Genomic DNA, 115343 nt, shown 5'->3' with positions numbered 1-115343 from the left:
GCGCGTACACCGCCGTCATGACGGCGGCGAAGGCGGCCTCCCGGCCGGGCGGCACGTCTTCGTCCTCGGGTTCGCAGACCTGTAGCGCGGTGCGCTGGAGCCGGTTCGTCAGGACGTTGACCGCGACGTCCGGATCCCCTCCCAGCTGTTCGTGCCAGCCGAGCGACGTCTCGAGGACGTCCTCGATCTCGTCCTCCTCGGACAGCCTGGTCGCGGCGGTGATCTCGAGCTCCGTCTTCGCCAGCAGGCTGCCCAGCAGATGCAGGCGGTGTTCTTCCCGGGGCTCCTCGTGTCGCTTCTCGGGATCCGCCGCCGGCTCGGCCGCCAGGGCGGCCAGAGCCGCGGAGATCTGTTCGGCACCTGCCCGGCGCTCGTCACTGATGTTCACGCCCTTCAGCTTCACCCCGCGAAGGCGGATCCGCCCGCCCGGACGGCCGCGCGTGTCACACCGGGGCCGGTACGTGTCCACTTTCCGGCCGACCCCACCGCCCGGAGGTGCGGCCACCCGGAAGCCGTCCACCCCGCGGCCGGGGCGGGTCCTCTCCCCGTACGCTGCGCCCCCGCCGCCCCGAGGATTCCGGCGCTGTGAGCGGGTGCCCTCAGCCCGTGCCGCTGTACACGGTGGCCGTGTTGGGGCGCGGCGGTGGCGCGTGGTGAGCCGCCGGACCCTGGGCGAAGGTGCGCAGCAGGTTCTCGGTGGTACGGGTGACGAAGGCACGGGTGCGGCCGTCCATGCCGTGGTCGCGGCCGACTTCACCGGTACCCGCCATCAGGGCCTCCACCCACCGCATCGTGCCCGTGGCGAACACCCCGGACCCGCCGGGGACCGTGTAGTACGCCGAGTCGCTGTGGCTCGGCGTGCCGTGGCACACCAGCGGTGAGTGCGCGGTGATCTCCAGCGGGCCCGGGGGCCGGGAGCCGTGCGGCACCCGGTCGTACTCCACGCCGACGAGGTGGGGGAGACCCTCACCGGCGCGCATCCCCGTGCCGTCGTACAGCCAGTGGTCGGCCGCGTGGACCACGTATGGCGCGTCGACCGGAAACCCCTCGTAGAGCACACCGGTCAGCGTGGACTCGGGGTCGGGGGCCGGCGGCAGGCGGAAGTCGGTGGTGACCTGGGCGGGGCGGGAGCCGTAACAGGGGTCGGCGCGGAAGGAACTCTTGTAGCAGACCACCGTGCGGGCGTCCGCAGCCGCGCCGGGTTCCAGCCGGATCCGGCGGAAGCACGTGTTGGCACCCAGGAAGGCGATGTTCGTGCCCGCGTCGCGGGCGGCGGTGACATGGGCACGCTGCTCGGGCGTCCAGTACTCGTCGTGGCCCAGGCACACCAGGGCGCGCGCCCCGTGCAGTACCGAGGGGTCCCGGTGGACGTCCGGGCCGGTGGTGTACGCCAGCGGGATGCCGAGCCGCTCGGCCAGCACCACCAGCGCCCGCTCGTACACCAGGAACTTCTCGGCGCCGCTGCCGTCGTAGGGACGGTCGAAGCTCACCGCGAGGGAGCGGGAGGCGTAGTCGCCGAGCGGGCCGGCGTAGAGACTGCTGCCGCCCCAGTGGTTGTACGCCTGCCACGTGGCCGGGGCGTGCAGCAGGACCGTGCGGCCCGCACCCTCGGTGGAGCGGACGATCAGGGGGACGTAACGCCGGTGTCCGCTCTCCGCCCGCAACCGCAGCAGGTACGCCCCTTCCGGCCACCCGGCGGTGTCCACGGTGAGGGCGGCGGGCCAGTCGGCGCGCACGGTACGCGTCGTGGGCAGCAGCCGCGGCCCGGGCCGGGCGCGGCCGGGTATGCGGCCCGAGGCCCAGACCAGCCGGGCCTGCCGTCCGCCGTACCAGCCGACCCGGAAGGCATCGACCCGGAAGGACGCGGCGGTCGTCGACACGTGCAGAGCGAACGCCTCGCCGGGTGTCACGCTCACCCGGTCGGTGTAGCCGGCGACGGCGTCCGGTGGGCCGGTCGCCCCCAGCCGCCAGTCGGCGGTGCCGGGAGCGTCCCGCTCCGCCTCCGGCCGGTGCCGCTCGGTAGCCGGCGCGGTGGTGTGCGCCAGGCCCGGGCCGCTCGTGCACGCGGCGGTCGCACCAAGACCCGCCCCGGCACACAGGCCGAGGAAGCGCCGGCGGCCCGTCCCGCCCGGTGATCCGGTCCCATTTGCCGTGGTCACGTCACCTCCCGCTGGATATGGGCCCGCTCCAGCGTCCCGACGGTCCGCATCGCCGGCAACCGGGCCGCGCCGGCGCCGCAAAAGCCCCGGCGTACCGAGGCGGCTCAGGCGTGCCCCCGTGGACCGGACGGCACGCGCCGCGGGCATCCGGCCGCGCGGGTACGGCCGGACGGGTGACGGCGCCCTGCTGGCCGCCGACCCGCACCCGACCGAGGCTCCTCCAGGGCCTGTCCGGTCGGCCCCTTCACCACGACCTCCAGCAGTACAACCGGAGTGACGAGCGACCGACACGGGGGAGCGCACGTGACGGGTGTTCGGCAAGGAGCCTCCGCCGACTTGACGACCTAGCCGTCAGCGTCGCCTCGTTCTCTCCGGGCGGTCGACGGCGTGCGAAGGGAACAAGCCGTCGGCCCGGAGGCCGGATGGCCTGCCGGGCCGGTTCAGCGCCGTCGGCTCGCGGTGGTGAGGCCGGTCAGACCCAGATGGACAGGCGGGCGGTGGTGGGGGTGGCGTCACAGAAGTAGCTGACGGCCTGACCTCGGGCCACGTAGGCCTTGCCGGCCGCGTCGCAGGAGGCGGCACTCGGGTACATGCCGACGTAGACGTACCCGGCGGCCTGGGCGGACGGGGCGAGCAGCAGGGCGGCTGCGGCCAGCAGTCCGGTCAGGCTCAGGGTCGAGATCGCTTTGCGCATAGGTGTGTTGCTGCCTTCCTGTTCCGGTGGCGAGCGCTCCGGTCATGATGATCCGGTGCGCGGTGAGCAGCTTCCTTCACAGCTGGACCGGAGAGCAATGGTCCAGACCAAGTTATTTCAACCAGTAGTCGTCGGAGCAGCCCCGGCTGGGGCGGGTGGCGCGGTCTGCCGGCCGGGTGGTGACCGCCCGACGGGAGTCGGGGAGGCTAGGTTCCGGGTGGTGGGCCCGTCGGCGAAGCACCGGGCCGGAACGCGATCTTCCGCGGCTCCTGGACCGGTGGGCCGGGGCGGTAGGAGGGCAGCCTGAACAGGGCAGAGACCCGGACGGCCCTCGCCCCCACCGGACCAAGGCCGCGACACTCACCCTGCTCCGGCTGCGCGCCGCCCTCAAGCGCGGCGACCGCACTCGCGGCGACACCGAGCCGCCTGCGGGACATCTTCCGCCAATGGCCACCGATCGCCTTCGTCGGAGCCGACCCTTGCGGCAGCCATTCAAAAAGGCTCCCCAAGAGTCTGTGAAGGCCGTGTAATATCAGGCGACTTCCGCGGGGGACGGAACAGGCCGGGGCCGGAGAAGAACGTGAGCGGCGTGCGTCCCCCACATGTTGTTCGGGGAGGACCCAATTTTGGCCAGCCATGCCCATGTTCACCACTCCCGCGCGGGACGGGCGGCGGTGGCCGTCGCCGCCTCCGCCGCGTTGGTCGCCGCCTTCGGGCCGTGGGAGGCCGTCGCGGTCGGCGAGGCGCGGGAGACGGTCGTCCCGGCCACCTACCGCAGCACGAACGCGGTGGCCTCACTCACCGGTCCGGACACCCGCGACGGCGGTGACGGAGCGGGCGCGCGTGGCGTCTTCCATCGGCTGGAGGGCCATCCGGGCGTGGTGTGGACGCGGTACTCGGACGGCCGGTCCTTCGACGAGCCGTCGACGATGGCCGGTGGACTTCGCCAGGGCACCGGCAGCGACGTTCTCGCCTACAGGTTCGGTGATGGCCGGATCGGCTTCTGGAACGCGGTCGACGGAACCACGAGCGTGCTCCGTGTCCCCGAAGGCCACACCCTGTACGGCATATTCGGCAGCACCCTCGCGACGTACCAGGACGTCACCGCCGAGGACGGTACGGTCGCCCGGGTCCAGCACCTGCTGACTCCGGAGCCCGACGGCGACATGCGCGATGTGACTGTGCAGGGCGCGCCGCAGGGCATGAAGGTCGGCCGGCCGGTGCGCGGCGACAGCTCCGGGCTGTTCTTCTACGCCGACCTCGACGGCTCGCGCCTGGTCGAGGTGGACCCGGAAACAGGCCGGCTCGGGAGTTGGACGCCTGTGCTGCACGGCTACACCTTCGTCAAGCTCTCGTCCGAACGCCTCGTGGCCTACGCCGGCTCGGACGCCACCAAGGCCTACGTGTACTCCCGTGCGGATCTGTCGGCCGCCCCGACCGAGGTCACCCTGGACAGCGCGACCGGCACCGATACGGCCGACGACCTCTCGGTCGTGGGCGACTGGATCGTCCACCGGCCGGGCGGCAAGGCGCAGGTGACGGCCGTACCCATGGCGGGCGGCGCCCCGGTCGTCCTCGTCGCCTCCTCCAGCAGTGGGATCTCCGCCGCCCCCGACGGCACCGCGCTCGTCGTCGGCCGCACCGGCGCCGACGACTGGGGCGTCCAGCGCATCCACCCGGGCGCGGACGGCAGACCGGTCGTCACCATGGTGAAGACGCTGCCCAAGCCGCCGTACCCGATCCAGGGGCTGTCGCTGGACCAGGGACGGCTGGTCGAGGCCGACGCCAGTGGGGGCGGCACGCGGGATACGTACGGGCGGACCGTCGCCGTGACCGGAACCCCGGAATACGGTCCCCGCTCGAACTACGACGGCACCGACCTCCAGCTGTACGGCTGCCCGGCGAAGGACGTCGGGTGCTCGCAGGTGTTCGGCACCGCGGCGGGAACGACGGTGTGGCTGAACCGCGACTCCGGGGACTACGACCGGCTGCGGGTCGACGGCCCCGGCCACGGTTGGTGGGAACGCGGGGTGCCGGCCGACGGACGGATCACCGACGTCTCCGGCGAGTACGTCCTCTACACCACCGCCACCCAGCAGTACGTCTACAAGATCGGCGACGATTCAGCGGCCAAGGTCACCCGCGCTCCGGGCGCCGCCGCCCTCTCCGGGAACCTGCTCTGGACGGCAGGCACGGCCCCCGGTGAGGTGACGGCGTTCGACCTGACCACGAAGAAGACCGTCGAGACCCTCACGCTCGACACCGGCTGCGTGCCCACCGAACTCCAGGCGCTGGGCCGCTACCTGTACTGGACCTGCGGCGATCGGGCCGGGGTGTACGACCGTACGGCCAAGACGTCCGTGCCGGTGCCGGCCGACGAGGCGAAGCTCGGGGACGGGTACGTCGTCACGCACGACAAGCGGGCCGGAAGACTGGTGCTGACGACCGTCGCTGACGGGACGCCGGTCAGCCGGGTCATCGGCGACCTGCCGGACACCGGTGTCTCGCAGCGCGATGTGCGCTGGACGGTCGACGAGTCCGGGCCGAACGCGGCCTACGTCGACGACCAGGAGCAGATCCACCTCGTACCCTCAGGTGTCGCCCAGCAGCCCCTGCGACTGCTCGCCCCGGCTCAGAACGCGTCCTCGGTCACCCCGCACCCGGTCGACACCACGGCGGACACCCTGACCAGGGTGCTGCTGTCCAAGCCGGCGGCCGGCTGGCGGCTGACCGTGCGTTCCAGGGCGACCGGCAAGGTCGTCGACAGCGCGGACAGCACGGCCGTCGCACGCGGCGAGCTGAACGTGCCCTGGTTCGGCATGGACCGGGCCCTCCCCGGAGACGTGCCCCTGCCGAACGGGACGTACGGGTGGACGCTGTCCGTCGCCCCGGCCGACGGGGTCGGCGCACCGGTCGAGCTGAGCGGTTCCGTCCGGATCGAGGAGGGCACCCCGGTGCGTCACGACCACATCGGCGCGGACGGGTTCGGTGACCTTCTCACCCTCGACTCCTCGGGGCTGATGACCTTCCACCAGGGAACGGGCAAGGGCACCTTCTCCGGGAAGGCCGCCGGCGGCGGCTGGTCGACGAAGGCGGTGGCGGTGCCGTTCGGAGACCTGGACAAGGACCGGTGCGATGACGTGCTGGCGCGCATGAGCGACGGTTCGCTGCGCGGCTACAAGGTTCCCTGCCAGAACGGCCTGGGCAGCGGGATGCCGTACACGAAGCTCGGCACGGGCTGGAACGCGTACGACGTGCTCACCTCGCCCGGTGATCTGACCGGGGACGCCCGGGCGGACCTCCTCGCGCGCAAGACGTCCACCGGTGACCTGTATCTGTTCGCCGCCAAGAGCAACGGCACGCTCGCGGCCGGCAAGAAGATCGCCTCGGCCTGGAAGGGGTATACCAAGATCGTCGGCGCCGGAGACCTGAACGGCGACGGGATCGGGGACGTCCTGGCCCGGGACAAGGCCGGCACGCTCTGGCGCTTCACCGGCGCCGGCAACGGCAGCCTGAAGGCGCGCGTGAAGCTCTTCTCCGACTGGGGCGGCTCGTACGACGCGATCGTCGGTGTCGGTGACATCACCGGCGACGGCAGGAGCGACCTGGTCGAACGGGACACGGCAGGCAACCTGTACCGCAACGCGGGCGACGGAAAGGGCTCGTTCACGGCTCGCGTGAAGATCGGCACCGGCTGGCAGGGCTACAAGGGCCTCTTCTGAGCCGTGTCCCCCGGATCACCTCGCCGACCGGCTGAGAACGGCGGCGAGGTGGAAGGGGATTGCGGCGGTCCCGTAGATCAGGTCGTATCCGAAGGCGCCGTACAGGCCCAGCCATGTCGGTCGGGGAAGCGCGTGCCGCGGTGGAGGGGTGGGACCTCTTCCGGACCGTCTCGAGCGACGAGGAGTCGGGGCAGATCGGCCTCACACACGACGAGTCCCGGCTGAACATCGTCCTCGGGTTCACCGACGGCGCGCTGAGCGGCGTGGAGCTGTTCGGGTTCCAGGACGAGGACGCCGAGGTGCGGGTGCTGCTGGACGGGCTCGACGTCTTCCGCACCCCGAGCGAAGACCTCTATGAACAGCTGGCGGAGCGCGGTCACGCCATCGAGGAGAACGACCTCGGCTTCGATGCCCTGCCGGAGCTCAACGTGATTCTCGCGAACCGGAGCAGCTACCAGCACCCGGTGGACGAGGAGGGCGACCCCTGTACTACGACTACGTTCGGGTCGCGGACCGCGTCTGAGCGACCCGCCTCGCGGTCGCGTCGAGCCCCCTGGGCGTGACTCCCGACGAGGCGACCGCGGCCGTGTCCGGCTGAGGCGGACCCCGATCGCCCACGTACCTCTGGTCGGTCGCTATGCCTGGTTCGCCGCCTGCTTGACGGTCTTGATCACCGGTGCCGTTTCGAGATTCGTGATGGCGGGGAGTGCGGCGACTCGAGTGGTCAGGTAGCGGTACAGCTCCTGTTGGTTCGTGCAGACCACGCTCGCGTACAGGTTGGTCGGGCCGGTCGTGGCGGCGGCGAACGCGATCTCCGGATGCCCGGCCAGTGCCTGGCCGGCCTCCTCCAGGTGTGCGGGGGCGACCGAGAGCCAGAGCAGGGTCCGGGTGTTCACGCCGAACATGCGCCAGTCGACGTCGATGTCGAGGTAGAGCAGACCCTGTTCGCGCAGCTCAGTCATCCGGCGCCGGACCGTCGTCGGCGACCAGCCGGTCGCCGCGGCCAACTGCTCGAACCCGGCCCGGCCGTCCGTGGCGAGCAGGCCGAGGAGCTTGCGGTCACCGTCGTCGAGCCGCACGGGCCCCCGCCGATGCCGCACCGGAGGCGGGCGCAGTCGCTCGACCGCCGCCGCGTTCAGCGACCCGAGTTTGCCGACCAGGTTGTCCGGGCCGCCGTAGAAGGAGTGGAGCAGGGAGTGCGCGGTCACGCCCTCCACGCGCGGGGTCCGGGGGAGCTTGGCCAGCAGCAGTGCCTCGCTGTCCGCCTCGCTCTCGGTACGGACCACGCAGGTGATCTCGGTGCCGCCGGAGCTGAGGCTCACCCAGGACGTGTCGGGGCGTCTGGCCAGCGCCTCGGCGACCGGGAGCGCCGCGGCGGGCGCACACCGCACCCGCAGGAACCACAGGATGGCGCCCAGCGCGGCTGGGTCGACCCCGCCCAGCACCCGTACCGCCCCGGCCGACCGCAACCGGGCGTACCGACGGGCGACGGTGCGATCCGATACGCCGAGAACCTCGGCGATGGTGCTGAACGGGGCGCGGCCGTCGATCTGAAGGGCGTGCACCAGCCGACGATCAAGCTCGTCGTAGTCGGATTCCACCGAGCCGACAGTAGTCAGTGTCAGATATCGACGCAATCGGGCCGGTTCCTGGCTCGGGCGGCTCGGCCGAAGGAGCGTTGTTTCCGTCCTGATCGACACAGCACCAGGAGAATCCATGGACACCGATGTGCTCATCGTCGGCGCCGGCCCGACCGGAATGACGCTGGCCAACGAGCTGCTGATGGCAGGTGTGTCGGCCATGCTGGTCGACAAGCTGCCGCAGCGCAGCGACCTGTCCAAGGCAGGCGGCGTGCAGCCCCGCACGCTGGAGGCGCTCGATCAACGAGGGCTGCTGGAGCCCTTGCTGGCCACCGGGGATCACCCCGTCACCACCGGCCACTTCGCCGGTGTCCCACTCCCGCTCGACTCCGATCGGCGCCGTCTGCCATGGCGGTCCGTGCCGCAGGTGGTGATGGAGGGGTTCTTCGAGCAGCACCTCGCCGCGCACGGCCTCCACGCCCGCAGGGACCACGAACTGGTCGGCCTCGCCCAGGACGACAACGAGGTCACCGCCACCTTCGCCGACGGCGCGACGCTCCGCTCCCGTTACCTCGTCGCCGCCGACGGCGCCCACAGCACCGTACGGTCGCTGCTGCGGGCGGAATTCCCCGGTCGGCCCGGTACGTTGACGATCGTCGCCGCCGATGTGCGGCTGAGCGGCGCGGACCCGTCCGCGTCGCACACCTGGAATGAGGACGGGCACTGGGCGGCACTGTTCCCCCTCGGCACCGATCCGCAGGGCAGGCAGCTGCGCCGGCTGGTCCTCGGTGGGCCGGGCCGCTCACTGCCGAGGGAGACCCCGATCACCGAGGACGAGATCCGCGACGGCCTGAGCACCGTGTTCGGATCGCGGGTGCGGCTGCTCGAACTGCGTTATGCCCGCCGTATCACCGACGCGTCACGGCAGGTCGAGCAGTACCGGCACGGGCGGGTGTTCCTGGCGGGTGATGCCGCCCATGTCCACCTCCCGCTCGGCGCGCAGGGCATGAACACCGGGATGCAGGACTCGTTCAACCTGGGCTGGAAGCTCGGTGCCGCCGTGCACGGCTGGGCACCGAAGAGCCTGCTCGACACGTATCACGCGGAACGGCATCCGGCGGGGGCCGCCGTGTTGCGCAACGTCCGGGCGCAGAGCCTCCTGATGGACTGGGCCGGCACCCGCGATCCGGACGTGCTGGCCGCCCGGGAGATGTTCACGGCCATGGCCCAACTGCCGGACGTCCAGCACTATCTCGCCGACCTGATATCCGGGACGGCCGTCCGCTACCCGATGCCGGGAACCGAAGTCCATCCGCTCGTCGGCCGGCCCGCACCGGACCTGGACCTCGGTCCGGCCCGGGTGAACGAACTGCTGCGGTCCGGGCACGGCATCCTGCTGGACCCGGCCGACACGTTCGCCGAGGTCGCCGGTCCCTGGTCGGACCGGGTGGCCCGGGTGGGCCAGGGTGCCGACACCGAGCCGATGCTCATCCGGCCGGACGGTTACGTGTGCTGGGCCGGTGCGGATGACCCGCGACCGGCGCTCCGCCGCTGGTTCGGCGAGCCCCGCTGAGCCGACGTCGAGGAAGCCGGCCGTCGAGGAGAGGCCGGCGGTCACCAGCGGACGCCGATGGTGACAACTGGCGGGCAGCCGGCCGCAGCAGGTCACGCCGGCAGCTCAGGGCAGTGGGCGGTGCAGCCCTTCTCCGGGTGCCGGAAGCCCTCCGGCAGGGCGCCCGGTACCTCGAAGCCGAGCGAGCGGTAGGGGCGCACCGCATGGACGTCGGTCTCGACCACCGCGTTGACCTGCATGCCTCGGTGGCCGGCCTCCCGGGCCCGCTCCAGGGAGTACTCGCAGAGCGCCCGGCCCACCCCGCGCCCGGAGTGCGCCGGGTCGTCCGGCCGCCACCCTCCCAACGGGCGGGCGGCGGGCCGGATCACCGGAGGCTGTGGAGAGCCCGGCCGAGCGCCTCCACGTCCTCCAGCGTGTTGTAGTGGTGCACCGAGAGCCGCACCGCGGTGTCGACGCCCCGGGCCGAGAGGTAGAGCGGGGTGTGGTCGCCGGCGATCTTCCAGGCATTGATGCCGTGGGCCGCCAGCCCGTCCCGGACACGCTCGGCAGGCAGGGTGCCGTGCCGGAAGGAGAGGATGCCCGACTGCTCCTTCCCCGGGCTCAGCAGCTCGGCACCGGGGACCCCGGCGACGCAGGCGTGCAGTGCCTCGACGACGTCCTTCAAGGGGAACGCCCGTCCCTCCCGGGCGAGTTCGAGGTGGTGGCCGAGCGCGGCGTGCAGCCCGAGCACCACGGCCGTGCTGCGCTCGCCCAGCTCCAGGGTGCGGGCGCTCTCCTCGTGCACCGTGACGGCGGTCGGCGAGCTGACGCAGGCCACGTGCAGGTCGGTGAAGTCGGGCAGCAGCGCGGCCCGCAACTCCGGTGTGGTGTAGGCGAAGCCGCTTCCACGCGGCCCGCACAGGAACTTCCGCCCGGCCCCGGTGAGCAGGTCGCAGCCGATGGCGTCCACGTCCAGCGGCAGTTGCCCAACGGCCTGGCAGGCGTCCACCGCGTACCAGGCGCGGTACGGGGCGAGGAGCCGGCCGATCTCCGCGACCGGGTTGATGATCCCGCAGCCGGAGGGCACATGGGTGACCGAGACCAGGGCGACCCGGTCGCAGATGTTGGCCGCCATCCAGTCCAGGTCGAGGTCCCCGTCGGGGCGCAGCGGGATGGTCTCGATCGTGCAGCCGGTTCGGTCGCGCAGGTTGAAGTACCCGATGAGGCTACCCGCGTACTCGTACGGGGTGACCCAGATCAGGTCCTCCGGGCCGAGGTCGAGCCGGGAGACCACCCGCCACCAGGCACGGGTGGCGCTGTCGAAGACCGCCAGGTCCCGGGCCTCCGCGCCCACGACCCGGCCGAGCCGCCGGTAGAGGTCGTGCTGGAGGATCTCGTCGTGGTGCAGCTCGGTCTCGTAGCTGCCGGTGGCCGCCTCCCGGGCCAGGCAGTCGGCCATCGCGGTGGAGACCGCTTCGGGCATCAGGCCGGCCCCGGCCGTGTTGAGGTGGATCAGCTTTGCGGTCATGGATGACGCCCTGTCAGTAGTCGGTGCCGAAGGCCGTGGCGGAGGGGTCGGCGAGATCGGCCAGGGCGCGCAGGGCCATGGCGGGGTGCTCGGCCAGGCGGTGCAGCAGGTGCAGCCACCAGCTCCGACCGTAGGTCGCGTAGACCCGGCAGGCGTAGCCGGCTTCCCGGTAGTGCCGGAGCAGTGCGGGGCGGACCCCGTGCAGCATCTCGATCTCCTCGGCCCCGGCGAGCAGCCCGCGCTGCCCGGCGGTGGCCAGCAGTTCGGCGTGCTGGGTCGCCAGGGCGAGCCGGGCGCCCTCGCCGAGGACGTACTCGGCGAACTCGAGGTAGCGCTCGTCGAGTTCGGGACCGCGGCCGAGGGCAGTCTCCGGAGCCTCCGCGTAGACGCCCTTGACCAGCCGGATCTTGCGGCCGAGCGCGACCAGGTCGGGCAGGTCCCGCTCGGTGCGGTGCAGGTGGGCCTGGACGGTGATGCCGACGTTGTGGTGGGCGGTGGCCAGCTCGGCGAAGACCGAGACGATCTCGTCCACCAGATCCGAGCGCTCCATCGAGAGCACCACCTCGCTGCCCCGCGCGGCCGCCGCGGTGAGGAGCCGTGACGTGTTGCGCACGGCCAGGTCGCGGGAGACCAGCAGGCCGACGTTGGAGAGGTCGAAACCGAGCTGGAGCGGCCCGGCGTCGGCGGCGAGCAGGTCCAGGTACGCCTGGACCACCTGCTCGATCTCGGCCTCGTCCCGGATCTCCTCGCCGACGTACTCGGCCGACACCCGGTACCCGCGGGTCCGGAGCAGGTCGAGCCGGGGGAGCAGCCCGGTCAGGTCGTCGGCGACCAGGTAGCGCCGGGCCGCCGGGTAGGCGACCTGACGCAGCAGTGAGCCGGGCTCGGCGAAGGCGCGCCGGCAGCGGTCATCCGCGGCCAGCAGCCGCAGGCCCAGGCCCGCGTCCCGGTCGGGCGTGCCGGCGGTGTCGACGGCGGGCGTCGTGGTGGTGACGGATGCCTCGGTCATCAGGGCCTCACGGTGGTCGGTTCGGACTGCTGGGGGACGGTGACGGTGACCTGCCCGGCGACGAGCATCATCGACTGGGCGAAGGTGCGGTCCGCGGTGGTCGGGTCACCGCCGTTCCGGCGCCAGGCGCGATACTTGGCCGCGTAGCTGATCACCGTCTCCTTGCCGCGCCGGGAGCGCGGGCGGCTGAGCACCCCCGCCCACATGCCGTCCCAGCCGGCGTACGCCGGGTCGTCCAGCAGCAGTCGGTGGGCCCGGTGCAGGTTCCAGAACGGGATGCCCGCGTTGAGGTGGTGGACCAGGTGGAAGCGGTCGCCGTGCCGGCTGAGCAGGAAGGTCTCCAGGGCCCGGCCGTGCCGGTTGCGGGTCAGCAGCACCCGGGTGGACTCGCTCTCCGGCAGCGGGTAGTGCTCGGCCAGTTCGGAGAGCCAGCCGATCGCGATGTTGCTGGTCAGCAGCGGGACGAACCAGAACAGCAGCAGCTCGGGCAGCACCCCGAGCCAGCCGCAGAGGCCGAACACGGCAGCCCATTGGAGCAGGAACAGCCGTCGCTCGGTACGGAGCGGCACCGGCACCGAGACCGTCAGGTCCGACTCCCGGGCCCGGACCCGGTCCCGGACCAGGTAGCGCAGGTAGTCCACGGTGCGCAGCCCCAGCAGCGAGAGCAGCACCTCACGGACCAGGAAGCCGCGGTCGCTCCGGTCCGGGTCGTAGAGCCCGCACTCGAGGTGGAAGCGGTAGTCAGGGTCGGCGTCCGCCTCGCCGAGGTGGCGGTGGTGCCGGCCGACGTGCGAGCTGCGGTACGGGCCGTACAGCTGGCCGACCAGGTAGCCGGAGAGGGCGGTGCCGGCCACCAGGTTGAGGACCCGGTTCCGGGCCAGGTTCTTGTGGGCGGACTCGTGCAGGAAGTGCGCGAGGAAGCGCTGGGTCGAGCCGATCAGGACCACCGCGACGGGATAGGCCCAGTAGGAGCCCGCGACACAGGCGATGACGCACAGCGCGACCAGACCGTACTCGAAGATGATCGCCAGGGGCGCGTGGTGGTTGTCCAGTCGGGTCAGGGATTTGAGACCTCGTCTGATCGGCGGTGCCAGCCGGTCGAAATCGAGGTCGTCGAGGTTCGCGGGGCCGGGACCGGTGCGGTCCGTCCGCCCGGTCGAAGATCTTTCTGAGGGCATGTCGTGTTCCTCTGCGTGGAGGTGTCGGTGGGGACGCCCGGGGACGGACGGGCGTCACGGGGCAAGACCGAAGACCGAGGCGTAGAGCGCCAGTTCGGCCTCCAGGGAGCGGACCACGGTGTCGGCGAGCCGGAAGCCGTGGCCCTCGGTCTCGAAGGTGAGGTAGCTGTGCGGCACCGTGGAGTCCTTGACCAGCGCGAGCAGCCGCTCGGCCTGCGCCGGCGGGCAGACGGTGTCCCGCAGGCCCTGGAGCAGGACGAACGGGGCGCGGATCCGGCCGGCCCCCGCGACCGGCGAGCGCTCGGCGTAGCGGGCGCGCTGCTGCGGCCAGGCGCCGATCAGGCTCTCCAGGTACCGCGACTCGAAGTCGTGGGTGCCCCGGGTGCGCCACTGCTCGGCGTCCAGCACGGGGTAGTAGATGCCGGCCGCCCGGTACAGGCCGGGCTCGGCCGCCAGCGAGGCGGTGGCCGTCCAGCCGCCGGCGCTGCCGCCGCGGATCGCCAGCCGGTCCGGATCGGCCAGGCCCTCGGCGGCCAGGGCGCGGGCCACCGTGGCGCAGTCCCGCACGTCGACCACGCCCCAGGACTCCCGCAGCCGTTCCCGGTACGCCCGGCCGAAGCCGGTGGAGCCGCCGTACTGGACGTCGACCACGCCGAAGCCCCGGCTGGTGAAGTAGCTGATCTCCTGGTTCAACACCAGATGGCTGCGGCTGGTCGGCCCGCCGTGGGCGAGGACCAGGTAGGGCGGCAGCTCGCCGTCCGGCCCGGTGTGCTCCGGGTGGTACGGGGGGTGGACGTGGGCGTGCACCGGCTCGCCGTCCGGCCCGGTGAAGGTGCGCCGGTAGGGGGTGGTGGCGTACTCCGGGTGGGCGGCGGACGGCTCGCGGAGGACCTCGGTGCCGCCGTCGGCCGGGTCGATCAGCACCACGGTGCGGCCCTGCCGCGGGCCGGCCGCGACGGCCGCGATCCGGCGGCCGTCGGTGGCCGGGAAGAACCACTCGGTGTACGGGGTCTCCAGGTCGTCGAGCCGCCCGTCCGGGGAGAGGAGGCCCAGCCGGCGGCCGCTGGTGCCGTGCACCACCGCGAGCCGGCCGTCCAACAGCGGCAGGCACCAGCGCAGGCCGATCCGCCACAGTGCCTCGCCGAACTCCTCCGGCCGGGCGCAGAGGTTGCGCCGACCGCCGTCCGGCCCGAACTCGTGCACGTTCCACCAGCCGTCCGGGTCGGTGACGGCGTAGAGGGCGCCGGAGCCGGTGGCCGCCCAGTCGGTCTGGGTGACCGACTCACCATCGCCGCCGGTCACCCGGACCGGCTCGGCCAGGCTGCCGTCCGGTTCGATCCCGGCCACCATCAGCTCGGTGGTGTCCCAGGGCATTGCCGGGTGGTTCCAGCCCAGCCAGGCGACCCGGCGGCCGCCCGGCTCGATCCGCGGGCCGGAGAGGAAGTCGTGCCCGCCCGTCAGGACCCGGACGGCCGTGGGGTCGTCGGCGGCCCGGCCGTCCAGCGGCAGCGCGACCAGGTGCCGGACCACCGAGGTGCCCTCGGCGTCGGCGACGGTCTCCCGCAGGCACCAGACCTCCTCGCCGCGGACCGCGAAGTCGGCGTAGCGCAGCTCGGCGGCCCAGGCCCCGACGGGGCTCAGCGGCACCGGGTCGGTGCCCGGGCGCCAGCGGTAGATCCGCTGGTCGTCCCAGTGGGTGAAGACGATGCCGTCCTCGACCCGGCCGGACAGCGCCAGCCAGGGGCGGCCGCCGTACTCGATCACCCGGCTGCGGACGTCCCAGCCGGGCGGCAGGGCGCAGGCCGGGCCGTCGGCGGTGCGGCGGGTCAGGGCACTGCGCCCGCCCTCCTGCGGACGGGCCTCCGTCCACCACACCTCCTCGCCGACGAAGCCGGTCCATTCGAGCAGGGCCTCGCCCCGCGCGACCTCCGCCGCCCCCACCGGAGAGTCCCAGGTGCCGTACGGCGAAGGCTCGGTGACGTGCTGCATGCTGCGCTGACTCCTCGTGGGTTCGGTGCGGTGGACGGCGCCGGGGAGGCGTCAGTACCGGATGCCGGGGATGCCGGGGCGGGAGCTGTCGAGGTGGTAGCCGAGTACCGGCGGGTCGTCGCAGAGCCAGAAGTGCCCGTCGAGGTCGGTCCAGTCGCACAGGCCGGCCAGCTGCGCCGCGTAGGCGATCGACCGGGGCGGCTCCAGGAAGCAGCCGAGCATCCGAGCCGTGCCCCGGGCGGCGAGGTGGTGCAGCGCGTCCAGGCCGGGCAGCAGGCCGCCGAAGCGCATCAGCTTGATGTTGGCGCCGTCGGCGGTGAGCGCGGCGCGCTCCACCGCGGCCCGGCTGTCGATGCCCTCGTCCAGCAGGACGGTGGTACGGGGCAGGGCGGCGCGCACCTCCGGGAGCAGCGCGTCATCGCTCACCGGGTCCTCCAGGACGGTGGGCGCGACCTGCTGCACCAGCGGGCGCACCTCCTCCCATTCGGCGCGGCTCCAGCCCCGGTTGACGTCCAGCACCACCGGGCCGTCCACGCCGACCAGGCCGCGGAGCACCTCCTGGTCCCGCGGGCCGCCGAGCTTGATCTTCACCGGCCGGGCGGTGGCCGGGACCCCCTCGCCGATCGGGACGGTGTGCATCAGCCGGACCGGGCCGGGCTCGGGCAGGTCGAGCAGCCGCCAGACCGGCAGCCCGGCGGTCCGGGCGGCCCGGTCCAGGAAGGCCATCTCGACCAGCATCCGGGCCGGAGCGCTGAACGCCGAGGCCGCGCCGGCCAGCAGCTCGCCGAGCCGGTCGGGCGACACGGTGTCGCCCGACCGGATCAACTCGTCGGCGAGCAGCCGGGCTTCGGCCGCGATGGCCGGGCCGTCCTGGCCGTAGCCGAGGTCGGCGGCGATCTCGCCCTCGCCGCGGAGCCGGCCGCAGGAGCCGATCAGCCGGAGCCGGACCCGGTCGACGGTGGCGATGGTCATGTGGGAGATCTGGAACGGGCGGTCCAGCTGATGGGGGAGCACCGCCACGTCGGCCTGGAGGCCGGCCCGGACGGTGGTGCTCGCGGTGCTCGCGGTGCTCGCGGTGCTCGCGGTGCTCGCGGTGCTCGCGGTGCTCGCGGTGCTCGCGGTGCTCGCGGTGCCGGTGGTGGTGTCGGTCATGCCCCGGCCTCCTCGGGGGACTCCGCGCCGGACGGCTCCTCGGTGACGAAGTGGACCGAGGCGGCCAGCTCCCGGGCCAGCCGCTCGGCCTCGGCCGGGCTCTCCGCTCCGACCACGACCGCGCCCACCCGGTCCTGGCCGGAGCGGAACGGTTTGATCACGTCCCCCGGCCGCACGGTCAGTTCGGCGTAGAGCAGGCCGGGGTGCGCCAGCACCTCGTCCCAGCCCTCGACCGCGACCAGCCGCCCGGGCGCAGGCGCGAGGAAGCGGCTGGCCGCCGCCCGGGAGGAGGCGGCCGGCAGCTCGGCCGGGCGGCCGAGCGCGTCGTCCAGGACGAGGCCGAAGAGCTCCAGGCCGGGGAAGACGTAGGGCAGCATGGTGTGGATCCAGCCGCCGCCGACCCGGCCGTGCACCTCGCCGAGAACCACGCCCCGTGCGGTGAGCCAGCATTCGACGTGGAAGGCGCCGAACCGCAGGCCGAGCGCGGTCAGCGCGGCACGGACCTGCTGGTCGATCTCCGCCCGGTCCGCCTCCGGCAGCGGGGCGGGCAGGACGTGGGCGACCTCGACGAAGAACGGCGGCGGGAGCTTCTCCTTCGCGGTCACCGCCAGCACGGTGGGCACCCCGCCGAGGAACAGGCCGTCCACGCTGAACTCCGGGCCGTCCACGAACTCCTCCACCAGGAAGGGGTCCTGGCTCGGCAGCAGCTCGATCGCGGCCGCCAGGCCGTCCGGGCCGTCCACACGGCTGACTCCCTGGCTGCCCATCGCGTCCCGGGGTTTGACCACCCAGGGGCCGGTGCTCTCCGCGAGGAAGGCCCGGGCCTCGGACCCGTCGGCGCACAGCCGCACGGCCGGCTGCGGGAAGCCGGCCGCGGCCAGCGCGGCCCGGCAGGCGTCCTTGGTGCGGATCCGGCGGACCGCCTCCGGCGGGTTGCCGGGGGCGCCGAGCTCGGCGGCGACCTCGGCCGCCGCCACCTGGGCCATCTCGCGGACCGCGAGGGCCACGTCGAAGCGCTCGCCCTCCTCGCGCCGGGCAGCCGCCCACTCGGCGCTGCCGACCGCGTCCTCGAAGTCGACCGCGCTCGCCGCGTCGGCGGCCTCGGCCACCTCCGGGGTGGCGGCCACGGTGGCCTGCTGGTTGGTGACGTGGGTGCGCAGACCGCGGGCCCGGGCCTGGGTCAGGGCCTGCACGGCCACGTCGACGCTGAGCGGGTTCGGCGCGGCGCCGCCGACCAGGAGCAACTGCGGCGGAGTGCCTTCGGTGGTGGTCATGCTGGAGAACTCCCTCGTCGTGTTAAGGGGGTGACGTAGGTCAGCGCAGTCGGAAGACCTGGTCCTTGATCCGCTGGATGTGCAGGTAGTCGCGCTCCACCTGCGCGGCGGAGTCGCCTGCCATGAAGATCCGCAGGCTGCTGGTGTAGAGGTCGACGGTCGGCCGGATCCGGCCGCCCTCCTTGATCTTCACGTTGAGGCCCCGGACGCTCTCCAGGCCCTCGATCTCGGCCAGCACGTCCTGGTCCAGGCTGTCCACCACGCCGTCGAGTTCGGTGGGCGTGGTGTAGAGCCAGGCCTCCCGCACCTTGCGGAAGTGCCGGCCCGCGTACCGCTCCAGGAACTCCTCCGGGCGGACGGCGGCCAGCGCGGTCAGGTCGGCCTGGTTCGCTCCGAGGCACTCGTCGTGGTAGGCGGGGTTCATCCCTCCGGCCAGCCGGGCGCCGACCTCGACCAGGGCCGGGCCGTCGGCGGTGATGACGACCTCGGCGTGGGTCGGTCCGAAGACGATGCCGAGCGCCCGCAACGCGGTGTCCATGTAGGCGATCAGCTCGGCCACCCGCGGGTCCCGGTGGTCCAGGACCAGCTCGTGGTCGTAGATGTTGTGGGTGCCGATCAGCCTCTTGCGGTACTGCCAGACCCCGCAGGTGTAGCGCCGGCCCTGGCAGGAGACCGTGTCGACCACGTACTCCTCGCCCACCAGGTAGGACTGGACGAGGACCTCGAGGTTCGGCTCGTCGAAGACGGTGCGGCTGGCGAGGACGGCCTCGGCCGCCTTGCGCACCTCGGCCGCGTCCCGGCAGATCGCCACGCCGTCGGCGGCCGCCGAGGTCAGCGGCTTCACCACCACGGGGTACTGGCCGCGCTGCTCGGCCCACTCGGCCAGTTCTTCGGGGCGGCCGCTCTTGAACTGCTCGGCGCAGCGGACCCCGGCCCGCCGGAGCGCCTCGATCATCTCGTACTTGTCCCGGCGGGCGGCCGACCGCGCGGTGCCGTTGGTGGGCAGCCCGAGCAGCTCGGAGAGCCGGTCGGTCAGCGGCACCCCGGGCTCCTGACCGGCCACCACGGCGACCGGCCGGTACCCGGCCAGCTGCCGGGCGGTCTCCTCGGGGGAGTCGCAGACCAGGTTCGCCAGGTAGGCGCTGAGGTCCGGGGCGAGCATCGTGGTCATCAACTCGGCGGTGCTCTGCACGTGGACGACGTCCGCGCCCTTGCGGGCGAAGGCCGGCGGCAGGTAGTTGCCGGTGGTGTAGCCGTCGACGAGCACCACGACCGGGCGGCGGCCCTGCTCGGTCGGCTCCTGGGCGGTCATGCGGGCTCCCTGCTGATCAGTGGGGTGTGGTGGCGGGGCGGGGTGGCGGCCGGGGCCTACTCGACCTCGGTCATGGTCAGGTGGATCCGGGTGGTGCTGCCGGCGTTGTAGGCGGAGTGGTGCAGCTTGGTGTTGAGCAGGTGCACCCGGCCGTCGGTCGGCACGTGGTAGGTGTGGCCGGTGCGGAACAGCAGCCGGCTGTCCTCGTTGCTGGTGATCGCGACGTGCGCCACCCGGGAGGCGTCGGTGTGCATGTGGTAGATCTCGCCCGGGTGCAGCGGCACCAGGCGCATCCGGCCGATCCGGAACGGCAGGCTCTGGTAGAGGTGGTAGAAGTAGGTGTCCTTCAACTCCTCGTTGAAGAACGAGAATTCGGACTCCTCGAAGTGCTTCTCACCGGTCTGCTGGTCGAACTGGCCGGTGCCGGCGTCGTGCCAGGGGTCGGCCGCGGCGGCCCGGTGGGTCAGGCCGAGGCGGCGCAGCCGGTGCTCCGGGTTCTCCGGGTCGGTGACCGGCACCCGGTCCACCACCTGCTGGTACGCCTTGAGGATCTCCTGGTGGTCGAAGTGCAGGCCGGGGACGAGCTCCAGCATGTCCTGGCCGAGCGACTGCGGATCGATCGTGGTGGTCATCTCTCGTCACGCCTTTCTGATGGCCGGGGCCGCCGCCTCGGCGGCCTTGCGCAGGGAGTGGGCGATGAGCGGCCGGCAGCTCGTGCCGACGGCCAGGAAGCCCAGGCCGAGGGCGAGGAAGCCGGGTGGTCCCCAGGTGAGCGCGAGCGCGCCGATCACGGCGGGGGCCAGCGCCTCGGCGACGCCCGCGCCGAGGCCGAAGACCCCGGAGTACTCGCCCTGGGCGTGCGGGGCGGCGAGGCCGAAGGAGTACTCCATGGAGGCCGCGGCGTGCCAGAGCTCGCCGAAGGTGTAGACGGCGACCGCGGCCAGCAGCAGGGCCACCGCGACCCAGGTGGAGCGACCGCTCGCGGTGGCCATCATGACCAGCCCGGCCAGGACGGCGGCCCCGGCGTACCGCATCCGGGTGCCCGCCGCCTCGGTGTCGTCCACCCCGCGGCTGACCCGCACCTGAAGACCGATCACCAGCGCCGTGTTGAAAAGCAGCGCGCCGGAGACCATCCAACGCGGTGCCTCGGTGTGGTCGACGATCCAGAGCGGCAGCAGGAAGGTCGGCACCGCGTAGTGCAGCGACATCAGCGAGTTGAGCACCGTCGCGGTCAGGTAGGGGCGGTCCCGCAGCGCCTCCCAGCGGCGGCGTCCGCGGGGCACCGGCAGCGGGGCCGGCCGGGGCAGCCGGAGCAGCGCCAGCGCGCTGCCCGCGAAGGCCAGCGCCCGGCCGCCGACCAGGCACAGGTAGGCCGGGGAGGAGTCGAGTTGGATGCCGACCCCGGCGACCAGCGCGCCGAGGGCGATGGCCAGGTTGGTCGAGGAGCGCAGGTAGGCCCGGAAGGCCGTCGGGTTCTCCCCGCCGAAGCTGCGGACCAGCGGCGCCTGGCTGGACTTGGTGGCGGCGAAGACCACGCCGAGCAGCACCGAGACCAGCAGGTACGGCCAGAACGTGCGGACCACCAGGTAGCAGGCCACGGTGGCGGCCCCGATCAGCATCACCGCGATCTGGGTCTCCCGGGCCCCCCACCGGTCGGCGATCCGCCCGGCGACCAGCCCGGCCGCCAGCCCGGCCATCGCCCCGGCGAACAGCCCGGTGGCCACCTGGGCCATCGGCAGGCCGACGATCCGGGTGAAGTAGAGCACGCTGCTGGTCATGAACATCCCGGCGCCCAGGGAGTTCACGAAACTTCCGGCCGCCAGCGCGCGCTGCTCAACGGTCTCCGGCAGCAGCCGGGCGAGCGGGCCCCGCTGCCGCCGCTCCTCGACGGCCCGGGCGTGTCCGGTCAGTCCCACAGGGCGTCCCGGTAGTCCTGTTCCGGCCAGGTCGCGCGCTGCCAGGCGCGCAGCTCCCGCAGCGAGCTGTCGTACGGGGCGACCACCGTCCGCTCGGCGAACCACGCCCGCAACTCGCCCAGTCGGGTCTGTAGTTCCTCCTCGGAGTCGGCGGCGACCAGCACCTGGCCGAGCTTCTGGTTGGTGGAGCCCAGGCCGTCGGCGAACTGGCCACCGAAGGGGAACTCCACCCGGGCGAACTCCACGCCGGGCTGCGCCCGCAGTTCGGCCGGCGAGGGGCAGCTGATCAGGGTGCCCGGACGACCCGGCAGATAGGTTCCGCCGATGGTCTCCGGCCGTTCCACGACCATCAGTTCGGGCCGGCGGCCGAGCGCGGCGAACAGCTGCGCGGCACCCAGGTGGACGTTGAACTTGGCCTGGAGCTCCTCGTGGATCAGCGCCCCGCCGCGCCGGGAGGCGCACTCGCCGAAGGCCAGCCCGTGCTCCGGGTGGTGGAACAGCTCCATGTGGAAGGCGCCGTCGCGCAGGCCGAGCGCCTCGATCGCGCGCCGGACGAACGGGTCGCCGAGCTCGTAGGCCCAGGCTTCGGACTTCGGGTCGAAGCGGCGCAGCCGCAGCGGCAGCCCCTGGTCGACCACGGTGAGGCACGGGTCGCCGTAGGTGCCGAGCGCGTGGAAGACGACCTCGCCCTCGAACACGACGCCGTCCGCCACCCACTCGTCACCCTCGACGAACTCCTCCAGCGCGAAGGTGCGTTGGGAGGTCCTCTCCTTGCGGTACTGGCGGCTGCGCTGCTCCAGGTCGGCCAGGCCGGTGACCACCGAGGTGCGGGCGGTGGCGGCGCCGGCGATCGGCTTGAGCACCGCCCGCCGGTAGGGCAGCTCGGTGATGGCCGAGACGTCGTGGATGTCCTCGATCACCGTGACCCGGGCGGTGCGCAGTCCGGCCGCGGCGATCCGGCGCTTCTGGAGCGACTTGTCACGGAAGTGCGCCGCGGTGACGGGGTCGATGCCGCGGCAGCCGAGGTGCTCGGCGACCATGCCGGCCGTCACCATGGCCCACTCGTCCGAGGTGAGCACGGCGTCGAACTCCCCTTCGGCCAGGCCGGCGCGGTGAAGGGCCGTCAGGACGGCCTCGACGCTGCTCTGGTCGTCGACCCGGAGTACCGTGAACTGCTCGGGGACCGGGACGATGCCGTAGTCGTAGGCGGTGGAGCCCCAGATCACCACGGCGTCGACGCCGTTGCGCACACAGGCCTGCATCACGTACTTGTCGGTGCCCAACAGCAGCACCCTCGGTCGTCGTTCGGTGTCCATACGGGTGGCTCGCCTCTCCTCGGGTTCTCGCGGGGGGTGCGTCGTCACGCGTCGGCCGGGGTCTCGGCCAGCCGGTAGACCGCGTCCTTCAGGGTCTGGATGGTGCGGTGGTCGGCCCGCAGCGACTCCGCGTCGGGGCCGGTCATGAAGATTCGCAGCGGGCTGGTCAACAGGTCCGTGGTGGGACGCAGCCGCTTGCCGGGGGCCAGCTTGACGCCGACCAGGTGGACCGTCTCCAGTGCGGCGATCTCGTCGACCACCGCCTGGTCGACCGAGGTGACCTCACCGTCCAGCTCGGTCCGGGTGTTGTGTACCACGGCCTCGCGGCGCTTGGTGTAGACCCGGCCGGCGTAGCGGTCCAGGAACTCCTGCGGACGGGTGTACGCGAGCGCGGTCAGGTGGGCCTGGTTGGTGCCCAGGCAGGCGTCGTGGAAGCCCGGGTTCATGTTGCCGTTCAGCCGGGCGCCGATCTCGACCAGGGCCGGGCCCTCCGGGGTCATCATCACCTCGGCGTGGGCCGGGCCGTGCTCGATGCCCAGCGCTCGCAGCACGTCCAGCACGTAGGCGATCAGCTCCGGCACCGGCTCGGCCCGCGGGTCCAGCAGCACGTCCCGGTCGTAGATCCTCCGGCCGGAGGGCAGCTCTGTCTTCTCGTACTCCCAGACCCCGCAGACGTAGTGCTCGCCGCCGACCCCGACGGTGTCCACGATGTACTCGGTGCCCGCCAGGAAGGACTGGGTCAGCGCCTCGGTGTTGCGGCTGCCGAAGATGTCGGTCGCGGCCAGCACCCGGCGGGCCGCGGCAGCCACCTCCTCGGTGGTGCGGCAGACGTAGACGTGGTCGGTGGAGGCCGAGCTGAGCGGCTTGACGACGGCCGGGAAGCCGCCCTCGGCGGCCGCCCAGGCGGCCAGTTCCTCCGGGTCGGAGCCCTTCGACTGCCGGGCGCAGCGCAGTCCGGCGGCCCGCAGGGTCTCGATCATCCGGTACTTGTCGCGGCGCGCGGCGGAGAGCGCGGAGCCGTTGCCCGCCAGCCCGAGCAGCTCACCCAGCCGGTCCGCCAGCGGCACCCCGGGCTCCTGGCCGGCCAGCACCGCGACGGGGGCCAGCGCGGCGAGCGCGGCCACCGTGTCCGGCAGCCCGTCCTCGCCGGAGAGCACGTAGCAGTCCCGGTAGGCGGCCGGGTCCGGCTGGAGCATCGTCAGCATCGGCTCGGGGGTGCTCCGCACGTGGACCACCTCGACCCCGAGGGCCGCGAAGGCCGGAGGGAGGAAGGCGCCCGTGGAGTAACCATCCACGATCACGGCGGTGTCGGATCGGTGGACCGCGGTCATGGGTCCCCTCGCTCTCGTTCGTCGGGTGGGGCGGCGCCGGCAACGCTCCCAGCACCCCCCTCCCCACACATGGGGGGAGCGCACCCAGATTCCGTCCGGACCGGTGTTCGAAATCTGGGAGCCGGCCACCCATGTGTCCGGCCCGGCCCCCGGGCCAGAGTGGGCGCCGCCACCCGACCGTCACGTTCGAACGTGCCGCCACGGCACGGATGGAGACCCCGCATGCGCGCCTACCTCTCGCCGGCCACCGTCGTGCAGCCACTGGTCCACCGCTGGTACGCGGTACCGTTCGTGGCCGCGCCCCACACCGGCGCGCTCAACCTCGTCAAGCGCCACCTGCCGGCCCTGCGGCGCTACCTGGAGAGCCCCGAGCAGCACGCCCGGGCGCTGGCCGACCCCAACATGTTCGGCGCCCCGTTCATCGATTCGGGCCCGGCCGGCCCGCAGGGCGTCGCGGACCTGCTGGAGCGCACCCTGGCCGAGGGCGAGGCCCGGATCCGGATGGCCGAGGACATCGACACCATGCGCGCCACGCTGGCCAAGAACGGCGACGGCCGCGCGCTCGCCCCGCTGTACCAGGACCTGCCGCCCGCCCTGCGCGGGGTCACCGAGCTGGTCTACGACACGGCCAACAACGCCGGCCTGCGGTTCTTCGAGAGCCTGCTCTACCGCACCCCGGCGACCGAACCGCACGCCCAGACGGTCTCCCTCATGGAGCGCCACGACCGGGCGCAGCCCTTCATCTACAGTTCGCCGATCCTGCCCGCTCCCGGCCGTACCGACCTGGAAGTGCCGTTCGCCTCCGAGTTGCTTGACGAGCTGTTCGCGGCCCGGCTGGAGCCGGTGGACGTGGAGGAGCTGGCGGAGAAGTTCGGCCTGGACGAGGAGGCCCGGGTGGGGTTCCGCCGCCTGTTCACCGAGCAGGAGCCCCGGCGCTACGTGCCGAACGGGACCGGCGAGGTGCGGATGCAGTACTTCGGCCACGCCTCGGTGCTGCTGGACCTCGGCGGCTTCACGGTGATGACCGACCCGACCGTCGGCTACGACGGGGACGGCTTCGAGGGTCACTTCACCATCGCCGACCTGCCGGAGACCATCGATGTCGTGGTGCTCAGCCACGGCCACTCCGACCACTTCTCGCTGGAGACCCTGCTCCAGCTCCGGCGGCGGATCGGCACCATCGTGGTGCCGCAGTCCTCCGGCGGCAGCCTCGCCGACATCGGCCTGCGCTCGATGCTGGAGCACTTCGGCTTCCGCAACGTGGTCGAACTGGCCGACATGCAGAGCGTGCAGGCCGGCCCGGCCACCATCACCGCGCTGCCCTTCCTCGGCGAGCACGGCGAGCTCGACATCCGCGCCAAGATGGTGCCGATGGTCCGGCTCGGCGGCCGCGGCTTCCTGTTCGCCACCGACACCTCACCGATCGACCCGGCCCTCTACGACATGGTGGCCGAGGAGATCGGCTCGGTGGACGCCCTGTTCATCGGCCTGGAGTGCGTCGGTGCCCCGCTGACCTGGCTGTACGGCCCGCTGCTGGACACCCCGATCTCCCGCGAGCACAGCCTGGAGCGCGGCCTGAAGGGCTCCTTCGCCGAGCCCGCGGACCAACTCGCCCAGCGGCTCGGCGCCCAGCAGATCTTCGTCTACGCGTTGGGGATCGAGCCCTGGCTCAAGCACCTGACGGGTTGTTGGTTCGACCCGGAGGCCGAGCAGCTGCGCCAGGAGGTCATCCTGCGCGACCTGGCCGGGCAGCGCGGGGTCCGCTCCGAGCTGCTCTACCTCACCGCCGAGCGCTCCTGGCCGGCCGCCCCGCAGGACCGACCGGCCGCCCCGCAGGACCGACCGGCCGCCCCGCAGGACTGACCGGCGGCGCGCCACCGGGCGGCCACTCGCTTCGACGGACGGATGGGTATGCACAGCAGATCGGGTGGCCCGCGGCTCGGCGTGGTCTACGACGACGGCGCCGCCGGGCCCGGGGAGATCGCCTCGGCGGCCCGCGCCTGCGGAGCCGACCTCTTCCTGGTGATCGACCGACGCTCGGCCCATGTCGCGCAGTTGCTGCCGGGCCTGCGCGGCCGGTTCGAGCTCTGTGACGTCAGCGGCCTCACCGCGGCCGAGGCGGCGAGGGCGGTGGCCGCCCGGGAGCCGGACGGCCTGCTCACCTTCAGCGAGCACCGCTTGGCGGAGACCGGCGAGCTGGCCGCAGCGCTGGGACTGACCCGGTGGCACAGCCCGGAGACCACCCGGCGGTTGACGGACAAGCTGGTCCAGCGGCGGCTGTTCGCCGGGGCGGGGATCGACACCACCCGCTGTGTGCCGGTGGCCGAGCCCGCCGGGATCGCCACGGCGGTCGCCGAGGTCGGGCCGCCCGTGGTGCTCAAGCCGCGGACCGGGACCGGCAGCCGCTCCGTCCGCCGGGCGGACAGTGCGCAGGAGGCCGAACGGCTGGCGGAGGATTTCTTCCGGTCCGCCCCGGCCGGGTCGGTGCTCCTGGTGGAGAGCCTGCTCACCGGGGCGGCGGGGGAGGCCGGCCCCGAGTGGGGGGACTACGTCTCGGTGGAGACCGCCGTGCACGGCGGAGACCGCCGGCTCCTCTGCGTCACCGGCAAGTTCCGGCTGGAGGAACCGTTCCGCGAGCGTGGATCCTTCGTCCCGCACACCCTGCACGCGGAGACCGCCGAGCGGGTCCGTGCACTGGCGGACGCCGCGATCGGGGCCCTCGGGGTCCAGGACGGCGTCGTGCACACCGAGATCAAGCTGACCCCGGACGGCCCGCGCGTCATCGAGGTGAACGGCCGGGTCGGCGGGCTGGTCGTCGACCTGCTGCGCCGGGGCGCCGGGTACGACGTGGTCGAGGCCGCCCTGCTGCTCGCCCTCGGCCGGCCGGCGCCCGACCCACCCGAGTTCGAGCAGGTGACCTATCAGTACGCGCTGGTGCCGCCGGCCGGAGCCCGGAGCCTGGTGGAGGTCGGCGGACTGGACCGGCTGCGCGCCCTGCCCGGGGTCGACCTGGTCGACGTCCGGAGCCGTCCGGGCCGGCCGCTCGACTGGCGGGCCGGCGCGGCCGACCGGCTCGGCCGGCTGTACGGGCGGGTGCCCGACCACGCGGCCCTCGGCCGGCTCACCGCGGCGATACCGGAAGCCTTCCGGCCCACGTTCACGTACACGCACGAGAGGGGAAGTTGATGGCGGAGCAGGTGTCCGAGGTGAGCGGCGGGTTGTCGTCCGCGCAGCGGCGGCTCTGGCTGGCACACGTCCTGGAACCGGAGAGCGCGGAGTACACCGCCCCCTGGGCAGGACGGCTGCGCGGACCGCTCGACCCGGCGGCCCTTCGCCGGGCCTGGCAGGCCGTCGTGGAGCGTCACGAGGAGCTGCGGCTGCGGCTGTTCGAGGTGGAGAACGAGCCCCGGCGCGCGCGGTGGCCGGCCGCGGAGTTCGGACTCGCGGTCCGGGAGATCACGCCGGATGACCTGACCGCCGAGCTGGACCGGGCGGTGACCAGGTCCTTCGACCTGGTCGGCGGCCGGCTCGCCGAGGCGGAGCTGCTGGTGCTGGGCCCCGAGGACCACGTCCTGGTGCTGAACGCACACCACGCGGTGGTGGACGGTCGGTCGATGGCGCTCATCACCCGTGACCTGTTCGCCGCCTACGCGGGCCGGGAGCTCGCCCCGGCCGGCCGCTCCTACTCGGAGCACGTCGAGCGGGAGGCCGCGGCCCGCCCGGCCTCGGCCCAGTTCGACGCCTGGGTCGAGGAGTTGAGACTCCCGGAGACCGCGGAGCCGCTCGGCTTCGAGCCTGCCACGCGAACCGCGGACAAGGAGGGCGCGGTGGTCCGGCTGCCGCTCCCCGAGCAGACCTGGGAGGCGGTCCGCGGATACGCCCGGCGGCACCGCACCACCGCGCAGGTGGTCGGGCTCAGCGCCTTCGCGCTCACCCTGGCCCGCTACACCGACACCGAGGACCTGGTCGTCGGCTCGACCATGGACACCCGGTCCGCCGAGTTCGTGGACACCGTCGGCATGTTCGTCAACCCGGCCCCGGTCCGGGTGCACGTGGACCCGGCGCAGGGCGGCCCGGCGTTCTGCGGCGCCGTGCAGCGCGGCCTGCTGCGGGCCTTCACCCACCGGTCGGTCCCGTTCGAGGAGGTGGTCCGGAAGCTCAGGATCACCCCGGACGTCACCCGGACCCCGGTCTTCCAGGTGCTGTTCAACTTCGAGGCCCGCCAGGCGCCCCGTGACGTGCCCGGGCTGGAGGTCACCACCCTCGAACTCCCTGTCCGCATCTCCAAGTACGACCTCACCCTGGTGCTGCGGGACAACGGCGCCTCGGCCGAGCTGCTGGCCACCTACCGCACCTCCCGCTACCAGCCGGCCCTGATCGAGCAACTCACCCGCCACGTGGCCGCCGTGCTCGGCGGGCTGACCGCCGACGACGAGGCCCCGGTGGGCTCGCTGGAGATGCTCTCCGCCGAGGAGCGAGCCGAGCTGCTGGCCGCCGGCCGCGGGATCCCGCTGCCGGAGGGCTTCCGGGCGGTGCACGAGGTGGTCGCGGAGATCGCGCGGGCCGATCCCGACCGGCCCGCCGTGGTCTGCGGCGCCGGCGAGCTGACGTACGGGCAGCTGCTCGCCCGGGCCGACGCCCTGGCCGCCGGGATCACCGCGCGGGGGGTGCGCCCGGGGGCGCCGGTGGCCGTGCTGGCCGAGCCCTCGGCCGAGATGGTGGTGGCCGTGCTGGCGGTGCTGCGGGCCGGCGGCGTCTACCTGCCGCTCAATCCCGGCCACCCCGCCGCCCGGCTGGGCGCCGTCCTGGCGGACGCCGGAGCCGAGTTCGTGCTGGCCGACGCCGCCTGGCGAGAGCGCCTCCCGCGCGCCGTGGTGCTGCCGATCGAGGCCCCGGCGGTGCTGCCGGACCAGGCGTGGGTGGCACACCGCAGTGAGTCGGACGACTCGGCCTACCTCATCTACACCTCCGGCACCACGGGCGAGCCCAAGGGCGTGGAGGTCGGGCACGGCGCGCTGGCCGCCTCGACCACCGCCCGGCGGCTGACCTACGGCGGCTACCGCACCTTCCTGCTGGTCTCGCCGCTCTCCTTCGACTCCTCGGTGGCCGGGTTCTGGGGCACCCTCACCTCCGGCGGCCGGCTGGTGGTCGCGCGAACCGAGGAGGTCCGTGACCCGGAGAGACTGCTGCGGCTGACCGAGACCCACGCCGTCACGGCCCTGCTCGCCGTCCCGGCCCTGTACGCCGGGATGCTGGACCGGGCCGAGCGGGCCGACCGCACCGCGCTGGGCACCCTCGACGTGGTCATCACGGCCGGCGAGGTGCTGCCGGAGGCACTGCTGGAGCGGCACTTCGCGCTGCTCCCGGCCACACCGCTGGTGAACGAGTACGGGCCGACCGAGGCGACGGTGTGGAGCAGCTACCGCCGTTTCGAGGCGCCCGGCCCGGTCGACATCGGCGGGGCCGTCCCCGGGGCGAGCCTCTACGTGCTGGACCGGCAGGGGCGGCTGATGCCGCACGGAACCGCCGGCGAACTGCACGTGGGCGGCCGAGGGGTGGCCCGCGGCTACCTCGGGCGGCCCGAGGCGACCGAGGCCGCCTTCCGCCCCGACCCGTACGGCACGGCGCCCGGCGCCCGCTCCTACCGCACCGGGGACTGGGTGCGCTGGGGCACCAACGGGGGCCTGCGCTACCTGGGCCGCCGGGACCAGCTGGTCAAGGTCCGCGGCCACCGGGTCGAGCTCGGCGCGGTGGAGGGCGCGCTGCGCGCGGCCGAGGGCGTGACCGATGCCGCCGTGCTGCTCGCGCCCGGCGGGGGAAGCCTGACGGCCCATCTGGTGACCGAGAGCGGGTTGGACCTCCAGGAGCTGCGTGCCCGGCTGGCCGAGACCCTGCCGCCCGCGATGGTGCCCGGCGTGCTGCGGGTGGCCCCGGAGCTGCCGCGCACCCCGCACGGCAAGGTGGACCGCGAGGCGCTGCGGGCCATGGAGCTCCGCACCGGGCAGCACGGGACGACCCCCGAGCCCACCGGGCCCGAGACCGCCCCGGCGACCGGGCCGGACCTGCCGACACTGGTGCGGGCCGCCTGGGCCGCGGTGCTCGGCGAGGCGCCGGCCGCGAGGGACGTCAACTTCTTCGACGCGGGCGGGCATTCGCTGCTGGTGCCGCTGCTCCAGATGGAGCTGGAGGACCGGGCGAGGGTGCGGGTGCCGATCGTCGCGCTGTTCACCGCGACCACCGTGGACGCCCAGACGGCGCTGATCGCCGCGAGCGGCGGTGGCGCGCCCGGACCGCAGCCGGCGGTGCGGGCCTCGGACGCCGAGGACGGGGCCGACGGACCGGACCGGCGCCGGCTCGGGCTCGCCGCGGGCCGCTCCCGGCGGACGGCCGGGACGGAGGACGGGAGGTGAGGAACCGTTCTCTGGACGTCGCCGTCACCGGCGTGCACGCCCGGCTCCCCGGCCCGGCGGACCCGGCGAAGTGGTGGGCGGCGGTCTGCGCGGGCGAGGAGCTCACCAGCACCCTCGACCTCGACGAGCTGGCGGCCCGGGGCGTGCCCCGCCACCTGCTCGACGACCCGGCCTACGTCCCGGTCCGGGGTCTGATCGAGGACAGCGAGCGGTTCGACGCCGAGCTGTTCGGGATCAGCCCCCGCGAGGCCGAACTCATCGACCCGCAACACCGGTTGATGCTGGAGGCGAGCTGGGCGGCGCTGGAGGACGCCGGCCGGAGTCCGCTGGCGGACCGGCTGCGCACCGCGGTCTTCGCCTCCTCCTCCAGCAGCAGGTACCTGCCGAGGATCCTCGGCAACCCGGCCGCCTCCGCGGACACCCTGGCCGCCCTGCACGTCGGCACCGGCCGGGACTTCATGGCCGGCCGGATCGCCTACCGGCTCGGCCTGGAGGGCCCGGCGGTCAATGTGCTGACGGCCTGTTCCTCCTCGCTGGTCGCGGTCCACCTGGCCGTCCAGGCGCTGAACGCCGGCGACTGCGACCAGGCCGTGGTGGTGGCCGCCTCGGTGGGCTTCCCGCAGGCCGGGCACACCCACCTGCGCGGCGGCATCATGTCGGCCGACGGCCGCTGCCGGCCCTTCGACGCCCGGGCGACCGGGACGGTCGGCGGCTCGGGCGTGATCGCGGTGGTGCTGCGCCGCTTCGAGGACCTGGGGCCGGAGACCGCCTGCCACGGGGTCATCCTCGGCTCGGCCGTCAACAACGACGGCTCGGCGAAGGCCGGGTTCAACGCCCCCGCCCCGCAGGGGCAGACCGCCGTCATCCGGGCGGCGCTGCGCTCCGGTGACGTGGCGCCCGGCTCGCTCGGATACGTCGAGACGCACGGCACCGGCACCTACGTCGGTGACCCGATCGAGTGGTCGGCGCTCTCCGCCGCCCTGCGCGGGGCCGGTCCCGCCGAATCCATCCCGGTGGGCGCGCTCAAGGCGAACATCGGGCACCTCGACGCGGCCGCCGGGCTGGCCGCGCTCTACAAGGCCCTGCTGGTCCTGAAGCACGGTCAGGTACCGCCCGTGGCCAACTTCAAGAGCCTCAACCCGCTGCTGGCGGAGCTGGACTCGCCGCTGCGGGTGCCCACCGAGGCCCGGGCCTGGCAGGGCCCCGAACCCCGCCGGGCGGGCGTCAGCTCCTTCGGGATCGGCGGGACGAACGCGCACGTGATCGTCGAACAGGCAGCCGCCGACCCGGCGGAGGGGGCCCCGGCGGGCCGGATCCCGGCGGAGCGGACCTCGGTCCTCACCCTCTCCGCGGTCCGACCGGAGGGACTGGAGCTGACCGCGGCCCGGCTGGCCGAGGTACTGGCCGAACAGGAGACGGACGCCGCCGACGTGGCCTTCACCCTGCTGGCCGGCCGGGCACCGCTGGCCGAGCGGCTCGCGGTGGTCGGCCGGACCGGCCCGGAGTTCGCCGGGGCGCTGCGCGGCGGCCCCCGGCGGGTCCGCGGCCGGGTGCCGCGGGAGGGCCCGCGGCCGCTGGTCTTCCTGCTCCCCGGGCAGGGCACCCAGCGGCCGGGCATGGCCCTGCCCTTCCAGGCGCGACTTCCTGGATTTCAGGAGGCGCTGGAGGAATGCCTCGGTGCGATGGAGCCCTTCACGGCCGGCCCGGCCGGGCGGGCGCTGCGGGACCCGGAGTTCCCCGCCGAACAGCTGCACGCCACCGAGCTGGCCCAACCCGCGCTGTTCGCCCTGGAGTACGCGGCGGTCCGCGCCCTGGACGGGCTCGGGCTGCGCCCGGTGGCACTGGCCGGGCACAGCCTCGGCGAGGTGACGGCCGCCTGCCTGGCCGGGGTCCTGGACCTCGCGGCGGCGGTCGAGCTGGTGGCCGTCCGGGCGAGCGGCATGCAGGCCTGCCCGCCCGGTGCGATGCTGGCGCTCTCCTGCTCCGAGGTCGAGGCCCGCGAGCTGCTGGCCGAACCGGTGACCGCGACCAGCGGCTTGGAGATCGCGGCGGTGAACGGCCCGGGCGCCTGTGTGCTGAGCGGGCCGGCCACCTCCGTCCGGGCGCTGGAGGACCGGCTCTCCGGGCGGATCCCGGCCCGACGCCTGCGTACCTCGCACGCCTTCCACTCCGCCGCGATGGAGCCCGCCGCCCAGGCCCTGCGCGCGCGCCTCTCCGGCCGCACCGGCGGCCGGAGTTCGCTGCCCTACGTGTCCACCCTGGACGGCACGGTGGTGCCCGCGGGCACCGAGGTCCCGCTGACCGTCCTCGCCGAGGGCGTCCGCCGGACGGTGCGCTTCGGCGAGGGCATCGCCGCCGTGCGCGAGCTGTACCCGGGTGCGCTGGCCGTGGAGATCGGGCCGGGCCAGGCCCTCTCCGGCATGGCGGCCGCCGCCGGGCTGGACAGCCTCCCGCTGATGCCCGGGAAGGACCCACGAGCGGAGGACGAACTCGCCCTCGCGCTGGCCGGGTTGTGGGCCGAGGGCCAGCCCGTCGAGCTGGCGGCGCTGATCCCGGCCGGCCGTCGACTGCACCTGCCTGGCACCTCCTTCGGGGGTGAGCGCCACATCGCGCCGGAGACGGTCTGGCCGGCCGCCCCGGCCCCGGCCGACACCCCCGCACGGGCCCCGGAGAGCACGGCGGCCGTCCCGGCGGAGGCAACCGCCGTCGAACTGCCCACCCCCGCCGCAGCGGTGGCCGCCGCCTGGCGCGAACTCCTCGGTCACCCCGGCCTCACCGAGGACGCGGAGTTCATCGCCAACGGTGGGGACTCACTGCTCGCCATCCGGCTGGCCCGACGGCTGGAGCAGGTCTTCACGGTGGTGATCCCGCTCCGGGATCTGCTGCTGGCACGCACCATGGGCGATCACGCCCGGCTCGTCGAACGGCTCATGACGCCGTCGCAGAAGGAGGCAACGGATGAGTAGCGCGAACCTGCCCGGCCACCCCGGCCGGGAGCACTTCGAGTGCGTCGACGCCGTGTTCCGCCGGCAGGTTGCCGAGCACCCGGACAAGGTGGCGGCCTGGGACTCCACCGGCAGCTCCACCTACGCCGAGCTGTGGGACCGGGCGGTCCGGCTGGCCGGCGCCCTGCACGACATGGGCGTCGGCACCGGTGACGCGGTCGGCGTCCTCGGAGTGGGCGACCGCGACGCACTGGTGGCCATGCTCGGAGTCCTGCTGGTGGGCGGGCACTTCGTGCCGATCGATCCCGACTGCCCGCCGGAGCGCGCCGAGCGGATGACCGCCATCGCCGGCGCCTCGCTGGTGCTGGCCACCTCGGAGCACCGCGTGCCGGAGGGCATCGGCGCGGACAGCCGGCACGTCCGCGAGCTGATCGAGCAGGCCTGCCCCACCGACCCGCTCGGCCCGCTGCCCGCCGGAGACCCGGACCGGCTGGCCTACGTCATCTTCACCTCCGGCTCGACCGGCACGCCCAAGGCGGTCGGGGTGCCGCACGGCGCGCTCACCGCGCTCTGCCTGCGGCCCGGCGTGCTGCGCCGCGACCCGGACGAGACCTTCCTGGTGCACACGGTGCTGACCTTCGACACCGCGATGTACGAGATCTGGTCGGCCCTGCTGGTCGGTGCCTCGGTGCTCTGCGCCCCGCGCCGGGCGCTGTCCCTGCACGAGACGGCCGAGCTCCTCCGGGACGAGCGCGTCACCACCACCGTGCTCACCCCGGCGGTGTTCGCGCTGCTGGCGGACCACCACCCCGACGCGCTGGGCGGGCTCCGGTGCCTCATGGTCGGCGGTGACGTGATGCCGCGCGAGCAGGCGGTGCGGATCCTCGATCGCTTCCCGGAGCTGGAGTTCCTGAACTCCTACGGGCCCACCGAGAATACCGTGATCTCCACCGCCTTCTCGCTCAACGGCTGGGACCGGAGCGGAAGTTCGGTACCGATCGGAGAAGGCCTGGCCGGCACCACCTGCCACGTCCTGGACGAGCGGCTGCGCCCGCTGCCGCCCGGCGAGGTGGGGGACCTCTACCTCGGCGGCGATCGGCTGGCCCTCGGCTACGTGGGCGACCGGGCCATGACCGAGCAGCGCTTCCTGCCGGACCCGTTCTCGGACCTGCCGGGCGCCCGGATGTACCGCACCGGTGACCGGGCCGTCCTGCTCGCGGGCGGGACGGTGGAGTTCCGCGGCCGCGAGGACGACGAGATCAAGGTCCGAGGGCATCGGATCCACCTCGCCGAGGTGGAGGCCCTGCTGGCCGCCGACCCGGAGGTACGGGAGGTGGTAGCCACCGCGGTCGGCACCGGCCACGAGCGGCACGTCCGCGCCTTCGTCCGCCCGGCCTCCGAAGGGACGGACCCGCGGGCGGTCCGGACCCGGCTGGCGGAGCGGGCACCGCGGCATCTGGTGCCCGACGAGCTGGTGGTGGTCGCGGAGTTCCCGCTCAAGCCCTCCGGGAAGGTCGACCGCGAGGCACTGAAGGCCCTGCCGTCCACCACCGCACCGGAGGCCGTGCCCGCGGCCGGGGCGGACGACCGGGCGGAGCTGGCCCGGCTATGGCTGGAGCGGACCGGGACGCCCGCCGAGAGCGGCGAGGACTTCTTCCACTCCGGCGGGACCTCGCTGGACCTGATCCTGCTGATCGAGTCGATCGCGGTCACCTTCGGGGTCCAGCTCGACTTCGCCGACGTCTACGGGCTGCGCTCCTTCGAGGAGCTGCGCGGCATGGTGCTCACCAACCGTCAGGAGGTCGGCGCATGACCACTGTCCGGGTCCTGGAGCCCCGTCCCGAGGCCCCGCAGCGGCTGATCTGCCTGCCGCACGCCGGTGGCTCGGCCAACTACTACCGCGGCTGGGCCACCCGGGGCCGCACCGACGTGGAGATCCTCGGCATCCAGTACCCCGGCCGGGCCGACCGGCTGCCGGAGCCCTGCCACCACGACCTGCACGCCATGGCCGAGGAGGTCTGCGCCGCCGTCCTGCCCGAACTCGACCGGCCCGTCACGCTGTTCGGCCACAGCATGGGAGCGATCGTCGCCTACGAGGTGGCCCGGCGGCTGGAGGAGCGGGGCCGCCGGGTGCGGCGCCTGGTGGCCTCGGCGGCCCGCGCCCCGCACGAGCCGGCCCACGTCTCGGCGCAGGGCGCCGTCTGGAACGACGACTCGGCGGTGCGCAGCATCGTCGCGATGGGCCAGGCGGACGCCGAGCTGATGGCCGACCCCCGGGTTCGCGAACTCGTGCTGCCCTACCTGCGGGCCGACTTCGAGCTGTTCCAGCGGTACGAGTACCGCCCGGGTCCGCCGCTCGCCTGCGAGCTGCTGGTGGTGCGCGGGGCGGACGACCCGCACGTCACGCACCGTCAGGGTGAGCTGTGGCGGGAGCTCACCCGGGGGTCGTTCCGGCACGAGGCGCTGCCCGGCGGGCACTTCTACCTCGCGCCCGAGCCGCCGCTCGACCTGTACCTGGGCCCGCTCGACCCGTACCGGGAGGCCGGGACGGTGAACTCAGCCGCCGGCGGAGAACTCGGCCGCCAGCCGGCTCAGAGCGGCGCGGTCGGGCAGGCCGGTCTTCTGGAGCAGGCTCGCGATGTGCTTCTCGACCGTGCGCGGTGAGATGCACAGCCGCCGGCCGATGTCCTGGTTGCCGGGCCGGTCGACGAGCAGGGCCAGCACCTCGTACTCGCGCGGGGTGAGGCCCTGCGCGCGCAGCTCGGCGGGGATCAGCTCCCGGCCGCTGCGGCGCTGCGGTACGGTCACCCCGGCCTGACGCAGCATCGCCCGGCAGGTGCCCAGCACGGCGGGCACGTCGAGCTGGTGGAAGTACTCCTCGGCTGCCTGTAGCCAGGACGACGGGTCGCCCCAGCCGTCCGCCAGGGCGGCCTCGGCGACCAGGCGCAGGCCCAGGTGGTGGCCGGTCGGGAAGATCGCGGCGTGCCGGCGGAAGTCCTCGATCACCCCGGCCGCCCGCTCGCCCCGGCCCTCCCGGCCGAGCAGCACGGCTTCGGCGAGCATCAGGAACTGGCGGTTCCAGGCCAGCCCGGCGGCCGGATTGGCCGCGACGGCCGCGAAGTCCGCGCGGGCCGCCCGGCCGGCCAGCACCTCCAGCAGCGGGCTCAGCCCGTACCGGCCGGCCAGGTAGTAGACGTTCGGGTGCAGGGACTCCCAGGCGGCCGCGGCGGCCAGCTCGGCCCGGGCGGCCGTCCGGTCCTCCTCCAGCAGGGCGCAGACGGCCCGGCACAGGCCCAGCATCACCGGGGTCAGCGGCGATTCGGCGCCTCCGGCCTGACGGAACGCCAGCAGGCCGCGCTCCATCTCGCGGCGGCGGCCCCGGTGCGCGCCGAGGGTGGCGGAGACGAGCAGCAGGTACTGGCGGGTGCCGAGATTGCCCATCCGCGCGCTGGCGCCCAGGCACCGGGCGAGGATCTCCTCGGCCCGCCGCGGGTCGCCCCGGAGCACCGCGTCCATCGCCAGCACGCTCTCGGCGGTCTGGGCCAGCTGGATCGCGCCCAGCTCGTTCGCGGCCTCCCAGGCCTGTTCGAGCCGGCGGATGTCGCCGGTCCGCATGTAGCTGTTGGCACCCAGCCGGGTCAGCGCCTCGACCCGCCAGAGCGGCAGGGTGTGCGCCTCGGCCACGGCGAGCATCCGCTCCAGGCAGGCGTCGGCCACGTCGAAGCCGCGCTCCCGGACCAGCAGGGCCAGCAACTGCCAGGCCTGACAGGCCACCACGGGCAGCTTGGTCTGCTCGGCCACCTCCGCCGCCGCCCGGGCCTTCCGCTCGGCCTCCGCGGTGCACCCGCCCTGCCCGGGCAACAGCGCCAGCTCGCACTCGACCACGGCGAGCGCCGCGCCCTGCTGAGGGGTGCCGCCGTCCTGGAGCAGGGCCCGGGCGGCCGCCATCTGGCTGACGGCGTCGGCCCGCCGCCCGGCCGCCACCGCGACCCAGGCCAGCCGGGTGTGCAGGGCGATCCGGGCGTCCAGGCCCAGTGCCGCCGCCCTCGCCGGTGCCAGCGAGTCGACCAGGGCGAGCGCCCGGTCCAGCTGCCCGGCGTCGGCCAGCGCGTACAGCAGCGACTCGGCGATCGCGGTCCGGGCCGACGGGTCGGCCAGTTCGTGGGCGCGTCCGAGCAGCGCCACGGCCGTCCCCGACAGACCGTCGTCCTGCGCCCGGCGCCCGGCCTCGGCGTAGAGCAGGGCCGCGTCCGCCAGGTCACCGGCCGCGATCCGCAGGTCCGCGACCAGCTGGCAGTGGTCGTCGGTCAGCTCCGGGTCGGCCTGCTGGAGGCCGATGGCGGCCTGCCGGGCGATCGCGGCCCGCTCGGCCGGCGGGAGACTGGCGAGCACCGCCTCGGCGGTCAGCGCGTGGCGGAAGGCGTACCGGTCCGGCGCACCCGGGTCGGGCACGATCAGACCTTCCTCGACGGCGGAGCGCAGCTGGGCGAACAGGCAGCGGTCCTCCGTCCCGGTGATCAACCGGAGCGTGGTGATGGAGAACCGGGCTCCCAGCGAGGCCGCCAGCAGCACCACCTCCTGGGCCTCGGGGTCGAGCAGCTCGATCCGCCGGCGGTAGCCCCGGACCACGGTGGCCGGGACGGTGGCGGAGAGATCGCCGGCCACCTGCCAAACCCCGCCGCCGCCCCGGCGCAGCAGGCCGGAGCCGACCATCTCGGCCAGTAACTCCTCGACCAGGTAAGGGTTCCCGTCCCCGCTGGCGACCAGCCGTTCGACCAGCTCGGCCGGCACCCCGGCGGCGGGCACCCCGAGGCAGCCGGCCGCGATCGCCCGCACCGCCCCGGGCTTGAGCGGCCGCAGGGTGGCCACCGAGGCGGCCCGCCGCCGGTCGGCCGCGTCGACCAGGTCGAGGGCCGGCCCCGGCTGCGGGCGCAGGGTCCCGACCACCAGGACCGGTAGCCCGGCGAGGTTGTCGACCAGGTACTCCAGCACGGCGATGGTCTCGGTGTCCATGTCGTGCAGGTCCTCGAGCACCAGCACGCAGCCGTGCTGCTTGCCGATCACGGCCAGCAGCCGGAGCAGCGCCTCGGCGAGGTCGACGACGCCCTCCGGGTGGCCGACGGCCGTCGCGGGCCGCCACTCCGGGATCAGCCTGGCCAGGGCCGGGCGGTAGGGCGCGAGCGCCGGGTCGGTCGGAGGTCCGCCGATCCGGAACCGGGAGGAGAGCGCCTCGGCCAGCGGCCGGAACGGGGTGCCGGAACCGCTCGGGCTGCCACGCCCGCGCAGCACCGGGAGACCCAGCGCGGCGGCCTTGGACTCGCACTCGCCGGCCAGCCGCGACTTGCCGATCCCGGCCTCTCCCATGAAGAAGAGCGCACGGCCGGAGTGCTGTCGGGCGTCCGACAACAGGCTGTCCGCCAGGACGAGTTCGGCGTCCCGGTCGACGACAGGTGAAGAAGTCATGCGCATGCTGTGGAGGCTACTTGATCGATCGACATGCGGACAGGGAAGATCGCTCACCGCACCGGACGCACGACGGCCGGTGTGCCCGTACGGCCACGGGCACACCCCCGACGGATTCTGACGCCCGGACGGCATCCGGGCGCGCACACCGGCCCTAGCCGATCGCCTCCGGTGCGAACGGAACGGTCACGGTCAGGGTCCCGATGATCGACTGGTCGTCGAAGCCCGAGAGCAGCCGGCTGCGGTGGGCGCCGCCGCCGGGGCGCAGCGCGATCTGCCCGCTCGGGTGGTCGGCGGCCCGGTCCCCGCGCGCCTTCGGCTGCTTCCAGCTGCGGACCAACTCTTCGACGTTCATGGGTGGGGCTTCCTCTCGGTGATGGTCGCGCCGTCTCTTCACGACGGTCGCACTGATGGCGACGGCTGAAGCAGCAGCGTCGAAGCTGTTCGCCCGGCCGAGCCGAGCCGCAGGAGGCCCAGCCCGATGCCGGACAGTCCGGTCAGCAGTCCGGGAACGGCCAGGCCGCCGGGGGTACCGCAGACCGGACCCGCTCGGTCGAGTGTGGCGGCCAGGGCGCTCGCCCGGTGGTCCAGCAACTCCCGGGCGCCGAATTCCGTGAGGTGGCCGAGCAGTTCGAGGACGCCCGACTCGCCGTGGCACAGGGCGTGGCCGGGCAGCGGACCGGCGGCCGCCAGCTCGTCGACGGCGTGCCCGGTGAGCCCGGTCAGCTCCGGATCCGCCAGCGCGGCGGGGCTGTCGGCCACGGCCAGGGCGATCCCCGGCAGGCCCCGGCACCAGGTCGGCTCGGTGTGGGCAGCGGCCCGGGCGCTCCGGGCCGCGTGGTGCAGCGCCGCCAGACCCGCGCGCTCGTACCGCCCCCCGCCACCGGCCGCCGCGAACCGCAGCAGCGCCCAGCCGACCCCGGCCGCGCCCTCGGCGAACCCGGGGGCGGCCGGCAGTGGACGGTCCGTCAACCGTTCGGCGCAGAGCACGGCACCGTGCCGGGCCGCAGCGCTCCCGGTGGTTCCGTGCACCGCGAGCAGCGCCGCGAGCCCGCCGGCCGTCCCCTCGGCCAGCCCGGCCCCGCCCGCCCGGACTTCGCCCCGGAACCCGTCGGCGGCTCCGGCCGCATCGCGGGCCTCGGTGGCGGTGTCGAACTCGACAACGGCACTGACGAGTTCGGCGGCATGGTCGGCCCAGCCGGCCAGCTCGGGGTCGTCCATCAGGGCGGAGGTCCGGGCGAGCGTGTAGGCGATGCCGCCCAGCCCGGCGAAGGCTCCAGGGCCCACGGCCGCCCGGTCCTCCGGCTCCGCCGCGAGGCGTTCCAGCAGCGCGGGCAGCGGGCTCAGAGCCTGGCGCGCCGTCTCCGCGTACCGCTCCTCCCCGGTGTGCGCGGCGAGCTCGGCGAGGAACAGCGCCGGGCCCGGGTAACCGTGCCCGAGGTCGGCCCCGGCCGGCCCGAACCGCCAGGCCCGGTCCCCGAGGAGTTCGAGCCCGAGCCAGTTGGCCCGGCCCCGGCCCCGGTGGGCGCCGTCCGTCAGACGGTCACCGATCCGCCGGGCCGCACCGAGCAGCCGATCCGCCGTCGGCCGGTCCGTCAGGTCCGGTCCGGTCGTGCCGCTCCGACGGGTGGCCGGTGCGTCCGGCCGGTGGGCGCAGGCCGTGGACCTGGCGGCCAGCGCCGCCCGGACGATCCACTCCTGGGCGTCGAGGTCGGCCGCCCCCATGGCACGGATCTTCTCCACCGCCCGCTCCAGCCCCGGCCGTTCCAGTACGTCCGGGATCCGCAGACCGGGGCCGGACCACAGGTCCACCAGGCCCGGCCGGGCGGTGAACAACGGCACGTCGCCGTCCCAGAGCTGGGCGATCTCGTGCTCCAGCTGCCGGGCCGGCCCAGGGGTGCCGAGGGCGTCCGTGCCGAGCAGCCGCAGGAGCCCGTCGCGGTCGGCCGGGTCGCGCAGCACGTCCGGGTGGGTCGACTCGTCGAGCAGCGTGGCGTACACCTGAGTGGCCCGGGGTACCACGCGCACCTCGTCCTCGGCGAAGCGGTGCACCAGGCCGTGCGGGCCGGTCAGCGCCTCCCGCCCGGCGGCGATCGCCCGGTACCCCGCGCGGAATCCGGCCACCAGTGCCTCGGTGAACTCGGCCGGGTCGGCCTCCGCCCCGCCGAGCCGGGGGCGGTTGTCGGCCCCGGCGATCGCCCCGGCCCGGCGGACCAGCCGCATCCGGTCGGTGCCGCTCTCCGCCCAGGCCACCACCGGCAGCGGCGCCACGGCCCCGGCGTCGCCGCCCAGCCCGGAGGCGTCCAAGGACGTGCCGTCCTCACCGAAGAGCAGCAGCGGCAGCAGGCCGACCCGGTGGACCGAGGCCGCGAGCGCGAGTGCCGCCGGGTCGCCGTCAGAGGCGGAACCGGACACCGGGGGGTGGAAGAGGGTCTCGACGTCCACGGGCACCGGGTGGTCCGCCCGGGCGATGAGGTTCTCGAAGTGCAGGTCGGTCGCGTCCAGCGCGTGCAGCAGCGCGAGCCAGGCGCCCTGCCGCCGGTAGAACCGCTCCAGCTGGCCGTGGTCCCGGCAGGGGAGGGCGGCCACGTACGCCAGCCAGCCGTAGCCGGGCCGCTCCAGCAGGGCGACGGTGCGCAGCTCCGGCACGTCCGGCTGCCCGTTGAACCAGCCGACCAGCTCGTTGAAGTGCCGGTGTGCGGTCAGCGGGCGCGGCTTGTAGACCGCCCGGGAGCCGTCGGCGAAGGTGAGCACCGCGGTGCTGCGGCCGTGCCGGTGCCCGTCGCCGGCGGTGGCACGGAGCGAGACCAGTGGCCCGGGGTCGGTTCCGTGCAACAGGGTTCGGACCAGCTCCGTCCGGTCGGCGGTGTAGCGGTCGAGCAGTTCGGTCAGGGCGTCGGCGGCGTGGACGCAGGTCTGCGCCAGCAGCCGGCCGAGCACCGGGTACTCCGACAGCAGCGCGGACAAGCCGTCCGGACGCGCCGTCAGGGCCAGGAAGGCGCGGAACCGGGCCGCGGGGGTGTCACCCGTCAGGCGGCCTTCCACCCGCGCGACGTTCAGCTCCAGCACCAGGGTGCGGGCGGCCTGCCGGGCCAGGCTCCGGGCCAACCGGTCGGTGAACCGGGCCCGCAGGCGCGGCAGGTCGGTGTCGGGCACCGTGGTCGGCAGCCGGGAGGCGGCCAGCTCGGCGAACGGGGCCACGACGAACCGGAAACCGGAGGTACCCGGCAGCTCCCCGGCCGGCACCACGGGCGCGAGCGGGGCGGCGGCGACCGCCGCCGCGACGAACGCGGCCCACTCCGGTTGCGGATCGTGGGGGAGTTCGACGGCGGGCGGTCCGCCTTGCCACTGGCCGGAAACGGCCGAATCGGCAGGCGCAATCATGGTGTTGATCACAGGCGAGAGAATCGCAGGCCTTTCGTGTTCCGACAAGAGTTCGAGCCATCCGGGGCGTTCGGGCGGTTCACCTGCGGGGGAGACCCCCACGTGGCCACGGCGGTCGGCAGGAAGATGGGGGCGGTGCACCCATGCGGAACCGCCGGAGACATGCAAGAGGCCCGTGGCGAGGGGGCCGAAGGCCCCAGGACCGGCCGTGCTTCGCGAACAGCGCCTTCGAGGCCGCACAGCGCCGCGCGTACGGCCGGCCGGTCAGGTCGTCGCCTCGCCGAGCCAGGTCGCAGGCCAAGACGTGCGTCGGCCACTCCCGTGCCGCCTGAGCGGCAGCTGCCCCGCGCCGAGCCGGTGCCGGCAGCCGCTCGAACGCCGGCCGGTCCCGCTCCCGCCCGACCAGCTGCGCCAAGGCCGCCTCCTGTTTCTCGGGGAACGAGGCCGTCATGTCCGCGGCGTGTCGTGAGCTGCGGCATACGGCGCTCAGCCGCTCGGGGCCCACCGGGGCGACCGGCTGGTCTGCCGGCCGTCGTCGGCCGTACGGCGTCATCGTCGGCCCGGGGCGGCCGGGCGATCGCCGGGACACGTTCGCCGCCGCCGGACGCCGGCAGTACCAACGCCCCGCCGCGGCGCGGGAGCTGGTGCTGCCCCGGCACGTGCGGCGAGACAGCTGCGAGGCCGGACAGGCGCAACTCGCAAGTTGCGTGAACCAGCCACCGGACAGATCGTGGAAGAGAGAGTGGAGGACCGCACCCGTGAAGGCCACCGGCCTGAGCGGGCTCGCCCCTAGGACTGGTCGCGCTCGCCGAACGCTTGGAGCACAGCCCTTTCGCGGGTGAGTTCCCGCCGGGTTCGGGGCGGCTGTGTCGTGGACGCCGAGGTCGTCACCCTCCCATCGGGCCGGACGCCATCCGTTCGGCTGTCCCATGGTGCGCCCTCCGCACCGACGCATCGGAGGAGCACGCAATGATCAAGGGTTACGACGTATCCGCATTCCAGCCGGCGAACTTCCCCACCGCCGGTACCAGCTTCGTGTTCATCAAGGGCACCGAGGGCCGTTCCTACGTCAACCCCAGGCAGAAGGAGCAGGCCGCGCACGCCCGTGCCGCGGATCTGGTCGTCGGCTTCTACCACTTCCTGCATCCGGGCGACATCAAGGATCAGGCGGCCCACTTCGTCGAGAGTTCCGCGAGCACCGAGTACGACCTTCTGGTCGCCGACTGGGAGACCAACCCGGACGGCACCGCTGCGACTTGCGCGGAGAAGGATTCCTTCATCGCCGAGGTCAAGCGGCTGCGCGGCGCCAAGCACAAGGTCGGCCTGTACTGCAACTGGGACTTCTGGCGTCACCGGGACACCACCGGCGATGCGGGTGATTTCCTCTGGATCGCCCAGTACGGCGTGTCCGCGGGCAAGCCCGACATCCACACCGAGTGGAAGTTCCATCAGCACACCGACAAGCCGCTGGACACCAACGTGGGCAACTTCACCTCCAAGGCCGAGCTGGTCGCCTTCGCGGGTGGCGTTCATGCCGTGATGCATTAGGCGGTTTCGTTCGGATCGGTCGGTTCTCGGTCCGGGTGCGGTGTCAACAGATGCGCAGGGGACGCGGATCGTGCCGTTGCTCCCGGACCGGACGCCGAAGCGGGTTGGCCGGTGGCGGGATCACCATCTCCCTGCACTTCACCGATCCCGGCGTCGGGCGGTCACCGATGCTTTCTCGTCGAGCTAACCCCCAGGCGGTGGAACCGGCTTGGTCCAGTCGGGGTCGGCCCAGCGCTCGGGCGTCTGTGGGTCCGGCAGGTCCGGACGGTACCGGGGGTCCCGCTCGCGCCGCAGTCTGACGCTGGCGTGCAGCATGGCACTGTCGGGCAGGGGACGGGACCGCCGGCCCACGAGACCCCACAGCGGGCCGTTGCCGTGGACCGGAGCCCCGGCGAAGTCCTCGGTGACCGCGCAGGTCGTGCTGTAGGACCGGGGTCGGAACACGAGGTCCTCGGTGACACCGTCAGTGACCCACTTCAACGAGATCGTGGAGAGCAGCGGATCGCCTTCGGCATGCTCGAATGTGCCGCCGACATCGCAGTGCACCCCCGTGAACCACACCTCCTCAGCGGTGCCTCGACGCGGCGCAGGGCGGGGTGTCACCAGGAATTCGTGGTAAGGGCGGCGGGTTTCGTCGAGTGACACGGCGTGCCGGATGCGTGCCGCGTTCGGCAACCGGTGGGTGTACGGCCATTGCAGATTGCCCAGGCGCAGCAGGCCGGCCGCTTTCACGGTGTCCCAGACACCGAGGTAGGCCACCGGCAGGGCGTGGTGCGAGACCTGCCGGGGATCGTTCTGCTTCACCTCCGCCCAGAGCGGTTCGGTCTCGGTGCGTCGGCAGAACGCGTGCGAGAACCGGGCGATCTCCTTCTCGTTCCGGTCGATGTCATGGTTGAAGGCGTACTTCGCCACGGCGTACGGGACGAGGTTCTCCGAGCCCGGTCGCATGAGACCGGGTTTGTTGAGCATCCCGACGAGGGCCCGGGCCGTGTACGCGCCACGACTGAAGCCGAAGACGTACACCAGGTCGCCCGGCTGCCAGTGCCGCACGAGGTAGGTGTACGCCTCGGCCAGATTGTTCCTCAGCCCGCTGCCGAAGGCGAGGCCCCACGTACGGGACAGCCACCGGCCCGCCGGACCGTGGGCGGTGGCCGACGACATGGTCCCGACGCCGGGGTCGTAATAGACGAGCTGCCGTGCCGGATCGTCCGCGTCCAGCATCTCCGTCAGCCTGACCACGTTGGTGGGATGGCTTGCGCCCACCTGATTGCCCGTGCCGTCGAGGCAGATGACGATCGCGCGAGGCATGCCCTGTCACCTCCTAGCCGGAGGTCGGTCGGGTGCGCCGTGTCGCGTGGCCCGAGAGCGGAGCGGTGGCGATCTGCCCGTCGGGAGCGACCTGCTGGGCGAAGGCCTGCTTGGCCACATCGCTGTTCGCCGGGAGTACGGCCATCAGTCCGCGGTCCTGCGCCTCCGCGACCGTCGCGGCGGCGGCGCTTCCTTCGGGGACGAAGGCGAGACGGACGTGCCCGTCGCCGGAGCCGCGGCGGTCCACCGGAGCGACCGCTCCGTGGGTCCCGTCGGGCAGGGTCACCCACAGCTGGAAGTCGTCGTACCGGACGAAGTCCGCGCTCTTCACCGGCCAGGGATAGTGGTGTTCGCCCGGCACATTGGGGAGGATGCCCTGGTGGTTCCCGCGGCTCAGCGGGACGCAGGCGTTGAACAGGGAGTCGGTCCAGGCCTCGACGCCGTCGGCGTCCTCGACCGGTGTGCGCAGCAGTTCCTCGGCGCGTCCATAACCCAGTTCCGCCAGCGCGGGCAGAGTGAGCGGGAAGGCGTCGACGAGTTCCGCGGCCTCCTGCCGCAGCCGGTCGACCTTCTCGGGGTCCGCGCAGAACTGCATGCTCCATTCGATGCCGACTCGTGCCCGGTACATCCGCCAGCTGCCGGGGCCCTTGACCCACAGGCTGCCTCCGTGGTGCATCTCCCAGTGCTCGGAACTCTTCGGCCCCTCCTGCGGATCGACGGGTCTGGGCCCGTAGGGCAGGTCGGGGTCGTCCATGGCGCGCAGGATCTTCTGGGCTGTCTCCTTCGCGGCGCGAAAGTGCGACGATTCGAAGCGCTTCGGGTGTTCCACAAGGCGGATGTGCCACGGATGGTTCTCCGACTCGACGCCGCCCGGCCGCGGCTCAGGGTGGCCCATGAGTGCCCTCCTCGGCTCGGCCCCACGGGCCGACCACCGGCTCGCGGGGCGGAATTCCTTGCTTCCATGCTGCTGCGCGGACCGGCCGGCCGCGACTTGAGCGGCTGTCCCGCTGACCATCGAAGGGGACTCGGTCCCGAATAGGATGCAGTTCATGAGTGCAGAACGTGATGAAGGTGATAGGGCCGCCCGTGAGGCTGGGCCGGGTGATGACGCCGAGCGCCGAGCGACCGAGAAATTCATCAGCGACCTGCTGGCGCGCGGCGAGGCGGTGTTCGAGGGGGAGGAGCCGACGCCCGGTACGACGCATGTCATCGAGCGCGCGGACGACGGGCGGCTCACGGTCCGTCGTCTGCGCTTCTCCAGCTGAATCGGGTGACCGCTCAGTCGAAGCATCGACGGATCAGGGTGAGGCCCTCGCCGGTCGCGCTCCGCACGATCTCGTGCGTCTTGAGCCGGGAGGAGTTGTCGTCGACGAACGTCGTATCGGTGCGGTGCTCCTCGGGTACGTGGACGCGGTCGCGGCGGAAGAGGTCTTCGAGGTACGACGTGGCAACCCGCTCGGGATCGGCGGGCCGCAAGGTGCCGCCGGCGGGGTCGGAGCCCGCGATGCCGAACCGTCGTTCCTGCGCCGGGGCGGAGAGGGTGAGCGGCTGGGTGACGTCGTACGCCGCCCCGTGGACCGTGACGGCCGTGAGCCCCTGGTCGTCGCTGCCGCCGGGTGTCGCCTCGGCGATTCCGGCGCCCCGGCGTGCCACCTCCGATGCGGTGATCGACGTGGCGGCCTCCAGGGAGAGGATGCCGTGGCGGATGAACGCCGAGCGCAGGGTCTTGCCGTACGTGCCGCCGTTGCGGTGCTGGTCCGCCACGATCATGTGACCCGCGACCTGGGCGTAGTAGGCGGCCACCACGGGCGCGGCGACGACGGCATCCACCAGCAGTTGCCCAGCGATCTCGGCCGCCCTGGCCAAGCCGGCCTGGTCCTGAAGGTCCTGTTGCCGGAAGATCCCGGCGACGATCTTCAGGAACGCGCCACTGAAGACCCGGGAGAACGCGTGCGGCTCGCTGGAGAGCGTGCTCGCGGGCCCGTTCGGTGGCAGCTGCACCGGGTCGTCGTAGAAGAAGCTGTTCGAGAGGTTGCGCAGGCAGTCCGGGTCGACGGCGTCGGGGTGGCCCTGGCGGATCGCCCAGCCCAACTGCTCGGCCATCCTCGACATCCGCGAGGACAGTTCGAGGTCGCCTTGCGTCTCGGCCAGGACCTCGACGCGCAGTGATTCCAGCCGGAGCGAGCTGAGCAGGGCACTGATGTCGCCGAACGCTTCGTGCAGGGCGGCCGTCTCCGCGCTGGCCGTGTTGAAGAGCTGGGGTCGCAGGGCGTCGAGGATCGCGTGACCCGTCTCGTGCTCGACGACCTCGGGGCTCTCGCACGCTGCGACGGTGACACCTGCCACCGTGCGACGGAAGAACCACAGGCCTTGACGGTCGTAGAAGGCGTTGAGGTCGTTCCCCGCGTCGAGGTTCGCGGTCAGGGCGCCGCCGACCGTCGCATGCCACTGCGTTCCGGCCGGGACCAACGGAGCCCAGGTCTGGCCGGCCCTGCTGAGCGCGTCGGCCGCCACCCAGTAGCGGAACGCCTCGGTGCCGGGCCCGGCACCGTTCGGTTGCGGCGCGGTCTCCGCGATGGTCGTGGGGAACGGCTGGGTGCCGAGCTGCGGAACAGGATGCGGTATCGGGGGGTTGGTCTTCAGAGGATCGCCGGGGTCGTCCTCGTACACCGAAACCATCGATGGTTGCTGCGTTGTCATGACGCCTCCGTGCGGGTGGAGATTGCGGATGGTGGAATCCCCCCACAGGGACACATGCGACCGAGCGTCCCTTACTGCCTCGCCTTCCGACCGGCCGGCATCGGGAGTGCCGGCCTGGTCCGCGTCGCCGGCGCTCCCACACCGGTCCACAGCCCGGATCGACGACGAGCTCGAGCTCTCGCCCGTGACCGATCGCTGTCGGACAGCCGTCAGGTGTCCCACAGCTTCGCGTGCCTCCGGTGCGCCTCGGTCAGACCGTCCCGGAAGAACCTCTCGTAGTAATCGAGCTCGGGATGATGTACCTGGAGCCAGATGCCGGGCACCTGGATGGCGTCCACGTGTGCGGGGAACCGGCCGTGTGTGGCGTGGATGTACTCGCACACGTCGCGGGCACACTCGACGACCCGCTGGTCGTACTCGCGTGCCTCGGTGAGGTAGCGCTGCCCGTAGTCGTTGCGGTAGATGCCCGTGAAGAGGTCCTTGTCGTGATAGATCCCCTTCGGGCCGAACTTCGCCTGGACGACCGCGTCGACGGCCTCCGACATCGAGGGGTGGTTCGGTGGGCAGGCCGCTGCGATCAGCGGGTCGCCGTCGACGCTGAGCCCGACCGGATGGGACCGCGCGGTCGCGAACCTGGGCAGGGGCAGCTGCCAGCGCGGCAGGTCCAGCGGGCCCCAGCGGGGGGTGACGAAGTCGAAGCCGAGCATCCGCCCGTACCGGGCCGAGAACTTCGGGTCGCCCAGCATGATCTGCGGGTTGATCGAGGCGTGGATCCACGCGCCGAGCCCCATGGCGTCCGCGGTCAGCATGAGGTTCTGCAACAGCAGCTCGGCCTCGATCTGGGTCCGCAGCGGGCCCAGCACACCCAGCGGAAGTTTGAGGTCCTTGTTCAGGAAGCCGTTCCGCATCCACTTGCGCACCCCGGCGGGACGGTAGAAATTGCGGTCGTCGACGAGCGTGGGCCGGGCCCCCTCCGGCTGGGTGAGCAGGTACATCAGGCCGTTGATGTACTGGTGCGAGAGGTCGACGACCGGCAGCAGGACGGTACTGCCCGGCAGGTTGGACAGCACGCGGTTGGAGTCGAGGTAGGCCGGGAAGTCGCGCATGCCCTCGGCGACGTCGAGGCGGTGGTCCAGGACCCGTACCTTGGCCTGCCGGGCCCGTGCCACCAGGGCACCGGGCTCGAAGGAGGCGTCGGGAGACGGCGGCAACTTGCGCAGGTAGTAGGTGCCACTGTCGTTGATCATGAAGAAGTGGGTGCCCTGCGCGTTGTCGGGGCTGCCTGCCGTCCGTCCCGCCATGTTGAGGTTCGGTTTGGCCATGATCGGCTTGCCGTCGCGCGGATCCTCGAACGGTCGGTCCGGCATGGTGAGCCCGGTGCAGCCGGTGAGGGCGATCAGCACCGCCTCCTCCAGCTCGCCGAGCGGTAGCGGAACATCGGATGCGTGATAGCTCATCGAGCCGGCCGGGACGGCCGCGCCCCGGCCGACCCGGTGGGTGCGCCGCCGCCAGATGGTCTCCAGGAGCGGCCGCGCCAGCAGTGCTTCGAGACCCTGATGCAGGGTGGACACCGTCATGGTCTCTCCTTGTCCCGGGGAGGTCCGCCGACTCAGAAGTCAGCGGTGCGGGGACCGTTCGGCGGTGCCGATACGGGCCGCCACGGTACGAAGGCGCTCGCGTCGCGCGGCAGCAGGCTCGCCAGCTCCGGGCAGTGCCGCAGGATGACCTCGGTCATGCCGGTCCGCTCGATCCAGTCCATGCCGAGCGGGGTGTACAGCTCGGGACGGTAGTCCACGGTGAGGAAGCGGTCGCTCTGGAGCCTTCGCGACGCCATCAGGATGAAGACGCGGAACGCCGTGTCACTGAAGCCGAAACCGGTCGGCGGGTTCTCGGCGAACAACCCGACCATGGTGTCGATGTCGTCGACGGACCGGTAGACCTCCTTCAACCGCGCCAGCGTCCGCGGTTCGGCCGTCAGGTCCTCGAAGCGGTGGATACGCTCCTTGTGCAGGCCGGCCCGGAAGTCGTTGTAGCGGGGGACTCCCCGGCGCCGGGTACGCACCAGGTCGACGACGGACAGGTCGATGATCTCGCCGTCCCGCTCGAAGTGCTGGAGCGCGCGGGGGAAATTGTGCAGGGTGATCGCGCCGGGATGGGCGATGCCGAACGAGTACAGCGAGTCGGGCAGCCCGGTCTTGCGTATGAGGGGCTCGACCGAGGCACCCTGCACGTCATCGAAGCCGAGGACGTCCAGCCGCCGCCCGAAGCGGTGGTCGCACATCTCGAAGTCGTCCGGGATGAGCGGATGCATCCGGTAGACGGTCACGAAGTCCTCGGTGAGGGAGTACGGCGCGCCCTGGTGGTCGGGCACCGTCTCGGGGATGCCGGTCAGTGAGTGCGCCTCGAACAGCCACAGCCCCAGCCGCTCGAGCCACTTCGCGGGCGGTCCCTGCCAGTTGGCCTTCAGTCCGATGTCGATCGCCTCGGTGGCGAGGATCGCCGGCGTCCACTCCACCGTGTGGATCTTGGCGATGAGCGCGGACACGACGAGCCGCGCCGTGTGGTAGACGCGCTCCTCCTCCATGCGGGGATACGCGCGCCGCAGCGCCGCGCACACCGCGTTGTGCTCCCTGGCGAAGAGGGTGTGCATCACGCTCAGGCCCAGCCACCAGTTCTCGCGGAAACCGGTGAGCGGGATGCCGTTCGGGCCGAGCGGCAGATGACCGTCCTCCAGACGCAGGTCGGCGCCGCCGTCGGCGTCGCGCAGGGAACGGGCGGCCTTCTCGTCACCGCCGTAGAGCTCCGAGCCGTCCCACCAGTGGGAGGCCGAGTCGGCGAAGTGGATCGGCGCGCCGTCACCGGGCATCGCGACGTTCTCGGCGAAGCGCATCAGGTGCTCCGCTGGACCGCCCGGGGTGTTGTGCCACTGGACGCCCGGCGGGAGCGGTACCTCCACGCTGGAGGTACCCGCCGGGTAACGACTGTGGTTGACCCAGTCGTGCACCTGGAACTGGATCCACGCGGCGGCGAGCACGTTGAGGGACCGGGCGGGCAGGAAGCTGTCGCGGTGCAGCAGCAGCCTGCTGACCTCGTACGGGTTGGGCTCGTCGAACAGATCCGGACGCAGCACGGGCGGCATGTTGCGCCCGAAGGCCGCGCCGACGGCCCCCATGGCGGGGGCGGACAGGTCGTTGTACGTGCCGTCGTAACTGCGGGCGACCCGCAGGGACTCGTCGACCGGCGGCGACACGGGGACGGGCTGCGGCGGTGCCTCGTGGCGATCGGTGTCGATGAGGTTCTTCCTCCGCAACGTCTTGCGCAGGAAGACGAGGTTGAGCAGGCCGGCCGGCAGCGGCAGCCGGTGCCAGGGCACCCACCGGTTCAGCACACGGAAAGCGGCCCCGACCGGGGCGCTCAGCACTCTGTTGCGCCGGGGCTCCTCGGTGGTGAAGCGGTAGCCCAGCCGCTGCGCGCTGCTCGCCTGGTAGGCGGCCTTGCGGGCACGGTTGAGATTGCCCAGCGGACGGAACTCCTCCGTGGTGTGCCAGGGGTTGAACGCCAACTCCTCGATCCGGCGCACGGCGGCGCGGGCCTCGGCGGTGTCGAGGTCCTGGCGGGGGATGGTCAGGGTGGCCACGGGCACCGCGGGTGCCACGTCCTCCCGCCATTCCACCGAGCCGTCCTCGACGGGCGTGATCTCCTCGCTCACATACCGCTGCACGAGCAATTCGAAGGCGACGTCGCCACCGGCCAGACGCCGCGCGAGTTCGCGGCTCAACCGGTCGGGGTCGGTGCGGGAGGGCGCGGGGGCGACGGGCGCGCCCCGCACGGGGCGCAGCTGGTAGCGCACCGGCCCGGCATCGCCCCACAGGACCGCGCCGCGGCTCCAGTACGTCTCCAGGGCCGGGCTGCGCACATCGCCGCGCGCACCGGCCCGCACGTTGTGGCGCATCCGGGTGGCAGTGGACCAGCCGACGGCCAGGGGCAACTTGACGAACAGGGCGAATGCCTTCTGGGCGCGGGTGCGTGCGCCCGCCATCGTCCTGGCGAACGCCACGAACTCACGGGCGTCGCGAGCGTGGGACACCGGAAAGTTCGTCATGAGAAAGTCGTGCGTACCGTCGGAGGCCTCGACGCGGAGCGCTGCGCCCCGCATGTCGGGCATGGCGTCGGGCTGCGGGGTGCCGCTTGCGTTGGACAGCCGGACGGTGACCGGGTACTCGGCACCGGGCCGGACGAAGCCGGCCCGCAGTGCGGGCGGCACCTGGTCGTGGATTCTCAGACGGGCGTTCTCCACACCGAGCACCGGCTTGGCATGGAAGGTCCTGGCGAAGGCCGCCGCCCCGCCGGATTTCTTGTTCTTGGCCTGAACGCGCATCAGTTCCCCGGCCAGTTCCTCGAAGACCAGCCGCTCGGCCTCCGGGGTGCCGCCCTCGTACCGCTCCCACTGCTCTGTCCTGCTCATGGTTGCCATGCCCTTCCTACGAGGCTCGCGTGCCGGCCCCCGGTTCACGCCGCGCACGCCGCGCACGCCGCGCACGCCGTGACGTGCCGGAGACCGTCGCTGGCCACGTCACTGCCGATGTGGTGGGCGTCGCGTCGGCCGAGTTCGACGGCCGCGTCGATGCAGCCGGGTCGGGCCCGGTGTCGAAGCCCCGGTGGCCGGCGCGACGTCCGGATGGCTCAGCCGCACGCCGATGGCGCCCGGTGGTGCTCGTCGCCCTGGCACCGGACTCCACCGGTGCACCGGTCCCGCTCACGGCACGCAGGTCCTCGGTGATCCCGCCGATCCGCACCGCCTCGCACACGGTGTCCCGTATCGACGGCGCGGGCTCGGTGCGCCTGCCCGCCTTCGGCGACCGGCACCTACCGGTGCGGGTGGTCCGGCACACCGTGGCGGCCACTGCGCCTGATCGCATTCTCCCCGTCGCGGCGTTCACCCGGCGCCGCCGCCGGTCCGGCCCCAACACCGCGCCCCTGCCCACTCCTTGCCCCGACTCGACCGCGGCTGCGCCGAGCCGCCGCGCCGGCGAGTCGTGCAGCACCGCGTGTACGGCGCCCGCGCCGGTGCCGACGAAGACCGTCGGACGGTGCCCGCGGGCGTCCAGGGCCGACAGCCGGGCCGCCTCGCGGGCTCCGGGAGCGCCGGCCGGTACGACCCTGATGACGTTGACGCACGCACGGTCGTCGGGCTTGGCTCCGCCCCGCGGTTCGCGGCTCGTTCGGTGCTCGTCCGCGCTGTACGGGACGCCGGTCTCCGGCATACGGCATCCTCCGTCCTCCGATGGTGGTGGAGCGGCACGGAGCCTCTGAGAGGGGGGCGGTCGGGCGGGGCCTACTCACCCCGAGCCCACCCGAGCCCACTCGACCATGTTCGCGCAACCGGTCGCCGACCGCATGTCGCGACGGCGGCCGTACCCCCGCCTGTGGCAGGCAGTGCCGGGCCGACGGCGGCTGTCGCCGTGGGGCCGGATGCCCTCGCGCCAAGCCTGTTCTAGGCTGGCCGGAGAGTGCTGTTCGTCCGTTTCCCGTATCCCCCGGGCGAGAGCACGCAGCGTGACTCGCCGAGGAGCGGGTTCGACCGTCAAGTGATCATCTGCGCAGTGGTACCGACCGTGTGCGGATCACGCCGGCCCAGGACGGGTTCCGGTACTCCACAGCGCTACGACCGGCCCTCGTCGTCGCCGGCCGGACGGATGTGCTGTGCCTCGATCAGGATCCATGACGAGATGGGCAACCGCGCCATGCAGGTCTACGAAGCTGTCGTCAAAGGGCTCGAGAGTGTGGGGGTCGACACGGCGTTCGGCGGTAACGGCGAGAACATCGCGAGCCTGACGCTGGCACTCAAGCATTCGCCGAAGATCAGACCCGTCATGACCCGGCACGAGCAGGCCGCGTCCTTCATGGCGTGCGGGTACGCCATGTACACGAACCGGTTGGGGGTGTGCTTCGCGACCGTGGGTCCCGGCGCGTTCAACCTGTTCTCCGGCCTGGCGGTGGCGCTGTCGGATTCCTATCCGGTACTGGCCATCACCGGATACGTCGATCTCGACTGGCGCGGGCGCGGGGCGGTGAACGACACCTCCGGGCTGAACCGCACCCCCGATTCGCAGGCGATGTTCGCGGCGACGACCAAGAAGTCCTACCTGCTCACCGATGCCGCCGACACCTGCGAGGTGCTCGAGGAAGCGGTGAACGTGGCCTTCGAGGGACGGCCCGGGCCGGTGCACGTCCACGTGCCGCAGAACCTCACCCGTCGCCAGGTGACCGTGGACGACTACCACGACCTCAGCCTCGACACGGCACCGGTGCGGCCGGACCCGGAGGGGGTGGAGGAGATCGCCGAGGTGCTGGCGGGCGCACTGCGGGACGGACGCCGGATCGTCCTGCTCACCGGCTTCGGAGCGATCCGCAGCCACGCCGAGACCGCGGTGCAGAATTTCGTCGAGCGTTTCCGCATACCACTCATCACCACCCTGGACGGCAAGGGAGTTGTCGCCGAGACCCATCCGCTGGCGGCCGGAGTGTTCTCGGAGAGCGGCCACGCCAGTGCCTCGAAGGTCTTCCGGGAAGCGGACGTGGTGCTGGCCGTCGGCAACTCGCTCAACCAGCACGCTACGTTCGGGCTGCGGAAAGACCTGTTCGACGGCAAGGCGCTCATCCAGGTCAACATCGCGGACAGTGAGATCGGCAAGACCTACGTCCCCGACCACAGACTCGTCTCCGACGCCCGCTTGGCCGTCGAGGCGATCACGGACGCCCTGGCGAGAAGGGCCGCTCCGGCCGGGCCGCTCGAGCCCGTGAACCGGGACCACGAGAGGCGGCACCTCCTGCCCGCGCCCGGCGCGATCCATCCGGGCAGGCTGGCGCAGCAGCTCGGCCGCATGCTGCCCGAACGCGCCGTACTGCTCGCCGACGCGGGCGCGCACCTGGCATGGCTCGGCTACTACGTGGACCTCGACAAGGGCCAGAACTTCCGCAAGACCGGGACTTTCGGGCCGATGGCCGGGCATGTCAACGGTGCGATCGGGGTCAAGCTGGCCCAACCCGACCGGACGGTCGTGGTCGGCTGCGGCGACGGCTGCTATGCGATGGCCGGCTTCGAGCTGATGACCGCCGTACAGAACGACATCCCCGTCATCTGGGTCATCTTCGACGACGACGAGTACAAGCTCATCAAGCTCTACCAGGCGGCCACCTACGGCGAATCAGCTCTGGTGGAATTCCAGAACCCCGACTTCGCCGCGTACGCGAGGGCCTGCGGTGCCGTGGGACACCGCGTGGAGACGCTGGAGGAGTTCGAAGCCGCTTTCAAGACCGCGCTCACATCGGGCAGGCCCACGGTGATAGACGCCAGGATCACCCGGTGGGCCCTCCCGCACTACAGCAGCTCTCCCGAGGGCGTCGTCGCAGGCGTCTGGGAGACGCTCGAGGAACGGTTCCGCCATGACTGACGGAACGTGGCCACGGCCGAGCGGTACGCGAGAACTTGGACGTCAACCGGCGCAGCAAGCAGGAGATGAGCCATGAGAGTGTACGAGGCCATTGTCAAAGGGCTGGAAGGCGTCGGCGTACGGGCTGCTTTCGGCGGTGCCGGGGAGAACGCCGCCGGCCTGATGGTGGCGTTGAAGCACTCGCGGCAGATCCGGCCGGTCATCACGCGACACGAACAGGCCGCCTCGTTCATGGCCTGCGGCTACGCGATGTACACCAACCAACTGGGGTTCTGCTTCGCCACGGCGGGGCCCGGTGCGTTCAACCTGTTCTCCGGACTGGCCGTGGCGATGTCCGACTCGTACCCCGTCCTCGCCGTCTCCGGCTATTCACGGATGAAGTGGCGCGGGTGGGGCTCGCTCAACGAGACCTCCGGGCTGAACCGCACTCCCGACTCCCAGGCGATGTTCGCGGCCACGACCAAGAAGTCCTTCCTGCTCACCGACGTGGCCGACACCTGTGACGTCCTGGAGGAGGCGGTCAACCTCGCCTTCGAGGGAAGGCCGGGCCCGGTGCACATCCACGTGCCCGAAGACCTGACCGAGCACAGCGTCGAGGTGACGGACTTCCGGCCCGTCCGGCTCGACGTGCCACCGGTGCGGCCCGACCCGGCCGGGGTCGAGGAGATCGCGTCCGTACTGGCCGACGCCCTCGGGCGGCGACGACGCATCGTGGCGCTGGTCGGCTTCGGCGCGGTCCGCTCCGGAGCCGGACCGGAGATAAAGCGCCTGATCGAGCGGTTCCGGATTCCGCTGCTCACCACCCTGGACGGCAAGGGCATCGTGTCGGAGGGACATCCGCTCGCGGTGGGGGTCTTCGCCGACAGCGGTCACGCGAGCGCGTGGAAGGCGTTCCGCGAGGCCGACGTCGTACTGTGCATAGGGAACTCGCTCGGCCAGCACGCCACGTTCAACTACCGCGAGGACCTGTTCGAGAACAAGCTGCTCATCCAGGTGAACATCGACGAGACGGAATTCCACAAGGCCTATCGGCCCGACCACGCGTTGTTGTCCGACGCGCGTGCGGCGGTGGCCGCCCTCGTCGACGCGCTGGAACAGCGGGTCGGTGAAGTGCCGGCGGCGAAGGTCGACAGCCAGGACTACGAGGTCCGCCATGTCACGCACGTGACCCGGGAGATCCACCCCGCACAGCTCGCGCAGACGATCGGCCGGCTGCTGCCCCCGCAGGGCGTGCTGCTCGCGGACGCCGGGGCGCATCTGGCGTGGCTCGGATATTACGCGGAACTCGAGGAGGGGCAGAACTTCCGCAAGGCCGGCGCTTTCGGTCCGATGGCCGGTCACGTCAACGGAGCCATCGGCCTCAAGGTCGCACACCCGGAGCGGACGGTCGTCGTCGGCTGCGGCGACGGCTGTTACGCGCTGTCCGGCTTCGAGTTGATGACCGCCGTGGAGCACAACATTCCCGTCATCTGGGTCATCTTCGACGACGAGGAATTCAAGTTGATCAAAATGTTCCAGTACACAGCCTACGGGGAGTCCGCTCTCGTCGACTTCCGGAACCCGGACTTCGCGTCCTACGCGCGTGCCTGCGGCGCCGACGGGCACCGGGTGGAGACGCTCGACGAGTTCGAGGAGGCGTTCCGTGCGGCACTGGCCTCCGGCCGGCCCACGCTCATCGACGCCAAGATCACGCGATGGGCCGTGCCGCACTACAGCCCCTCACCCGACGGGCTGATCCATGGACTCGTCGACATGCTCGAGGACCGCTTCCGAGGCCAGTAGTTCGCACCTGATCAGGTCGACGGGTCCTGGGCGTAGCACAACCTCGGGCACAGGCCCGTCGGGCCCGGAGCGGCCGGTGGGTTCGGTCGGGTAGGCGCTGCTCGGGACACCGGGCGGGCCCCGGTTCCCGGTGAGGTCGGCGGGGCGGTGGAGGTGGGTGGCGCCGCGCGGGTGCTCCTCGCCGCCCATGCCTGCGTGGTCATCGCCCTGCCGGCGGGTACTGCTGTCCGGTCTGCCGCCGAGCTGTGCCGAGAACTGGGCGCCGAGGGACGCGCCGATGCCGGGGACGCTCCGGACGGTGTCAGCGACGGTCGGTGATGACGTACGTACGTGTCCCGGACGTCGGTCTTGCCCCCGCGGGGCCGGCCGTCGGTGGCGGGTGGTCCGGGGACTGAGCGGCTACGGTGTCGTACGAGCGACAGACCCGCCCCGCGAGCCGGACTGCCGCAGGTCAGGCCGGCCCACCCGTGATGCGCGGCTCCGGGCGAACGACCTCCAGCACCGCATACGCGTCGGTGACGGCAGAGCGATGGTGGCCTGGCCGACGGAGCTGCCGTGGCAGCTTCCGTCCGCGCCGCCCGCGCGGAAGGACGGGCGACGATCGACGGGGTGGTCGGAGGCCGTCGGGCCGGCGGTCGAGGATGTCGCACAGGGCCGCGGAGGTGTCCATCGACTGCCGCCGCGGCGGCTGCGTCACCAGGAAATCACCTGCACGCCCCAGATGTTGACGCCCTGTTCGGCCCGCAGCGGCATCAGCGCGGTGGTCCGGAACACCTGGGCACGCAGCGATCTCGACCGACGGTCCGGTTGCCGGTCACCCCGAACGGAGTAGCCTGTAATTGATCCAACCTGCCTAATTCTGGAGGTAGGCGATGTTGATCCGATTCCTGCGGCGCCGTAAGCCGCCTCGGCCCGTCCTTCTCGGCAAAGGCCGTCTGATCCGGGGATTCAGCGGGGGTATGTACGACGGTCACGGTTACCTGTCCTGACACCGTTCACGGTGAAATCCTGGAGGAGGTGCGGTGGCAGAGGACAGCGAGGGCCTGAAGGCCATGGCACACATTCTGTCACCGCATTGCCGTGTCATCCGCATGTCCGACGGGGCACTGATCGCGGACTGGAAGCGGACGCGTTTTTTCGGAATGACGATGAAGGAAATCGAGAAGTTCGCCGGGGGAAACCCCGAGGAACGGGCCGAACTCGTCACCGGTCTCCTTCGTACCCGGTGCGCGACCGCGAGTCGGAACGAGCATTCGGACGCCGGTGTCGGAATCTGGCTGCGTGGAGTGCACCTGCTGATCCGGACCGTGGGATTCGGGCGAGTGCTCAGGATGCTGTCCTTGGCCGCACCGGGTTACGCCCGTGCCGACCCTCCCTCCGCGGAGCAGATCGGACGACTGAAGCGGGCGGTGGAGTCACACAGCCGCAGAAGCTGGTTCGTGAACGGCGACTGCAAGTCCGAGGCCGTGACGGCGTTCATCCTGCTGCGGCGAAGCGGCTCGGAAGCCGTCCTGCACGTCGGCGTGCGCGAACGCCCCTTCGCCCTGCACGCCTGGACGGCGTCGGCCGGCCGCTGCGTCCCTGACGCCGATCCGCTGGGGCACACCTTCACACCGGTGCTCTCGATCGACGGCGGAGGACACTGACGTGGAGGCGCTCCGCCTGGAGTGGACCGACGGCGCACCGATGCTCCGGGCCACCGAGGCCATGGTGCGTCAGGGGCTCGTGTCGACGGCCACCTCACAGGCCGGCACCGCGGTCGTCGTCGGCTGGGTCGGCTCGGCCCGTGACCGAGCGGCGGGTGCGCGTCGCCTCCTGGCCGACTTCGGCCGACGGGAAACCGCCCCGCCGCTGCCGGCCGGCGACTACGCGGCCGTTCTGATGTGCCGCGACCGCGTCCTCCTGATACGCGACGCGCAGGCACGCATTCCTCTGTTCTTCAGGGAGGCCGGTGGCCGCGTGAACGCCGTCAGCACCTCGGCCCGCTGCCTGGGGAACGTCACCGAGCTGGAACGCCGCTACTTCTGCCGCTATCTGACGGGGAACATGGCCCAACCGCATGGGGACCTCACCCCCTTCGCCGGGGTGCACCGCGTCCTCGGCGGTGAGGTGGTGGAGCTTTCGAACAGCGGGCGGCTACGCGGTCGTGTGTCGCGAAGTGTCCGCCGGGCCCAGGAGCCGCCCGTGCCGACGACGGACGTACCCTCCCTCGGTGAGGCCGCGCAGCAGCTGCGTCGCGCACTGGAGAACGCTGTCGGACGCCGTATGGGCACGACGACGGCATGCCACGTCTCGGGCGGCACCGACTCCACCAGCGTGGCACTGCTCACCGCGCGTCTGCTGACCGGAGGACGGGGCGGCCCCGGGGGTCTCGTCCTGGTCGCCGGAGGTTTCTCCCGCGGAGAACTGGCCGCGGAGCAGCCCTACCTGGACATCGCGATGGAGGAGATCCGCCGGCACGATCCCGCGGCCCGCCCCGTGATCGTCGACGCCGACGACGTGGCCGACTTCGACGACTTCCAGCACCACGCGGGAGACGCGGACGAGCCATTCGCGCATGCCTTCCGCGCCCCCTTGTGGACCAGGCTTCACGCGGCGGCCGCGGAACGGGGCTGTGACGCCCTGCTGACCGGATGCGGGGCCGATCCGATCGTGGACGCCAACCCCTTCCACCTGCACCAGCTCGCCCGCACGGGGCAGCTCCGGAAGATGACCGAGCAGGCACGCGCCTTGGCCGCGGGCAGCGAACGGGGCGTACGGGACATCGTCAACGCCTACGTCGTCAAGCCGGGTCTTCCGCTGGCATCCGAACGGATCACAGCGCTTTTCCGCAGCGGAACAGTGCTGAGCGGCCTCGGCACGTACAACCGCCCTCGATGGCTGCGCTCCGGATTCGCGAGGGCTCACGGTTACCGGGAGGCCCGCATCGCGGAAAGCCGCTTCGTGCTCGCGCGCCGGCCCGAACAGTCGCTGTACGACGCTGCCAACTATCTGTCCGCGCCCGACCTGCTGTCTTGGAACCGCGCGCGGCAGGACGGGTTCTTCCTCTCGCACCCCTTCCTCGACCCGGAGGTCATCGCCACGATGAGCCGCCTCCCCGCCGAGACCACGTTCCAGCCGGGTCGTCCGAAGGCGGTACTGCGCGAGGCCATGGCTGACCTGCTTCCGGCCCCGATCCTCGGCAGGACGGTCAAGGTCCCTTTCGACGACCTCTATGCCCGCGGTTTGCGGAGACACGGCGACGAGCTCATCGCCCTGTGCGGTAGCGCCCGGCATCCGCTGATCGGTGAGATGTTCGACGTCGAGACGCTGTGCCGGGCAGTGCGCGAGGCGCAGCTCGGCATGGGGGACGCCTACTCCTGGGACCGTGTGAACAGCTCGCTCGCCCTGGTCGCCTGGCTGGAGGGACTGGACGAGCGCGCCGGCCCGTCCGGCGCGGCGATGCCCGTCACCGCTGACTCTTGATGTCCCACAGCGTCCGTTCGACGGGCCCCGTGATCACGTCGGCGAGACCGTACCGGCTCACCACCTCGCGTGCTTCCGCCTGAGTGGGAAGGTGGTCCTCGTCGCCCTGTCGCGCGATGGACGTCGCCACGCTCGCGCCGTGCGTGCCGAACCTCCAGTAGACGGTCACATAGCGCGGATCCCTGGTGCTTTCGTCGATCGCGTTGTTCTCGTGCACCCTGGCACGGTAGATGAGGGAGTCGAGGCCTTTCTTCTGCTGCTCCTTCACCCATAGAGGCACCTTGGACCCACTCCAGGAGTACGCCAGGAATTGGAGCGGTGGCTGAAGCACCAACCGGTCCTTGCGCGCGAGACTCGCGGTGGCATAGAACGCCACCTGGTCGTACGGCGTGTCGATGGGCATCTGCACCACCACTTGCGTGGCGAAGGTGTCGCTCGACTCGATCCATTGTCCGTAGGGCATCCACGGCTGTGCCTCCACCAACTCGCCGGGCTGGTGGATCTCCCTGCGGGAGAGCGGGTTCACTTCGTCGGCATTGGCCCACTTCTCGGCGTCGGTGCGCCACTGCTGGCGGAGCCGGTCCCTCGAGCTGAGCGGCACCCGTTCCCCCATGGCGTGGAATTCGGTGCCGAGCACGTAGAAACCCACGTCACCGTGGTTCTGGATCGTGATGTCGACCGGTACGGCGAATGCCTTGTGGTCCTTGCTCAGCACGGCCTTCCCCATGGACAACGTGATGAGAGGCCTGGTTTCCCGTTGGTACGGTTGATAGAGGTTCTGGTAGCCGAAGTTGGCCACCGCGATCACCGAGGAGACGATCACCGCAGCGGCCACCCGCTTGGGAGCGGGGACCGTGACCGACGTTCGCCACACCGCGAAGACAGCCCATGCCGAACCCGCCGTGAGCGCGCCGAAGAGCGTTGGGTAGGCCGCGGACTCACCGTCCTTCACCGTCTCGACCAGGAGCATGGCGTTGGTCAGCAGTGCCGCGAACGCGCCGATCAGCGCGACCAGGCCGGAGTGGGGAAAGCTGTGCCGGACCCAGTGGTCCAGGACCGCGGCGGCGCTCACCAACGTGGTGAACGAGACCACGAGAAGGACGGTACCGGTGACGCGCCCTGGGAAGGTCAGAGCATGGACGAAGTCGGCGAGGCCGAACCGCCCCAGCAGGAGCGTCGTCGTGAGGAAGGTCAGCAGGATCACTGCTACGCGCACGCGTGACCGCCAGGTTCCCAGCGAGGGGAGTTGCACGCTCGGGTGCGCGCCGGAGGGAGACCTGCGGGGAGTCCTCACGTGATCACCTTCCGGAGCCGCTGGCCGTCGGCGACAATCGGGTGCTGCCTGTGTGAGGCGCGGACACAGAGGGTCTGCTGCCGCGCCCAGGGTTCGAGCACCATCGTCCGCGGTGATGCACCGGCTCGCCATCCGGATGCCTCCGGACGTGCAAGGACCGGTGAGGACGTCCGCACCGTGCGGAGACCCTGCCCACGCGGCCCCGGACCCGCCGGATCCGCTCAGCGGCTCCCCGTCCAGTTGTGGGCCACGTCGACCACCAGCCTGCCGGGCACCCGCTGGACCCGGAACGGCAGCCGGGCCCGTACGCCGAGGCCCACCTGCGTCTCGCCCTCGAAGCTGCCGGCGAACCGGGTGTCCCGGAACGTGCGATAACCGTGGACATTCACCCCGGGCAGGGTGCCGCCCACTCGCCCCGGGTACGTGACCGCGCCGGTTGCCGGGTCGTAGCTGGGCGCGCCGACATGGATGTCGAGCACGGCCCCGCCGGCGACCGGGATCGTGCGCCCGCTGGCGCTCTGCCGGAGCCGGTCCACGTACTGGACGTGGTAGCCGACGGCAGGGCCACTGCCGGGCACGTCGAAAACGATCCGGTCGTAGCAGTCGTGCCGGCCGGTTTTGACGTCCTTCAGCGGTACCGCCCCGGTGGCCTTACCGCCCTTCGCTCCGCTGCCCCAGCCGGTCGGACAGGCCGTGGACCGCGCGGTGGCCGCAGTGGCGTCCGCCGCCGTCGCCGCGCCGCCCAGGCCGGCACTCGCCAGGACGAGAACAGTCGCTATGAGTCTTGTTCTCCGCATGATGTCCCCCTTGGTCGCCATGCTGTTATGGGATGAGACATCCAGGTATGGCGAATGGTTGCACGGAAGGAGGACGAGGCCGCGCGCATCCGCCCGGACCGGCGAACCGAAGAACTCCGCGGGCAGACCCGCGAAGGTACGGCACGTCCGCGCTCGGACGACCTCGCTCTGCGATGGGACGCGGCCGCCCGTGGGCCGGTGCCTTTGCTATCTGTGCGGTCCCGATAGGACGGCGTTCACCACGGGACCCTCCCCGCGGGTGTGGGGAGTACGACGACACGAAAGCGGACGCGGGGTGCGCCATCAGGGGCCACCCCCGAGAGTGGGGGAGCACCCTTCATCAGTACAGACCCGCCACCGCGCGCAGACCCTCACCCGCATCACTCAGGCCCGTGTCAGTCCTGACTGGACGCCCGCTCCCCGCGCCGCGCTCCCGGAAGCGCCCCATCTGATCGGCATGGATCAGATCATCAAGTCCGGCGACACCTACACCTTCCGCGCGTTCATCAATCCCGTCCGGTCCGTCATGCCCACTGCCGTCCTGACGAAGGGCCAACGCGGACGTATGGCCAGCATGTCCCCACACCAAGCGGCCGAGTGGTTCACCCAGCGACTCCAGCCCAAAGGCGTTCCCCCCATCGGGCCATCCAGCATCAAGCGGATCGACGTCGACGCCGACCCGGCCCGCGTCACCACCACGATGTTGCCGCCACTCGTCAGATTCCCGTCTGCCCCGCGAGTCCGGCCGGAGCCCCGGCGCCCCGCAGCAGCGTGTCCACGGCGCGGGTGGCGAGCGCATCCGTGTCGCCGCCTCCCGCGCCCTCCTTGGCTGCCTCGTGGATGAGGGCGTAGTAGACGCGCCGGGTCCAGTCGAGGTCGATGTCGGGGCGGAGCACGTCCGCGCCCGGTGCGCGCGGGCAACATCATGGCCATCGGGACCTCGGACTTCCCCGCTGAACAGCTCGTCGAGGCCCAGTGGACCGCCGACCGCCGGAGCCACATCCCCTTCCGCACCGAGCAGCCCCCGTACTCCGTCTTCGTGCGCGGTATCGAGGCGGACGTGCTGCCCACCGCGCAGAAGTACGGACTCGGCGTGCTGACCTGGAGTCCACTCAACAGCGGCTGGCTGACCGGGCGATTCCGCCGCGGCGAGCCGATCGAGATGAACTGGTTCCGGCAGGCGGTCGCCCACAAGTTCAACCTCGACCTGCCGGGCGCCCAGCGCAAACTCGATGCCGTCGAGCGCCTGTCGGCCTCGGCGGACGAGGCGGGAATCTCCCTGACGCACCTGGCGCTCGCCTTCGCGTCGACCCACCCGGGCGTCACCTCGGTGATCCTCGGTGCCCGCACGGCCGAGCAACTCACCGACCAGCTCGCCGCCGCCGAGATCCGGCTCGACGACGAGATCCTCGACCGCATCGACGAGATCGTCGCCCCCGGCGTCACGCTCAACCCCGCGGACATCGACTACAGGCGGCCGGTCGGCGCTGACCGACTCCGAGCAGCGCCGCAGGGCCGCCCGCCACCGCTGACGGCGGTCCGCCTGCGACGAGTTCCTGCGGCACACACCGGAGCAGCGTCCGTCAATGATCTTGATAATCGCATCATGGCCGGGTGATACGTCGTCACGAACTGTCTGATGTCGAATGGCCGTTCGTCCGTCCGCTGCTGCCTGAGTCCTTGCGGGGGCGGAAGCGGCTCAGCCGGTTGCGTGTGGGCGGGGGTGCCGCGCCGCGCCGTCGTCAGCGCGTCGGTGTCAGATGGGGGACGTCAGTGGGGGAGAGGTCCATCTGCTGCCGGCGGGCCGCGCTGGAACCGGTGTTCGGCGCCCGGCACCTCTCGGCGCCGTGGCGACCGTGCCCGTCGACCCACGATCCGGACACCGTGCGCGAGTGGCTGACGTGGGCAGAAGAACTCCCCGTCGAGCATCGTCTCCTCGACGGGCAGGCAGTCGCCCTGGAGATCGTCAAGCGCTGCCACGGGGCCGATCGCTGGTTCGGTCAGGGGTTCCAATCCGGCGCATGCCCGCACCCGGTCCACCGCCCGGCGGAGCGGCACCGGCGCCTTTCCGCGCGGGCACGGTCAGGGGCCGCACGTGAACCCGGACGCGGTCAGGGTATCGGGCCCGTGCCGGGGGTGTCCGGGCCCGCGGGGCCGAGGGTGCCGTGACCGGTGCGGCGGGGTTCCAGCGGCGGCGCCAGGATCGAGCCGTGGGTACGGCACTCGGGGCGCCGGCAGTCCGGGGCGGGGCGCCGCACCGTCGTGAAGGCGAGCACCGCGCCGACCACCAGCACGCCCGCGCAGAGCGGCATCGCGCGCCGGAACGCGGCGTCGAAGGCGTCCGCCGAGCGGTACGCCTCCGAGCCCATCCCGGTGAGCACGGGCAGCGCGGCCACGGCGACGAGACCGGCGGCACGGGCCGCCGCGTTGTTGATGCCGCTCGCCAGCCCGGCCCGCCCGGTGTCCACCGAGGCCAGCACGGTCGCGGTCAGGGGCGCGACCAGGGTGACCATGCCGAGGCCCATCACCACCAGCGCGGGCAGCACGTCCACGACGTACGAGGCGTCCTTGCCGACCCGCAGCATCAGCAGCATGGCGGTCGCGCACAGCAGGGGGCCGACCGTGAGCGGGATGCGCGGTCCGATCCGCTGGGCGAGTTCGCCGGAGCGGGCGGAGAACAGCAGCATCAGGGCCGTGGTCGGCAGCAGGGCCGTACCGGCTTCGAGCGCGGAGTAGCCCGCCACCACCTGGAGCTGGAGCGCGGTCAGGAAGAAGAAGCCGCCGAAAGCCGCGTAGACGCACAGCGTCACCAGGTTCACGGCCGTGAACTGGCGCGACGCGAAGATGTCCGGCGGCATCATCGGATCGGGCCGCCGCCGTTCGACCCGCACGAAAGCCACGCCCGCCGCCACACCCGCGACCGCCGTCACCGGCACGAGCACGGAGCCGCTCCGGGCCCCGATCAGGGCGTACGTCACCAGCGCGAGGGCCGCCGCGCCGAGGACGGCCCCGAGGACGTCGAAGCGGCGGTGCGGCGCGACTCCTGCGCTGTCGGCGTTGCCCGCGTCGAAGGGGCCGGAGGACTCCGGGACGTGCCGCAGGGCGACGGGCACGCAGACCAGCGCGACGGGGATGTTCAGCAGGAAGACCCAGCGCCAGCCCGGCCCGTCCACCAGCCAGCCACCGAGGAACGGCCCGACGGCGGCCCCGACGCCCCCGAAGCCCGACCACAGGCCGACGGCCCGGGCCCGGTCGGCGGGGTGGAAGGAGGCCTGGATGATCGCCAGCGAACCGGGGGTGAGCAGCGCCCCGCCGACGCCCTGGAGCACGCGGGCCGCGATGAGGATGCCGACGTTCGGCGCGAGCCCGCACATCAGCGACGCGGCGGCGAACCAGACCACGCCGACGACGAAGATTCTCCGGCGTCCGAAGCGGTCGCCGAGCGAGCCGCCGAGCAGGATCAGCCCGGCCAGCGAGAGCATGTAGCCGTTGACGGTCCACTGGAGCGCGGCGAGGCTCGCGTCCATGTCACGGCCGATGGCCGGCAGGGCGACGTTGACGACCGTCGAGTCCAGCAGGGCCATGCTGGATCCGAGGACGGTCGTCAACAGGACCCACTTCCCCGCTGGGGAGGCGACCCGTAGGTCAGGTCCGACGGCGGTGTCGGGTCCGATGTCCGATGCGTCCCGCTCGGGCACAGCCATATCTCGGAGCATACGGATGGGCCCGGCACCGCGTCGAGTGGGAGGTGACCTGGGACGTCGGTCGCCCGGGCGATCTCGACCTGAAGAGCGACGAACTGGCTCGGTGGCCTGACTGGGCCCGAGGCGATGTCGTCGGTCACAACTATGTCATCGGAGCGAATCCGGCATGATCCGACAGCATGCCCGAACACCTCTTCATCCGAGCGGTGGCCGGCCGGTCGCCGTTGTACCGGACCGACGCCCCAATGGGCGCCCGGCGCGAGGACTTCACCCTGGAGACCGCGACCGACGACGCCGTACTGGGATTGCCCGCCGCCCTGGCGCGCGAGCTGACGGAGTGGGCACAGTCGTTCTCCGAGGGTGGTACCGCATCCCGGCCGGCGTTGCGCAAACACGTCAAACGCGGCCTCGATATCGCGCGAAGGGTGGCGAGGTCTCTCGGCCCCCGATGGGTGGTGCGCTACTGGGACGAACAGCACCAGGACGAGAAGTTCGTGTGCTGGGGGTGCGACCGCCTCCACCGGACGGCCGGCACCCACGGCAACCCGCCGCACCCGCTCGACATCACGGTGGAGGGCGAAGCCAGGACGTATCCCTTGCGCGCCGAGGGGTTCGGCTACTTTCCCCCGGACGACCCTGCCGCCGGCCTGTACCTTCCCGACGACCTGGTCGCGGCCTTCAAAACATGGTCACGGCAGATCGACGAGACGCTGGAACTGGACCTCACGCACCGGGAGGAGGACAGGTACGCCGACGAGTGGCAGCTCCTCTTCCGAACAGGGAGGCACCTCTCGGAACGACTCGCCCATGAGCTGGGCCCGGCCCGCACGGTCACCTACAAGGGACTGGCCAATGGCGGACTGGCCTCACTGACGTCGGAATCATGGCGGGGAGACGAGCCCGTGAAGCCTCGCTGACGGTCGTCGGCACGACGGCCACCGCCCTCGCCCGGCCGGCGTATCGGTCGGAGGGGCTCAACGACCGGGTCGACTGACGCCCGGACACAGGGGCGGCTGGATAACGGTCCACCCGCCCCTGCGGCACGTCCCGTGCCCGGCGGCCACGTGACGTACCCCGTCCCGCCGTCCCGTTCCGAGTCCGAACACCGCTTGGTGCGGTTCAGCGCCAAGCGGGCCGGCGGTCCCGGTCAGGCCGCGGGGGCGGTCAGGACGGCCTTGGCCGCCAGCCGGAGATTCCTGATCATCGGATTCGGGTCGCCCTTGCGGCTGACCAGGACGACCTGGCTCGGGGGAGCGCCCTCGATCGGGACGGTGATGAGGTCGGGACGCAGCGAGCTACGCCGATCGCCGACCGGTAGCACGGCGATCGCCCTGCCGCTCGCGACGAGTTCGAGCTTGTCCTCGTAGCTCTCGATCGGCGGCACGCCGGCCCCGAGGATCCGGTAGGAAGTCCAGTCCGCGGTCTCGAACGCGCACGGCGCCGCCTCCTCGCCGGCCAGCTCTTCCGCGGTCACCGACGCGCGGTCGGCCAAGGGATGGCCGCGCGGGACCGCGAGCATTCGGGGCTCCTCGTACAGCGGGGTGGTGAACACGTCGTCGGCGGCGAACGGCAGCGGGGCCCGCGCAATCAGGGCGTCGACGCGCTTCTCGGACAGCGCCCCGACGTCGCGGCAGCTCAGGTACCGGGTGGCGATCTCGGCGTCCGGATGACGACGGCGCAGTTCCCGTACGGCGGCAGTGATCACCAGGTCTTCGACGTAGCCGATGGCGATACGTTCGGTCTCCGCTTGTTCACGCACGGCCAGCTCGGCCTCATGGGCGGCCTTCAGGAGGGCTTGGGCCCGGGGGAGGAAGCTCTGGCCGGCCGGAGTGAGCCGAGCCCCCTGGGGCACGCGGTCCAGCAGCCGGGCGCCGAGATACTTCTCGAGCCGTTGGATCTGGCGGCTCAGCGCCGGCTGGGCCACATGCAGGTCGGCGGCGGCCCGGCCGAAGTGCTGGTGTGCCGCCACCACGGTGAAGTAGCGCACCAGCCGCAGTTCCAGGTCCTGTCCGAGATCGTTCACTCTTGCAGCGTACGTGTCATGCCGTTTCGGAATGATCAGGTTGCCGAACCGGTCTTGGACGGCGATGCCGTCCCGGGCCTTGACTGAAGGAGCAACGTCTCCCCAGGAAAGCGACAGGCGATGAAGGCGATCCAGTTCCACGAAGCGGGCGGGCCGGAAGTTCTGCGGTACGAGGAGGTGCCGGTTCCCGAGATCGGCCCGGGCGAGGTGCTCGTCCGGGTGCACGCGGCGGGCATCAACCCGCCGGACTGGTACCTGCGTGAGGGGATGAAGATCATGCCGGCCGAGATGAGGCCGGCGCTGGAGTTCCCCCTGATCCCCGGCACGGACATGTCGGGCGTGGTCCAGGCGGTCGCTCCGGACGTGCTGGGTTTCGCCGTCGGTGACGAGGTCTTCGGCATGCTGCGGTTCCCCGGACTCGACGGCCGGACGTACGCCGAGTACGTGGCCGCGCCGGCCTCGGACCTGGCCCACAAGCCGGCCGGTATCGACCACGTGCAGGCGGCTGGGGCGCCGATGGCCGTGCTCACGGCCTGGCAGTACCTGGTTGATCTCGGCCACGAGGTGCCGTCTCCTTTCACCGGCCAGGTGCACCAGCCGGTGCCGATCACGCCAGGGATGACCGTGCTGGTCAACGGGGCCGCCGGTGGAGTGGGCCACTTCGCGGTGCAGCTGGCGAAATGGAAAGGGGCACACGTCATCGCGGTGGCCTCGGGCCGGCACGAGCCGTTCCTGCGCAAGCTCGGCGCCGATGAGTTCATCGACTACACCAGGACGCAGGCCGCGGACGTGGTCAGCGGTGCGGACCTGGTGATCGACACCGTCGGTGGCCCGGACAGCTCACGCTTTCTGACCGTGCTCAAGCGCGGCGGCACCATGCTTCCGGTGTTCTTCGCCGAGTACGACCCGGAAGAGACGGCGAATCTGGGCATCACCGTCTCGAACATTCAGGTGCGGTCCAATGGTCCCCAGCTCACCGAGATCGGGCACCTGTTCGATGAGGGCAAGCTCCAGGTCGGGGTGGACAGCACCTACCCGCTGTCCGAAGCGGTCAACGCACACACGCGAGCCGCGCAGGGCCACCTCCAAGGCAAGATCGTGCTGACGGTGGTCTCGTGATCACCGAACTCCAGCGACTGTGGCGAAGTACGCCCACGCCTTGGACGAGCTGAATGTGCCCGAGCTGGAAGCGGTCCTGACCGACGACACCACCTGGATGATCTCGACAGGGGTCTACACGTTCGGCCTGCGCCGGTCCGACTGCCGACGTAGGTACGCGGTCCTGGTTCGTCGAGCTATGACACGCCCTTATCCGGCTCCGGCACACGCACCCTGACCCCTGTGGGCCGGGCCGGACCGCTCGATGGAGGGTGAGGACGGCCTGGCCGGGGCTGGTGATCCGGTTGGTCGAGCACCGTAGTTTGCGCAGGAGCCGTCAGGACTGGAGGGTGGCGACGGCCTTCTCGACGAGGGTCCGGATCTTCGCGTGGGACCGGTTGACCGCCTGCTGGTCTGCGGAGAGGGTCTCCCACCGTCCCCAGCACGGGATGCGGACCGTGCCGCCGGCCCCCCGGTAACCCTTATCGGCCCAGCACTTGGTGCCGGTCTCGGCGAGGGCGTCGACGATGCCGTGTTCGCGGGCCGCGCGGATGTCGTGGACGGCACCGGGCAGGGCCGGTGCCGTCCACAGCAGTGGGCCGAAGGGGGCTGCGATGACCTGCACGTTCATCCCGTGCTTCTTGTGTCTGCCGGAGTAGAACGGCCGGTCCGCGGCAATGCGGTCGATCGGCAGGAGCGTGCCGTCCAGGATCACGAATGCCTTCACCGAGGCGGTCCGCACCGCGTCGGTGAAGGCTGGGGGCGAGAGTGGCCGGGAGTTCGACGGCCTCGGTGACATAGCGGTAGGCCGTCGTGGTTGCGACGCCGAACCCGGCCGAGAGCTGGGCATACGTGTGCCCCACCCGCAGATGGGCGAGTGTGAGCAAAGCCTGACGGCCAGCGCTCAGGCACCGCCAACGGGAGCCGATCGTACGGCGGTGCCGTCGCAACTGCTGCGTGAGGAAGCGGAGGGCAGAGCTGGACACGTCGACACCCGACGGGTAGACAAGCACGTGAAGCCTCTGGTGGAGACGGTTCTCTTGGTCGAAAACCCATCTACCAGGGGCTTCACCACGTTGTCAGCCCAACCGCCATGCGCACGAACCAAGTTGGAAAAGGCTCACTGGCTTCCGGGCGCGTGGACTGTGCGCCGCGGGACGCCGTATGCCGCTCGATCGTGCAGATCACATAGATGTAAACTCCATTAACCTTGCTGTGGTGAACGCATTAAAGGAACACCTCACCGGTGCACTGGCCCGGTTACGTCTGGTGACCAGACCCAGGGCGGCACTGGTAACGCTATCGATCCTGGGTACGGCACTCCTCGTGGCACCAGGAGCTTCCCCCGCCGCCGCGGCGCCATTGCGGCAGACGTCGATCATCACCAACAACATCCAGGGCGAGGATGACGCGACGGCCAGCAAGTGGTCCTCGCAGGTCCAGGGCTACGCCAGGTCCGCCGAGATCGTCCTGATCCAGGAAGCCGGGCCCCAGGGCCCGAGCCACGCCATCCGCCAGCCGGACGTCACCACCGCGGACGGTGACACCGTCCGGCACTCGACCTGGCAACCGTTCAGCAGCCGGCTGCAGCCCAGCCCGTACCACGTCTTCTTCATCCAGACCGACGACAACGCCGGCCGGGGCCAAGGTGGCCGGGTGAACCTGGCGACCATCACCCATGACCAGCCCGACGAGGTACGCGTCGTCACCAACCCGATCCAGCGGGGCCGGGCCGCGCTGGGCGTCCGGTTCGGAGACGACTGGTACTTCAACGTGCACGGCCTGTCGGGCGGCGGCGGTGACTCCAACACCCTGCTGACGGCGATCCGCGACTCCGTCCGCTCCTGGGGCGCGCAGTACCGCTGGACGGCCGGCGGCGATTTCAATATCGACCCGCGGACGCTTCAGCGCCGCGGCACCTTCCCGATCGGCGCCCGTGTCTACAACTCCGGACTTCCCACCCACCAGAGCGGCAACGAACTGGACTACTTCGTCAGTTCAGACGGGGACGCCGGCGACGCCACCGCGAGCCGTATGAACGGAGGCAGCAGCGACCACTACCCCGTGTGGTGGAACGGCATGCGGGCGGCGGCGGAACCGCCGGAGCTGAAGGTGATGCCGCTGGGCGACTCGACCTTCGGCACCGCCGAGAAGATCGGCTACGGCGCCACCCTGGCCGGCTCGCTCTATGCCCTGATCTCGCTCGTCTCCAAAAAGCGGGACGTGCCGGTGGACTTCGTCGGCTCCGGCTCTACGGGGCAGAAGGGGGACCCCGCCTACGAGGGCGCTCCCGGCGAGCAGATCAGCGACATCGCCAAGCGGTCCACGACCGCCCTGCCGAAGTACCGGCCCAACATCGTGACGCTACAGGCCGGCACGTACGACATGCGGGACGGCAAGCAGGACGGCGCCGCGCAGCGGCTGAAGGACCTGGTCGACCAGATCGAGAAGGACAACCCGGGCACGGTCGTGGCACTCGCCACCCTGGGTCCCGCGACCGACCCCGCCGTCCAGGCCCGGATCACCGCCTACAACGCCGAGATCCGCGGGATGGTCGGCGCCTGGCAGAGCGCGGGACGGCACGTCGTTCTGGCCGACACCGGCGCCGTGACCACCGAGGACCTGTCCGGTGACGGACTGACGCCGAACGACTCCGGCAACAAGAAGATCGCCGAGGCGTTCGAGGACGCCATCCGCTGGGCCCTCGTCATGGACTGGGTCGCGGAACCACGAGCCGGCGACGGGAAGGTGCCACTGAAGGTGATGGTGGTGGGCGATTCGATGAGCCAGGGCTACGAAGGTGACTGGACCTGGCGTTACCGCCTTTGGGAATGGTTCAAGAAGGAGCACATCGACGTCGATTTCGTCGGTCCGTACCAGGGAACCCGTCCTCAGGAATCCCCCAAGCCCCCGCCCGTGCCGCCGTTGCAGGGGGAAGCCCCGCCACCGGCTCAGAGCGCTCCCGTCACCTCGGGCGCGTATGCCCCCGGGGTCGCGAAGGACTTCGACCCCGACCACTTCTCGGTCTGGGGCCGGCAGGCGGCGCAGGACAAAACGCTGATCGCCGAGCAGGTGGCGAAGTACCAGCCCGACCTGCTCCTGGTCGGGCTCGGCTTCAACGACATGGGCTGGTTCGTCAGCGGCCCGGAAGGCACGCTGGACAGTATGCGGGCGCTGGTCGACCAGGCCCGCGCCGTCAAACCGGACCTCGACTTCGCTGTGGCCAACGTTCCCCAGCGGACGTTCATCGGCGGCCGGGACGACCTGCCCGTCAACACGACGAAATACAACAGCATGCTCGCGGACGCGATCCCGTCGTGGAACAACGACAGGTCCCGCGTGGCCCTGGTCGACTGGGCCGGCAACTACAGCTGCGACGCGCATGACTGCCCTGCCGGTTACGACGGGCTGCATCCCAACGCCCTGGGCGAGTACCAGATCGCCCAGGCGTTCGTGCGCACCTTGCACAACAGCTACGGTCTCGGCAGCCAGCTGATCGACATCCCCGCGCGCATCCCGGACCGGCCGACGCTCGCGCCGGATACGATCTGGGTCGACTCCGGCCCGAGCGGCATCACCCTGGACTGGGAGCCGGTCTTCGGCGCCCGCGGATACACCGTCCGGCACCGGATCAAGGGTACCGGCACCTGGACCGAGACACCGGTCAAAGCGGCCCGATTCGACACCACCTGGACCCTCGACGGCTGGGAGTGGGAATACCAGGTCCGTACCGACAACGGTGAGGACGGGAAGTCCGAGTGGTCCCACACGCTCGGTGGTGTCGCGCACCCGAAAACCGCCGCGGCCCCCAAGGGAATCGTCACCCGGGCCACCGCCACCGGCGTTGACGTGTCCTGGGACGCGGCGACCGGCCCGTATACCGACACGATCGACCGGTACGAGATCACCACCTGGGACAGGGACACCCCCGGCGCGTTCCTCAACAGCACTGCGGTCAGAGGAAATTCGGTGCATATCGACGGGCTGAAGCCGGCCCACCATTACCTCGTCGCGGTGGCCACGTGGAACGTCGCCGGTGGCGGTATGCCGGGCGTCGCCCGGTCCGTCACCGTCGGGGCCGGCACACCTCCGGCGCCCACCGGTCTGAAGGTCACCTCCACCGACGCCACTACCGTCCAGTTGTCGTGGAACGGGTCTGTGTGGGCCGCCGGTTACCGCGTCTGGGTCCGTAACGTCGACGACAGCAGCGGGTCCAAGCACGACGGCAGCGGGTTCAAGGTCGACGATTACATCACCAACGAGACCAGCCGGGGGATCGCCTTCCTGTTCCCCGGCGTCTGGAATTACGAATTCTGCGTCACCGCCATCAACGGTGAAGCGGAATCCGGCAAGTCCAACTGCGTGATCGCACCAAAGCCGTCGGCCACAGCCCAGACGCCGGCCCCGACGGACCCGAAGAAGGGCGCACCGCCCTCCGCCCTGATGCGGGCTCCGCGCGCGCTGGTCGGGGCGGCCGGGTAGCAGGGGCCACGGCACTCCAGTGAGGGGGCGGTGGGTGAACGTCTCGCCGCCTCCTCACTCAGGGTGGCACACGTCCGAGACACCCTGGGACTTCGCGTCCCGGCAGCTCGAATCGCCGTGAGATGGAGCTCAGGTCTTGTCGAACCATGGCCGGGGTTCGGCATTGGTGACGACGTTGCGATGGGCATCGAGCTCGATCTGGGCAAGACGTGCGTAGTGCTCAACTGTGCAGCGGCCAAAGGATTTGGGTGTGGCTCTTCTGAAGTGAGCTCGTCGGTCAGGCCAGGAGTTCGTAGTTGTGCTGGTCGGGCCGGAGGTAGAGGCGTTCGCGTTCTCTGTGGGTGTGGAAGGTCCAGTACTGCGGGAAGTCGCCGTTGCTGATGACGGCGCGGAGGGTGAGGACGGCTTCCGCGCCGGGGAGGCTCCACCGGCTGCCGGTGATGTCGAGCCGGTCGGCGTTTCCAGGGCCTTGACGACGGGGCCGTCGTCGCAGGATCCGTGTGTGGCCCTTACCGTGATGGATCGACCGTCTGCTGCCGTCCCGGCTAGCCGGGCGACGTTCCTGAGACCGCCGGCAGAGTCTTGCCGAGCTTGTCCGATCGGTGGCCTGGGAAGCTTTTAGGGGGTGACGGCGACCCGTTTGAGCGGAACGTCGTAGCTCTCCAGGGTGAACAGCCACGCGGGAACGGTCGCTTTGCCTCGACTCGTCGCGATCGTCGTGGTGCCGAGCGTCGCTCCCGTCACGGTCAGTCGAGGTCCGTCACTGCGGTTGAGGGCGAACGACTGGTACGCCTGATTTGCCCCGATCAGCGGGCGGGTGAGCGTCTTTCCGCTTCCGCAGTCCACCTTCCCGCGGGTGGCGGCAGTGTTGGGGAGATGGCCGCGCAGGGTGAAGTTCTTCGTCTCGTAGGCGTGCTCGTCCGCCTTGCTGTGCCACCCGGAGGCCGGTTTCTGCACCAGGTCGGCCATCGGGTAGTAGCCCTGTTTCCATGCAGCAGCGGCCGCAGATGCGTGCCATGCGTCAGCTACTTGACGGGCGCGTTCCTCCTGCCGGCGCAGCGCCTGGTCATTCGCATGACCATCGTCGGTGCGCTGATCATTGCCGCAGCCAGCAAGAAGGCAAGTGCTCATGAGCGATGCCAGCAGCAGGCTGGCGAGGCGCTTCGGATGCGTGTGCATGGAGTCCTCTGTGGGGTGGTCGACGGCGGATTCCCTGTGGAGAGCGTGGCGCGGAGATGCTTCAGCCGCTCAGTGCTGATCGAATTGCTGCTCTGCCCAGAGGATGGTCTGGGTGCCCTGGTGTTTGACCATCCCGGGCGAGACCCCGAGCCGGAAGCCGCCGGGCACCGGCTTGCCCTCGGGCGTGTGCGGCAGGACGTCCAGCGGGGACGGGCCGGGCGAGGGGTAGACGGTCGACGTGGGAGAGGCCGACCAGCCACGAGCCGGGCAGCGGCGGATGGACGAGCCGGATCTGCCGGTGGCGGGCGCGAGACCTGCGTAGGCGGCCAAGTGCCCGGCGGTGGCGAAACCACTGCCGTCACCGACGTCGACGAGGATGCGGGCCCAGCGGCGCAACACCGAAGCCGGTTTGGCTGCGGTGGTCGGGCACCGACGCCACTGCGGCAGACGCCGACCGTCTCTGGCGGGCATACCTGCGACGCTTCGACATCGAGCACACCTTCCGCCTGTTCAAGCAGACCCTCGGCTGGACATGCCGTGGCTGGCGCCGGTTCGGCCACCCCGCACGGGGATGTGGCGGTCGGCTTGCCGCCTGCGTGGGCGGACCATGGCAAGGAGTCGCTGAGGTCCATCACCCGGGCCGACGTCGTCGCTGTCCTGCCCGCCAGCGGAACCCCGCGCGTCGACATGCTCCAGGGCCTGCGGCACATCCTGCGTCCCTTGAAGAACCGGCGGATCATCTTCACCGACCCCACCGCCCGGATCTTCTGCGGCATGCCGACTACCACGATTCCCCTGCCGGTCGAGGTCGACGACCTCCGCAGAGTCCTCCACGACCAGGAAATACCTCGGGCGGCCTTGGCTTCGCTGGCCATCTTCCACGCGCTCACCACCGGACAACTGCGCGGCCTGAAGACCACCGACCTGCGTGACGGCCGACTGCTCCTGCCGAACCGGGCGGTCCTGCTCGCCGACCCCGTAAGGACCCGCCTGGCGGCCTATCTGGACTACCGAAACCACCGGTGGCCCCGTACCGCGAACTCCCACCTGTTCGTCTCCCAGACCACGGGCTGCGGCGTGGAGCCGGTCAGCCACGTCTGGATCAACGACGTACTCGGCATCACCGCCAGCCGGCTTCGCGAGGACCGCCTCCTCCACGAAGCCGAGGCCACCGGCGGCGACCCCCGCCGCATCTGCGTCCTGTTCGGCCTGTCCGTCGGCGCGGCCCTGCGCTACACCGGCACCGTCGACCAGCCCGGGCTGGTCGAACACAGCCTGCGCAACGGGGCGTTTTCTCCCCCAGTGCCCCACATCGACCACGCGGCCGAGTAGCGGCAGTGCGATTGTCGGACTGGACGGGCAGGTGGGTTCCCGGCGGGGACGGGTCTGCTCTGGGGTACGAGCCCAAAGCCCATGGCAGGCCAACGCGGTGCCGGGTCAAGGACCCGGTTGTTACGGACCCGCTGGCGGGCCGAGCGGCACACGGCCGTTTCCGATGGTGCGCCGTTTGGCCCAAACCCGGTAGAAAGCTGGGCGGCGGCCTTCTGTGGTGCGGGTTCGGCTGCGGGGTGTGGGGTGCTGGTCCTACGGTTCAAGTGATGACGTGACGGCGTGTCGGATCGGGGTGGGTGTGATGGATATTCCGCTGGTGGAGGCGGTGGCGGCGATGCGGGACGAGTTGATCGCGGCGGCGGCGGTGGGCGGGGTGCATCCGGATGTGGTGTTCGCGGTGGGGCCGGTGAATATGGAGTTCGAGGTCGAGTTGCGGGCGGACGCGAAGGCGAAGGCCGGGTTCAGGCTGTGGGCCGTGGGTGCGGAGACCGAGGCCGGGATGTCACGTGGCCGTACGCACCGGGTGGCGTTCACGCTGACGCCCAGGAATGCGCACGGCGGTGACCTGCTGGTGGGCGGTGCGCCAGGACGGCAGGCGGGTCCCGGGGACACGTCGGGGCGTATCGAGGACTGAGCGGAAGGGGGGCCGCCGGGTAGCGGCGTCCTCGGTCGGGGCCGGTGACTGTCGATAGGACTTGGGGGTCAGGTGGAGCGGGCGCGCCTGGTGGGGGTGTCCCGGTCGGGGTACCCGGGTTCGGGGTATGCGGTGGGCGGGCGGCTGGTGCTGATCTCCGCTCACGTTGCGGCCCGCAGCGGTGAGCGGGTGGAGGTATTCCACCCCGGCGGGGACAGCGCGCTGGGCGGGGTGGTGGTGTGGTGCGGGACGCCGGGCGGGCGTGATGACGCCGCGCTGGTCCTCGTGGACGACGACACGCGCTGGCGGGCGCCGGTGGGCGCGGTGCGCTGGGGCCGTATGGTGACGGACCGCCCCGGCACGGGATGTGAGACCTGGGGTGTACCAGATGTGGCCCAGCGCTCGGGGGACGATCCGGCGGCTGGTCCGGTGGTGGAGGCCACCCAGTTGGAGGGGCGGGTGAATCCGGGCAGCGGATTCGCCGGGAACCAGTATGTGATGGACCTGTTCCAGCACCCTCCGCAGTGGTCGCTTCCCGGTACCTCGCCGTGGGGTGGCCTGTCGGGGGCCGCGATGTTCTGCGATCGTCTGCTGGCCGGTGTGGTGGCCTCCGACCGTGCGCACTCCGCCCACGGGCAGCTGAACGTCGTGCCCGCGTACGTCCTGCACCACGACCCCGCGTTCCGCGCCGCGCTGGCCGAACACGGCGCCGCCCCAGCCGGCCTGGAGGGCGTGGAATTCCAGGACCTGGCCGACCCGGTGGGCACCGCACCGCCTGGCGGCCTCAGATCACCGGCGGCCCTGCTGCAGGCCGGGCGACAGACGGTTCCCTTCCACGGCCGCGAGGATCTGCTGGAACGCCTGCGGGCGTGGTGCGTACCGGGCGGGTTCGGGGCCTGGCTGCTGCACGGGGCCGGCGGGCAGGGCAAGACCCGACTCGCCCACCACCTCGCCCGGCTGTTGGCGGCCGACCGGTGGGCCGTCCTGTGGCCGAGGGCCGACGCCACCGCCGCCGAACTACGGGAAGTGCGGCACGCCTCCAAGCCCCTGCTGATCGTGCTCGACTACGCCGAGAACCGTACCGCGCAGCTCACCGCACTGACCGAGGCCGCCGCCGACCATCCGGGCACCACCGCACTGAAAATCCTGCTGCTGGCCCGCACCGACGGCGACTGGTGGACTCGGGCAAAGACCGCCACCAGCCTTGCCCAGGACTACCTCGCCACCGCCCCCGTCCACCTGCTGCCCCCGCTGGAAGCAGACCCGGCCCACCGGCCCGAGTCCTACCGGGACGCCGCCCGCGCCTTGGCCGCCGCGCTGCCCGATGTCCACGGCCTGGCCATGAACGACTGGCAGGCGGCAGCAGCCACGCTGCCCCTGCCACGGCTGGAGCAGGACGGGTACGGCAACGCCCTGACCCTCCACATGACCGCCCTGGCCGATCTCCTCGACACCACCACGGCCCTATCCGCCGGCCCAGGCTCGGATGGTGCGGCGGGTCAGTCGACATGGGAGGTGGAGGACAGGCTGCTGGGGCACGAACACCGCTACTGGCACCGCAGCGCTACCGTCCGCGGCCTCACACCGCAGCTGTCTCCGGGCACGCTGCAAGAGGCGCTGGCCGCCGCCCACCTGACCGGCGCCGCCGACCGCCGCCAGGCCGACCACACCTGGCGCCGCCTGCCGTCCCTGGCCGACCAGACCCGTGACCGCCGCAACGCGGTTACCGCTTGGATCGGCGACCTCTACCCGGCCACCACCCCGAACCGGCCGTGGGGCGCGCTTCAGCCCGACCGCCTCGCCGAACGTCACATCGGACGCGCTCTGGACGCCGACCCCGACCTCGCGGACCAACTTCTGGACGGCGCCGACGACGTCCAGAAGAAACAACTGCTTATGGTCTACAGCCGCGCCGCCGCCCACCGGGTATTCGGCCACCGCCTCGACACCCACCTGACCAACCTGTGCCTACGCCACCACGCGCGGCTCACCGACCAGATCATCACCACAGCTGTCCAATGCGGCCACCCCGCCCCTCTCATCGCCGCCCTCGACGCCCTCACCACCGATCCCTCCGCCACTCCCGACGACCTCGACGGACTCCGCGCTCTGTTCCCTCGTTCCAGTCGGCGCCTCGCCGGTACCGCCGTCCGCCTCGCCCGAACCATCGCCGGCCACTATCGGGCGCTCGCGCAGGCGGACCCGGGCGCCTACCTGCCCACCCTCGCTAGGGTCCTCAACGACCTCTCCGTCCGATTGGTTGAGGTGGGGCGGCGGGAGGAAGCCCTGGCGACTATCCAGGAAGCCGCCGGCCACTACCGCACGCTCGCCGAGGCGAACCCGGACGCCCACCTGCCCACCCTCGCCACCTCCCTCAACAACCTCTCCAACCTGCTGGGGGAGGTGGGGCGGCGAGAGGAAGCCCTGGCCGCGATCCAGGAAGCCGCCGGCCACTACCGCACGCTCGCCGAGGCGAACCCGGACGCCCACCTGCCCACCCTCGCCATGTCCCTCAGTAATCTTTCCGTGCGGTTGGGTGAAATGGGACGGCGGGAGGAAGCCCTCGCGACTATCCAGGAAGCCGCCAGCCACTACGACGTGCTGGCGCAGGCGAACCCGGCCCATGTGCCCAACTTCGCCAGGTCCCTCAATCCCCTCTCCGTCTGGTTGCGTGAGGTGGGACGGCGGGAGGAAGCCGTGAGCGCGATCCAGGAATCCATCCGCATCCACCGCACGCTCGCCGAGGCATACCCGGACGCCTACCTGCCCGACCTCGCCATGTCCCTCGTCAACCTGTCCAATGGGTTGGGTGATGTGGGGCGGCGGGAGGAAGCCCTGGCCGCGATCCAGGAAGCCGCCGGCCACTACCGCGCGTTCGCCGAGGCGAACGCGGACGCCTATCTGCCCAACCTCGCCACCTCCCTCAACAACCTGTCCAGCAAGCTGGGTGATGTGGGGCGGCAGGAAGAAGCCCTGGCCGCGATCCAGGAAGCCATCCGCATCCGCCGCACGCTCGCCGAGGCGAATCCGGACGCCTATCTGCCCAACCTCGCCATGTCCCTCAACAATCTCTCCGTCCGATTGGTGAAGACGGGGCAGCGGGAGGAAGCCCTGGCGACTATCCAGGAAGCCGCCGGCCACTACCGCACGCTCGCCGAGGCGAACCCGGATGTATACCTGCCCACCCTCGCCATGTCCCTCAACAACCTGTCCAATCGGTTGGGTGAGGTGGGGCGGCGGGAAGAAGCCCTGGCCGCGATCCAGGAAGCCATCCGCATCCGCCGCACGCTCGCCGAGGCACACCCCCAGCGGTTCGAGTCCGACTTGCGGCAGTCCATGGAGGTAGCAACACGGCTCGAAGACCTTCCGCAGCAGCCCCCCAATCGGCAGCAGCACCCGGCTGAACGAGAGAGGCGTCCAGCCGATTGCTGACTGTATACGCCACCGGCCATTGCCCACTGGTAGAAGGGGCCGCAGACCCCTCCTCATCCGACATGTTCCAGAGCGTGACGGCGCCTCCACGGCTATAGACCCTTGAAATCCCCTCCTGTCGGTTTCTACTGGCGACCGTAGGCCGCCGCCAGTTCGGCGGGCACGGACGAACCTGGGTCCACCCGCGTACCGTTATGGACGCTTCACCCGCGAGTCGGGCTTCGAGCGCCCTTTGGAAAAGGTGAACCCACGACCTTTTCCCATCTCTGCCACGCGACAGAGATGGGTCGGCTTGTCGCCGCGCGCCGGCGTCCGTGGGCTCGAAGAGGTCTTCCGAGACGAGATCCCCACCCGAGGGGCCACGCATGTGGTGTTCACGCTGAACCGACTGGGCAGGGCGTCTCTTCCCTCTCACACCCTGAGTAGGTGTTTTTCTTCTTCGAGCTGTCGAGGCCGAACTGTTCCGGGCGGTCCGGATGCCGGAGTGTGCCCGGTTGGCTTCGTAACCGGGAATCGACACCGTTCGTCACCGAGTTTGAGCAGTGCTTGTCGATTGCAGAGCCGGAAAATCTTGGTGCGAAATGACACCGGTGCGAGATGGGTGAACCCTGCGTCGCCGCGCTGCGCGGCTCTTGCTAAAGGGGTCCGTCACATAGGGAGTGAGGACAGCCGTACTGGCCCTGAGGGCCACCGGGCATCGTCGCGCAGGGGCGTCACCATGGTCCGCAGCGGCATGGTCACGAGGCGGCCTTCGGGTTGTTCGACGAGTACGTCCTTGTCGAGCGGGTGCCATCCGAGGCGCTGGTAGAGCGACACGAGGGGAGGCCGGCAGAAGAGGAGTGCGTGTTGAGGACCCATCGTTCGGGCGTGCTCCAGGGCAGCTGTGACGACGAGGCGAGCGAGGCCCTGACCTTGCATGCCGGGTGAGACGGCCACCCCACCGACGCCCACCACCTCTGTCTCGGCGTCGCCGATCGCAACAGGCAGTCGCAGCAGGCCGGCGTGTGCCACGAGGCGGCCGTCGTGCCGGATGCCGAAGTGCTCTTCTTTCGGCAGCCAGGTCAGACCGGTCCAGGCGACACCGAAGGGATCATCGCTGATGCCAAGGATCTCCTCCTGGTCCGCCTTCGTGTACTGGGCGAGCCGCACCACAATCGGTGCCACAGTTGATCGGTTCTCAGTCATTCCCACATGATGATCTCTCCGCCGAGCACTGGCCTGGTCTGGCGGTGACCGAATATAGTCCTCGCCCTTGTCGCCGGGACGGTGTATCTGCACCCGGTGTCGTCCGGGGACCCGGGCAGGAAACGTCAGACCGACGGTGGTACGGCAGGAAACAATCGCGCCGGACTGCCGGCCTCGGCGGTGGCCCCATCCGCGTACAGGCGCAATGTGCTGCCGTCCAAACGCACACATGGATCGGTCCACGTCTCCGTGGCGTCCGGCACGATCATCCGGGTAGTGGCTTGTTGGACGTCGTGGATGACCACAGCGAGAACCCTGCAGCCCAGATGGCCCATAGCGAGCTCCTGTTCAGGATGGCCCTCCGGGCCTGCGGCCTGCACCACGTAGAACCGGTCGTCGACCCAGTACCCGGACACGTCCAGCCAGGCGTCCTCCGCTAGTGGGACACCATCCACCCACACGCCGACCTTCTCGGTCTTGTCCTTCAGGTGCACGGCCCGATGACGGTCGTCGGAGGTGAATTCCACGTGCAGCCCGGTTCCCCTCCAGCAGTCCACGAAGGAGCTACAGGCCCCCGGTATCGGGCCTATGCGGAACTCCGGAGCATCGGCGGCCGGGCCTTCGGCGGGGGGACGGCTGCAAGTCTGCGGTTCCCGGCATGGCCGGTCGATCCGACGTTCACAACCGAGCCCTATGGCCGCGCAGTCCCGCGGTGACGCTTGAGACAGCAGGGCGATGAGACGTTCCCGATAACGGCCGTCCCCCACCAGGCCGCGTAGATTCCTTGCGTTCGTCCACCACATGAGCAGATCGACGCCCACCACCGAATGCCGCAGCCATGCCTGCCACAGATCGCCCTGAGCCTTACACCGGTTCGAGGGCCCAGCACCAGGCAGTCTGTCCCCGGCCTTTTCACGAGGGGCACTCCTGCGCACTCTCCAACGCACCGCTCCACCCGCCCCGCCCGCTCGACACCGCCGGACAGACGCACTGAGGAGTGCTGGCCGGTCGGCTCACACAGATGATAGACGGCTGCATCGGAGCCTGAACGCAGGAAGTCCTGGAGAACGGCAGCGATTTTCGTACGTGCGCGGATCCGGAGGGCCGCTCTAGCCTCGATCTTTCGTGAGGGTCCGTCGACGGAGTCGGCGGACTCTTTCGCTTTCCGTGATGGATGCCGGACAGGCCGGTGGCCCGGCTGTCGTGTCGGGTGGGCGCCGGGTTCCACTACTCCGGGGCGGGTGGTGCTGTCGTTGGGACAGGGAAGGATGCTGGTCATCCGGGGTTGGGCAGGAGGGTCAGCCGGTCGAGGGCGGTGGTGATCTCACCGGTCCAGGGCCAGTACCGGGCGAGGCGGAGGATTCTGCGCCGGCCGGTGGTGACGAGCTGGGCGGCCGCGGTGAACAGGCGGAACCGTAGGCGGCGGGGCTCCCAGAGGCGGGCCTTGCCGGTGAGAGCGAGCATGGGCATCCAGGCCAGCAGGTCGAGGGCGATCTGGAGGATCTCCAGCCAGACCTTGTTCTGGGCGGTGTGGTGGAGGGGAAGATTGCGCAGGCCGGTGGCCCGGGCGGCCCGGATGCGGTCCTCCGCGCGAGCCCGCAGCCGGTGGCGGAGTTCGAGCTCGGCGATCGGCGTGTCGGCGGTGTTCGTGGCGAAGCACGTGATCCGCATGCCGTCCGCGTCGTGATCCTCAACTGGGCTCCGGGATGGGGCCGTTCTTTGCGGACGATGAGCCGCATCCCCTTCGGCCAGCCTTCCAGCAGGCCGCCGGTGAGTTCGGCGACCCAGGCACCGTCGCGGATTTCGCCGTTCGCCTCGACTGCCGGGGTCCAGGCCGCGGCCGGGACGTTCAGGACGTGTTCGTGGATCGCTTCGGTGATGACCATGCCGACGGAGTAGGAAAGCCATCGGCCTCGCTGGGCGAGCCAGGACACGAAGTCGTGGGTGCCGCCGGCGGAGTCTGTGCGGATCAGCGTCTGCCGTCCCCGCCGGTACTTCTTCGGCAGCTGGGCCAGGGCCAGTTGAGCAGTGTTGATGTGGTCGGCCGCCGTATTCGAGCCCGCGTTCCCCGGTCTGAGAAGGGCGGCGACCGGCTCACCCGTCCCGCCGGATCCGTGGTCGACGAAGGCCGTCAGGGGGTGATGGCCGTAGGTCTTCTTCCAGGTCGCTGCCGCGTCCTCCTTATCAAAGTGCCCGAGCACGAGAACGCCGTCGAGATCGACCGCGACCTGTCCATCGGTGTCCGGGGCGTTCTTGTCCGCCAACGACCAGACACGGGTGCGGACTTCGGACCGTGCGGATCGGATGGCCCGCAGAGCTTTCTCGCCGGAGGGGGCGAGGAAGTCGATCAGGCGGGAGATCGTCGGGTCGGAGGCGACCGGGCCGAACACGTCCGGTTGGGACCGCAACATCGCCACGTCTGCCAGACAGTCCCCGCCGAGTGCGACCGCCAGGGCGACGTCCAGGAGGATTTTGCCGGGGTCGTGGACGGCCCGCGGCTTCTGCCACGGAGTCAGAGCACGAGATATGGCCTGGTCAAGGCGGCGCCAGCAGCGGCTGCTCGGCCGTGAAGTACTCGCCGATCGTGCGAGGACGGGACCGGATCCGGCGATCCTCGTCCTCCTGGTCCCACCGGTCGATCAACGCGTTGAGCTCGGCGAGCGTCGCGACCTCGGGCACCGGGACGAGGTGGTTGCGGCGGAACCAGCCGATCTGCCCCTCGACCCCGCCCTTCTCGTGGCGCCGCGGATTCCGGGCTGGCAGTAGAGAGCTTCCAGGCCGTAGTGGGAGCGGAACGCGGTCCAGCGCTCGGCCTCGACGCGATGCCGGGAGAAGCCAGCACCTGGGCGACCCGCGGCCCTAAGGTTGTCGTAGCGGACCTTCCCGGTCGGCACCCCGCCCAACGTGTTGAGAGCGTGGACGTGGCCCTCGAAGAACGCCTCCTGACCTGCCGAGGCGAAGATCCGGTGGACGGCCTTGCCCGAGTAGGAAAGCCGGAACGCGAACAGGTAGCAGGTCACCAGCTCGCCGGCCAGCCGCACCGTCACGTCGCCGAAGTCGACCTCCGCCTCCGCTCCGGGCTTGTGCGTCTGCGGGACGAAGGCTTCCACCACACCTCGTCCGGCCTGGACCCGGATCTCCTCACGCCGGTCAGCGACATATCCACGGACCATCTGGTATGAAATCTCGTCCGCACCGTGCTCATCCAGCAGTCGCTCGAAGATCCGCTTCACCGTGTGCCGCTGCTTGCGCGGCGCATCCAAGTCGGCCCGCAGCATCTCGTCGATCAACGGCTTGTACGGATCCAGCCGCGTCGGCCGCGGCGGAAGCTTCTTCCGTGGCTCCGGCCAGGCCGGCCGTGGATCGTCCTGGTCGACGGCGCTCGCCACTAGCTCGACCTGATCAGCGCCGAGACCGCCCGACGCGGCGTCACGGTCCACGTGCTGCTGGACTTCGTGCACGTCGCCGATTACGTCTGGGCCGCCGCCCACGCCTTCCATAAACCGGGCACCACCGAGGCTGAGGCATGGGCGGCCGACCATCTGACCGCGATCCTCTCGGGCCACGCCGTTCGCGCCGCCGCGCCCCCGCCGAGATGCCGTCCAGGCCCAGCGGGATCACCTGTCAGCCGCCCGGCGCGAGGCCGTCGACGCCGCCTGCCACCGCTACCTTACGGGCCACCTCGATGAGCTCCACTACGACACCGCGCTCGACAACGGGTGGCCGATCGCCACCGGCGCGGTCGAGGGCGCCTGTCGCCACCTGATCGCCGACCGCCTCGATATCACCGGCGCCCGCTGGGGCCTGCCCGGAGCCGGAGCCGTCCTGCGACTGCGCGCCATCGTTTCCAACGGCGACCTCGATCCCTACTGGCACTTCCACACCGCACGCGAGCACGAACGCCTCTACCCCACCCCGGACCAGTGGCGGTTGGACCTCGCCGCTTGATCACGGGACTACTTGCGGACAGAGTGCGACCCATGAGGTTCACAGGCGTGCCCACCGCCGCGAAGACCACCCGCGTCGACGCGGCTCCCTCCTGGCACAGGCAGGCTCAGTGAGCGCCGCCCTGCCCTCTTTCCGCCACCACCCCGAACCCGTCGCAAGCGGATCCATCCGCGAGAGCGCCGAGACCTGTGCCTGCTGCGAGCGCAGCACCGGGTGGATCTACACCGCGACCTTCTACACAGCCCAGGACGTCAACGGGCAGTTCTGCCCCTGGTGCATCGCCGACGGCAGCGCCGCTGAACGATTCGAAGGTGAATTCACGGACTCGTACGGGCTCGACGGCGTCAGCGAGGAGACCCTGGAGCACGTCACCCGCCGCACCCCCGGCTTCCACGCCTGGCAGGACCCGCACTGGCTCGTCCACTGCAACGACGCGGCCGCCTTCATCGGTGAGGTCGGATACACCGAACTCGCCGCCCTCCCCGACGCACTCGACCAGCTTCGAACCGACCTACGGATCGGCGGTTGGCACGACGCATCCCGGCTCGAGAACTTCCTGACCCACCTCGGGCAGGGCGCAAGCGCCATGCTCTTCCGCTGCACCGTCTGCGGCACCCACCTCGCCTACGCCGACGCTTCATAGCCACGCCCAGCCCAGACGCGCCTTTCCCTTCAAAGGAACTGCACCCAAGTCGGATCGTCGGCACATACCGCGGGCCGCCTAAGATCCGTGTCCGTGGCAGAGGTCCCCGATGAGCTGATCGCGCTGGAACGATCCGCCGAGGGCGAGCGGGTCAAGCTCACCGGCCTCACCGGTAAGGACTACGACGCCCAGTGGCGCCGCTGGCGCCAGGCGTCCGAGACGGTCCAGGCGGCCGTCACCGCGCACGCCGAAGCGGTGGGGGCCAACCGGTACGAGATGGAGCAGGTCGTGAAGAAGGCCGCCCGTCACACCCCGGGCGGCCCGGCCGTCGGATAGCCGGGCGTCTCCGCTACCGCGGGTGGGGCCAGGCGGCCAGGACGTCGCCGGTCTTGTCGTCGGTGAGGATGATCCGGGCGCCGGGCATGTTCCCGTACTCGCCGACCCAGCGCCGGAACTTGTCCCGCGCGGTCTCCTCGCGGCCCCACCAGCCGTGCTGGACCGGCAGACCGCCGAATTCGAGGAGCAGGTGGTAGCGGCCCAAGCTGGTGACGCGAGGCGGTTCCGTACGAGGAGATGGGTCATGAGGCGCGGCGCAAGGGCATGACGGCGGCCGGCCCGATGGCGCCAGGGCCAAACTTGTCGCGGATGCGGTCCATGGCCTGTTCGGCGACGAGGCGGGACTCGCGGGCGGTGTCCAGGCTGATCTGCTGGGCGACCTGACCGGCGTCGATGAGGTCCTCGCCCTTGAGCATGAGAGAGGTCAGGCGCGCGCTGCAGGCCGGCTGCGTCCATGAGCTGGTAGGCGAGGATGCGCAGGTCCTCGTCGTGTGCGGAGTGTTCGGGCAGGCGGCGGGTCTTCTCCCAGCTGGTGCCGCCCGCGAACGCCAGGGTGAGGGTCAGGGCGCGGGCGGCCTGGCCGCGGTGGCGCAGTTGGATGCCGAGCTGGACGACGAGGTTGAGCAGGGCGGCCCGGACGGTGGCGCCGTCGAGGGTGTGGTGGGGGAAGCGATGGCGGACGGCGGCGGAGGCCGGCAGGACGCGTGGGACGACGGGGTGGGGGTCGATGCCGCGGGTGTGGTCGGCGGCGAGGTGGCCGGCCTTCTTGCCCAGCAGGCGCTGCACGGTCGCCGGGGAGACGGCGGCGAGCAGGCCGACTGTGTGGATGCCGTAGTCGCTCAGGGCGGCGGCCTGGCGGGGACCGATGCCGTGCAGGGCCTGGACCGGCAGCGGGCCGAGCCAGTCGGCGACCTCGTCGGGGGCGACGGCGAGGACTCCGCCCGGGGTGGTGATCTGGGCGGAGGCGGTCGCCGCGACCGTGACTGTGGGGCCGAGCCCGATCCGCAGGTCGACGCCCAGGCGGGAGATGGACCGGATACAGAGGATATCGCCCAGGTGGGCCGCGTCCGTGCCGTGATAGCGCAACGCTCCCTTGAGCTCGACCAGGGCCGCGGTCGGGGGCAACGCCTGTACCACCGGTGACAGGTCCGTGAGCAGCTCCAGCACCCGCCGGTAGGTCTCCTCGGGCAGCCGGTCAGGGCAGCGCACATGCAGCACCGTCGACCATCCGACCTGTGTCGTTCCCTCGTTCATCCGGACCATCTCCACCCCTCACGCTATCGAACAGTAAATCGAACACGCGAGTGCGGAGGCTCCGATCTCAATGTGACGGAGCACGATGTGACTGAGCGCTCGAGTTGGCCGGTGAGCGCTCTAGTTGACCCGGGTGCGGGTCGAGGAGCCGGGAGCGTACGGCAGAATCCCCGTCCATGGGAGTCCTCGCCGAGTTGGAAGCCGGCATGGCAGAGCTGTCGACGCCGATGCGGGTGTACGTGGCGGCCGGGCGGTTCACCGAGCCAGAACCGGACCTGCCAGAGCTGGCGGGCCGGATCCGCACACTGCTGGCCGCGATCGCGGCGGACGAGGCATGGCGGCGCTTCCTCCTCGGGTACGCAATGCCGTGCGTCCCTGAGATCTGCGCCGCTCTGGAACCGGTGGAGACAGACGCGGCCGCCTCGTTCCTGGCCCATATCGCGGCCGTCGACCTGGTTTGGCCAAGCCACCAGCACTTACCCGTCGAGACCGCCGAGCGCGCGGCGGACCGGGTGGTGTCCTCGCTCGGACCGGAGGCCAGCTGGTGGACCAACCACGACTCCGGATGCGGCGCAGTGAACGGGCTCACCCCAGTGTTCGACAGCCTGCTCGCGGGGACGGACGGTGAGCACTTCGCGCTAGCCCTGCAAATCGCCGACGCCTGAGTGCCCCGTAGGGGGATCATCAGTATCTCCGCGTGCGGGCACGTACTCTCGCATGGAAGATCGCGAACCGGAGCGGGGCGCCGCCGGGCCTTCGTCCGTGGCAGTGGTCAGCCTTGCCGGCGGAAGTCCAGCATGTAGAAGACCTTGTCGTAGCGGTGTTCGCCGACGGCGACGAAGTCGGGGAGACGGCCGTATTCGGTGAAGCCCAGCGACCGGTAGAGGCGCAGGGCATTGGTGTTGTCGCCACGGGCGTCCAGGGTGAGGACCTCGATACCCGCCTCCCGGGCGTCAGCGATCAAAGCAGCGGTCAGCGCCCGACCGACGCCACGACCATGGGCAGCAGCATCTACCGCGATCTTCTCCAGATCGGCGTGTGGCCGATGGGTCGGTCGGGGGTAGCGCAGCCAGTACCCCAACCCCACAAGCCGACGGTCGCGGTAAGCGGCACGCAGGGCCGCATCCCCGGCCTGCACCGCAGAGACGACGTGGCCGAGAAGTTCCGCCACCTCATCCCGCGAGGGTGGTTCGACCCAGCCCAGCGCGGCACCTCCACGTACCAGGTCCGCCAGGATCTGGTGGGCCGACTCCGCGAACCGGACCTCCAGCTCCGGGTCGGAAGTCAGCTCCATGGCGTCAAGGATGGCGGGCTCAGTGGTCACACCGCTGGTCATGGCCGGATTCATGACCGGCAGCCTAGAGCGTGTCTCTTTGATGGGTTGATCAGTTGATCGGGTGTGCCTGTCCGGTTAGTGATCACTGATGCGATGTGGGACCGGATCGAGCCGCTGATGCCGGCCGATCCGGTGCGCGGCCGTCGGTGGGCCGACCACCGCACGCTCGAGGCCATCGCGTGGAAGTACCGCACCAACTCGCCCTGGCGAGAACTGCCCGACGAACCCGGCTCCTTCAAAACCGCTCATAAGCGGCTGATCAGGTGGGCCGTCGACGGCACGTGGGAGAAGATCCTCGCCGCCATCCTCGCGGCAGCCGACGCCGTCGACGACATCGGCTGGACCGTGTCGGTCGACTCCACCGTCGTCCGCGCCCACCAGCACACCGCCGGCGCCCGCAAAAGGGGGCCGAAAGCCGAGACGAGCCGCCCGACCACGCACTCGGACGCTCCCGCGGCGGACTGAGCACCAAGATCCACCTGGTCGCGGACGGCCATGCACGGCCCCTGGCCATCACCGTGACCACGGGCCAGGCCGGTGACGCACCCGCCTTCGAGACGGTCATGGCCCGCATCCGCGTGCCCAGAACCGGCCCCGGCCGGCCCCGGACCCGCCCTGCCTCGGTCCTGGCCGACCGCGCCTACTCATCCCGCGCGATCCGCGGCCACCTGAGACGCCACCAGATCCGCGCGGTCATCCCGCAGCCGTCCGACCAGATCCGCCACCGTCTGCGGCGACGCCACCAAGGCGGGCGCCCACCCTCGTTCGATGCGGATGCCCACAAGCAGCGCAACACCGTCGAGCGAGGCATCAACCGCCTCAAACAGTGGCGCGGCCTCGCCACACGAACCGACAAACTCGCGATCACCTACCAGGCCGCACTCCACCTCGCCGCCATCCTCATCCGGACACGGCGCTGACCAAAGAGACAAAACCTAGCCCTGGGTGCCGACGGGGCCGTACCCGGCGTAGCCAACGTCGACTCGCACGGTTACGTCCGCCTCTACCGCCGGTGCCGGGCCGATGACTGGGAGGGCTCGCGAGCCGAACAGGACCGGCTGTGTGCCCTGTTCGGCATCACGGCGCGGGCGCCCCGTCCCGCATGGGTGGCAGCTCCTTCGCCCTGGACGCCTTCGAGGCGGCCCTTGTACCTGTGGGGCGTGATCGGCTGCTTGGTCACCGCCGATCCGCAGGTCCCGCTGTCCAGTTAGGAGGTCGAGCGGGTCGCCAAGCTCCTTGCGGCGGGGCTGCTGTAGGCCGCCGTCAGGGGCAGGTGTTGCGGTAGGGCAGGTCCCCTACGTGGCGGCGCCACTGGGCACGGGTGAGGGTGTCCGCGGTGACCGCGCAGATGCGGCGGATGTTCCGCTCGGCGTCCAGCGTCCACAGCCGGGTGGTGCCGTCCAGGCCGCCGCTCGCGAGGGCCCGGCCGCCGGGGGCGAAGACCAGGCTGTCCGTCTCGGCGGTGTGCCCCACGAGCGGATCGCCGATCGCCGTGGCATGGGCCGGGTCGGTCACGTCGTACAGCTTGATCAGCCCGTCGCTGGTGCCCACCGCCAGCCGGGTCCCGGCGGGGTCGAACGCCAGGCCGGTGACGGAGCCGTCGGCGTCGAGCGCGGCGCCCAGCGCAGTGGGGTGGGCCGGGTCGGCGGTGTTCCAGAGGCGTACGGTGCCGTCCACGCTGCCGATAGCCAGCGTGTGGCCGTGTGGGGCGAAGGCCGGCACGTCGCCGACGAAGGACCGGCCGCGGTGGCGCGGGTGCCCCGGGTCGCTCGTGTCCCACAGCAGGATGCGCCGGTCCTCGTCCACGACCGCGAGCCCGCGACCGTCCGGGGCGCGGGCGACCGGACCGGCTCCGGCGTTCCTCTCCAGTACGACGGCCCGCCCCGTCTCCCGGGGGTGCCGGGGGTCGCCCAGGTCCCAGGTACGGATGCGGATCCCGTCGTCCAGGGGTTCTAAGCCGGGTATGCGGCCGTCGCCGTCCCCGATGCCCGACCCGATGGCCTGGGCGCTATTGCTCGTCTCCTCGTAGGTGACCAGGCCGCGTTTGTCCGGAGAGAAGGCCAGGAGGACCATGCTGTGGTCGCGGGCGGCGGCGAGCTTGCCGAGGGCGCGAGGCCGTGCCGGGTCGGTCGCGTCGTAGATCCGTATCTCGCCGTCGGGCGTGGTGACGGCGAGCAGGTGCCCGTGCGGGGCGAACTGCCCGGCGGTGCCGGGAAGCGTGACGGGCAGCGGCCGGGGGCCGCCGGGATCGGTGATGTCCCACAGCCGCACCGGCCCGCCCTCGGCGCAGGCCGTCGCCATGGTCCGCGCGTCCGGGGAGAATCCAGTGGTGCCGGTCCCGCACCCGAGCAGAACCCCCGGCGGAAGGTTCCAGATCCGCAGCACCCCGTCCTCGGTGATCAGGCTGCGCCCGTCGGGGGCGAACACCGGAGTGATGCCTGCCGACGAGCGCTGCCCCAGCACCTGTCCTAGTCGCGTGGGCAGCTCGAAGGCATCGATGTTCCAGAGCTGGACGCCGTTGTCCCCGCTGATCGCGACGATCCGGCCGTCGGGGCTGTAGGCCACCGCCTGGGCCTCGGTGGCGTCGGACGTGCCGAGCACGAAGCCGGAGGCAGTGGGCCGGTCCGGCCTGTGGACGTCCCACAGCGGCACCTGGCCGGTCCCCGCCCCGTTCGTGGCGAGATACCGTCCGTTGGGGCTGAAGGAAAGGATGGTCTCGTTGTCCGTGCGGGTGTGCAGCACCCCGAGGGCGGGCGGGCTTCCCCGGTGCGAGGTGCCCCACAGACGGACCGTGCCTCCTTGGGTGTCGGCGGTGGCCAAGACCTTGCGGTCGGGGCTGAACGCGGACAGGTCCCCGGGCAGGGACCGGGCCAGCCGATCCGGCTTCCGGAGATCGGTGACGTCCCACAGGGCGATGCTGCCCGTACCGACCGCGAGCAGGTGACCGTCGTTCCCGAACGCCAGCGACGACACGTCGAAACCGTCGTCGGGCACCGGAACGGAGCCGAGCGGCGCGGGGTGCGCGGGATCGGAGACGTCCCACAGCCGTACGCCGATGCCGGGGCCCCCTGCGGCCAGCACCCGCCCGTCGGGAGTCATGCCGACCACGCTGCCCGGCAGGGTCCGGCCCACGCGCCGTGGGTGCGTGAAGCGGGCGGTGTCCCACAGCCTCACGTTCCCGTCCTCGCCGACGACGGCCATGACGCGCTGCCGCCTGTCGTATGCCAGCCGCCGGCCGCCCCCGAGCCCGGAGATCACTCCGGTGCTCACCCGGCCCTGCTCCGGCACGTCCCTGAACAGCGCCGAGTTCGCCGCCTGCACCAGGCTCGTGTACGCCCGCGCGCTCCCGCGCATCCGGTACGACGTGACGTCCAGCAGCGCCGCCAGCGCCACGTCCTGGGTCTGGGCGGGCACCTCGTCCCCCCGTAACCGGTCCGCCTCCGCCGTGATCTGCCGGGCCACCGCCGTGATCCGCTCGCTGTTCGCCGCCGCCCGCTGTTTCACGGCCATGCCCGCGGCCGCGAGGGCGACGAGGAGCAGTGCGGTCAACGCGGCGACGAGCGCGCGCAGGCGCCGGGTGGTGCGGGCGGCGGCTCTGCGTTCCCGGGCCCGGGCGTCGAGGCTCGCGGTGAGGAACTCCGCCTCGGCGGCGTTCAGCGCCCGGCGCCGACCGGGGTCGGCGAACGCCTCCTCGGCGGCGGCCAGCCGGGTGCCCCGGTACAGCGCGCCCGGGTCCCAGTCCAGCGCCTCCCATGCGGTCGCGGCCTCGGTGAGCCGGCGGTGGGTGCGCAGCTGCTCGCGGTCGGCGTCGACCCAGGCGCGCAGCCGGGGCCAGCCGGTGATGAGGGCCTCGTGGGCGAGGTCGATGGTGTCCTCGTCGAGGGTGAGCAGCCGGGCCCGGACGAGGCGTTCCAGGACGGCGGTGCCCGCTCCATGCCCGTCGGCGGCGAGTTCGGCCCGGGCGACGGGCCGGCGGGTGTCCGGCGCGCCGTCGCCGGGGGTGATCAGCCGCAGTAGGACGCGGCGCACGGTGTCCACCTGGTCGCCGGTGAGGCCGCCGAGGACGTCCTCGGCGGTGCGGGCGACGGCTCCGTGCAGGCCGCCGCTGGCGTCGTAGGCGGCCGTGGTCAGGGTGCGGCCCTTGCGGCGGCGCCAGGTCTCCAGCAGCGCGTGGGACATCAGCGGCAGCCCGCCGGGTTCACCGGCGACCTCCTCGACGATCCGGGTGGTCAGGGCCTGTTCCACGATGAGGCCGCTCGCCATGGCCGGTCTGACGATCGCCGCGCGCAGTTCCTCGGGGCTCATCGGGCCGACCAGCAGACCGGCCGTGCCGAGGGCGCGGGCGAGGCCGTCGTGGTCGGCGCAGCGGCCGTAGAAGTCGGCCCGTACGGCGAGCACCACGCGGATCCCCGACCCGGGGTCCGGCGCGGTCAGCACCAGGTCGATGAACGCCGTCCGTTCGGTGGGGTCGGCGCAGAGAGTGAAGACCTCCTCGAACTGGTCGACCACGACGACCGTGTCACCCGGGGCGGCCGCGGCCGTGAACGCCGTGGCGTGGGTGCGGGCCGGGTGCGGGCCCGGGGTGAGGATGCGGACGGTGGCCGGGCGCAGCCGGGGGTCGGGCTCCTCACGCAGGGCGGGGATGAGCCCGGCGCGCAGCAGGGAGGACTTGCCGCTGCCGGAGGGGCCGAACACGGCGCCCAGCCGGCGGTCCCGCATCAGGTCCAGCACCTCGGCGACCAGCCGCTCCCGGCCGAAGAAGCGTGCGCTGTCGGACGGTTCGAACCGGGCGAGTCCCTGGTAGGGCGCGTCGGTGTCGTCCTCGTCGGTGGCCGCGCGGGTGGTCTCCTCGGCGGCGGCCTGCCAGCGTCGCTCCCACTCCTCGGTGTCGCCGCCGCACGCGGCCACGTAGGCGAGGGCCACCGGCAGCGAGGGCAGCTGTTCGCCGGCGGCGGCGCGGGACAGGGTCGAGACCGAATAGCCGCAGCCGCGGGCCATGGTCCGGTAAGTGACGCCACCGGCCTCCTGGCGCAGCTTGCGCAGTTCGAAGGCGAAGCGCTCCACCGGACCCCGGCCCGGATCGAGCGGCGTCTCCTGGCGCCCCATCAGCTCCCCCGTCATGCACTGCGTCTGCCCAGCCACCCAAGCAAACTCCGGACCTGTGCACAACGTGGTAATCGGCCGCCGGAGCCGTGCCCCCACAGGGCGATCCGTTTTTGTTTCATGCGGCGGAGGGGACCTGCGCAACAACCTGCGGGGTGCGAAAACTCGGTGGTGTTCGAGCCGGACAGGCCCTCTGGGCAGGCCCGTTCCTTCGAGCGCCACTGTTTGGTGCGTCCGCCCCGCCCAGGGGCGGGCGCCGCGACCGAAAGGACACGCATGTCATCCACGACCGTACGCAACCGGGCGACGCTCGCCGTAGCCGCCCTTCTCATGGGCGCCGGCCTGGCCGCCGGCGCCACCCCCGCCGACGCCCAGCCCGCAGCGCACGCCGCTGCGGCCACCGTGGGCTCGGCCTCCCACGCCACCCCGCAGCGGGCGGGCTGGCACCTGATCTGGGGGCCGAAGACCCACTCGGCCACCCACTACTGGTCCACGAGTGACTTCATCCCGGACCGACGCCACCTGGCCGTGAACTTCGGCTGCTGGGGTCACGACGGCGCGAAGCTGAGGGCGGCCATCGTACGGACCAAGGACAAGAAGGTCATGGCGACCAGCGGCTGGGACTACTGCCACGACGCGGCCCAGCGGCGCCTGGACCTCAACAACGCCGCCCCGGGCAACGCGTACTACATGCGCCTGCAGCTGTCCGGCCCGAAGCACTCCATCTGGGCGAAGGCGTACGACTACCACGAGTAGGAGCGCCCGGTCCGCCAGGACGTGAGCCGGCGGAACTCGATCCAGTCGTAGGGGCGGGTGCGGCCGGTCTCGTAGAGGACGCCCACCGTGCGGCGGTCCAGCTGGACGAGGTCGGAATGGCCGGCCGGTCCGAGAGCTTCAGCGGGCCGGTGAGGGTGCGGCCGCCGTCCCGGCTGGTCCACGGGGCCATCTCCGTGCCACGGTGCTCGACCACGTCTCGCGCCGATTGTCGGAGCGTACCGAGGAGATCGCACAGCTGATCTCCGCCGGGAGCGGAAAGCCGCCACTCGGCGCCCAGGAATCGGTCGAGCTTCTCCAGACGCTGCCGCACGGTCGCGTCAGTGCGTGGAACGCATGCGGTGCTTTCAGGCTGAGGGGTTGCTGAAGCACCCCTGGACGCCGAGGCGTTACAGGGCCGACTACAGCAACGGCATCCAGTGCGTGTTCGGCGAACTGGATGCCGTTGCTGGTTCACCGAGCTGAGCGCATATGGGTGGTTTGGTGTTCCCTTCGGGTACGAGGAGCCGGGCGAGCAGCTGTGCTCCTGCCTGGGTGACGGTCCAGCGGGCTGAGTCGCACAGGGTGTCGCTGCCGGGCGTGGTGCTGGTTTGATCGGTGTGTGACTGCAGTGGCAGGACGGCCCAGCAGCGCTTGCCGAAGGTTGTGAGTTCGCTGCCGTGGATCAGGCAGAGTTCTGCGACGAGCGCGAGTCCGCGTCCGGATTCGTCGCAGGGGCCCGCCGCGCGCGGCCGCGGGGTAGTAGTGCTGCCGTCGTGGACCTCGAAGAGGAGAAGGTCGTGTTCCAGAGCGATCGAGGCGGTCAGCCGGCCGCCCGCGTGCAGCACGGCGTTGGTGACGAGCTCCGACACGACCAGTTCCAGGCGCCAGCGCAGGTCCTCGTCGAACGGTACACCCCAGTCTCGAAGTTTTGCCGAAACCCACTGGCGCGCTGCGGGGACTACAGCTGGGGTCGCCTCGGGGGTGAATCGGATCTGAGCTGGGTGCATGGGACGGTATCTCCTCGCAGCATGGGGCGGTGCCCCACTCCTATCGGCTTCAAGGCCGGGGTGGTGGCCATCTGCCGCAGTTGGCGTGAGGTGGCCAGATGCGGTGGGACGGCGCCGCCAACGTGCACCACGGACCGGGCGCTTGCCGGAGGCGGTGAGTGACCGAGGCGCGCGGGAATGCCCCTCCGGCAGCGCGCTATGGATTGGTCAGTTGATCAGATGTGTCCGTCCGATTAGTGATCACCGATGCGATGTGGGACCGGATCGAGCCGCTGATGCCGGCCGATCCGGTCCGTGGGCGGTGATGGGTCGACCACCGCCGCACGCTTGAGGCCATCGCGTGGAAGTACCGCACCAACTCGCCCTGGCGGGACCTGCCCGACGAGCTCGGTTCGTTCCAGGCCGCTCACAAACGGCTGATCAGATGGGCCGTCGACGGCACCTGGGAGATGATCCTCACCGCCGTCCTGGCGGCAGCGGACGCCGTCGACGACCTCGACTGGACAGTGTCGGTGGACTCCACGGTCGTCCGGGCCCACCAGCACGCCGCCGGAGCGCTCAAAAGGGGGCTCAAGGCCGAAATGAGCCGGTCGATCACGCGCTCGGACGCTCCCGCGGCGGGCTGAGCACCAAAGTCCACCTGGCCGCAGACGGCCGCGCACGGCCCCTGACCTTCACCGTCACCGCAGGCCAGGCAGGTGACGCGCCCGTCTTCGAGACGGTGACGTCCCGCATCCGCGTGTCCCGCACTGGCCGGGCAGGCCCCGGACCCGGCCCCCGGCCGTTCCTGGTCGACCGCGCGTATTCCTCGCGTGGCATCCGCAGCCACCTGCGGCGTCGGGGCGTCCGTGCGGTCATCCCACAGCCGTCCGACCAGGTTGGCCACCGCCTGCGGCGAGGCCGACTCGGGGGCCATCCGCCTGGCTTCGACAGCGAAACATACAAACAGCGCAACACCGTCGAGCGGTGCATCGACCGCCTCAAGCAGTGGCGCGGCCTGGCAACACGAACGTCAAGCTCACGATCGCCTACCAGGCCGCACTCCACCTCGCGGGCATCCTCATCTGGACCCGAGGCTGATCAAAGAGATCGAACTAGAGGGTTGCTCGCCGTGCAGGAACCCGCCCCCACCGAAGAGTGAGTCCGCGTGTGCAGGACAAGCCCCTCGTTGTCGCAGACGGTGAAGGTGAGGGCGTTGGGGTGCTGGGGCACGGCGTGTGTGTACAGGACGAAGTCGTAGTCGGCAGAGCGGACGCCCAGCAATGGGACCCGCCGGTCCTGGGCCAGTCGGCGGACTCGTTCGTCGGCCGTCTGCACGTCGACCGTCGCCGGTTCCTCCCCCATCAGTCCGAGGAAGACTGCCTTGTCGGTGCCGTGGCCCGGTCTGGTTGCGCTGAGCGATCCGTACAGCTCGATACGCACGGACTCGACACGGTTGAGAAGTGCCGCCCCGGACAGGGCGGTGGCGAAGCGACGGGCAGCACGCATCGATGCCACGGTGTGGGAGCTGGAAGGCCCTCTACCGACGGTGAAAAGATCGAAAGCGCTGATCACTGGGCCTCCTGGGTAGTCGGGCTGAGGGCGGCGGGGGACTCCGCGTCGGGGATCAGGATGCGGGGTGTGCCTGTGCCGTCGGCCGGGACCTTCCACACATCGGAGCGGCCCCGGCCCCGGCTGATGGCGTAGGCAACGGTCCGCGTGTCCATCCAGGCGGCCTGGTCGTCCACGCTGCGGGTCTCGGCAAGTGCGGTGACGTGGCGGGTGGCCAGGTCCAGGATCGACAGGCGCCAGCCGTGGGCGGGGTCTCCGCCGCGGGCGGACTTGAAGGCGAGGCGGGTGCCGTCGGGAGACAGCGATGGGCACTCGACGTTGTCCATGAGGGCCGTCAGGTGGTGGGTGGCTATGTCACCGAGGATCAGGTAGCGGTGGCCAGCCGTGGACATGGTCGCGTAGAAGTGACGGTCGTCGGCAGTGAAGGTCACACCCCAGAAGTTGAGGTCCCGGGCCCGGTAGGGCTGGCCGTCCACGGTGACCGACCAGTCCTCCAGCGTGGGGATCAGCTCCTGGGTGCGGGTGTCGAGGATGCCGGCGCGGGTGGAGAAGCGTCCGCCGTTGTAGGAGTCGCCCGTGACGAAGACGGTCCAGGCCACCATCCGGCCGCTGGGCGAGACCCTGGCCCGGTTGGGTATCCCGACCAGGGGGATCTCCCGGACTGTCTTCAGGTGCCGATCGAGGACGGCGAGCTGGTAGGTCGTCAGCCCGGCATCCAGGCGCAGGCACAGTCCGGTGCCACCGGCCGCGTACACCCTTGCGCACGACAATGACGAGGCGGTGCGCTTCCCGGCGGGGTCGCCCGCCGATACCGAGATCAAACGGTCCCTGCTGTCCGAGGCGGTGCTGCGCGCCACCAGGCGGGCTCCTGGAGCGAGCGAGACCCGGCCGGTCGCCGCCTGAGCGGACGATCCTGTCCCTCTGGCGACAACGATGGCCACGACCGCCACAAGGGCAAGTGCGGTGACGGCGGCGACCTGGATCGTGATGCGGGTGGTGCGGCCGGTCACGCGGGGGCCTCCTGCTGTGGTCGGCCTGCCAGGACGGCGGCCGTGACGGTGACGGCTGTGACCGCGGTGACCGCAGCGGCCGCGGTTGCCGCGGTGGTTCCCCATGTCGTCCAGGCGAGCCCGAAGGCGGCGGAGGAGAGGAAATAGGCAAGAGCTTGGACGGTCTGCACACAGGCCAGGCCGGTGGTGCGCAGGTCCGCCGGCAGTAGGGGACCGGCCAGGGCCATCAGGACTCCGTCGGTGGCAGCGTAGAACGCGCCATAGCAGCAGAGCACGGCCACGATCACGGCGATACCTGGCAGCGGGCTGCACAGCAGCAGATAGACCGCTACGAGCGCGCCATAGCCGGCGAGCAGCACGGTGCGGCGGCCGTGGCGGTCCGCGAACGCCCCGAGCGGAGCGGCGAGGATCAGGTAGACGAGATTGGTGCCCACCGCCATGAGCGGGAACCAGCCGGTTGTCACGGCCTGACGCCGCAGGAGCAGCAGGTAGACGAAGCCGTCACCGACGGTGGCCAGCCCCAGGAGCCCGGCGGCACAGAGCAGTCGGCGAACGGGGGCGGCGTGTAGCAGGCGGGCGGCGGTCCTCAGGCTGACGGGGGTGGCGGCGGGCTGCTCGTCGCGGCGGTCGCGGGCGAATACGGCTAGGGCCAGCAGCCCGAGGACTGCGACGCAGAAGCTGGTGACGAACAGCGCGTCGAAGGCCGCCGGGCTGGTTGTCCCGACGGCCGCCAGGACGCCGAGCGCGGCCAGCGGCCCCGCGAAGGCGCCCATGCTGTCCATGGCCCGGTGGACACCGAACGCCTGGCCGAGCACCGGTTCAGCGACTGACAAGGTGATGAGCGCGTCACGTGGTGCGCTGCGCAGTCCCTTTCCCGCACGGTCGGCGATGATGACCGCGCCGAGTGCGGGAAGGGAGGATCCGGCGGCCACCAGGCCCAGCTTGGCCAGGGCGGAGATGCCGTAGCCGGCCGCGGCGACCGTCTTGCGCCTGCGGAAGCGATCGGCGGCATACCCTCCGACCAGCCGCAGCAAGGCGGTCGCGCCGGTGTAGAGGCCGTCCATCAGACCATAAGCGGCCGGGCTGAGCTGCAATGTGAGCACGAAGTACAAAGGCAGGACAGCAGTGATCATTTCCGCGGAGACGTCGGTGAGCAGACTCACCGTCCCGAGCGCCAGGACGTTGGCACCCACTGCGCCGGCAGTTGTGCGCGGGCCCCGGCGCGTACCGCCTCTTCTGGATCGGTCGATGGTGGACAGATACACGGCCGGGTTCGCCTCCTCAGGGCGCGGTCGGGAAAAGGGCGCTGGAGGCCGGACCGATGGCAGCGGTTCCGGCCTCCAGCCGATCGGGGTGCTGCTGGTCAGTCTCGGGTGATGGTGAGGTTGTCGAGTTGGGCTTCGAAGAGACTGGGGTTGCCGGCGTCGGCGGCTTCGAGGTGGACGCGGATGGTCTTGCCGGCGAAGGCGGACAGGTCTGCGGTGGCGGTCTGCCACTGTCCAGCGACCTCGCTGGCTGAGCCGGTTTTCTCGAACACCGTGGTGGGCGTGGTGCCGTCAAGGGCACGGATGCGCAGGTAGTCGTCGGTGCCGGAGTTGTCGCCGTTGGTGACGTTGTAGGTGAAGTGCAGGGTCAGCGGGCCGCTGGCGGGCAGGGTGATCTGCGGGGAGAAGATGGTGGTCTGGCCGCCGTCCAGGTCGTTGTCCCCGTATGCCGTGCCGGCCGCCGCGCCGGTGGTCAGTGCGTAGGAGCCGGAGGCTGCTGTCAGCTGTTTGACCTGGTTGCTGTGGGTGGATGTGGTCTGCTGCGGGATGGCCCGCTCGAACGCTCCCGACGTCGCGTTGTCGGTACCGGCAGCATTGACCAGCCAGCCCTTGTCCGACTCGAAGTCATCCGAGAAGACCGCGCTGGTGCCACCGGGGGCGGTCACGGACCAGGTGAAGGAGGCGGACGCCGTGGTGCTGGTGGCGTCCTTGACGGTCACCTTGACCGTGGAGGTACCGGCGGCGGTCGGAGTGCCGGTGACCTGTCCGGTCGCGGAGTCGATCGACAGCCCGGCGGGCAGCCCGGTGGCCGACCAGGAGTAGGGGCCGCTGCCCCCGGAGGCGGACAGCTGCAGCGAGGCCGCCTGGCCGACGCTGCTGCTCCGACCGCCGGGATCGGTGACGGTCAGTGCCGAAGTGGAGGACGTCCAGGCGTCGGTGATGGGGGACTTGCCGGACGCGTTGCCCAGGGCGGGCAGGCCGTACATGTCCTCGATGGTGCGCAGGACGTTGAAGTGATTGATCTGGGTGTTCGACTGATGGCCCGCCTTGACGTGAGCGCCGGCCAAGACGGTGTAGATCTGGTTGACGGAGGTGAAGTTGTCCTCGTCGAAGGTGGCGATCAGCAGGCTGTTGTGCGTCTTGGCCCACTGGACGTACCCGTCGAGATTGTTCTTGACCCAGGCGTCACCGGTGCCCACGGAGCAATCGTGCATGTCATTGCACATGTTCGGAATGACGAACGAGACCGTGGGCAGCTTGCTGTAATCGCTGGGGAACGACGAGTACGGCACGTTGTACGCGGAACCGCTCACCGTGGGGAAGTCCACCCAGGGGGCGTGCTTACGCCGGTAGTCGCCGCTGCTGCAGCCGGTGTACCCGGCGCTCGGAAGTCCCTCGGAGTAGCCCTTGAAGGTGCGGCCGGCGTTGAGGAGTTGTTGTCCGAGGTTGCCGGCCTGGAACGGCTTACTGATGCAGTCGTCGTTGGTGATGCCCTGCTGGGAGCCGGAGAACAGGGAGATGTAGTTCGGTTGGCTGGGGTGGGTGATCCCGAAGGCGTTGGTGAACAGCGTCCCCTGGGAGGCGAGGGAGTTGAGGTAGGGGGCGCTGGAGCCGCCCTTGATGGTCGAGTAGTTCTTGTTCTCGAACATCACGACGACCACATGGTCGAACTGAGGGACGGCCGAGGCGACGGGATCCGCCGAAAAGTTCGTGGGGGAGGGCTGTGGGGACGACGAGAGCAGGCTTGCTCCCGTCAGGAGGGCAAGGGCCGAAGCCCCGGCCACGATTGTTATGCGCAAGCGGCGCATGAGTGCCGACCTCCTGATGAGGGTTGGAAGGGGTGACGAACCGGGTGGTGCCGCACCGCCGCTGGTGCGCTCAGCGTCGCAGCGGCGGAGACCGATGGGCTCTCAGCCTTGGGTGATGGTGAGGTTGTCGAGTTGGGCTTCGAAGAGGCTGGGGTTGCCGGCGTCGGCGGCTTCGAGGTGGACGCGGATGGTCTTGCCGGCGAAGGCGGACAGGTCGGCGGTGGCGGTCTGCCACTGTCCGGCGACCTCGCTGGCTGAGCCGGTTTTCTCGAACACCGTGGTGGGCGTGGTGCCGTCAAGGGCACGGATGCGCAGGTAGTCGTCGGTGCCGGAGTTGTCGCCGTTGGTGACGTTGTAGGTGAAGTGCAGGGTCAGCGGGCCGCTGGCGGGCAGGGTGATCTGCGGGGAGAAGATGGTGGTCTGGCCGCCGTCCAGGTCGTTGTCCCCGTATGCCGTGCCGGCCGCCGCGCCGGTGGTCAGTGCGTAGGAGCCGGAGGCTGCTGTCAGCTGTTTGACCTGGTTGCTGTGGGTGGATGTGGTCTGCTGCGGGATGGCCCGCTCGAACGCTCCCGACGTCGCGTTGTCGGTACCGGCAGCATTGACCAGCCAGCCCTTGTCCGACTCGAAGTCATCCGAGAAGACCGCGCTGCCAGAAGTGGTGGCGCCGGTGTAGAGCAGCCGATTCGGGGTGTTGGTGCCCGCGCCCCCTATCTTGCCGGTCGTGGCGCTGTGGATCAGTGCGGCTTGGACGTCGGCGGGTGCGGCGGTGGGGTGTGCGTTGAGCCAAAGGGCGGCGGCGCCGGTGACGTGCGGGGCCGCCATGGAGGTGCCTGAGATGGTGTTGGTGGCCGTGTCGTTGCTGTTCCACGCGGAGGTGATGGATGTGCCGGGCGCGAAGAGATCTGTGCACGGCCCGTAGTTGGAGCTGGAGCGTCGGGTATCGGTTGAGTCGGAGTTGTTGACCACTATCGCGGTGTCGATGTCCCCCGGGGAGTTCTTGCAGGCGTCTGTTCCGCCGTTGCCAGAGGAGACGACCCAGGTGATGCCGGAGGTGATGGACTTCTTGATCGCCGCGTCCTCGCTGCTGCTCGCCGGGCCATTGATGCTCATGTTGACCACGGCGGGTTTGGTCGCGTGCGCGGTGATCCAGTCCGCTGCGGCGATGATCGCGGAGGTGCTTGCGCTGTCGTTGCAGTTGGTCACGCGGACGGCGACGAGTTTGACGCCCTTGGCCACCCCGTAGTCCTTGCCACCCACCGTCCCGGCCACATGGGTGCCGTGGCCCAGGCAGTCCTGCCCGTTGCGGCCGTCGCCGACCTCGTCCACACCGATGCTCGCCCGGCCCTGGAACTGGGTGTGGGTGGTGCGCAGGCCGCTGTCGACGAGGTACACGGTGACGTTGCTCGCCGTGGTCTCGTAGGTGTAGCCGTGGTCGAGGGGCAGGCTGCGTTGGTCGATGCGGTCCAGGCCCCAGGACGGGGGGTCGGTCTGGGTGGTGGAGCTGTGCTGCACGGCGTCTTGCTCCACGTAGGCCACGGCCGGGTCGGCGGCGGTCAGGCGCGCCTCCTCTGCGGTCATCTCGGCTGCATACCCGTGCAGCGCCGTGGTGTAGGTGTGCCGGATCCTCCCGCCGTGTGCTCGGGTGAGCCGTGCTGCCTCCTCCCGTGCCCCAGCTGCGGGGCCGGCCGTGTCCTTGAGAACCACGATGTACCGGTCGGCGAGGGCTCCAGCCACGAGCCGGACCCCGCCTCCCGCAGAGGATGCCGGCGCTGCGTAGGAGGGCTGCACGGCGAGGGCGGTAAGGGCGGCGGCTGCAAGAGCAGCCAGGGCAGGTCTGCGGGCACGTGGGCGCACGTCGGCTCCAGAAGAAAGGGGGAGGCTGGGCCCCGGCGGTGTTCCGGGCTTGCCCTGGTGTACTCCCTGGCGCGCGGCCGTGGTGGCGACCTGTTGCCAGCGGCCACAAGTAGACAGGCGAGGCAAGCAGAATCCAGGAACCTACAGCGCGCGGAGACCGGTGCGGATCTCCTCGTCCCGGACCTGTTCGGACACAGCCCGTCCGTGCCACCATCTCGGTCGGAACCATCGCGTCCGGATCGCCGGAATCCCGCCCGCTTTCAAGCAGCCACGTCCGCCCTCGGTGTGAAGGACCCCCCCATGAGCGACGACGACCTGCTGGCGCATCTGCACTGTCTCGGGTTGGCAGCCCGAGAGGCCGGACTCTACTTGGCGATGCTGCGCACCGGTCGTACTGCCGCAGTGGAGTTGGCTGAACACCTCGGCTGGAAGCCTGATGAGGCCGAGCAGTCCCTGGGCCGCCTCGTCGACCTGGGCCTGGCCGCAGCCTGCGCGCCGGACCGATCCCAAGCCGTCCCGGTGGATCCCACCATCGCCCTAGACCACCTGTCCCACACCAGGGCGGCGGAACTGCACAAGGCCCAGACCTCCGCGGCCAATGCCTACCGCGACTACCGGCGCTCGGTATGCCCGCAGGCCACCGACGACCTCATCGAGGTGGTCACCGACGCCCAGATCATCGATCGGATCCGGCACGCCGAGAGGACGGTGGAATCGCAGGTTCTGCGTTTCGACTCCCCGCCCTACCACATCCCAGCTGGCGCCAACCCGGTCGAGGTGGAGAACCTGCAACTAGGCGTCGAATACCGGGTCGTTTACTCCAAGTCCGCCGTGCAGAACCACGCCTACTACGCCGCCAACATCCAAGCCTGTATCTCCGCAGGTGAGCAGGCCCGAGTGCTGCCCACCGTCCCTGTCAAGCTCACCATTTTCGACCGGCGGCTGGCGATCGTCTCGATGTCTTTCGTCGAGGCCGAGGTCAACAACTCCCTGCTCCTGGTGCGCCCCTCAAGCCTGCTGTCCGCGCTCACCGGACTCTTCGAGACCTCTTGGCGCTCGGCGTTCCCCATGCACTTCAGCGACCGTGTCCCGCCCGCGCTGCGTCCCATCCACGTCCGGATGCTGGAACTGCTCGGCGCCGGCGTCACCGACGAAACCATCGCGGAACTGCTCGGCATCAGCCGCCGCACCCTGTCCCGCAACCTCGAACAACTCAACCAGCGAGCCGGCACCGTCACCCGGTTCCAACTCGCCCTGCACGCCGTGCGTAGTGGATGGATCTGACTCTGTGCCACGCTCATTTCGTCACACCATGACAGTCAGCGCATGGAGGGATCATGGAGCCTTTTCCATCCTCACTCTTAGCTGGTCAGATGGAGGGTGAGGACGGCCTGGCCGGGGCTGGTGATCCGGTTGGTCGAGCACCGTAGTTTGCGCAGGAGCCGTCAGGACTTGAGGGTGGCGACGGGCTGCTCGAGAGGGCCCGGATCTTCGCGTGGGACCGGTTGACCGCCTGCTGGCCTGCGGAGAGGGCCTCCCACCGTCCCCAGCACGGGATGCGGACCGTGCCGCCGGCACCCCGGTAACCCTTATCGGCCCAGCACTTGGTGCCGGCCTCGGCGAGGGCGTCCACGATGCCGTGTTCGCGGGCCGCGCGGATGTCGTGGACGGCACCGGGCAGGGCCGGTGCCGTCCACAGCAGTGGGCCGAAGGGGTCTGCGATGACCTGCACGTTCATCCCGTGCTTCTTGTGTCTGCCGGAGTAGAACGGCCGGTCCGCGGCAATGCGGTCGATCGGCAGGAGCGTGCCGTCCAGGATCACGAACGCCTTCACCGAGGCGGTCCGCACCGCGTCGGTGAAGGCTGGGGGCGAGAGTGGCCAGGAGTTCGACAACCTCGGTGACATAGCGGTAGGCCGTCGTGGTTGCGACGCCGAACCCGGCCGAGAGCTGGGCATACGTGTGCCCCACCCGCAGATGGGCGAGTGTGAGCAAAGCCTGACGGCCAGCGCTCAGGCACCGCCAACGGGAACCGATCGTACGGCGGTGCCGTCGCAACTGCTGCGTGAGGAAGCGGAGGGCAGAGCTGGACACGTCGACACCCGACGGGTAGACAAGCACGTGAAGCCTCTGGCGAAGACGGTTCTCTTGGTCGAAAACCCATCTACCAGGGGCTTCACCACGTTGTCAGCCCAACCGCCATGCGCACGAACCAAGTTGGAAAAGGCTCATGGAACGAAAGAACTCTGCGGTGGACGAGGCCTCATCTACGCGGCCTGGAACGCGGGCCTGCCGCGGGCGGCGTCAGGACGGAACGCCTGCTCGATGACGCCCGGCGATCATCGCTGCGCGTCAGCCCTCTGCCAGGCACACGTAGACGTGCTGCGGGTGGTGAGGAGGTGCCACCCGCAGCACGAGATGCCGGTCAGTTGTGGAAGGCGGCCGTCCCGTTCGGCGTTCCGAGGCCTGTCGGGCCGTCATAACCGTGCTCTGCCGTGCAGAAGTAGGCCGGAGAGCAGGTGCCGTTGTTGCCTGCGGTCACGTCGTTGAGCGCGTCGGGGTGGGCGTAGGGGTAGGACGCCGGGTTGGACCCGGCGGTGGGTACACCGGCGTCGGCGTAGACACCCGCTATGACGGGGGTGGCGGCGCTGGTTCCGCCGTAGACGCTCCAGCCGTTCTCCTGGTAGCTGTCATAGACCGCGACGCCGTGTGCCGGGTCGGCCACGGCAGCGACATCGGCGGTCATGCGCTTGGAACACCCCGGGTCCTTCTGCCAGGACGGCTTGGGCTCGTACGCCGAGCAGCCCGAGCCGGTGCCCTCGCTGGTCTTGCTGTTCCAGACGCTCTCGTTCCAGCCGCGGGTACTGGACGCCCTGACCAGTGAGGTTCCGCCGACCGAGGTCACGTACGGGGAACTGGAGGGGTAGCCGACTCCCCAGGAGTAGTTCCAGTCGCCGCTGCCCGCGACCACCGCGACGCCCGGGTGGTTGTAGTACTGCTTGTCGTAGGTCGGGTCGGAGGAGGACCCCTTGAAGATGTAGCTGTTGGAGATGAACTTGGCGCCGAGTGTGACGGCACGGTTGACGGCGGTACCCATCGAGGTCATGGTCCCGCTGGATGCCTCGACGAAGAGGATCTTCGCGCGCGGAGCGATGGCCGAGACCAGGTCCAGGTCCAGTGAGTCCTCGGCGCCCTGATTAGCGCTGGCCGTGGACGGCAGGGGGGAGGTCTGGCCGGAGGAGTTCACCTTCTTGAAGCAGCCGTTGTCGGTCGTGCAGGCGGGCAGCCCGTACTGCTTGCGGTAGGTCGCGAGATCACTCTCGGCGCGCGGGTCATCGTAGGCGTCGATCACCGCGATGGTCTGGCCCGCGCCTCCGTCGGCGGGCAGTTTGTAGGCGCTCTGAAGGTCTGTGGGACCGTAGCCGGACGGGGTTGCGGCGGTGGCGGTGCCGAAGGCGGAGACCCGCTCGTGCGGGTTGTCGACCTTCATGACGTCACAGGACGCCGTCGTGGTGCTGGGCGCGGCACACACCTGATGCCAGGTCAGAGCTGCAGGGACGGGGTGGTTCGGCGTGGCGCCGGCCTTTCCGGACACGGCGAGGGCGGTGACGGCCAGGGTGCCGGCCGTTACGGCGGACAGGAGAACTTGGGGGCGTTTGAGGGTCTGCCTATGCATGGAGTTCTTCCTCTCGGTGAAAGAAGGGACATAGGAACGTGTCAGGCTCATGACAGTCCTTGGGGCCGTCATTCCTGGGACATGGGGGGCGGAGAGGGGCAGGGGATGTTGTACCTGAGGTAGGCATCTTGAAGCTGCGGTCGTCGCAGCCCTTCGTCTGATCCCGGTACTTGCGGGTGCTGAACTTGAACGGGTCCCGTTCAGACGCCGGCCGTCTTCTTGATCCACGACCGGTGCGGGGCGATCTGCGCGTAGGACTTCGTTGTGTCGTCGCCGCGGCTGTCGAGTCCGACCTCCACGCCGTCGTAGAGGGCAGGACCACCCGAGTCGCCCTTCGCCGAGATGTCCGGCCCCTTGACGAGGCAGAGTGCCGGTCCACTCTGCACGTCCGTGCAGTTGGTGCCCTCGACCTTCATGTGACCGGACTTCAGCCGGTCGGAATGACTGCCCCCCTGTGTGGTGTCACCCCAACCCCAGATCTGCACGGTCGAAGTGGTGGCCGGGTTGCTGCTCCCTACGGAGAGGTAGGCGGTGTGGATCGGGGACGACAGGTGGAGCAGGAGCAGGTCACCCTTGGTCGCCGGGTCGGTGTACTTCTTGTCGACCGTGCCCTTGGTACCGCTCTTCAGCTCGGGCTTGCCGACATAGACGACCTCGTTGTCGCCGGAGCAGTGCCCGGCCGTCAGCACCCACTGAGCAGCGATGATCGCCCCGGAGCAGATCCCTCCGTGGCCGTTCTCGGTGTAATGGACATCGGCCGACCACGGCGCGCTGTCGTATTGGCCGCCGATGATGGTGGGTCGAGCCACCTGCGAGGATGAGGCAGCGGCGGCCTGTTGCGCCGAGGCGGCTTGTCCACCGACCGTCAAACTCAACGCGAGAGCGGCTGCGGCGCCGAGCGGCACAGCGATTTTGCTCATGGTCAATCCCTTCGTGGGAGGCATCTGGATTCCTGGAGCGGGGGACGGGCAGCGGAACCTGCCATGCCAAAGTGAGAGGGAAACGCCGGGGAAGCCATGGGGCGAACGCGCTCACCGGCAGGCGATGCGGACTCCTGCCGCCGCTTCATGAGCTGTGGAAGCAGTCGAACCGCATACGACGGTGCTGCAGCGGTCGGTGACCATGGTGACCATCGACCGTGTCACGATGGCTGCGCAGCTGTGTCCGCCACGCGGCAGGCCGGTACAGAAGGTCGTCGGCAAGGTGCCACCGCCAGGATCGTCACTAGATGACTTCCGCTATGTGCTTACACGTCTGCTCCAGGAGGGAGGAACTCGCAAACCCCGGACTGTCCGGGACACACATGGTGTACTCCCCTCCTGACCCCAGTGGTGACGAGAGGCCGCCAATGGCAGAGACGGGCACGCTCTGCGCGGCCTCGCTACGCAGCCGAAGCATGGGAGGACCACTCAGCCTCGGGCCGGCGCCCACCAAGTGACCTGTTTTTTCAGTCACTTGCCCCCCATGTCCAATCGGCCAGAGTCGATGCATGTCAGCAGGTTGCTTGTGCCGCGCTGAGGCGGCGCCGGTGCGGCGGTGGGATCGGCACGTGTGCCGGCATGACGGCCGGTCGCCTGGGCATGGAACAACGTTGCCTCCAGCACCACGAGGCCCAGGGCTTATGGACCGGCGGCGATTGCCGCAGCGACGATCGTCACGTGTCGGCTGTGTCGACTCGCGCACTGCATCACCGTGAACGCACACCGACGGCACATGGGGTTCTTGATTTCCGGTCGGACAGCGACGCGGTAGGCTCGGGGCGGCCGCCGCAGCCAGGCCGGCACGTTGGCGATCGGCTTGGCGGGGCTGTCCTGGCGAAGTCCTTGCACGAGCGGGCACTGCTTGTCGTGTCCCCCGCGCTTTCTGATTCCGCCTAGGACCGTGTCCTACGTGGTGAGGCGGAGCAGTCGCTTGTAGCAGCACAGGGCGGCGGCGAGGCCGAGAAAGGCCAGGTAGTTGCGGGGATCGGGTTCGTAGCGGGGGCTGAGCCGCCGGTAGCCGGACAGCCACGACATGGTGCGCTCGATGACCCAGCGGCGTCGCCCTAATCGCTCGCTGGACTCGATCCCCTTGCGGGCGATGCGCACTCCGATGCGCTTACCGCGCAGCCATCTACGCAGATCAGCGCGGTCATAGGCTTTGTCCGCGTGCAGGCGCTGGGGCTTGAAGTACCGGCCGCGGTGAGGGTCGTGTCTCGTTTGGTGACCCTCCACCATCGGCTTCAGCCCTTCGCTGTCGTGGGTGTTGCCGGCGGAGACGCCGACGAGGAGGGGCAGGCCGTTCGCGTCCGACAGGACGTGCATCTTGGAACCCGGCTTGCCCCGGTCCACGGGGCTCGGACCTGTGTGTTCGCCCCCTTTTTAGCGCGCACGTGGGCAGTGTCGAGGACGATCCGGGTGACGTCGACCAGGCCGGCGTCGTCGAGCCGGTGCAACCCGGCCTCGTGGAGACGGCCCCAGACACCGGCTCTGGACCAGATCAAGAACCGCCGGTGGGCGGTCGACTTCGAGATGCCGAAGCACGGCGGCAACGCACGCCAGGCACACCCGGATACCAGGACGTAGATGATCGCGGCGAAGAGCGTCTCATCAGGCGTGTCCTGCGTTCCGCCGCCCTGCGGCCGCACCTTCGACGGAGGGATCAGCGGCTGCGCGATCTCCCACAACCCGTCCGGAACAATCCAACTCCACATACCCCGCCCCATGCCGAGTTCAACGACGCCTCACCACGTAGGACACGGTCTAAGCGATGCCCGGCAGACGCAGTTGCTCGTTCGGTCCACTCCAGCACCCGCCTGGCCGAGATGAGCAGCCACAGCCCGCAGCAACGCGGCCGTCGCCGTACGCGTCAGCGGATGACCGATCCCTTTGCGGACCAAGGACCACCAGGCCGCTGTCACTTCATACGACGGCCCGCTGTCGGACGGCGTCGGTCGAGGCGTCATCACCGGATCCCTTCTCTCTGCGGCGGCTACGCCGGAGGCGTCCCTGGACCGGCCGTTATCGCCTCCGACTGACTCCTTGTGGCCGCCTTGCGGCGATCACCCGCCGCTAGACCCCGATCTGCTCATCCGTGGCCTGCAACGATTGTCCCGCTGCGATCGCCTTCTCGGTACGCATGGCGAGCAGGGTGACGATGCCGCCGACGGCCGCCATGACCGCAGCACCGAGGAACGCGGCGCTGAACCCGTCCGTCAGAGCGGGAAGGTTGCCCAGCTGGTCGGCGCCCTTGGAGGTGGCCAGCGCGGTCAGGGCCGCAAGGCCGAGCGCGGAACCCACCTGGTAGGTGGTGTTGACGATGCCGGAGGCCAGACCGGCCTGCTCCTGAGGAGCACCGGACATGGCGGCCATCATCGCCGGAATGTAGGCGAGCGACATGCCAAGAGCGGCGACGAGCGAGGCCGGCAGCACATCCACGACGAACGTTCCGGTCGGGCTCACGGCCGACAACCACAGCAGACCGAGCGCGAGGACCAGGAGACCGCCACCGATCAGGGGCTTGGCACCCAGACGCGCAAGCAGTCGCGCGGTGATCGCCGTCATGAACAGCATCAGCAGCCCAGTCATCGGCAACAGCGCGGCACCCGAGGCGAACGCCCCGTAGCCCAGGACCTGCTGGAGGTAAAGGTTGAGGAAGTACCACATCGGGATCCACGCCGCACCGAGTAGCGCCATGGCGAGGTTGGACGAGCCCAGACGCGGCACCCGCCAGATGCCGAGCGGCATCAAAGGCTCCAGCACGGTATTCTGCACCACGAGGAACAAGGCCAGCAAGGCGGCAGCGCCAACGAGTTCGGCAATGGTCTGGGCCGAGCCCCAGCCCGCCTCGGGTGCCCTCACCACGGCGAATACAGCGAGCGCGAGACCTGCGGTGACTGTGACTGCCCCGAGCACGTCGACCGCGCCCCGCCTGGCCTGCACTGCCGGGAGCAGCTTGGTGGCGGCCAGCGTGGCGGCGCCGATCGGGATGTAGATGATGAACACCCAGGGCCAGCTGAGCCATTGGGTGAAGACGCCGCCGAGGAACACGCCTGCGGTGCCGCCGGCCGGTGCTGCCGCACCGTAGAGGGCCATGGCCTTGCCGAGTTCCTTGGGATCGTGCCCGAACAGCATCATCAGCAGTGTCATCGCGGACGGCGCGATGAGCGCGCCCCCCGTGCCCTGGACAGCCCGGCCGATGACCTCCACCCACGCCGTCTGGGCAGCGGCCGCGACGATGGAGCCCGCGATGAGGACGGCCCAGCCCGCCGTGAACACCCTGCGGGCACCGAGTAGGTCGGACAGGCGTCCGCCGAGCAACAGCAGGCCGCCGAAAGCGATGACGTAGGCGTTGAACACCCACTGCAGCTCGCCCTGGGAGAAACCGAGATCCTTCTGCATTTCTGGGAGTGCGACCCCGATGATCGAGGTGTCCATGATGACCATGAACTGGGCGGCGGCGAGCACGACCAGGGCCCACCAGCGCCGTGGGTTGACGGTTGACATTGCTGACCTCTCTCGAACAGACGTAAGGCTGGAAGGGGCGGGAGGGGAGAAATGAGCGGAATCCGGGGCGCTCAGGCGGCCTGGTGCCGCGCTGGTGCGGTGACCGTCCGCTACCGGGCGGCGGCCTGGAAGCGGCGCAGGCGCAGGCTGTTGCCGACCACGAACACCGAGGAGAAGGCCATGGCCGCGCCCGCGATCATCGGGTTGAGGAGTCCGGCCGCGGCGAGGGGCAGGGCGGCGATGTTGTAGGCGAAGGCCCAGAACAGGTTCGACCGGATGGTGCCCAGGGTCTTACGGGCAAGCCGGATGGCGTCCGCGGCGACCCGCAGATCACCTCGGACCAGGGTCAGATCGCCGGCCTCGATGGCCGCGTCCGTACCGGTGCCCATGGCCAGACCGAGGTCGGCCTGCGCCAGAGCGGCCGCGTCGTTGACGCCGTCGCCGACCATGGCGACCGAACGCCCCTCGTTCTGCAGGCGCTTGACGACGTCGACCTTGTCCTGGGGCAGGACCTCGGCAATCACCTGCTCGGGCTCGATGCCCACCTCCGCTGCAACCGCCTCGGCGACGGCCCTGTTGTCACCGGTGAGGAGGATGGGAGTGAGGCCCAGAGTACGCAGGTCAGCGATGGCGTCGGGGCTGGTCTCCTTGACGGCGTCGGCGACTTCCAGGACCGCGCGCGCTTCGCCGTCCCAGGCGACCGCGATGGCCGTGCGCCCGGCGGTCTCAGCTGCGGCCTTGGCGCGCTGCAGTGCGGAGGGCAGGGCGATGGACCATTCGGCGAGCAGTTGCGCGCGGCCGACGAGGACTGCGTGCCCGTCCACGATTCCTTGCACGCCCAAGCCGGGGACGTTGGCGAAGTCCTCCGGGGCGGGCAGCGCACCGACGAGGTCCGTGGCTCCGGCGGCGACGGCCTGGGCGATGGGGTGCTCGGAGGCGTGTTCCAGGGCCCCGGCCAGGCGCAGGACCTCCTTGTCGTCGGTGGTGGAGGCGGTGTGGACGGCCAGCAGGGTCATGCGTCCGGTGGTGACGGTGCCGGTCTTGTCCAGGACGATGGTGTCCACCTTGCGGGTGTTCTCCAGGACTTCGGGGCCCTTGATGAGGATGCCGAGTTGGGCACCGCGGCCGGTGCCGACCATCAGCGCGGTCGGCGTGGCCAGCCCGAGGGCGCAGGGGCAGGCGATGATCAGCACTGCGACGGCGGCTGTGAAAGCTGCCGTGATCCCGGCGCCGTTGCCCAGCCAGAATCCGAGGGTGCCCAGGGCGAGGGCGATGACGACGGGGACGAAGACGGCGGAGATCTTGTCGGCGAGCCGCTGGGCAGCGGCCTTGCCGTTCTGTGCGTCCTCCACCAGCTTGGCCATCCGCGCCAGCTGGGTGTCGGCGCCCACCCGGGTGGTCTCGACAACGAGGCGGCCGCCGGCGTTCATGGTGGCGCCGGTGACGGCGTCCCCGACGCCGACCTCGACGGGTACGGACTCGCCGGTGAGCATCGAGGCGTCAACCGCGGAGGTTCCCTCGACGACTGTGCCGTCGGTGGCGATCTTCTCGCCCGGCCGGACCAGGAAGCGGTCCCCGACCATCAGCTCCCGGACCGGGATCTGCTCTTCCCGGTCCCCACGCAGGACGGTGACGTCCTTGGCGCCCAGCTGAAGCAGAGCCTTCAGCGCGGCGCCGGCCTTGCGCTTGGAGCGAGCCTCGAAGTAGCGGCCGGCCAGGATGAAGGCGGTCACACCGGCGGCCGCCTCGAGATAGATGTTCCCGGCGCCGTCGCTTCGGGCGATCGTGAACTCGAACGGGTGGGTCATGCCGGGCATGCCGGCGGTGCCGAAGAACAGCGCCCACAACGACCACAGGAACGCAGCCGACGTGCCGACCGATATGAGAGTGTCCATGGTGGCCGCGCCATGTCGGGCGTTCGTGAACGCGGCCTTGTGGAAGGGCCACGCTGCATACGTCACCACGGGCGCCGCCAAGGTGAGCGACAGCCACTGCCAGTACTCGAATTGAAGCGTCGGGATCATGGCCATCGAGATGACGGGAAGGGCCAGCAGCACAGCCGTGATCAGCCGCTGCTTGAGCGGTGCCAGCTCGTCGACGGCTGTCTCCTGGTCCGGCCCGCCATCCGCGGAACCGGCCGCGCCGGGCGCGGGCTGCGGCTTCGGTTCACGGGCGGTGTAGCCGGTGGCCTCCACCGTGGCGATCAGGTCCGTGACGGCGACGTTCGAGGCGAAGGCGACCTTCGCCTTCTCGGTGGCGTAGTTGACGGTGGCGGTGACCCCCTCCATCCGGTTCAGCTTCTTCTCGATCCGGGCCGCGCACGAGGCACAGGTCATACCGCCAATGGCGAGTTCGACCTCGGCTGTGTCAGGGGCCGTGGTAGCCATCACTGCTCCTCGGAGGGAAGTACAACAGGGGAGTGGGGGAGGCGGGCCCGGCAGGCCCGCGCAGGTTAGGCCGCGCGGCCGGTGAGCTCGTAGCCGGCCTCGTCGACGACCTTGGCCAGCAGCACGTCGTCGGATTCGCCGGAGGTGGTCACGGAGACCCGGCCGGCGTCGACGTCGACGTCGACCAGCAGGACGCTGTCCAGGGCCCCGATCTCCTTGGTGAGGGTGGCCTTGCAGTGCGCGCACGTCATGCCGGAGACGTTGTAGACGGTGGTGGTGCCCTCGGCGACCTCGACCGTGGCGTTGGTGCTGGAGCAGTTGCCGTCGGGCGTGCAGCAGGACATGGGTTCCTCCTGAAGAGTGAGACTGAGTACCCCCAGGGGGTCCCTCGGTCGACCAAAGGTATACCCCTCAGGGGTATCTTTGGCAAGCGACTCCAGTGTATTTGCGTATACCCCACGGGGGTATATAGTCGCGGGTGCTCGGACCGGACGGTGCGACCCGCAGAGAAAAGGGGCACTCTCATGAACACCGGCGTAAAGATCACTGCTTTCGCTGCCGCCGCCGCGGTGACCTTCACTGCCGCGTACGGTGTTGGCGCGGCAGCCGACCCCATCCGTCAGGACCCGCATCCGGCGACCCGCCACGCCGCCCACAACGGGATGTCCGCCGGCCATGGCGACGGCCACGCGGACGCGACGCCCGCAGGTCTGCAGATCTCCCAAGCCGGATACACCCTCGATCTGAAGACCCCCCGCGTCACCGCAGGAGAAAAAAGCGAGCTCCGCTTCGCCATCCGCGACCAGCAGCGGCGACAGGTCACCTCCTACCGTCGTGAGCACGACAAGGAACTGCACCTCATCCTCGCCTCACGAGACCTGATCACCTACCGACACCTGCACCCCACTCGGGCGACGAACGGAACCTGGAGCACTCCCGTCACCCTGCCGAACGCCGGCTCCTACCGCGTCCTCGCCGACTTCACGCCGGCCGCCGAAGGCGCCCCGGGGATCACGCTGGGTGCCGACCTCGCAGCCTCCGGGACCTACCAGGCCCCCGCCATGCCCAAGCCGACCGCCGCCACCACCGTCGACGGCTACACCGTCACCTTCGACGGCAAGCTGACCCCCGGTTCGGCGGCCGAGATCACCCTCAGCGTCAGCCGCAACGGCCACCCGATCACCGACCTGCAGCCCTACCTCGGCGCCTACGGCCACCTGGTCGCTCTGCGCTCCGGCGACCTCGCTTACCTCCACGTCCACCCCAACGGTGAACCCGGCGACGGCACCACCAAGCCCGGCCCCGGCATCGCCTTCACCGCCACCGCACCCAGCGCGGGCACCTACCGCCTCTTCCTGGACTTCAAGCACCACGGCACCGTCCACACCGCCGCCTTCACCGTGCAGACCGACAAGACCGCCGCACCGAAGACGGCAGACACCCAAGAACACGGCGACCACAAGCACTGACCGTCGCCCCTCCCTCTCAGGGCGACCAGGCCAGCACCTGGCTACGAGCCACAACACCTGCGAACATACGGGCAGGGGGTACGCCGCTATGGTTGATTCACTCACCAGCGCGGAACCGGACCAGAT

The 115343-nt window shown here is 71.0% G+C and carries 78 protein-coding genes and 10 pseudogenes (1 of these 88 cut by a window edge); 32 read left to right on the top strand and 56 right to left on the bottom strand.

Going from position 1 to position 115343, the window contains the following annotated elements:
- From ACIQVT_RS12435 to ACIQVT_RS12425, 3 genes are all read right to left on the bottom strand, one after another.
- Nucleotides 1-388 carry the 5' portion of a hypothetical protein gene (locus ACIQVT_RS12435; RefSeq protein ID WP_403751197.1) on the bottom strand. 158 nt of this gene lie to the left of the window's left edge, so 388 of the gene's 546 nt are visible here — the first part of the coding sequence; it begins with the start codon at nucleotides 386-388; the stop codon falls past the left edge of the window.
- Nucleotides 389-599: 211 nt separating this feature from the next.
- A complete protein-coding gene (locus tag ACIQVT_RS12430; RefSeq protein ID WP_403751195.1) occupies nucleotides 600-2159 on the bottom strand; it encodes a N,N-dimethylformamidase beta subunit family domain-containing protein in 1560 nt (519 codons plus the stop codon).
- A gap of 472 nt (nucleotides 2160-2631) precedes the next feature.
- A complete protein-coding gene (locus ACIQVT_RS12425; RefSeq protein WP_403751194.1) occupies nucleotides 2632-2853 on the bottom strand; it encodes a hypothetical protein in 222 nt (73 codons plus the stop codon).
- 626 nt (nucleotides 2854-3479) lie between these two features.
- Here ACIQVT_RS12425 and ACIQVT_RS12420 point away from each other — a divergent pair.
- The gene (locus tag ACIQVT_RS12420) at nucleotides 3480-6575 is read left to right on the top strand and encodes an FG-GAP-like repeat-containing protein (protein WP_403751193.1); all 3096 of its coding nucleotides are present in this window, start codon (nucleotides 3480-3482) and stop codon (nucleotides 6573-6575) included.
- Between the two features lie 113 nt (nucleotides 6576-6688).
- Nucleotides 6689-7138, top strand: a complete 450-nt coding sequence (locus tag ACIQVT_RS12415) for a hypothetical protein (protein WP_403751191.1) — start codon at nucleotides 6689-6691, stop codon at nucleotides 7136-7138.
- Nucleotides 7139-7210: 72 nt separating this feature from the next.
- Here ACIQVT_RS12415 and ACIQVT_RS12410 read toward each other — a convergent pair whose 3' ends face one another.
- Nucleotides 7211-8176, bottom strand: a complete 966-nt coding sequence (locus tag ACIQVT_RS12410) for an Lrp/AsnC family transcriptional regulator (protein WP_403751189.1) — start codon at nucleotides 8174-8176, stop codon at nucleotides 7211-7213.
- 115 nt (nucleotides 8177-8291) lie between these two features.
- Between ACIQVT_RS12410 and ACIQVT_RS12405 the strand changes: the two genes are divergently transcribed.
- On the top strand, nucleotides 8292-9728 hold the full coding sequence (locus ACIQVT_RS12405; RefSeq protein WP_403751187.1) for an FAD-dependent monooxygenase: 1437 nt from the start codon (nucleotides 8292-8294) through the stop codon (nucleotides 9726-9728).
- Nucleotides 9729-9820: 92 nt separating this feature from the next.
- Here the strand turns inward: ACIQVT_RS12405 and ACIQVT_RS12400 are convergent.
- From ACIQVT_RS12400 to ACIQVT_RS12345, 12 genes and pseudogenes are all read right to left on the bottom strand, one after another.
- Nucleotides 9821-10051: pseudogene (locus ACIQVT_RS12400) on the bottom strand (GNAT family N-acetyltransferase); the annotation flags it as partial.
- A gap of 41 nt (nucleotides 10052-10092) precedes the next feature.
- A complete protein-coding gene (locus ACIQVT_RS12395) occupies nucleotides 10093-11235 on the bottom strand; it encodes an aminotransferase class V-fold PLP-dependent enzyme (protein WP_403751185.1) in 1143 nt (380 codons plus the stop codon).
- A gap of 13 nt (nucleotides 11236-11248) precedes the next feature.
- Entirely contained in the window at nucleotides 11249-12244 is a 996-nt protein-coding gene (locus ACIQVT_RS12390) for a proline dehydrogenase family protein (protein ID WP_403751183.1), read from the bottom strand.
- Entirely contained in the window at nucleotides 12244-13422 is a 1179-nt protein-coding gene (locus tag ACIQVT_RS12385; protein WP_403751181.1) for a fatty acid desaturase, read from the bottom strand. The genes ACIQVT_RS12390 and ACIQVT_RS12385 overlap by 1 nt, the downstream gene beginning before the upstream one ends.
- Before the next feature lie 54 nt (nucleotides 13423-13476).
- Nucleotides 13477-15411, bottom strand: coding sequence for a S9 family peptidase (locus tag ACIQVT_RS12380; RefSeq protein WP_403751179.1), 1935 nt, complete (start codon nucleotides 15409-15411; stop codon nucleotides 13477-13479).
- Between the two features lie 51 nt (nucleotides 15412-15462).
- Nucleotides 15463-16563, bottom strand: coding sequence for an enolase C-terminal domain-like protein (locus tag ACIQVT_RS12375; protein WP_403751177.1), 1101 nt, complete (start codon nucleotides 16561-16563; stop codon nucleotides 15463-15465).
- Nucleotides 16560-17837: an ATP-grasp domain-containing protein gene (locus ACIQVT_RS12370; protein WP_403751175.1), complete on the bottom strand. Its 1278-nt coding sequence runs from the start codon at nucleotides 17835-17837 to the stop codon at nucleotides 16560-16562. The genes ACIQVT_RS12375 and ACIQVT_RS12370 overlap by 4 nt, the downstream gene beginning before the upstream one ends.
- 40 nt (nucleotides 17838-17877) lie before the next feature.
- Nucleotides 17878-19149: an ATP-grasp domain-containing protein gene (locus ACIQVT_RS12365; RefSeq protein WP_403751173.1), complete on the bottom strand. Its 1272-nt coding sequence runs from the start codon at nucleotides 19147-19149 to the stop codon at nucleotides 17878-17880.
- Nucleotides 19150-19205: 56 nt separating this feature from the next.
- On the bottom strand, nucleotides 19206-19781 hold the full coding sequence (locus ACIQVT_RS12360; protein WP_403751171.1) for a hypothetical protein: 576 nt from the start codon (nucleotides 19779-19781) through the stop codon (nucleotides 19206-19208).
- 6 nt (nucleotides 19782-19787) lie between these two features.
- Entirely contained in the window at nucleotides 19788-21065 is a 1278-nt protein-coding gene (locus tag ACIQVT_RS12355; RefSeq protein ID WP_403751169.1) for an MFS transporter, read from the bottom strand.
- Entirely contained in the window at nucleotides 21056-22381 is a 1326-nt protein-coding gene (locus tag ACIQVT_RS12350; protein ID WP_403751167.1) for an acetyl-CoA carboxylase biotin carboxylase subunit family protein, read from the bottom strand. Before ACIQVT_RS12350 ends, ACIQVT_RS12355 begins: the two co-directional genes overlap by 10 nt.
- Nucleotides 22382-22425: 44 nt before the next feature.
- The gene (locus tag ACIQVT_RS12345) at nucleotides 22426-23712 is read right to left on the bottom strand and encodes an ATP-grasp domain-containing protein (protein ID WP_403751165.1); all 1287 of its coding nucleotides are present in this window, start codon (nucleotides 23710-23712) and stop codon (nucleotides 22426-22428) included.
- Between the two features lie 222 nt (nucleotides 23713-23934).
- On the opposite strand from ACIQVT_RS12345, the gene ACIQVT_RS12340 reads away from it, so the two are divergent.
- From ACIQVT_RS12340 to ACIQVT_RS12315, 6 genes are read left to right on the top strand one after another with little or no spacing between them, the layout of a single operon-like run.
- Nucleotides 23935-25575 carry an MBL fold metallo-hydrolase gene (locus ACIQVT_RS12340; protein ID WP_403751163.1) on the top strand — a complete coding sequence of 547 codons (1641 nt, stop codon included), beginning with the start codon at nucleotides 23935-23937 and terminating at the stop codon, nucleotides 25573-25575.
- Between the two features lie 48 nt (nucleotides 25576-25623).
- Nucleotides 25624-26898 carry an acetyl-CoA carboxylase biotin carboxylase subunit family protein gene (locus tag ACIQVT_RS12335; RefSeq protein WP_403751161.1) on the top strand — a complete coding sequence of 425 codons (1275 nt, stop codon included), beginning with the start codon at nucleotides 25624-25626 and terminating at the stop codon, nucleotides 26896-26898.
- The gene (locus tag ACIQVT_RS12330; RefSeq protein WP_403751159.1) at nucleotides 26898-30122 is read left to right on the top strand and encodes an amino acid adenylation domain-containing protein; all 3225 of its coding nucleotides are present in this window, start codon (nucleotides 26898-26900) and stop codon (nucleotides 30120-30122) included. Before ACIQVT_RS12335 ends, ACIQVT_RS12330 begins: the two co-directional genes overlap by 1 nt.
- Nucleotides 30119-33088: a type I polyketide synthase gene (locus ACIQVT_RS12325; RefSeq protein WP_403751157.1), complete on the top strand. Its 2970-nt coding sequence runs from the start codon at nucleotides 30119-30121 to the stop codon at nucleotides 33086-33088. Before ACIQVT_RS12330 ends, ACIQVT_RS12325 begins: the two co-directional genes overlap by 4 nt.
- Nucleotides 33081-34880, top strand: a complete 1800-nt coding sequence (locus ACIQVT_RS12320) for a non-ribosomal peptide synthetase (RefSeq protein WP_403751155.1) — start codon at nucleotides 33081-33083, stop codon at nucleotides 34878-34880. The genes ACIQVT_RS12325 and ACIQVT_RS12320 overlap by 8 nt, the downstream gene beginning before the upstream one ends.
- Nucleotides 34877-35731 carry a thioesterase II family protein gene (locus ACIQVT_RS12315; RefSeq protein ID WP_403751153.1) on the top strand — a complete coding sequence of 285 codons (855 nt, stop codon included), beginning with the start codon at nucleotides 34877-34879 and terminating at the stop codon, nucleotides 35729-35731. Before ACIQVT_RS12320 ends, ACIQVT_RS12315 begins: the two co-directional genes overlap by 4 nt.
- Here ACIQVT_RS12315 and ACIQVT_RS12310 read toward each other — a convergent pair.
- The 3 genes from ACIQVT_RS12310 to ACIQVT_RS12300 form a co-directional block, all read right to left on the bottom strand.
- Complete coding sequence (locus ACIQVT_RS12310) at nucleotides 35624-38536, bottom strand: helix-turn-helix transcriptional regulator (RefSeq protein ID WP_403751151.1); 2913 nt, start codon at nucleotides 38534-38536, stop codon at nucleotides 35624-35626. The two genes, ACIQVT_RS12315 and ACIQVT_RS12310, sit on opposite strands and share 108 nt — an antisense overlap.
- Nucleotides 38537-38684: 148 nt before the next feature.
- A complete protein-coding gene (locus ACIQVT_RS12305; RefSeq protein ID WP_403751149.1) occupies nucleotides 38685-38885 on the bottom strand; it encodes a hypothetical protein in 201 nt (66 codons plus the stop codon).
- 38 nt (nucleotides 38886-38923) lie between these two features.
- Entirely contained in the window at nucleotides 38924-41914 is a 2991-nt protein-coding gene (locus ACIQVT_RS12300; RefSeq protein ID WP_403751147.1) for a type 2 lanthipeptide synthetase LanM family protein, read from the bottom strand.
- A gap of 969 nt (nucleotides 41915-42883) precedes the next feature.
- Between ACIQVT_RS12300 and ACIQVT_RS12295 the strand changes: the two genes are divergently transcribed.
- On the top strand, nucleotides 42884-43462 hold the full coding sequence (locus ACIQVT_RS12295) for a glycoside hydrolase family 25 protein (RefSeq protein WP_403751145.1): 579 nt from the start codon (nucleotides 42884-42886) through the stop codon (nucleotides 43460-43462).
- Nucleotides 43463-43645: 183 nt separating this feature from the next.
- On the opposite strand, the gene ACIQVT_RS12290 is transcribed toward ACIQVT_RS12295, so the two are convergent.
- Together ACIQVT_RS12290 and ACIQVT_RS12285 are read right to left on the bottom strand one after the other, a co-directional pair.
- On the bottom strand, nucleotides 43646-44770 hold the full coding sequence (locus ACIQVT_RS12290; RefSeq protein ID WP_403751144.1) for a DUF2235 domain-containing protein: 1125 nt from the start codon (nucleotides 44768-44770) through the stop codon (nucleotides 43646-43648).
- Nucleotides 44771-44783: 13 nt separating this feature from the next.
- Nucleotides 44784-45785, bottom strand: a complete 1002-nt coding sequence (locus ACIQVT_RS12285; protein WP_403751783.1) for a DUF6424 family protein — start codon at nucleotides 45783-45785, stop codon at nucleotides 44784-44786.
- Nucleotides 45786-45819: 34 nt separating this feature from the next.
- Between ACIQVT_RS12285 and ACIQVT_RS12280 the strand changes: the two genes are divergently transcribed.
- Complete coding sequence (locus tag ACIQVT_RS12280) at nucleotides 45820-46035, top strand: hypothetical protein (RefSeq protein WP_403751142.1); 216 nt, start codon at nucleotides 45820-45822, stop codon at nucleotides 46033-46035.
- Between the two features lie 13 nt (nucleotides 46036-46048).
- Here the strand turns inward: ACIQVT_RS12280 and ACIQVT_RS12275 are convergent, their stop codons facing one another.
- The 3 genes from ACIQVT_RS12275 to ACIQVT_RS12265 all read right to left on the bottom strand — a co-directional run bounded on the left by ACIQVT_RS12275 (nucleotide 46049) and on the right by ACIQVT_RS12265 (nucleotide 51944).
- Nucleotides 46049-47470, bottom strand: a complete 1422-nt coding sequence (locus tag ACIQVT_RS12275; RefSeq protein WP_403751140.1) for a hypothetical protein — start codon at nucleotides 47468-47470, stop codon at nucleotides 46049-46051.
- Between the two features lie 209 nt (nucleotides 47471-47679).
- A complete protein-coding gene (locus ACIQVT_RS12270) occupies nucleotides 47680-49047 on the bottom strand; it encodes a hypothetical protein (protein WP_403751138.1) in 1368 nt (455 codons plus the stop codon).
- Between the two features lie 32 nt (nucleotides 49048-49079).
- Nucleotides 49080-51944 (bottom strand): peroxidase family protein, encoded by a 2865-nt coding sequence (locus ACIQVT_RS12265; RefSeq protein WP_403751136.1) that lies wholly within the window; start codon nucleotides 51942-51944, stop codon nucleotides 49080-49082.
- Nucleotides 51945-53199: 1255 nt separating this feature from the next.
- Here ACIQVT_RS12265 and ACIQVT_RS12260 point away from each other — a divergent pair.
- The 4 genes from ACIQVT_RS12260 (at nucleotide 53200) to ACIQVT_RS12245 (ending at nucleotide 60171) form a co-directional block, all read left to right on the top strand.
- Nucleotides 53200-54924 (top strand): thiamine pyrophosphate-binding protein, encoded by a 1725-nt coding sequence (locus ACIQVT_RS12260; protein ID WP_403751134.1) that lies wholly within the window; start codon nucleotides 53200-53202, stop codon nucleotides 54922-54924.
- Nucleotides 54925-54996: 72 nt separating this feature from the next.
- Entirely contained in the window at nucleotides 54997-56706 is a 1710-nt protein-coding gene (locus ACIQVT_RS12255) for a thiamine pyrophosphate-binding protein (protein WP_403751132.1), read from the top strand.
- Between the two features lie 1022 nt (nucleotides 56707-57728).
- Complete coding sequence (locus tag ACIQVT_RS12250; protein ID WP_403751130.1) at nucleotides 57729-58352, top strand: lasso peptide biosynthesis B2 protein; 624 nt, start codon at nucleotides 57729-57731, stop codon at nucleotides 58350-58352.
- Between the two features lies 1 nt (nucleotide 58353).
- Entirely contained in the window at nucleotides 58354-60171 is a 1818-nt protein-coding gene (locus tag ACIQVT_RS12245; protein WP_403751128.1) for an asparagine synthase-related protein, read from the top strand.
- Here ACIQVT_RS12245 and ACIQVT_RS12240 read toward each other — a convergent pair.
- Nucleotides 60155-61387 (bottom strand): hypothetical protein, encoded by a 1233-nt coding sequence (locus tag ACIQVT_RS12240; RefSeq protein ID WP_403751126.1) that lies wholly within the window; start codon nucleotides 61385-61387, stop codon nucleotides 60155-60157. The genes ACIQVT_RS12245 and ACIQVT_RS12240 overlap by 17 nt on opposite strands.
- A gap of 299 nt (nucleotides 61388-61686) precedes the next feature.
- Entirely contained in the window at nucleotides 61687-62262 is a 576-nt protein-coding gene (locus ACIQVT_RS12235; protein WP_403751124.1) for a hypothetical protein, read from the bottom strand.
- Here ACIQVT_RS12235 and ACIQVT_RS12230 point away from each other — a divergent pair.
- Nucleotides 62243-62884, top strand: a pseudogene (locus ACIQVT_RS12230) (type I-E CRISPR-associated protein Cas6/Cse3/CasE); the annotation flags it as partial. The gene ACIQVT_RS12235 and the pseudogene ACIQVT_RS12230 sit on opposite strands and share 20 nt — an antisense overlap.
- Nucleotides 62885-62978: 94 nt before the next feature.
- Here the strand turns inward: ACIQVT_RS12230 and ACIQVT_RS12225 are convergent.
- Complete coding sequence (locus ACIQVT_RS12225; RefSeq protein ID WP_403751817.1) at nucleotides 62979-63158, bottom strand: hypothetical protein; 180 nt, start codon at nucleotides 63156-63158, stop codon at nucleotides 62979-62981.
- Between the two features lie 29 nt (nucleotides 63159-63187).
- Between ACIQVT_RS12225 and ACIQVT_RS12220 the strand changes: the two genes are divergently transcribed.
- Nucleotides 63188-63880, top strand: a complete 693-nt coding sequence (locus ACIQVT_RS12220) for an aldo/keto reductase (protein WP_403751122.1) — start codon at nucleotides 63188-63190, stop codon at nucleotides 63878-63880.
- A gap of 493 nt (nucleotides 63881-64373) precedes the next feature.
- Here ACIQVT_RS12220 and ACIQVT_RS12215 read toward each other — a convergent pair whose 3' ends face one another.
- Nucleotides 64374-65966, bottom strand: a complete 1593-nt coding sequence (locus ACIQVT_RS12215; protein WP_403751120.1) for an MFS transporter — start codon at nucleotides 65964-65966, stop codon at nucleotides 64374-64376.
- A gap of 179 nt (nucleotides 65967-66145) precedes the next feature.
- Between ACIQVT_RS12215 and ACIQVT_RS12210 the strand changes: the two genes are divergently transcribed.
- The gene (locus tag ACIQVT_RS12210) at nucleotides 66146-66883 is read left to right on the top strand and encodes a hypothetical protein (protein ID WP_403751118.1); all 738 of its coding nucleotides are present in this window, start codon (nucleotides 66146-66148) and stop codon (nucleotides 66881-66883) included.
- Between the two features lie 230 nt (nucleotides 66884-67113).
- Here the strand turns inward: ACIQVT_RS12210 and ACIQVT_RS12205 are convergent, their stop codons facing one another.
- A complete protein-coding gene (locus tag ACIQVT_RS12205) occupies nucleotides 67114-67989 on the bottom strand; it encodes a LysR family transcriptional regulator (RefSeq protein ID WP_403751781.1) in 876 nt (291 codons plus the stop codon).
- Nucleotides 67990-68109: 120 nt separating this feature from the next.
- Here ACIQVT_RS12205 and ACIQVT_RS12200 point away from each other — a divergent pair, with 120 nt between their 5' ends.
- Entirely contained in the window at nucleotides 68110-69108 is a 999-nt protein-coding gene (locus ACIQVT_RS12200) for an NADP-dependent oxidoreductase (RefSeq protein WP_403751116.1), read from the top strand.
- 238 nt (nucleotides 69109-69346) lie between these two features.
- Here ACIQVT_RS12200 and ACIQVT_RS12195 read toward each other — a convergent pair.
- Nucleotides 69347-70100 (bottom strand): annotated as a pseudogene (locus ACIQVT_RS12195) (transposase family protein); the annotation flags it as partial.
- Nucleotides 70101-70413: 313 nt separating this feature from the next.
- Between ACIQVT_RS12195 and ACIQVT_RS12190 the strand changes: the two are divergent.
- A complete protein-coding gene (locus ACIQVT_RS12190; protein WP_403751114.1) occupies nucleotides 70414-73569 on the top strand; it encodes a GDSL-type esterase/lipase family protein in 3156 nt (1051 codons plus the stop codon).
- Nucleotides 73570-73846: 277 nt separating this feature from the next.
- On the opposite strand, the pseudogene ACIQVT_RS12185 reads toward ACIQVT_RS12190, so the two are convergent.
- The 3 genes and pseudogenes from ACIQVT_RS12185 to ACIQVT_RS12175 form a co-directional block, all read right to left on the bottom strand.
- Nucleotides 73847-74023, bottom strand: a pseudogene (locus tag ACIQVT_RS12185) (ISKra4 family transposase); the annotation flags it as partial.
- Nucleotides 74024-74187: 164 nt separating this feature from the next.
- A complete protein-coding gene (locus tag ACIQVT_RS12180; protein ID WP_403751112.1) occupies nucleotides 74188-74748 on the bottom strand; it encodes a hypothetical protein in 561 nt (186 codons plus the stop codon).
- Between the two features lie 258 nt (nucleotides 74749-75006).
- Nucleotides 75007-75141, bottom strand: a pseudogene (locus ACIQVT_RS12175) (transposase); the annotation flags it as partial.
- A gap of 192 nt (nucleotides 75142-75333) precedes the next feature.
- Here ACIQVT_RS12175 and ACIQVT_RS12170 point away from each other — a divergent pair.
- From ACIQVT_RS12170 to ACIQVT_RS12160, 3 genes are all read left to right on the top strand, one after another.
- Nucleotides 75334-76080, top strand: a complete 747-nt coding sequence (locus tag ACIQVT_RS12170; RefSeq protein ID WP_403751110.1) for a hypothetical protein — start codon at nucleotides 75334-75336, stop codon at nucleotides 76078-76080.
- Nucleotides 76081-76351: 271 nt separating this feature from the next.
- On the top strand, nucleotides 76352-76714 hold the full coding sequence (locus tag ACIQVT_RS12165) for a trypco2 family protein (RefSeq protein ID WP_403751108.1): 363 nt from the start codon (nucleotides 76352-76354) through the stop codon (nucleotides 76712-76714).
- A gap of 189 nt (nucleotides 76715-76903) precedes the next feature.
- Nucleotides 76904-80146, top strand: a complete 3243-nt coding sequence (locus ACIQVT_RS12160; protein ID WP_403751106.1) for a tetratricopeptide repeat protein — start codon at nucleotides 76904-76906, stop codon at nucleotides 80144-80146.
- A 648-nt stretch (nucleotides 80147-80794) separates the two neighbouring features.
- Here ACIQVT_RS12160 and ACIQVT_RS12155 read toward each other — a convergent pair.
- From ACIQVT_RS12155 to ACIQVT_RS12135, 5 genes and pseudogenes are all read right to left on the bottom strand, one after another.
- Nucleotides 80795-81331: a GNAT family N-acetyltransferase gene (locus tag ACIQVT_RS12155; protein ID WP_403751104.1), complete on the bottom strand. Its 537-nt coding sequence runs from the start codon at nucleotides 81329-81331 to the stop codon at nucleotides 80795-80797.
- Nucleotides 81332-81456: 125 nt separating this feature from the next.
- Nucleotides 81457-81858 carry a hypothetical protein gene (locus ACIQVT_RS12150; RefSeq protein WP_403751102.1) on the bottom strand — a complete coding sequence of 134 codons (402 nt, stop codon included), beginning with the start codon at nucleotides 81856-81858 and terminating at the stop codon, nucleotides 81457-81459.
- A 748-nt stretch (nucleotides 81859-82606) separates the two neighbouring features.
- Nucleotides 82607-83943 (bottom strand): annotated as a pseudogene (locus tag ACIQVT_RS12145) (IS1380 family transposase).
- A gap of 27 nt (nucleotides 83944-83970) precedes the next feature.
- Complete coding sequence (locus ACIQVT_RS12140; protein WP_403751100.1) at nucleotides 83971-84831, bottom strand: hypothetical protein; 861 nt, start codon at nucleotides 84829-84831, stop codon at nucleotides 83971-83973.
- Nucleotides 84832-84955: 124 nt separating this feature from the next.
- Complete coding sequence (locus tag ACIQVT_RS12135) at nucleotides 84956-85207, bottom strand: hypothetical protein (protein ID WP_403751098.1); 252 nt, start codon at nucleotides 85205-85207, stop codon at nucleotides 84956-84958.
- A gap of 181 nt (nucleotides 85208-85388) precedes the next feature.
- Between ACIQVT_RS12135 and ACIQVT_RS12130 the strand changes: the two genes are divergently transcribed.
- The gene (locus ACIQVT_RS12130) at nucleotides 85389-85922 is read left to right on the top strand and encodes a CbrC family protein (RefSeq protein WP_403751096.1); all 534 of its coding nucleotides are present in this window, start codon (nucleotides 85389-85391) and stop codon (nucleotides 85920-85922) included.
- A 93-nt stretch (nucleotides 85923-86015) separates the two neighbouring features.
- Nucleotides 86016-86258, top strand: coding sequence for a hypothetical protein (locus ACIQVT_RS12125; RefSeq protein WP_403751094.1), 243 nt, complete (start codon nucleotides 86016-86018; stop codon nucleotides 86256-86258).
- A gap of 13 nt (nucleotides 86259-86271) precedes the next feature.
- On the opposite strand, the gene ACIQVT_RS12120 is transcribed toward ACIQVT_RS12125, so the two are convergent.
- Together ACIQVT_RS12120 and ACIQVT_RS12115 are read right to left on the bottom strand one after the other, a co-directional pair.
- On the bottom strand, nucleotides 86272-86463 hold the full coding sequence (locus tag ACIQVT_RS12120) for a hypothetical protein (protein WP_403751092.1): 192 nt from the start codon (nucleotides 86461-86463) through the stop codon (nucleotides 86272-86274).
- A gap of 37 nt (nucleotides 86464-86500) precedes the next feature.
- Nucleotides 86501-87512 (bottom strand): annotated as a pseudogene (locus ACIQVT_RS12115) (hypothetical protein).
- Between the two features lie 176 nt (nucleotides 87513-87688).
- On the opposite strand from ACIQVT_RS12115, the gene ACIQVT_RS12110 reads away from it, so the two are divergent.
- Nucleotides 87689-88177 carry a hypothetical protein gene (locus ACIQVT_RS12110; RefSeq protein WP_403751090.1) on the top strand — a complete coding sequence of 163 codons (489 nt, stop codon included), beginning with the start codon at nucleotides 87689-87691 and terminating at the stop codon, nucleotides 88175-88177.
- Between the two features lie 107 nt (nucleotides 88178-88284).
- Here the strand turns inward: ACIQVT_RS12110 and ACIQVT_RS12105 are convergent, their stop codons facing one another.
- Nucleotides 88285-88848, bottom strand: a complete 564-nt coding sequence (locus ACIQVT_RS12105) for a GNAT family N-acetyltransferase (RefSeq protein ID WP_403751779.1) — start codon at nucleotides 88846-88848, stop codon at nucleotides 88285-88287.
- Nucleotides 88849-88941: 93 nt separating this feature from the next.
- Here ACIQVT_RS12105 and ACIQVT_RS12100 point away from each other — a divergent pair.
- Both ACIQVT_RS12100 and ACIQVT_RS12095 read left to right on the top strand, forming a co-directional pair.
- A protein-coding gene (locus ACIQVT_RS12100) for an IS5 family transposase (protein ID WP_403751777.1) occupies nucleotides 88942-89768 on the top strand; the annotation gives its coding sequence in 2 pieces (ribosomal slippage) (nucleotides 88942-89278 and nucleotides 89278-89768; 828 coding nt in all).
- A gap of 15 nt (nucleotides 89769-89783) precedes the next feature.
- A pseudogene (locus tag ACIQVT_RS12095) lies at nucleotides 89784-90059 on the top strand (dihydrodipicolinate synthase family protein); the annotation flags it as partial.
- Nucleotides 90060-90111: 52 nt separating this feature from the next.
- Here the strand turns inward: ACIQVT_RS12095 and ACIQVT_RS12090 are convergent.
- Entirely contained in the window at nucleotides 90112-93990 is a 3879-nt protein-coding gene (locus ACIQVT_RS12090) for a helix-turn-helix domain-containing protein (RefSeq protein ID WP_403751088.1), read from the bottom strand.
- 237 nt (nucleotides 93991-94227) lie between these two features.
- Here ACIQVT_RS12090 and ACIQVT_RS12085 point away from each other — a divergent pair, with 237 nt between their 5' ends.
- Nucleotides 94228-94707, top strand: coding sequence for a hypothetical protein (locus tag ACIQVT_RS12085; RefSeq protein WP_403751086.1), 480 nt, complete (start codon nucleotides 94228-94230; stop codon nucleotides 94705-94707).
- On the opposite strand, the gene ACIQVT_RS12080 is transcribed toward ACIQVT_RS12085, so the two are convergent.
- On the bottom strand, nucleotides 94695-94889 hold the full coding sequence (locus tag ACIQVT_RS12080; protein WP_403751084.1) for a hypothetical protein: 195 nt from the start codon (nucleotides 94887-94889) through the stop codon (nucleotides 94695-94697). The genes ACIQVT_RS12085 and ACIQVT_RS12080 overlap by 13 nt on opposite strands.
- Before the next feature lie 237 nt (nucleotides 94890-95126).
- Nucleotides 95127-95714 carry an ATP-binding protein gene (locus tag ACIQVT_RS12075; RefSeq protein ID WP_403751082.1) on the bottom strand — a complete coding sequence of 196 codons (588 nt, stop codon included), beginning with the start codon at nucleotides 95712-95714 and terminating at the stop codon, nucleotides 95127-95129.
- Nucleotides 95715-95935: 221 nt separating this feature from the next.
- Between ACIQVT_RS12075 and ACIQVT_RS12070 the strand changes: the two are divergent.
- A pseudogene (locus ACIQVT_RS12070) lies at nucleotides 95936-96794 on the top strand (IS5 family transposase).
- Here the strand turns inward: ACIQVT_RS12070 and ACIQVT_RS12065 are convergent.
- The 5 genes from ACIQVT_RS12065 to ACIQVT_RS12045 form a co-directional block, all read right to left on the bottom strand.
- Complete coding sequence (locus ACIQVT_RS12065; protein ID WP_403751080.1) at nucleotides 96795-97268, bottom strand: serine dehydratase beta chain; 474 nt, start codon at nucleotides 97266-97268, stop codon at nucleotides 96795-96797.
- Nucleotides 97265-98275 (bottom strand): hypothetical protein, encoded by a 1011-nt coding sequence (locus tag ACIQVT_RS12060; RefSeq protein WP_403751078.1) that lies wholly within the window; start codon nucleotides 98273-98275, stop codon nucleotides 97265-97267. Before ACIQVT_RS12060 ends, ACIQVT_RS12065 begins: the two co-directional genes overlap by 4 nt.
- Complete coding sequence (locus tag ACIQVT_RS12055) at nucleotides 98272-99540, bottom strand: MFS transporter (RefSeq protein ID WP_403751076.1); 1269 nt, start codon at nucleotides 99538-99540, stop codon at nucleotides 98272-98274. Before ACIQVT_RS12055 ends, ACIQVT_RS12060 begins: the two co-directional genes overlap by 4 nt.
- Before the next feature lie 98 nt (nucleotides 99541-99638).
- A complete protein-coding gene (locus ACIQVT_RS12050; protein ID WP_403751074.1) occupies nucleotides 99639-101189 on the bottom strand; it encodes an alkaline phosphatase family protein in 1551 nt (516 codons plus the stop codon).
- Nucleotides 101190-101450: 261 nt separating this feature from the next.
- Entirely contained in the window at nucleotides 101451-103052 is a 1602-nt protein-coding gene (locus ACIQVT_RS12045; protein ID WP_403751775.1) for a S8 family serine peptidase, read from the bottom strand.
- 450 nt (nucleotides 103053-103502) lie between these two features.
- Between ACIQVT_RS12045 and ACIQVT_RS12040 the strand changes: the two genes are divergently transcribed.
- Entirely contained in the window at nucleotides 103503-104486 is a 984-nt protein-coding gene (locus tag ACIQVT_RS12040) for a helix-turn-helix transcriptional regulator (protein WP_403751072.1), read from the top strand.
- 77 nt (nucleotides 104487-104563) lie between these two features.
- On the opposite strand, the pseudogene ACIQVT_RS12035 reads toward ACIQVT_RS12040, so the two are convergent.
- From ACIQVT_RS12035 to ACIQVT_RS12005, 7 genes and pseudogenes are all read right to left on the bottom strand, one after another.
- Nucleotides 104564-105322 (bottom strand): annotated as a pseudogene (locus ACIQVT_RS12035) (transposase family protein).
- A gap of 304 nt (nucleotides 105323-105626) precedes the next feature.
- Nucleotides 105627-106877 (bottom strand): peptidase S8, encoded by a 1251-nt coding sequence (locus ACIQVT_RS12030; RefSeq protein ID WP_403751070.1) that lies wholly within the window; start codon nucleotides 106875-106877, stop codon nucleotides 105627-105629.
- 200 nt (nucleotides 106878-107077) lie between these two features.
- Entirely contained in the window at nucleotides 107078-107686 is a 609-nt protein-coding gene (locus ACIQVT_RS12025; protein WP_403751068.1) for a S1 family peptidase, read from the bottom strand.
- Nucleotides 107687-108763: 1077 nt separating this feature from the next.
- A protein-coding gene (locus ACIQVT_RS12020; RefSeq protein ID WP_403751066.1) for an IS5 family transposase occupies nucleotides 108764-109581 on the bottom strand; the annotation gives its coding sequence in 2 pieces (ribosomal slippage) (nucleotides 108764-109239 and nucleotides 109239-109581; 819 coding nt in all).
- A 346-nt stretch (nucleotides 109582-109927) separates the two neighbouring features.
- Nucleotides 109928-111361 carry an MFS transporter gene (locus ACIQVT_RS12015; protein WP_403751064.1) on the bottom strand — a complete coding sequence of 478 codons (1434 nt, stop codon included), beginning with the start codon at nucleotides 111359-111361 and terminating at the stop codon, nucleotides 109928-109930.
- A 110-nt stretch (nucleotides 111362-111471) separates the two neighbouring features.
- The gene (locus ACIQVT_RS12010; protein ID WP_403751062.1) at nucleotides 111472-113748 is read right to left on the bottom strand and encodes a heavy metal translocating P-type ATPase; all 2277 of its coding nucleotides are present in this window, start codon (nucleotides 113746-113748) and stop codon (nucleotides 111472-111474) included.
- A gap of 65 nt (nucleotides 113749-113813) precedes the next feature.
- Nucleotides 113814-114092 carry a heavy-metal-associated domain-containing protein gene (locus ACIQVT_RS12005; RefSeq protein WP_403751060.1) on the bottom strand — a complete coding sequence of 93 codons (279 nt, stop codon included), beginning with the start codon at nucleotides 114090-114092 and terminating at the stop codon, nucleotides 113814-113816.
- 180 nt (nucleotides 114093-114272) lie between these two features.
- On the opposite strand from ACIQVT_RS12005, the gene ACIQVT_RS12000 reads away from it, so the two are divergent.
- Nucleotides 114273-115217 (top strand): hypothetical protein, encoded by a 945-nt coding sequence (locus ACIQVT_RS12000; RefSeq protein WP_403751058.1) that lies wholly within the window; start codon nucleotides 114273-114275, stop codon nucleotides 115215-115217.
- Nucleotides 115218-115343: the final 126 nt, after the last annotated feature.

It is taken from the genome of Streptomyces sp. NPDC100445 (assembly GCF_044759735.1).
Taxonomy (GTDB): Bacteria; Actinomycetota; Actinomycetes; order Streptomycetales; family Streptomycetaceae; genus Streptomyces.
The sequence above is the reverse complement of the archived record's forward strand: the minus strand, read 5'-3'. Positions and strand labels throughout refer to the sequence as shown.

Bases quoted from the DNA above. Each gene is read 5' to 3' on its own strand.
- ACIQVT_RS12425 (WP_403751194.1), bottom strand. From the start codon at position 2,853: ATGCGCAAAGCGATCTCGACCCTGAGCCTGACCGGACTGCTGGCCGCA.
- ACIQVT_RS12415 (WP_403751191.1), top strand. From the start codon at position 6,689: ATGTCGGTCGGGGAAGCGCGTGCCGCGGTGGAGGGGTGGGACCTCTTC.
- ACIQVT_RS12405 (WP_403751187.1), top strand. From the start codon at position 8,292: ATGGACACCGATGTGCTCATCGTCGGCGCCGGCCCGACCGGAATGACG.
- ACIQVT_RS12395 (WP_403751185.1), bottom strand. From the start codon at position 11,235: ATGACCGCAAAGCTGATCCACCTCAACACGGCCGGGGCCGGCCTGATG.
- ACIQVT_RS12390 (WP_403751183.1), bottom strand. From the start codon at position 12,244: ATGACCGAGGCATCCGTCACCACCACGACGCCCGCCGTCGACACCGCC.
- ACIQVT_RS12385 (WP_403751181.1), bottom strand. From the start codon at position 13,422: ATGCCCTCAGAAAGATCTTCGACCGGGCGGACGGACCGCACCGGTCCC.
- ACIQVT_RS12380 (WP_403751179.1), bottom strand. From the start codon at position 15,411: ATGCAGCACGTCACCGAGCCTTCGCCGTACGGCACCTGGGACTCTCCG.
- ACIQVT_RS12375 (WP_403751177.1), bottom strand. From the start codon at position 16,563: ATGACCGACACCACCACCGGCACCGCGAGCACCGCGAGCACCGCGAGC.
- ACIQVT_RS12370 (WP_403751175.1), bottom strand. From the start codon at position 17,837: ATGACCACCACCGAAGGCACTCCGCCGCAGTTGCTCCTGGTCGGCGGC.
- ACIQVT_RS12365 (WP_403751173.1), bottom strand. From the start codon at position 19,149: ATGACCGCCCAGGAGCCGACCGAGCAGGGCCGCCGCCCGGTCGTGGTG.
- ACIQVT_RS12360 (WP_403751171.1), bottom strand. From the start codon at position 19,781: ATGACCACCACGATCGATCCGCAGTCGCTCGGCCAGGACATGCTGGAG.
- ACIQVT_RS12350 (WP_403751167.1), bottom strand. From the start codon at position 22,381: ATGGACACCGAACGACGACCGAGGGTGCTGCTGTTGGGCACCGACAAG.
- ACIQVT_RS12345 (WP_403751165.1), bottom strand. From the start codon at position 23,712: ATGACCGCGGTCCACCGATCCGACACCGCCGTGATCGTGGATGGTTAC.
- ACIQVT_RS12340 (WP_403751163.1), top strand. From the start codon at position 23,935: ATGCGCGCCTACCTCTCGCCGGCCACCGTCGTGCAGCCACTGGTCCAC.
- ACIQVT_RS12335 (WP_403751161.1), top strand. From the start codon at position 25,624: ATGCACAGCAGATCGGGTGGCCCGCGGCTCGGCGTGGTCTACGACGAC.
- ACIQVT_RS12330 (WP_403751159.1), top strand. From the start codon at position 26,898: ATGGCGGAGCAGGTGTCCGAGGTGAGCGGCGGGTTGTCGTCCGCGCAG.
- ACIQVT_RS12320 (WP_403751155.1), top strand. From the start codon at position 33,081: ATGAGTAGCGCGAACCTGCCCGGCCACCCCGGCCGGGAGCACTTCGAG.
- ACIQVT_RS12315 (WP_403751153.1), top strand. From the start codon at position 34,877: ATGACCACTGTCCGGGTCCTGGAGCCCCGTCCCGAGGCCCCGCAGCGG.
- ACIQVT_RS12310 (WP_403751151.1), bottom strand. From the start codon at position 38,536: ATGCGCATGACTTCTTCACCTGTCGTCGACCGGGACGCCGAACTCGTC.
- ACIQVT_RS12305 (WP_403751149.1), bottom strand. From the start codon at position 38,885: ATGAACGTCGAAGAGTTGGTCCGCAGCTGGAAGCAGCCGAAGGCGCGC.
- ACIQVT_RS12300 (WP_403751147.1), bottom strand. From the start codon at position 41,914: ATGATTGCGCCTGCCGATTCGGCCGTTTCCGGCCAGTGGCAAGGCGGA.
- ACIQVT_RS12295 (WP_403751145.1), top strand. From the start codon at position 42,884: ATGATCAAGGGTTACGACGTATCCGCATTCCAGCCGGCGAACTTCCCC.
- ACIQVT_RS12290 (WP_403751144.1), bottom strand. From the start codon at position 44,770: ATGCCTCGCGCGATCGTCATCTGCCTCGACGGCACGGGCAATCAGGTG.
- ACIQVT_RS12285 (WP_403751783.1), bottom strand. From the start codon at position 45,785: ATGGTCAGCGGGACAGCCGCTCAAGTCGCGGCCGGCCGGTCCGCGCAG.
- ACIQVT_RS12280 (WP_403751142.1), top strand. From the start codon at position 45,820: ATGAGTGCAGAACGTGATGAAGGTGATAGGGCCGCCCGTGAGGCTGGG.
- ACIQVT_RS12275 (WP_403751140.1), bottom strand. From the start codon at position 47,470: ATGACAACGCAGCAACCATCGATGGTTTCGGTGTACGAGGACGACCCC.
- ACIQVT_RS12270 (WP_403751138.1), bottom strand. From the start codon at position 49,047: ATGACGGTGTCCACCCTGCATCAGGGTCTCGAAGCACTGCTGGCGCGG.
- ACIQVT_RS12265 (WP_403751136.1), bottom strand. From the start codon at position 51,944: ATGGCAACCATGAGCAGGACAGAGCAGTGGGAGCGGTACGAGGGCGGC.
- ACIQVT_RS12260 (WP_403751134.1), top strand. From the start codon at position 53,200: ATGGGCAACCGCGCCATGCAGGTCTACGAAGCTGTCGTCAAAGGGCTC.
- ACIQVT_RS12255 (WP_403751132.1), top strand. From the start codon at position 54,997: ATGAGAGTGTACGAGGCCATTGTCAAAGGGCTGGAAGGCGTCGGCGTA.
- ACIQVT_RS12235 (WP_403751124.1), bottom strand. From the start codon at position 62,262: ATGCGGAGAACAAGACTCATAGCGACTGTTCTCGTCCTGGCGAGTGCC.
- ACIQVT_RS12220 (WP_403751122.1), top strand. From the start codon at position 63,188: ATGGCCATCGGGACCTCGGACTTCCCCGCTGAACAGCTCGTCGAGGCC.
- ACIQVT_RS12215 (WP_403751120.1), bottom strand. From the start codon at position 65,966: ATGGCTGTGCCCGAGCGGGACGCATCGGACATCGGACCCGACACCGCC.
- ACIQVT_RS12210 (WP_403751118.1), top strand. From the start codon at position 66,146: ATGCCCGAACACCTCTTCATCCGAGCGGTGGCCGGCCGGTCGCCGTTG.
- ACIQVT_RS12200 (WP_403751116.1), top strand. From the start codon at position 68,110: ATGAAGGCGATCCAGTTCCACGAAGCGGGCGGGCCGGAAGTTCTGCGG.
- ACIQVT_RS12180 (WP_403751112.1), bottom strand. From the start codon at position 74,748: ATGCACACGCATCCGAAGCGCCTCGCCAGCCTGCTGCTGGCATCGCTC.
- ACIQVT_RS12155 (WP_403751104.1), bottom strand. From the start codon at position 81,331: ATGACTGAGAACCGATCAACTGTGGCACCGATTGTGGTGCGGCTCGCC.
- ACIQVT_RS12140 (WP_403751100.1), bottom strand. From the start codon at position 84,831: ATGGAAGGCGTGGGCGGCGGCCCAGACGTAATCGGCGACGTGCACGAA.
- ACIQVT_RS12110 (WP_403751090.1), top strand. From the start codon at position 87,689: ATGGGAGTCCTCGCCGAGTTGGAAGCCGGCATGGCAGAGCTGTCGACG.
- ACIQVT_RS12105 (WP_403751779.1), bottom strand. From the start codon at position 88,848: ATGACCAGCGGTGTGACCACTGAGCCCGCCATCCTTGACGCCATGGAG.
- ACIQVT_RS12085 (WP_403751086.1), top strand. From the start codon at position 94,228: ATGTCATCCACGACCGTACGCAACCGGGCGACGCTCGCCGTAGCCGCC.
- ACIQVT_RS12075 (WP_403751082.1), bottom strand. From the start codon at position 95,714: ATGCACCCAGCTCAGATCCGATTCACCCCCGAGGCGACCCCAGCTGTA.
- ACIQVT_RS12050 (WP_403751074.1), bottom strand. From the start codon at position 101,189: ATGTTCGAGAACAAGAACTACTCGACCATCAAGGGCGGCTCCAGCGCC.
- ACIQVT_RS12040 (WP_403751072.1), top strand. From the start codon at position 103,503: ATGAGCGACGACGACCTGCTGGCGCATCTGCACTGTCTCGGGTTGGCA.
- ACIQVT_RS12030 (WP_403751070.1), bottom strand. From the start codon at position 106,877: ATGCATAGGCAGACCCTCAAACGCCCCCAAGTTCTCCTGTCCGCCGTA.
- ACIQVT_RS12015 (WP_403751064.1), bottom strand. From the start codon at position 111,361: ATGTCAACCGTCAACCCACGGCGCTGGTGGGCCCTGGTCGTGCTCGCC.
- ACIQVT_RS12010 (WP_403751062.1), bottom strand. From the start codon at position 113,748: ATGGCTACCACGGCCCCTGACACAGCCGAGGTCGAACTCGCCATTGGC.
- ACIQVT_RS12005 (WP_403751060.1), bottom strand. From the start codon at position 114,092: ATGTCCTGCTGCACGCCCGACGGCAACTGCTCCAGCACCAACGCCACG.
- ACIQVT_RS12000 (WP_403751058.1), top strand. From the start codon at position 114,273: ATGAACACCGGCGTAAAGATCACTGCTTTCGCTGCCGCCGCCGCGGTG.